The sequence below is a fragment of the Kineosporia babensis genome, from assembly GCF_021129305.1.
Taxonomy (GTDB): domain Bacteria; phylum Actinomycetota; class Actinomycetes; order Actinomycetales; family Kineosporiaceae; genus Kineosporia; species Kineosporia babensis.
This window is the reverse complement of sequence record NZ_JAJOMB010000012.1, coordinates 115,344-230,686: the sequence shown is the minus strand read 5'-3', so window position 1 is coordinate 230,686 and position 115,343 is coordinate 115,344. Positions and strand designations below refer to the sequence as shown.

Sequence of the window (115,343 nt, the reverse complement as noted above, 5' to 3'; positions counted from 1 at the left end):
TCCGCCGCGTCCCCGCAGGTTGTTGAACGTGTTCTTGGTCATTGCGCCCCAGCCGCGCTCGCGACCCAGCTGAGTCATTGCCTGCGCGTAGGACGGGTAGTACTCCTCCACCGCCTGCTCCGCCGTAGGGGCGACGTAGCCGTGCATGTGAACGGCGAGCGGAGCATCCTTCGGCTCGAAGCCCGCCTCCTTCAGCGCGTGGCGGTGCAGTTGGGCCAGCGGACCGAACTGCGCGGGCTGTCCCCCGATGATCGCGAGTGCGACAGGGAGGCCGTAAGACGCAGCGCGCACGATCGACTGTGGCGTACCCCCGACGGCGACCCAGATGGGGAGCTTGCGCTCGGGGCGGGGGTAGACGCCTTGCTCGTGCAGTTCGGGGCGGAACCTCCCCTGCCAGGTCACTTTCTCTTCCTGGGTGAGCTCGACCAGTAGGTCCAGCTTTTCGGCGAACAGGTCGTCGTAGTCGCTGAGGTCATAGCCGAACAGCGGAAAGGACTCGATGAACGAGCCGCGGCCGGCCATCAACTCGGCGCGGCCTTCGGAGATCAGGTCCAGGGTGGTGAACTCCTGCCAGACCCGCACCGGATCGGCACTCGAGAGCACGGTGACTGCACTGGTCAGCTTGATCTTCTGGGTCCGCGCCGCGGCTGCGGCCAGGAGCACGGTCGGGGCCGAGGCGGCGAAGTCGGCGCGGTGGTGCTCGCCGACGCCGTAGATGTCCAGGCCGACCTGCTCGGCGAGCTCGATCTCGGCCAGCACCTGGCGCAGCCGCAGGCCGTGCGGGGTGGGCACGCCACCCACCGGATAGGTGTCCGCGAAGGTCGTGATGCCCAGTTCCATCTTCGGTCCTCACATCAGGTGGTTGAGCGTTGCACCAAAAGCCTAGCGCGGCCGGGGGTGGCGCAGAATCGCCTGGTCGGGGCGGGAGAGGCAAGTTTGTCGGTGGCAACCCATAGGCTCTGTCGTGTGATGGAACGATGAGCAAAGCAGACGCCGTACGGGCACTGCGCGAGGCCCGGTTCGCGCGGTACGCCGCGCAGAAGAAGGCCGAGGCGAAGGCTCAGCCCGCCAGGCCGGCCCGCCAGAGCTCCGTGGCGGAGTCTGCGGCCGGCGTGTCCGTCGAGCCCCTTGAGCTGGAAGAGGCGGGCGGTAAGGACACGGCCAAACCGCGCAAGCGGGCGGCGGCCAAGAAGGCCCCCGCCCGCAAGGGCGCCAAGGCGGCCGCCGCCGAGGCTGGCTCGCTCGCGCCTGAGGCGGGCGCCGAGGCAGGCTCAGCCACGCCCGGAGCCGGAGTCGAGGCTGGTTCAGTCGCGCCCGGGGCTGAGGCCGGGACCAACTCAGTCACGCCTGGAGCTGGAGCCGAGGCTGATTCAGTCGCGGCTGGGGCCGGAGCCGAGACCGACTCAGCCGCACCTGGGGTTGGGGCCGAGACCAACTCAGCCACCCCCGAGGCCGACGCCGAAGCTGGAGCTGCGGGCAAGACCGGGGTTGGGTCTAAGGCTGGCGCCGTAGCCGGGTCCCAGGCAGCGGCGGCGGGTGCAATCGCCGACGCGAAGGCCAAGTCCCTGGTGGGCGGCGATGCGGAGGCCGACAGCACCGCGGCGAAGCCCGCTGCTGCGGTGGCAGACGTCTCGGCCGGCAAAGAGGGCAAGGTCATCGACCTGCGTACGGCCGCGGCCGACAGCGAGCCCGAGGCCGCACTGGCCGAAGCGGAGGACGAGCCCGAAGAAGAGGCGTGCGGCCACCGGAGCATGAACGGCCGCACCTGCACCAGGCCCAAGGGCCACCCGCAGAAGAGCCACCGCTACAACTGAGCCAGGCCTCGCAGCTTGAACCAGGCCTGCGCAGCTTGAGCGAGGGCTCGCAGCAGTGAGGCGTTCCCGGAACGTCACCTCTGGACCGCAGGCGCTGCCGATCCGCGCGGCCGCGCCGCGGTACAGACATCCAGCAGCCGCGGTACAGACATCTACAAGCCCGGCCAAGCAACGTGAGCCTGGTCCAGCGGGCAAGGACAAGAGCCAGGTCAGGTGGACGAGCGGCTCGGCGCGGCCGACAGCGGTGCAGCGATGTCCTCCAGGTTGCGGTTCTCCGCGTCCACCCCGATCCACCACTCCAGCAGCCCGGCCACCAGCATCAGCCCGGCGCCCAGGTAGTACCCGCCCGCCACCGCGCTGAAGCTCTCGGTCTCGACCAGCCGGCCGAACAACAGCGGGCCGATGATTCCGCCCAGTCCCGTGCCCACCGCGTAGAAGAACGCGATGGCCATGGCGCGGGTCTCCATCGGGAAGATCTCGCTCACCGTCAGGTAGGCCGCGCTCGCTCCGGCCGAGGCGAAGAAGAAGACCACGCACCAGGCCACGGTCAGCGTCACCGCGCTGAACACCTCCTGCTGGAACAGGACTCCGGTGGCGATCAGGAACAGCGAGCTCAGCACGTAGCTCAGGGTGATCATGGTGCGCCGGCCGACGGTGTCGAAGAACGGCCCCAGCAGCAGCGGGCCAAGGAAGTTCCCCAGCGCCAGCGGGATGATGTAGAGCCCCACCGTGCCCGAGCCGATGTCGAAGAACGTGGTCAGCACCAGGCCCTGGGTGAAGAACACCGCGTTGTACAGGAATGCCTGGCCGACGAAAAGGCCCAGCCCGAGCGCGGAACGGCTGGGATAGGTACGGATCATCGTACGGATGATCTCGAACACCTTGACCGGGCCGCGCTCGTGGATCTCGATCGCCCGGTCCGCGGGCACCGGTTCCAGCTTCAGCTTGTCCCGGTGCTCCACGGTGTGCTCGATCTGCTCGACGATCGCCGAGGCCTCTTCGTGCTTGCCGTGAATCGTCAGCCAGCGCGGGCTTTCCGGGACGTTGCGCCGCACCAGCAGGATCACCAGGCCGAGGATCGCGCCCATCCCGAAGGCCACCCGCCAGCCCAGGTCGGCCGCGAAGATGTCGGTGTCCAGCAACACCAGGGTCAGGGCGGCCCCCACCGCCGCGCCGAGCCAGTACGAGCCGTTGATCATCAGGTCGATCCGGCCGCGCAACCGGGCGGGCATCAGCTCGTCGATGGCCGAGTTGATCGCCGCGTACTCGCCGCCGATCCCGGCCCCGGTGAAGAACCGGCAGGCGTAGAAGAACCAGACGTTCATCGAGAACGCGGTCAGCACGGTCGCGGCCAGATACACCCCGAGGGTGATCATGAACAGCTTCTTGCGGCCGTACTTCTCGGTCAGCTGCCCGAAGTACAGCGCGCCCAGACAGGCCCCGGCCACGTAGACCGCCGCTGCCTGGCCGATCTGTGCGGCGGACAGCTCCAGACCGCTACCGGCCTCGGTCAGCCGGTCGCCCAGCGCCCCGACGATGGTGACCTCGAGACCGTCCAGGATCCAGACCGTGCCCAGCCCGATGAGGACGGTGATGTGCCAGCTCGACCAGGGCAGGCGATCCAGGCGAGCGGGAAGGTTGCTTCGCAGGACCCGGCCGTCCCCCGTGCCCTGCTGCGGCGTCGTCGTCACGCATCAGACCTTGAACCTGTGATCCGCCTCATGCATGTCGAGCTGACCCGCATTGTCCGGAAGTTCCCCCTCGGGCAGGCCTGGATGATCACGCGGCAAGCCTCTGCCACAACCTCGATCACGCCCCTAGGCTGGGCAGATGCAGAGCAGTCTGTTTCATGAGTCGAATCTCGAGATCTCCGGGCAGAACCGGTTCGCGCTCCAGAACTCGCAGATGCTGCGGGTCGCGCTCGGACCCGACGTGCTCGCGGCCAAGGGGGCGATGGTCGCGTACCAGGGTCAGGTCACCTTCAACCACGAGGGCTCCGGCAGCGTCGGCAAGCTGCTGAAGAAGGTGCTCACCAACGAGGACCTGCCGCTGATGCGGGTCTCCGGCCAGGGCGAGGTGTTCTTCGCCAACGAGGCCGGCTACATCCACCTGGTCGACCTGACCGGCGACGCGCTCAGCGTCAACGGGCAGAACCTGATCGCCTTCGACGCGGCCCTGAACTGGGACATCAAGCGTGTGCAGGGCGCCGGCATGATGGCCGGCGGCCTGTTCAACACGGTGCTTTCCGGGCAGGGCACGGCCGCGCTGGTGTCGGTGGGCCAGCCGGTGGTGCTGGACTGCTCGCAGCAGCCCACCTTCGTCGACGTCCAGGCCGCGGTGGCCTGGTCGGCCAACCTGGTGCCGAACATCGTCTCCAGCATGAACATGCGCTCGATGCTCCGGGGCGGGACTGGCGAGGCCTTCCAGTATTCCTTCCACGGGCCGGGTTTCGTGATCGTCCAGCCGAGCGAGTGGAGCGCGGCCGCTCAGCAGGCCCAGCAGTCCGGGGGCGGCGGGCTGGGTGGCCTGTTCAGCTGATCGGGAAACCGTGTTGCAGCCGCTGGTCACCAAAGCGGCTGCAACACAGTCCAGAACCAAAATGAGACGTTTGTGGTCACCGAAGCACAACGGTCGCCTTCGGATTGGACTTGGGGACGGTGTGGGCGCCCAGCTGCCGATCGGCACCAAGGCGAGTCGAGCGTCCTCAAACGAAACTGAAGACGCATGCGGTCGCCGAAGCGCGTAGGTCACCTCCGCACGAAACCAGTCGCGAAAGCGGTGCGCTCGCAGCTCGAACCCGACCACCGAAGGCTCGCCGAACGTCCCCACATCCGATCCAGAGCCGCACCCGGGCAGGTGAGCCGGGTCAGACGTCCTTACTTTCGGCCGCAACCCGCTCGCCCAGCCAGCTTCCCAGATCCTCCAGGACCGGCATCGAAATTCCATGCCCACCCGGAGCTCTCAGCGCCCGGACCACCGCACCCGAACCGTCCGTCAGATAGTTCCAGGTGCGCTCGAGCAGCTCCCGCGGGATCACCGCATCGTCCAGCCCTTGACCCACGAAAACCGGTAGTCCAGCAAGGTGATCGGGATCGACCGGAACCCCGGCGTCAAAAGGCAACGTACCGTACAGAATGGCCGCGCCAGCGAAACGCGTTGGCCGGTCTAGGATCAGCCCACCCACGAAGGCCGCACCACCCGAGAAACCAACCAGGTAGACCGGTCGCTCGCTCGCGAAATCCTCGAGCCAGGCGGTGAACCAGTCCATGGTCTTGCGCAGCGAATCCGCCTTCGGCCGCCCGATGCCCCGGTTGGCGAACCAGGCGTAGCCGCCGCCTTCTGCGATCGGCGCTCGAACTGCCACATACTGGGCACCTTCCGGCAGGTGACCGGCCAGGCCGATGATGTCCTGCTCGTTCGAGCCCCGCCCGTGCAGCAGCACGACCAGCGGCTTCGGCCCGTCCGTGGCCTCGATGGACCCGGAGTGCTGCACGATCACCGGAGCGGGGAACGTCGAATCGTTGAGCATTCAAATACTGTAGCCGGTCAGGTCGCCCGCCGTACACGCCGGGGCCGGGGTTTGCCCACGGGGTTGGGCCGATAGAGGGATTCCTGAGCCAGGGCGGCGACCAGCCGGCCGTCCTCGGAGAAGAGCCGCCCGGAGTACATTCCGCGGCCCGCTGCGATCGAGTGACCGGTCAGATCCATCAGCACCCAGGTGTTCAGATCGACCGGGCGGTGGAACCAGATCGCATGGTCCAGGCTGGTCAGGAGCATGGTGGGCGCGGGGGTGGTGAGCGTGGACAGACCGGTCAGGATGTCGGACAAGTAGGTCAGCACGCAGGCCTGCAGGTGCGGCTCGTCCGGGATCGGGGTCTGGGCCCGGGCCCAGACCCGCGAAGGGCGGGCGGCCGGATCGCTCTCGGGCCGGCGGCCGGCCTCGAAGAAGTCGATGCCCACCGTGTCTGCCTCCAGCCGGGATCCGTTCCCCGGCAAGGCTTCACCCAGCAACGCTTCATCCGGCAAAGCTTCGTCCGGCATGACCTCGGCCTGTAGATCGGGGCCGTCCTCAGGCTGGTGGAACGAAGCCGCCAGGTTCAGCACGACCTGACCACCCTGACGCGCCACCACTCGCCGGGCCGAGTACGAACGGCCGTCCCGGTCCCGGTGCACCTCGAAAATCACTGGCCGGGAAGGGTCACCCGGGCGGAGGAAGTAGCCGTGCAGCGAGTGGGCCGGCCGGTCGCCAGCGACGGTGTACCCGGCGGCCCGCAGCGCCTGGGCCGCGACCTGGCCGCCGAAAAGCCCGTAGGGATCGGGATAGACCGTGTTCGAGCGGTAGAGGTCGGTGTCGATCTCCTCCAAGGTGAGCAACTCGACCAGGGTAGGAACGCTGACGGCAGTGATGACGACCTCCCGAAGACGAAATCCAGGCGAGCGTAGCGGTACACGACCTATCTTCGGACCATGCAGAATCCCGTCGTCACCAGTTCCCGGGCCCGCGTGGTCGGGCGGATCGCCGACCATCTGGCCGCCTTGGACCCGGGCCACCCGCTGCGCGTAGGGGTGGACGGCATCACCGCGGCCGGCAAGACCACCCTGGCCGCTGAACTGGCCGTGGCCGTACGCGAGCGCGGCCGACCGGTGATCCTGCTCAGCTTCGACGGCTATCACCATCCTCGTTCGCGCCGGCACCGGCAGGGTCGGGAGTCGGCGGACGGCTACTACGAGGACGCATACAACACCGAGGCCATGCGTTCTGAGTTACTCGATCGGCTCGGCCCCGGTGGTGATGGGCGGTATCGCCCGGCGGTGCTCGATCTGGCCGGCGACCAGCCGGTGAAGGACGAGCCGCTGACTGCGCCGGCGAATGCGGTGCTGCTGACCGACGGCAGTTTTCTCCAGCGGCCGGAGCTGGTGGACGGCTGGGACCAGGTCGTCTATCTCGACGTGGATTTCGAGGTGGCTCAGACCCGGGGGGCGGAGCGGGACACGGAGTTGCTCGGTGGGCCGCAGCGGGCGGCCGAGCTTTTCGTCAAGCGGTATCACGCGGCCTGCCGCCGCTACCTCGCCGAGAACGATCCGCGGGGCCGGGCCCAGATCGTCGTGGCCAACAACGATCCGGCCGCGGCCCGGCTGGTCCGGATCGGCGGAGCGGAAGGTGACTCGGTGCAGTTGTTCTCGTACGGAACGCTGCAGCTGCCCGAGGTTCAGCGCTCGCAGTTCGGGCGGCTGCTGGACGGGCAGCCCGACCAGATCACCGGCTACCGGCAGGACTGGCTGACGATCACCGATCCGGCGGTGATCGCCGCCAGCGGTACCGATCGCCATCCGGTGGTCGGAGCCGGTGCGCCCGGCGATTCGGTGTCGGGCACGGTCTTCAGCATTACTCCGGACGAGCTGGCGGCCGCCGATCTTTACGAGGTGGACGAGTACCGGCGCCGTCTGGTCCCGCTCGCCTCGGGCGGGAGTGCCTGGGTCTACCTCAGGCTTTGAGGGGCGGCTCAGGCTTTGAGGGCAGCGGTGAATTCGGCCAGCCGGGTCAGGCCTTCCTTCAGCTCAGCGACCGAGGCCGAGTAGGACAGGCGGACGTAGCGGTCGGCGCCGATCCGGCCGAAGTCCTTTCCGGGGGTGAGGGCCACGTGCTTCTCGGCCAGGGCACGCTCGCAGAAGTCCCACGCGCTCAGGCCGGTGCCGGAGACGTCGAAGTAGGCGTAGAAGGCTCCGTCGGGCACCACCGGCACGGGCAGGCCCGCCGCTTCCAGGCCTTCCACCACGACCGACCGGCGACGCTCGAACTCCTGCCGCCGGTCCTCGGCCACCGCCAGCGACTGCGGGGTGAAGCATTCCAGCGCCGCGTACTGGGCCGGGGTGGACGGGCAGATGTAGTAGTTCTGCGCCAGCCGCTCCATCACCGGCACGAACTGCTCGGGCACCACGCACCAGCCCAGCCGCCAGCCGGTCATGCCGAAGTACTTCGAGAAGCTGTTGATCACGAAGGCGTCCGGGTCGGTGGCGAGCACGCTGGCCGGGGCCCGGCCCTCGGCGTCACGGCGGCCCAGGTTCAGGTAGATCTCGTCGACGATCCGCCAGGCGTCCCGCTCCCGGGCGAAGTCGCAGATCGCCTTCAGCTCGGCCGCCTCGATCGAGGTGCCGGTGGGGTTGGACGGGGTGGCGATCATGATGCCGCGGGTGCCCTCGGCCCAGTTCGCCTGCACCGCAGCCAGGTCCAGCTGGAACCGGGTCTCGGCGGTGGTCGGCACGAGAACCACCTCGGCGCCGAAGCTCTCGGCGAACTGGCGGTTGCACGGGTACGACGGATCGCTGATCAGCACGCGGTCGCCCGGGTCCACCAGAGCCGCGCTGACCAGCAGCAACGCGGCCGAGGCACCGGCGGTGACGATGATCCGCCGCGGGTCCACCACCACGTCGTGCTCGCTGCGGTAGAAACCGGCGATGGCCTGGCGCAGTTCCAGCAGGCCGGTCGCGCCGGTGTACGGCAGTGGGCGGCCGTCGGCGATCTTCTGCAGGGCGCTCAGCACGGCCGGGGGTGCGCCGAAGTCCGGCTCGCCCAGGTTCAGCTTGATCACCGGATGGCCCTCGGCCTCCAGCGCCTGGGCGTTCTTACCGAACTCCATCGCGTAGAAGGGCTGGACGGCCAGGGCGCGCTGCGAAGGTCTCACCCGCACAGGATAGGAACATCCGCGCCGTCCCGTTCGTACCTGATCTTGAACGGCTGTCCGAGGGGCAAGGGGTGGATCGGTACGGTGTCAGGCGTGGACGGGGTTCTGCTCGAGGTGGACGGCCTGGAAGTCGGGTACGGGCTGCCGGTCTGCCCACCGATCGATCTGCGGGTCGGGGCCGGCGAGGTGGTCGCGGTGATCGGCTCGAACGGCTCGGGCAAGTCCACCTTGCTGCGTACCGTGGTCGGCCTGCTGGAGCCGCTGAACGGCCGGCTGCAGATGTTCGGCGCCGACCTGGACGAGCGCAGCACCGGCTTCCGGGCGGCGGTGGCCGCCGAACTCGGGGACGAGGCGTTCTTCCCCACCCTGACCGTGCGCGAGCACCTGCTGCTGACCTGCTACGGCCACGGCGTGGACGACCCGGACGGGGTGACCGACTACCAGATCGAGGTTTTCGGCCTGACCGAGCGCGCGAACGCGCTGCCCTCCGCCCTTTCGTCCGGCCAGCGCCGGCGCCTGGCCCTGGCTGCGGCCTTCGCCCGGCCGCGCTCGCTGATGATCCTGGACGAGCCCGAACAGCGGCTGGACGCGACGATCCGGGGTGCGCTGGGCGGCTGGCTGGTCGAGGAACGTGAGGCCGGCGGCAGCGTCCTGATGGCCACCCACGACCCGGAACTGCTGATCAGGACGGCCACCAAGGTCCTGGTGATCTCCGACGACGAGATCCGCCTGGTCGGCCCGGAGCGTGGTGTCGAGATCATCCGGCACGAACTGTGAGCCGTCCCCTGCCCTCGGGCAAGCACATCCGGCGTCTCACCCGCGACGCCACCAAGTACCACTCCGACGCCCAGCTCAGCGATCTGCTCGGCAACGTCTACATCGGCCTGTTCACCGTGGCGATGGCCGCCTCGATGATCTTCGCGCTCACGTCGCAGCTGGCGCCGGGCGAAGGCCCGCTGCGGCCGAGCGCTTCGGGCGGGCCCGGGCTGGACGTGGGCTGGATCGCGGTGCTGCCGGCGACCGCGGCGGTGGCTGCGTTCATCGGGCTGGTCGTCCGTCTGGGTCCGCTCTCGCTCTCCGCGGCCGAGGCCGGCTGGTGGTTGCCGATGCCGGTGGACCGGCGCTCGCTGCTGCTGTCCTCCGCCCTGCGCTGGCCGGCGATCGGCCTGGTGGTCGGGGCGCTGGCCGGTACCGCGGTGGCCTTCGCGATGCCTGCAGGCGGGCTGGTCATGCTCGGCTGCGCGGCCTTCGGGGCGATGCTGACGGTGACTCTGGTGATCGTGGCCGGGCTGGTGCAGCCGAGGCCGGAGGCCGGCCGGGCGCTGCGGTGGACGGCTGATGCGGTGGCCACGGCCGTCCCGGTGATCGGCATCCTTCTGGCGGTTTCCGGCACTCGGGCCCCACAGCCCGGCCTGCTCCTGCTGCCGATCGCGCTGCTCCTGACCGGCGCTGCGGTAGCTCTCTGGAATCGGTGGGACAACAACCTGGCCGATGTGCAGGGGCGAAGCCTGCGGCATCACGGCGCGGTCACCGATGAGGCCCTGGTCGCCGTGCTCTCGCTGGACACCCGTTCGCTCGGCCGGGCCCTCGCGGTCCGCACCGAGTCTCCCCAGCGTTCCCGGTCGTCGCGCATGTCCTGGCTGGCCCGCGTCCCCCGTTCCTGGAGACCGCACGCCGCCCTGATCTCCGCCGACGCGTTGTTGTTCGCCCGCACGGTTCGTCAGCCGGCTCAGGTGTTCCTGGCGCTGGCCCTGCCCGGCATCGGTCTGCTGGTCCCGGATCCGGGACCGGTCAGCACCGTCGCCATGCTCCTGATCGGTGCCTACATCGCGTCGCTGGCCACCGCCGAAGGGATCCGGCGCGCACAGCTCAGCCCCGGTCTGGACGCAGCCCTGCCGATCGGTCAGCGCATCGTCCGGCTCTCCCGGCTGGCGCTTCCGGCCACGGTGATGAGCGGATGGTTCCTGGTGATCACCGCGGTGATCGGCTGGCGGTACGGCGATCCGGCCGCCTGGCTCCTGCTCGGGCTGCTCACCGGCCCGGCCTGGGGGGCCGCGGCGCTGCGCGCGGGCTACCGCCCGGTCACCACGTTCGGAGGTCCGCTGATCTACACCCCGATGGGCTCTCTGCCACCGGGACTGAGCGCCTCGATGATGAGGGGACCGGACGTCGCGCTGGTCGGTAGCGTGCCGATCGTCGTGGCGCTGATCCTCGGTCACACTCCCCCGCTGCTGTTCGGGTTGTCAGTGGTGCTGACCGCGGTTGCCGTCCTGATCGCCTTGTACGACGATTCCCAGCCGACCCGAGGGGAGCCGAAGTGACCGAGGAAACCATCGCCCCGCCGTCCGCCGAGGTCCAGAACGCATGGACGTTGTTGCTGGAATCGCTGGCCCGGTCCGGTTACGCGGTGGACGAGTTGGTCCGCCCGGGCGCGGCTGCGGACGACATCGCGGCCGTGCAGAAGGAGATCGGCCGCGCTCTGCCCGCCGATCTGGCCGGGCTCCACCAACTCAGCGACGGGCAGACGGACTGGTACCAGCTCACTCACGGAGCCCACGCCCAGACCGTTCGCGATCGGGGACGCTGGGTGTGCGCCTTGTTCGGGGACGGCTGGAGTTTCGATCCGGTGAGCAAGGTGGCCGACGGCTGGACGATGTGGAAAGAGGTCCGGGACGGGTACTCGCCGCAGGAGCTGGCCGACAACTTCGACAGTGCGGTCGAGGTGCGCGCGGGTGATCCGGTCCAGGGGCTGTACACCTCGCCCGACTGGATCGGCTTCGCCACCGACGGTGGGGGTAACCAGCTGGCGGTGGATCTGGCTCCGGCCGCGGGTGGCACGTTCGGGCAGGTGATCGTGATCGGTTCGGACGAGGATCTGCGACGGGTGGTCGCGCCCGGCATCGTGCCCTTGCTGGAGCTGTGTGCGCAGCGAGTGGCCGAGGTGGACGGCGCGCAGGTGAACGACGACGGGGTGCTGCTCTACGACCTCGAGGGCTGATCTCTGTTGAGAATGATTTTCATTCGATCTACAGTTGACCGCCATGAGCAGGCAGCGCAAGCCCGGTCGCGATCGGGGCCGTCCGAACCAGCACCTGGCGGCGCAGCCGGTGCCGCACCGCAGCCATCTCGGGGCGCCTTCCGGTGATCAGGGCGGACCGGTGGTGGCGGTCTGCACCGGCCCCCGCTGCGCGGCCCTGTGCCGGCTGACCGGCACCGGCTCGGAGAGCGACCCGTTGAACGCCCGGCTCCGTGAGGCAACCCGGCAGACCACGGGCGGCATCCTGATCTCGACCGGATGCCTGGGCCGCTGCGATCTTTCGGCCGTGGTGCTGCTCACCTGGCGTTACCAGTCGCCGCCGCCGATCGCCCTGGCCGGGATGCACCAGCCGCAGCGCATGCAGGCCCTGACCGAATGGCTGCCCGGCCACGGACCCCGCCGGGCCCTGTTCGAGCGCCGGATGGCGGCCGGCGATCTGGCCGACGCGATGGCCGAGGCGGCCGAGCCGCAGCTGCTTCCGCCGGGCTCATGAGCAGGCCGCGTGCACCCCGTCCCAGAACTGCGCTGTCAGGGCCTCCGGAGCAGGCGAAGTCATGGCCCGCTGAGTGAGCAGAATCCCCGCTGAGCCGACCACCGGATCACAGCCCCAGCTCGTCCCCAGGCCGCCCGACCAGGCGTAGGCACCGGCCGACTCGCCATCCCCGGCAACCGTCCGGACCGCCAGGCCGAAACCCCAGCCGTGCGTGTCGAAGAACCCCGGAACCCAGATGGTGCGCGACTTCTGCGCGGCCGAGAGCTGATCCGTGGTCATGGCCGTGAACAGCTCGTCCGACAGCAGACGCTCACCCTGAAACACCCCACGCCCGAGCATGAGCCGGGTGAAGGCCAGAAGATCGTCAACCGTCGAAACCAGACCACCCGCGCCAGATTCCAGACGCGGTGGAGACGACCATTGGCTGCCCTCGGACGGATCGAAGAGGTCCAGCCCGTCCCCGTTCGGGGTGTAGCTCGCGGTCAGGCGCTTGATGCTTGCGCCGGGCACGCTGAAGCCGGTGTCGCGCATACCTAGCCGGTCGAAAATCCTCTCCTGCAGGACCTTCTGCAGTGTGGAACCGGTTGCCCTGGCCATCAGAATGCCCAGCAGGTCGCTCGAGGTGTTGTACGCCCAGGCGGCGCCGGGCTGATGGAGCAGGGGAAGGTTGCCGAGGGCGGCAAGGTACTCGTCAGGGGTTTTCGTCTTGGCGGGCTGCGGCGGACCGGGCGCCCCGATGGCCCGGTCGAGCGCGGCCTGGATGGGATAGGTATCGGGCATGGCCATGACCAGCCCCAGGCCCGAGGTGAACCTGAGCAGATCCACGACGAGAATGGGACGCTCGGCCGGAACCGTATCGGTCACCGGGCTTTCGAGACTGCGCAGCACCTGGCGGTCGGCCAGCTCGGGCAGCAAGCGGTCGACCGGCTCGTCCAGACCGAAAATACCCTCCTTGATCATCTGCAGCGCGGCGAAGGCAACGATGGGCTTGGCGAGTGAGGCGATCCGGAAGATGCTGTCGCGCTGCACCGGAACTGCGCTGTCAAGGCCGAGAGTACCTACGCAGAAAACGTCCTCCTGAAACCCGTGCCACCCCGCCTCGCCACCACCCACCACCGCACCGCGGAGCTGGGGCAGCTCATCGTCGGCGTCCACGCCTACAGCGCCCTTGCCCAGACCTGCCTCCGCACCTTCTGCCCCCGCACCTTCTGCCCCCGCACCTTCCGCCCCCGCACCTTCCGCCACCACGCCGGCCGACCTAGCCGCCCGCGTCCGCGGTTTCTCAGCGCGAACCACCGCCGCGACCAGACCAGGCGCCTGACCCGCAGCTACCTGCGCCTCCAGGTCGGCATGCAGCTTTTCGAGCGCTTCGGTGGACATGGGCACAATCCGCTCCCCTGGCTAGGCATCCGCTTCACCAGTAAGACGGCTGCTCCTCCGAAGACTCATCGCCCAGCTTGCTTTATCGCCCCAGCCCGCCGCACCACGCAGCCACCTAGGTCGTGCTTTGGGGAAGTCCATGCCTACTGCGGGGATGCAGTCGACCCGGTCATGGTTAGCGACTACCGCATCGCGCCCGGCAAGGAGAGGCAGTGCCCCACTGCGCGGGGGTCAGGTGGGGGCATCTCGATCGTGTGTACACCTGGTACCAGATGGATCGTCTTTACACATCGCGAGCAGTCGTTTGCCATCGGCCGGGCGCCGGTACGAGCGATTCGAGCGAGTGCGTAAACAAAGTGCCGCAGAGCGCACTTTGTTTACATGCTGTCGTGATTTCGCCCGGCAGCAGGGTTGGGGAGCCCGGCACTCGAATCGCGCCACCAGCGCTCAGGCCGTCCGCGGCTGCAGCTCCCGCCAGGCCAGGAACCTGGCCATCACCGCCCGATACCCACCACCGAAAGCAAACTCGTCGAGCAACCGCGCCGCCGCTTCACCCCGCAACACGTCTTCCGCCGGAATCCACGCCGCATACAACTGCACACCCCGCCGAGCCGCCCATGTCACCCGGACCGAATCGCCCGCCCAGGCCTGCACCGCTGCCGGCACCACGGTCAGCACCTCACCCGCGCTACCGCGCAGCATTGCCAGCACGGGCACCGCCTGCGGCGGCTCGTAAATCCGGGCCGCCGGATCGCTCGGAGGAAACTCGTGGACCGCTCGCGACCGCATTGGCTGCACTAGCACCACCCCCGTTCTCACCCCTGGAGACACGCCGATCATATCGAACATTTGTTCGAACAGCGAGGCTGAGCCGGTGGCGGTGAGGACCCGTTACCAGGCGACGCTGAAGTACTGGGTCTCGGTGTATTCCTCGAGGCCGATCCGGGCCCCTTCCCGGCCGATCCCGCTCTGCTTCACGCCGCCGAACGGGGCCGAGGGGTCCGAGACCAGGCCACGGTTCACTCCGATCATGCCGGCCTCGATGCGCTCCGACAGCCGTAGGGCCGCGCCCAGATCACCCGCGAAAACGTAAGCAGCCAGGCCGTACTCGGTGGAGTTGACCTGAGCCAGCATGTCCTCTTGATCGGTCCAGGTGACGATGGGCGCGATCGGGGCGAACGACTCCTCGCGCACGACCGCGGCCTCCGGGGGAACATCGGTCAGCACGACCGGGGTGAAGAAGTGGCCCGGGGCGGTGGCCGGCTTGGACTGGTGGGCGATCCGGGCGCCGGCGGCCAAGGCGTTCTCCAGGACTCGCTCCACGTTCTGTCGGGCTCGTGAGGAGATCAACGGGCCGATGTCCGAACCTTCCGCGGCCGGGCCGACTTCGAGAGCCTCCACGCGCGCACCGAGCTTTGCCACAAACTCAGCCGCAACGTCCTCATGTACATAGAACCGGTTGGCCGCTGTGCAGGCCTGGCCACCGTTACGGAACTTGGCGATCATCGCTCCCTCGACCGCGGCGTCCACATCGGCGTCGGCGGTGACCACGAAGGGGGCGTTGCCGCCGAGCTCCATCGAGGTGTTGATCACCCGGTCGGCGGCCTGGCGCAGCAGCTGGCGACCGACGTTGGTGGAGCCGGTGAACGAAAGCTTGCGCACCCGAGGGTCTTCGGTCCAGGCGGCCACGATCGCCGCGGCGTCTTCACCCGGGACCACGTTGACCACGCCGTCGGGCACTCCGGCCTCAATCATCAGACGGGCGACGGCCAGCGCCGTCAGAGGAGTCTCGGCGGCCGGTTTGAGGACGACCGTGCAGCCGGCTGCCAGAGCGGGGGCAATCTTCCGGGTTGCCATGGCAGCCGGGAAGTTCCACGGGGTGACCAGGGCCGCCACGCCGACCGGGTGGTGAGTGACGATGGTCCGGGTGCCACCGGCCGGAGATGAGCCGAAGTCGCCGTGCGGGCGGACCGCTTCCTCGGCGAACCAGCGGAAGAACTCGGCCGCGTAGTTCACCTCGGCCCGGGCGTCGGCCAGTGACTTGCCGTTCTCCACGGAGATCAGCTGGGCCAGTTCCTCGGCGTCGCGCAGCATCAGCTCGCGGGTCTTCATCAGCAGGTCGGCGCGGGCGCGAGGGGCGGTGGCGGACCAGCTCGGGAAGGCCCGGGCGGCAGCATCGACGGCCGCGATCGCGTCGTCCGGACCGGCGTCGGCCACCTGGGCGATCAGGTTCAGCGTGGCCGGGTCGACCACGTCGAACACGCCCCGGCTGCCGGTACGCCATTCGCCGCCGACAAGAACGCCCTTGGTGTGGTCGGTCATCAGGTGGTCTCCAGTCCGCGGATCAGCTTGGTGCGGCAGGACCCGAAGGTCTGCCCGAATCCGAGGGTGCAACCTGCGTCTCATGTTGTCCAAGACCTGTTCAGCACTATCTTCATGCCTTGTGAGCATGAACCTGCGGCTGCTGCGCTACTTCGTCTCCACCGTGGACGCGGGCTCGGCCACCCGCGCGGCCGGATCGCTGCATGTCACCCAGCCCGTGCTCTCCCGCCAGCTCCGTCAGCTCGAGCAGGATCTGAGCCTGACGCTGTTCGAGCGGCAGGGGCACCGGCTCACCCTCACCCCGGCCGGATCGCAGTTCCTGCCTCTGGCCCGGGCGCTGCTACGCCAGGCCGACGAGGTCGAACGAGCCGCCGCCAGCATCGCCTCCGGGCGTCTGGACCAGCTGCACCTGGCGGTTCCGGCCACCACCCTCAGCGACGTGGTGGCGCCCTTCCTGGCCACGCTACGTCCCGACGACCCGGTGCCGATCGTGCGCCAGGTCGACCCCCGAGGCGCTGACGCGGCCCTGCGCTCAGGCGCCGATCTGGCCATCGTGGCGCGGCCCCCGTCCCCCGCCCAGGCCTCGCAGGCCCTGGCTGTCCTGCCGATCTGGGCCCAGATTCCAGCCGAGGACGTGTGGGCCGGCCGGAAATCGGTGGATGTGAGCGAGCTTCTCGAACGGGCACTGCTGCTGCTCACCGAGGACTTCCGGCCCCGCCAGCTGCTGGACGAGGCCGTGGCTGCCGCCGGGCTCAGCTATCACCAGCCCGTCGAGTGCACGAATGCCCAGGTGGCGCAGGCTCTGGCGGCGGCTGGACGAGGCGTGGCGGTGGTCTCCGACGACCCGCGCTTCGGTCTGGTTCCGGTCGGGCTGACCGGGCCGGCCGGAGCAGTGCGGATTCATCTGTACGCGGCCTGGGACCCGCAGCACCACGCCGCCCCTACTCTGGCGGATCTGGCCGACCGCCTGGCCCGGTTCTGCGTGGACCGTTACGGCGACTCGGTCCGGCCCGGCTGATCCTGGTCGGCGGCCACGCAGGGTGTGTCGGATTCCGTCGTGCGTTACTCCACTTGACGCGGATTCGGACGCGAACAAGACTTGCGGCAACGATATGCGTACTTCAGGAAGAGTCAGGCCATGAGTTCGAATGTCGACGTCGTGATCGTGGGTGCCGGGGTGACCGGCCTCACCGCCGCCACTCGCCTCACCGAGGCCGGGTACGACGTGGTGGTCCTCGAGGCCCGCGACCGCATCGGCGGCCGTCTGTGGACCGACACCGTCGACGGGGTCCGGCTGGAACTGGGCGGGCAGTGGATCTCCCCCGACCAGAGCGCCCTGATCGAAACTCTGGACGAACTGGGCCTGCAGACGTTCTCGCGTTACCGGGAGGGGGCCAGCGTCTACGTCGGCCGCGACGGGGTACGCCGTACGTTCGACGGGTCCGCCTTCCCGGTGTCCGAGTACACCGAGGCCGAAGTGGATCGGCTCACCGTGGTCCTGGACGAACTTGCCGCACAGATGGATCCGCTGAACCCCTGGGACATGCCCGGCGCCGCCGAGCTCGACCGGATGTCGTTCGCGGCCTGGCTGCGTGAGCAGACCGACGACCAGGAGGCCCGCGACAACATCGCGCTCTACATCGGCGCGGCCATGCTGACCAAACCCGCGCACGCGTTCTCGGCCTTGTCCGCGGTGCTGATGGCCGCCAGTGCAGGGAGTTTCAGTCACCTGGTCGATGCCGACTTCATTCTGGACCGGCGGGTGAAGGGCGGCCTGCAGCAGGTTCCGCTGCTCCGGGCCGAGAAGCTGGGCAGCAAGGTGATCACCTGCGCCCCGGTGACGGCGATCTCCTACGATTCGGCGGGCGCCACCGTCCGGACCGTCTCCGGCCACGAATGGCATGCCAAGAGAGTCATTCTCGCCGTACCGCCGACCCTGGTCTCCCGCATCGCCTTCAGCCCGAACCTGCCACCGGTGCAGATGCAGGCCCGCCAGCATCAGTCGTTCGGCATCGTGATCAAGCTGCACATCACCTACCCCACCCCGTTCTGGCGTGAAGCAGGACTGTCCGGAACCGCTTTCAGCCCGTACCAGGTGGTCCATGAGGCCTACGACAACACCAACCATGACGACAACCGCGGTACTCTGGTCGGTTTCGTCTCGGACGAGAACGCCGACCGGCTTCTCGAGCTGACCCCGGACGAGCGCCGCGCCTGCGTCCTGGCCTCACTGACCACGTACTACGGCGAGCAGGCCCGGGAGCCGCTGGCCTACTACGAAAGCCGTTGGATGGCCGAGGAATGGACGGCCGGAGCCTACGCCACGAGCTTTGCCATCGGCGGCCTGACCCGCTACGGCGCCCGTCTGCGCGAGCCGATCGGCCCGATCTCGTTCGGTTCCTCGGACGTGGCCGGGCTGGGGTTCCAGCACGTGGACGGCGCGATCCGGGTGGGCCGGATGCTGGCCGACGAACTGATTGCCGAACGGCTCGGACAGACCACCGAGATCACGACTCAGGCGCCGGCGTAGGGCTTCGGAGCTCAAACGCCCGTCCGGGCTCCGGGAAGTCCGCCGCCCCCGGTAGGCAGCCGGCCCCGGTAGGCAGCAGCAAATGTCCGCAGGTCCAGCGTGCTCCGGACAAGCCGAAAACCTCGGCCGCACAAGCTGAAAGGCCCGGCCTCTGTTGAGACCGGGCCTTTCATTGGTAGCGGGGACAGGATTTGAACCTGCGACCTCTGGGTTATGAGCCCAGCGAGCTACCGAGCTGCTCCACCCCGCGTCGGTAGTTCCACCCTAGAACAGTGGCGCTTCGAAAGCCAATCGAGGCAGCCGGAACCCCGCCGGCGCTGCTCCGGATCGTCCGGATCCGCCGCCGTTTCGTCGATGCGAGGGGTAAAGCCCGATGCCTGCAGCGGATCCCGAAGGGTCACGGCCTTGGCGCCATCGGGTACCGACAAACGATCGCTGGCCTGGCTCTCCGGAGAGAACCAGGCCAGCGATCTGCACTTCACAGTAGCGGGGACAGGATTTGAACCTGCGACCTCTGGGTTATGAGCCCAGCGAGCTACCGAGCTGCTCCACCCCGCGTCGGTTCCATCAGCATAGGACACCGGCGGGGAGAAAGGCCAATCGAGGCCCGCGAGGGGCTGCGGTCAGGCGTTCTTACAGGTCAGAGACTTGGGAGACGCGGTCGCCCCCTGAACGACCATGCCGTACTGGGTGCTGGCACCGACGGCGAGAGGGCCGTTCCAGGTGGCGTTGTTCGCAGTGAGCGTGGCGCCGGTCTGGGTGCCGGTGGCGTTCCAGAGGTCGCTGATCTTCTGGGTGCCGGGCCAGGTGAGCTGGTTCTGCCAGGTGGTGCTGCTACCGGTACCAGTGTTCGAGACCGTGACCTCGGCCTGGAAACCGCCAGGCCAGGAGTTGACGACCTTGAAGGCGGCCGCACACGTGATCACCACGGGCAGACCGGCGGTGAAGTTGGTCAGGCTCAGGCCGGTTCCCCCGCTCCAGGGCTCGAACCCGGCCTGGACGCTGGTGAGGTACCAGGACGTATCGGCGCACGGCACGTTGACCGCGCACTTGCGCAGCAGGGCGTCGTTGTAGAAGTCCTTGACCAGGAAGTCGGCCGTGCCGGAGGCGGTGGTGCGCACGTACGACACCACGTTGAAGTCGCCATTGCCGGTGTACTGCCGCCCGGTCCAGACGTCGTAGGACACCCCGGCGATGGTCTTGGTGGCGACCTTGGTGCCGAACGGCTGGACGGCCCCGGTCTTCTTCAGCCACACCATGATCTCGAGTCCGGTGTTCTGGCCGCCCCGCCGCTCGGTGGGGTCGAACCAGATGTCGTAGGAACCGTTGTAGGTGCCCGTGCTCGGGTAGGTCATCGAGACCTTGGTGCCGACCTTGGGGAAGTCGCTGGAGCTGGCCCGGACCGGCTTGAAGTCGTTGGTGCAGTTGTCGTAGTGGCAGCCCCAGAACACCGACGGATAGCTGATCGGGGCCCCGGTCGTGGGCTTCACCCCGTCCTGCTGGCTGATCCGGAAGCCGCTCTCGGTGACCTCGATGCACTGGTTGGTGTTCTCGGTCCCCCAGCGGTTGTTCTGGACGATGTACCGGCCGTTCTGGATCGTCTGCTTGTCGTACTGGCCGCACAACGTCGTGGCGGTCGCGGTGACCGTGTCGGTGTCGACGGCCGTGGCCGTGGCCGGGGTGGCCCCGCCCAGCAGGGCTCCCACCGCGGCGGCCGCGGTGGCGGCCGCGAGAAGGATCCGGGTCCTGACAGATTGCATGTTTTCGTCCCCCCATGTCGAGACTTCCGGTGCTCACCGGAACACCGGAAGTCTCGGCGGTCAGACGAAAGAAGTCTGCAAGACCGTCATTTGATGGCTCAGGCCGCGCTGCAGGTGAGCTTCGGCTCGGCAGAGGCACCCTCGACCTGCATCCCGAACTGGGTGCCGGCGCCGGAGGCCACGGCCGCGTTGTAGCTCAGGTTGCCGGCGCTGACCTTGGTGCCGGTCTGGGCCGCGGAGGCGTTCCAGCTGGAGACCACCTTCTGGCCGGCCGGCCAGGTCCAGTCCACCTTCCAGTTCTTGGTGGCGCTGCCGCCGGTGTTCTTCACCGTGACCTCGCCGATGAAGCCGCCGCCCCAGGTCTGGGTGACCTTGTAGGTGGCGTTGCACTTGGCCGCACCCGTACCCGTGCCCGGGTTGCTCGGTTCAGTGGTCGGCGGGGTGGTCGGCTCAGTGGTCGGCGGGATCACCGGCTCGTCGGTGGCCGGCGGGGTGGGGGTGGTGCCACCGCCGGTGCCGTTCTTGGTGACCTCGAAACCGGACAGGGCCAGGCCCTTTCCACCGCTCCAGGGCTCGAAGCCGGCCTGGATGCTGGTCATGTACCAGGAGTCCTGGGCGTACCCGCGCTGCACGGCGTCGTCGTAGAAGTCGCTGACCTTGAAGTCGATCGAGGTCGCGGCCGTGGTGCGGACGTAGGAGATGACGTTCCAGCCGCTGTTGCCGTACCAGACGTCCCAGCTGCCGCCGGCCGTGGTGACCGTGCCCACCTTGGAGCCGACCGGCTGCGCCCCGCCGGACTTGTTCAGCCAGACCATCAGCTCGGCGCCGGTGTTCTGCCCGTCCTTACGCGCGGTCGGGTCGAACCAGACGTCGTACGCGGCGTTCCAGACACCCCCGCCGTTGTACTTCATCGTGGCCTTGGAGCCGATCGTGTCGAACTCGCTGGAGGAGGCCTTGATCGGCGCGAAGTCGTTCGTGCAGTTGTTGTAGTGGCAGCCCCAGACGAACGAGGGGTAGGCGGTCGGGGCGCCGCCGGAGTTCACCCCGTCCTGCTGGGTGATGGTGAACCCGTCCTCGGTGGTGTCGATGCACTGGGTGGCCGAGGTACCCCAGACGTTGTTCTGGACGATGTAGTCACCGCCCTGCACCTTGGCGCTCTCGTACTGGCCGCACATCGTGGTGTTGACCGCCGAGGCCGGGCTGGACAGCACGATGCCGCCGGTCACGCCGGCCGCTACGGCGACGGCGGAGGCGGCTGCGATGAGTCGAGCTTTCATGAAGGAACTCTTCTTCCCGTGTCAGGGCACGCGGCAGAGGGCGCCACGATCGGACAGGTACGCCTGTCCAGTTGCCGACCGGGGGCAAGAAGTTGCCCGAAGGGCGCGATTTGACCGGGAATTAAACCAAGGTGCGGTTACAGCGTCCAAAAGCAGGAAAGCCCGGCCCCCCACTCGGGAGCCGGGCCGCCCAACCTAACGAAACGCGAAGAGCCGCCGCCCGGCCTGCAGCGGCTGGGGTTCACCGATGAACCGGTGCACACCAACCACATACGAACCACCGGGCTCACGGTGCAGCGAAACCGGCTCGAACGAACCGGTACCGAACCGCGCGAGGACAGCATCTACGTCCGCAAGCGAGTCTCCGTAGGTGCTCCACACCACCGTGGCGCCCGCCGCGCAAAGGGTCGGCAACGCGTCCACGAGAGCGAACGCGTCTCCCAGTTCGATGTTGGCCAGTACCCCACACAGCAACACCAGGTCCGCCGGAACCGCCCCCACGTACGAGCCGCTCTCCCCCGCGTCGGCGACCACGACGTCTACTGTTTCCAGCCGTGTAGAGCCCAGCGCACCGTGCAGGAAGGAGGCGTTCAGCGGGTCCAGCTCGATCATGGTCGCCCGTACATCGCCCCCGCGGGGGTGAGAGACCAGGATCGGCAGGAGGTCGCGGGACTGACCAGAGCACAGACTCAGCGAACGCAGCGATCCGGCCGGCGCGGCATCCAGATACTCCACCAGCCGTTCCTGCACCACGGCCAGCCGATCGGTCTGCTCCGACTCCAGGTCGTCGTACGGCGCGTGCCAGGAGTACCAGCTCTGCTCCGTAAGCGTGGCGCCCCGCCCGGGAACGCTGTGCCGGTCGTACGCCTCGTCGTGGTCGTGGTCGTCCTCGTCCAGGAGGTCCTGAATCACGCCTCCAGGCCCAGCCGCTGCAGGTTGTCCTGGGCGGTGCCGGGGATGGTGCACTCCAGCTGCTCCGCGTTCAGGCCGGCCATCCCCTTGATCTTCTTGGTGGCCAGGTGCTCGGCCTCGAAGGCAGCCATCGACTCGAACGACGCCTCCAGCACCATGTGGTGCAGTCCGCCGAACGCCGGGGCGTAGACCGCGTACGGGGTAAGGCCGTTCTCCACCAGGAGCTCGTTCTTCTTGCGCTGGGCCGCCATGAAGGTGGGCAGAGTGCCGAACTTCAGGTTGCGCAGCACCTGGTGACGGTAGGTCTTCATCGAAAAACTCCTTGCTGACGATTAGGGGGTCTTCATGTGCGGAACCTTGACCCAGCCCTGGTCGAAGGGGGTCGTGAAAAAGTTGTGGACGCGCATGTACGAGAGCAGCCACTTGCCGTCGACGCGGCGGAAGTCGTTGAAGTACTTGCCGGCGATCCACAGCGGCTCGCCGCCGCGGTAGGTGCAGGCCTGGAAGTACATGAACTGGCCGGTCGCGGTGTCCCCGGTGACCTCGACCGCGGAGTTGGTGACGAAGTGCGCGGAGAACGGCATCCGCTCGACGTTGCGGTCGAACTTGGTGATCAGCGCCTGGTGGCCCTGGGCGGCCCAGCCCGGATTGCCGTTCGGGCCGATCGACTCCCACTGCCCGTCCTCGGTGAACAGCGCCGCGACCTTCTCGCCCTTGCCCGACTCGGCGTCGGTGGCGGCCATGTACGAGGTCATCAGGCCCAGACAGGCCTCCCGGGACTCCAGCGCGTCCAGCCGGGCCAGCACCGCTTCAAGATCAGACATCGACGGTGACCGCCTTCTGGTAACGCTCGATCAGCCACTGATTGAGCTGGGGAATGTTGGACTCCATCCAGGACAGCGGCCCGCGCGGGGCGAACCGGGAGCCCAGGCCCTGCTGCAGCGCCGCGGTGGTGACCGCGTCCTGGTGGATGGCCAGTGCCTTGCGTTCCATGAACTTCTCGTAGGCCTGGTGGAATCCGGGTTCCTCGACCGCCGACTTCGGGTAGAGGTTGACCCGGCGCAGGTCGAAGGCGCCCGGGCCCTTGGGGTAGATGAAGGCCAGCTGCACGAAGGTCGGCTGCAGGATCGAGAACAGCATCGGCGGGATCGAGGCGAACATGACGCGCTTGCGCTGCTCGTCGGTCAGGCCGGGGATGATCGCGGTGGTGCGCTTGCCGTCGGTGCTGGCCAGGCCGGCGTTCTCGTCCACCAGGTAGGTGGGGTGCATGACCTGGTTGTCGCCGGGCTGGAAGGGGTAGAAGCGGGCGTTCTTGGCCGGGGCCGCCTCGTGCACCCCGCGGTGGACGTAGCTGGTGTGGTAGGGCTCAAGAGCGTTGTCGTGGTGGATCTTCCAGTTCCACTGCTGGTTCTCGAACACGAACGCCGGCATCGGGACCAGCTCGTCCAGGCCGAAGGTGGACAGCTCCTCGTCGATCCGGCCGACCCCCAGGCCCAGCGGCTCGGCGGTGTCGTCGAAGTTGATGAAGACCATGCCGTGGAAGATCTCGTGCCGGATCTGCGGCAGCCGGATGCTCTCACGCAGCCGGCTCACCGGCACCGTCTCGGTCATCGAGGGCGCCGCGGCCAGCCGGCCCTCGAGGTCGAAAGTCCAGTTGTGGTAAGGGCACTTCATCACCTTGCCGTTCAGGCAGGGCGAAGCCATGTCCCGGCCCTCGCCGGCCAGGCCGCCGAACAGCGGCTGACCGCGGTGCTGGCAGACCGCCGACATCACCCGCACGTCGCCGGCCTGGTCGCGCAGCATCACGATCGGCTCGTCCAGGATGGTCAGCGGGAGCTGGTCACCCGGCTCGGGGATCTCGTTGACGTGCCCGATGCACAGCCACTCCCGGCCGAAGATCGCCTCCTTCTCGAACTCCCAGAAGTCCTGCCCGGTGTAGACCTCCGGGGGCAGCAGCCGGGCGGTGGCCACCGGGTCGGTGCACCCCTCGACGTCGGCGAGTACCCGACGCGCCGCCTCCAGGGCTCTGGCGCTGAGCGGTCGCTTGGCCATGCTGTTACTCCTCAATCAGGCTGTGCTGGTGGGGAGCCGGCCCCAGCGGGCCGGCTCCCCAGGAAAATCAAGGCAGGACGGGCGAGTCCGGCTGGTAGTCCAGGCTGCTGAAGTCCGAGACCGGCACCTCGGCGGCCATCCCGGCGTCCACCAGGACCTTCTGGGTGTCGGCGAGGCCCTGCTCGGTGAAGCTGCCGTAGCCGTCGGCCGAGGCCTTCCAGTTGTCCAGGTAGGCGTCCAGGCTGAACTCCAGGGCCTCCGGGGCGACCTCGGCGCAGTTCTCCTGCAGCGTGGCCAGCGCCTCGGCCTGGTTGTCGGCGACCCACTTGGTGGACTCGGCGAACGCCGTCATGAATCCCTTGGCCGCGGTGCCGTTCTCGTTCAGCCACTGGTTGTTGGCGACGATGGTGTGGCCGTAGGTGGGCACGTACTCCTGCATCGGCATCACGGTGAGATCCGGCCGGGTGTCCAGGATCTCCTTGGTCGAGGCGGTGTTGTAGAAGATCACCATCGCGTCGATCTTGCCGTCCAGGAACTCGGTGGTGGTGGCGTCGTCCGACGGAATCACCTCGACCTTGCTCTCGTCCAGACCGGTGGCCTTGACGAAGGCGTTCCACACCCCGCCCTCGAACTGGTCGGTCTGCACCGCCAGCGACTTGCCCTCAAGGTCTTTCGGCTCCTTGACCGACGCATCGGCCAGGATGGTCACCGGGCCGACCGTGGAGGCCGCGCCGATCACGGTGATCGGCAGCTCCTCGCCGGCCCCGATGATCACCGGGGGCGCCGACAGCTCGGCCACGTCGAACTCACCGGTGGCCACCAGCGGTACGGTGTCGGAGCCGCCCTGGCCCCGGTCGTAGCTGAGCTCGATCCCGTTCTTCTCGAAGATGCCCTGCTCGAGACCCGAGTAGATGGGCGCCCAGGTGCCCTCGCACGTCCATTCGAAAGCCATGTTGACCGGGGTCAGGCCGCCTTCGACGGAACCGGCGTCACCGCTGCCGGAACCACAGGCGGTGAGCGCGAGAGCAGTGCTGATTCCTAGTGCTGCAAAAGCTTTGCGGTGCATGGAGGGGGACCTTTCGCGGGGGTGGGGGTTTCGCGACTTAGCCGGTTTCTCAGCGCACTACGGTCTTCCACGGCACGACGATCTTCTCCAGCCAGACGCAGACGTTGAAGAAGACCAGACCGACCAGGCAGGACAGCAGAGCGAGGACGAAGACGGCGGCGGTGTTGAGCTGTGCGCTGTACACCGTGATCAGGTAGCCCAGACCCTCGCGGGAGCCGATGTACTCGCCGAGCAGGGCACCGACCACGGCCCCCGGCGCGGCCACCCGGAACGAGGAGAACAGGTAGGGCAGCGAGTTCGGGATCCGGATCTGGGTCAGGATCGACAGTTCGCTCGCGTTGGCCAGTTTCATCATGTTCACCAGGTCCTCGTCGACCGAGGTGAGGCCGTGGGCCACGTCGACGATGATCGGGAAGACGGCGATCAGGCAGGAACAGATCACGATCGGCACCCCGCCGCGGCCGAACCAGATGATCAGCAGGGGGGCGATCGCGATGGTCGGCATCACCCGGATGATGTTCAGGAACGGGAAGGCCAGTTCCTCGAACAGGGCGCTGCGGCCCATCGCGATGCCCAGGGCCACCCCGATCACGATCGCGGCGGCCAGCCCGTACAGGGACATCCGGGTGGTGGCCCACAGCCCGTTCAGGAAGAGCGAGTAGTTCTCCTGGAACTCCACGATCATGGCGCTGGGCGCGGGGAGAACGTATTTCGGGGTGTCCAGGATCCGGACCGCGGCCTCCCAGATCGCCACCGCCAGGGCCAGCACGATCCAGGCCCGGGCCGAGCGAAAGGTCTTCAGCAGCAGCCCGGCCCGGCTCTCCGGAGGGATGACTGCCTTGACCTGCTTGTGGACGGGGGTACTCACGTTTGCGGTCACCGGTTCTCCTCCAGCGCGGTGCGGATGCGATGGGCGATCCGGGCGAATTCCGGAGTGTCCTTGAGGTCGTTGCCCCGGGGGCGGGGGAAGTCCACCTCGACCACGTCGGCGATCCGGCCCGGATGGGCGGCCATCACCACGATCCGGTCGGACAGGAACACGGCCTCGGGGATGGAGTGGGTCACCACCACCACGGAAGCGTCGGTGGTGCCCCAGATCCGCAGCAGCTCGGTGTGCATCTCGTCGCGGGTGATCTCGTCGAGTGCCCCGAACGGCTCGTCCATCAGCAGCACCTGCGGTTCCATCATCAGCGCCCGGGCCAGTGATACGCGCTGGCGCTGACCGCCGGACAGCTGCTTGGGGTAACGCTTCTCGTAGCCGCCGAGGCCGACCACCTCGAGCTGCTCGCTGATCGTCTTGCTGGGCTTGCGTTCCCGGCCGCGGGCCACCTGCAACGGCAGGCGGATGTTGCCCTCGACCGTGCGCCAGGGCGCGAGTACCGGGTCCTGGAAGACCATGCTGAGCAGCCCGGACTTACGGGCCTGCTCGGGACTGCGGCCGAGGATCGAGAGGTTGCCCTGGACCGAGGCGTGCGGGAGCAGGCCGGCCAGGGCGCGCAGCAGGGTGGACTTGCCGCAGCCGGAATGGCCCACGATCGAGACGATCTCGCGCGGGCGCACGGTCAGGTCGACGCCCTCGACCGCGACCACTGCGGAACTGCCCCGGCCGTGGACGATGCACACGTCGCGCAGGTCGACCCGGTCGGCTGGTGCTGTGCTGGTGCTGGTTTCAGCGGTCACGGGATGCGTCCTGTCCTGAAGTGAGTCGGGCCGTGAATGTTGTATCCAGCGGTCTTTTCACGTATCGGCGTCGTGCGTTTCAATGAGGTTTCATTACTGCCGATTTGGCGGGTCAGTTCGGGTTTTCTGTATCCAGATCGCGGTCTTGAAGCCGGGCGGTCAGAACTGCTATGGCACCGGCCAGGCCCACCGAGACCGCTCCGGTGGGGTGTGGGGCAAAGCGGGCATCGTGGTTACGGGCCACCGCGTTCTGCGGTAGCGCGGGGTCGTGCACTCCGAAGTTCCAGATCACGCTCGGCACCTTGAGGCGTTCGGCGTAGCGGCTGAAATCGTCACTGGCGGGCAGCGGATCCGGCGTTTCCGGCTGCTCGCCGAACACCTCGTGCAGAGCCGTGGCCGCCCGGGCGTTCTCGGCCGGGTCGTTGTAGACGGCTGGGAGGTGCGATATTTCCCGTATGTCTACTTCGACGCCGCCCGCTGCGGCTTCGCCGTGCAGGATGCGGAGCAGGGCTGCCTCCAATTTGGCGGCCACCTCGGGTTCGTAGGCCCGCGCCGATACGGTGAACACCGCTTCGGCCGGGATCACGTTCTCCTTGGTGCCGGCGTGGAACGTGGCCACGGTCAGCACGGCCATCCGGAACGGGTCGATCTCCCGGGAAGTCACGGTCTGCAGGCGGTTCACCATCGCGACCGCGGTGAGCAGGGCTTCGTTGGCCAGGTGGGGACGGCTGGCGTGCCCACCGGTGCCGGTGACGCTCACGCGCCAGGCCCGTTGGCCGGCCAGGAACCAGCCTGGCTTGATCAGCAGTTTGCCCAGCGGGGCGCTGGTTACGTGCTGGCCCAGGATCACGTCGGGCCTGCCGGTGGTGTCAAACAGGCCGTCGTCCAGCATGGCCAGTGCCCCTGCGCCGGTTTCCTCGGCGGGCTGGAAGATTCCGACCAGGGTTCCGGACCAGGCCTCACGGTGGCTGTCGAGCCAGCGCATTGCGCCGACCAGCGATGCGGTGTGCACGTCGTGCCCGCAGGCGTGCATTACTCCATCGTTGGTGCTGGCGTACGGGAGCCCGGTGTTTTCTTGCAGGGGTAGGGCGTCCATGTCGGCGCGGAAGCCGACGACCGGTCCGGGGCCGTTGCGGAGTACGGCTTCCAGTCCGGTGCCGCCACAGCTTCTGATTTGAGACGCTGTGGTTGCCAACGCGCTGTGAACTGCGGCTTGGGTGCGGTGTTCGTTGCCCGACAGTTCGGGGTGGGCGTGTAGGTCGCGGTAGAACTTGAGGACGTCGGCGGGGGCTTGGGGGTACGTCATACGAGGCTGCCAGCTGGGTTTACTACGACTGCGCCATCGACTACCACGGCGCCTGGGCCTACCCCGCGGTGCAGTCCAGCCAGGAGGTCGATTACTGACCAGGCGGTGATGGCTGACGTACGGCCGCCCGAGTTCGGGTCTACGGCGTTCTCGAAGGACATGCGGTAGCTGCCGATCGGGGAGGTCCATTCCACCTCGTGCCGGGTGATCTTTGCCTTCGGGTCAGCCACCACGACCACCTCCACCTGGTCCAGGCCGAGGGTTGCCAAGGCCAGGGCCACTGATGAGTTGGACGTGCGGGGGTAGGTCAGGGCGGCTTGCCGGGCGGTGCCGCGGAAGACCTCGACCGGTTCTTGGATGTTGGGGTCCACGTTCAGCGCGGCAGGCTTCTTGGTGGTGGTGTGGCGGATCTGGGCACCTTCCGAACCGGCTCGGGCTGCTGCGGCCAGGATGTCGAAGCCGCCCAAGGCTCCGGCCGGCAGCAGGAGGCGGCCGGTTGGGCGGGACGTTGGCTGTTCGGCCAGGCCTCCGGCTTGTCCGGTTCGGACTGATGCTTGTTCGGTCAGGGCTGCGGCTTGTTCAGCCGGGGCTGCGGCTTGTTCGGTTCGGGCTGCGGCGTGTTCGGTGGGGGCTTCGGCCTGTTCGGCCAGCACACCGCAGGAGCAGAGCACCACGTCGGTTCCGGCGGCCAGGGCCTGTGGGACAACCGATCGGGCGGCTTCGACAGTGGTGGCCTCTACCAGCACGTCTGCTGCTTCCAGGGCGGCCTGTACCTCGCTCGGGGTAGAAGCCGAGTTCACTACGGCCAAGAGGACGCAGCCCGCTACCTCTCCGCGGACCAGTGCCTCGGCGACGGTCCGGCCGATTGCCCCGGTGCCGGCGACTACGACCCTCGTGTCCGGGCTCATACGGCGATCGCCTCCCCGTCCCACCGCGGATCCGCCGCTGCGGTAGCCCGGTCCGGCGCCGTGCGCACCATGACGTGCGAGCTCCGAGCGCCGTACTCCGCGATTTCGACGCCTTCCCGCCGAATCTCGCCGCTGGGGCTCAGTTGCCAGCGCGCCCGGGCCAAGGCCTCGCCTAGGTCGCCTTCGGTACGAGCCGTTGGCAGCAGTTCGCTGAGGAGCCCAGCGTTCCACGGCACCTGCTGCTCTCCGCCTGGGGTAGCGCCGAGCAGCCAACCGTCGGCGTGCTGCGTACCCCACGCGTGCAATGTGGTGAGTGGGCGGCGGCCCGGCATCGGGGCATTGGGATGACCAGGCTCGAAGGCGAAACCTCTTCCCGCCCGGTTGGACAGCACGAGGTCGTACTCCTCCACCACCAGCCCGCTTCCGAACTGGGGGAAGGAATTGGAGTGCACCACCACGACGGCGTTGCCCTCCAGATCCACCGCCGCGACGGTAGACGTGCCTTCTCCCGTGGGTACCAGTTCTCCCCGCGCCTGCCGGGCCAGCACCTCGCGCACCAATTCCGGGCTGACCTCGGCCGGGTGCCGTTTTGCGAAAACCTCGCTCAACGCGCGTCCGTAAGTTGGAGCGTTAGTTGCCCACAAACGTCCGCAAGCAGTTTCGACCCCGTACGCCGGTGCCTCGTCCACCTTCACCGGGGCAAGATCGCCGAGTGTAAGCACGCCACCCGCTTCGGCGACCCGACGGACCACACTCTCCCCGACTCGTTCAGCAAAAAGTTCTTGCCCTTTGTCGCTGTACTCAGCCAGCAGCTTGGCCATCCCCGGCAGCGGCAACACGCTCCCCGCCGCAAGTGGCCCGGAAGCGGGCGCGTAAACCACTCCCCCGGGCTGATACTCACCCAGGAGGCCACGCGCCTCCTGGGCCAGCAATACGCTCATGGGCGACCAGACCATCCCCCGCTCAGCCAAAGCCTGCGCTGGCGCGGTCAGCCGCTTACGCCCCAACCGACCGATTTCTGCCAGCCGGTCGTACCCCGCGGGAGCACCGGGTACCCCCACCGAGAGCCCGCCCGTGGCAGGAACTTTCCAGCCCTGCGCCGCTGCAGCCTCATACAGCCCAGCAGCAGCTCCACCGAGTGAGATCATCGAGGTCGGAGCTTCGTCGCCAGCTCGTACGTAGAGCGCAACAACGTCTCCGGCCAGACCGCACTTCGACGGCAGCGCAACGGTTTCGGCCAGGCAGGCGGCGACTACTGCGTCGAAGGCGTTCCCACCCTCGAGTAAGGCAGCAAGTCCGATGCCGGCGGCGGTCCGGGACCCGGCGGCCACGGCACCGAGCGTGCCGGTGGCCACCGAGCGGCGGGCGATCAGCGAGGGCATCCGGCTCAGGCTCCGGGCTCGACCTGCGAGGGGCCGTAGTGGCGCAGTTCGATGGTGTTGCCGTCGGGGTCGTCGACGTAGACCAGATCGGCCGGGCCCAGGGCGCCCCAACGGCGGAACGGGCCGGCGATCTTCTCGAACACGCCCGATTCCTTCAGCGCGAGCAGATCGGTGGGGTCCACCACCACGCAGAAGTGGGACACGTTCTTGCCGGTGGCCTCGGCCCGGGCGTCCAGGTCGAGGATCTGGCCGGGGCACACCTCGACGGACGGGAAGGGGACGGTGCCGGCCCGGAACTCCTCGAGGCGGTGGACCAGGAAGCCGAACTTCTCGACGTACCAGCGCACCGAGACCTCGGGGTCCTTGACCCGCAGGACGATGTGATCGATCTGCTTGACGTTGACGACACCGTCGGCGGTGGCCGGAACGGAGGAGTAGGTGATGGTCATGCAGGATGTTGTATCCAGTTCTGGTTTCGACTCCAGACGCCGATCGTGAACACCGCGTTTCCGTCAGTGCCTGTGACGTAAATGCCGATCGCCGCCCTTGAAGGTGGCTTTCAGGTTCGGGCAGGGTGGAGTGATCAGCTTCTGGTCGTTGCCAGAGGTATCCAATAGCCAGGATGGTCTCTGCCATGAATACGATCGGCTCGCGCCACCGCTCGCTACGCGACGAAACGGTGGACGAGCTGCGCCGGCTCATCCTGAGCGGCGAGGTGGAGCCCGGCGAACGCCTGAGCGAGCTGAGCATCTCTGAGCGCCTGGGGGTTTCTCGGCTGCCGGTGCGCGAGGCGTTCCGCCGGCTCGAGGCCGAAGGGCTGCTGAAGTCCATCCCCCGCCGCGGGGTGCGCGTGGTCGAACTGGACAGTCACGAGCTCGCGGTGGTCCGCGAGGTCCGGATGGCCCTGGAGGTGATTGCGGTCAACAAGACGGTGCAGCGCAATGACCCCGAGGTGATGCAGGCCCTGCGCAACTCGCTGGAGCGCGGGCGCAAAGCGGTCGACGAGGACGACCGCGAGGCGCTTTCCGGGCTGAACGAGGAATTCCACGAGCTGCTGGCCGAGGGCGCCGGGTCGCACTTCCTCAGCGAAACCCTGCGGGCCGTGCGCAATCAGGCGCATCATCTGGTCGGCGGGGTCAGCGCTGCGGTGGGCCCTTCGTGGGAAGAGCATTCGGCGATCATCCGGGCCACGGTGGACGGGGACGCGGAGCTCGCGGCCATGCTGATGCGCCGGCACCTGGCTGATCGTCACGCTCATCAGGGTGGAACCAGTCCGGCCTGATCTCGTTGGGCTCTGGTTCGGCTCTCGTTCGGCACGGATTCGGTTCGGACGGCCGCTGGTTGTTGCAGCTCGCGGCCGGTCGTCGCAGTACGCGGCCGGTTGTCGCAGTACGCGGCCCGTTGTCGCAGTTGAAAGCTTTCAAGAGGGCCAGTTTTGCGACTTGGGCACGCCAGGTGCGACTTCGGTCTGCCAAGTGCGACAACCAGCCGGAAGGTGCGGCGATCCGGCCCAATGCGAGCCCGGTGTGACTTGGACAGCGTCGATGCGGTGAGAAGCCCACCACTTATGGCGGCTGGCGGCTGGCGGCAAAAGCATCGAGGCCCGTCCTTCTCAATGAGAAGGACGGGCCTCGATTTCTTGTAGCGGGGACAGGATTTGAACCTGCGACCTCTGGGTTATGAGCCCAGCGAGCTACCGAGCTGCTCCACCCCGCGGCGATGTCTTAACTCTAGCCACTGCCCGGGTCGGACAGCAAATCGACATCACCGCGAGGGGTAGCAGTCACTCTCCGGTCAGTCTCCCGTGCTGGGTGTGGCGTTCGGCGTGGCCGAAGCCGAAGGAGCGGCCGTGGCACTGGCCGACGCCTCCGGGGTGGCCGTCTCCTCGCCGGCGGCCTGCTGAGCGGCCTCCAGCGCGGCCTCGGCCTCGGTGGCCCGCTGCAACGCCTCCTCGAGCGACTTCTGCGCCTCACCGTAGGCAGCGAAGTCGTTGCCCTGCAGAGCCGTCTGCCCGCTCCGGAACGCCTCGGAGGCGTCGTCCAGGGCTTCCTGCAGTTCACGCTGGGCGCTGGCTACGGCCGAGCCCGGGGCCCCACTGCCTTCGTCGCCGTTGTCGCCCTCGGCGGGCGGGGTGTCCCCGGCGTCGGGCCGGGCCTCGCCGAAGACCTGGTCCAGAGCGCCGTCGAGGGTGTCGGCGAAGCCGATCTCCTCACCGAACGAGACCAGCACCCGCTGCAGCAACGGATAGGCGGTGTTGCCCGAGCCCTGCACGTAGACCGGTTGCACGTAGAGCAGACCACCGGCCAGCGGCAGGGTCAGCAGGTTGCCGCGCAGTACCTGGGTCTCGTTACCGCGTTGCAGCTGGTTCAGCAGGTACGAGACGTCCGGGTCGGAGGTGAAGGCGTTCTGCACCTGGCCCGGGCCGGAGATCGTGGTGTCCCGCGGTAACTGGAGCAGCCGGAGCTGACCGTAATCCTCCCGGCGTTGCCCCTTCTGGTTACCGGCGTCCGCGTCCACCGCCAGGAACCCGGTCAGGATGCCCCGGGTCCGGCCGGCCGGGATGAACGCCGAGGTGAGCGAGAAGCTGGTCTCGTCGGTGCCGGGCATCTGCATGGTCAGGTAGTACGGCGGCTGGAGCGAGTTACCACCGTTACGCGTCGGGTCGTCCGGCACGGTCCAGAAGTCCTGCTGCGAGAAGAAGGCGTCCGCGTCCGTCACGTGGTACTGCTGCAGCAGCTGCCGCTGAACCTTGAACAGGTCCTCCGGGTAGCGGATGTGCGACATCAGGTCGGCGCTGATCTCGCTCATCGGCTGGACCGCGTTCGGGAAGATCTTGGTCCAGGCCTTCAGGATCGGGTCCTGCTCGTCCCAGGCGTACAGGTCGACCGAGCCGTCGTAGGCGTCGACCGTGGCCTTCACCGAGTTACGGATGTAGTTGACCCGGGTGCTGTCCAGGGCGGCCACCGCGGTGGTGGTGTCGGTGATCGAGTCGGAGGTGGCGTCCTCCAGCACCTGGGTGCGCGAGTACGGGTACTGCGAGGTGGTGGTGTAGGCGTCCACGATCCACTTGACCCGGCCGTCCACCACGGTCGGGTACGGGTCGCCGTCCAGGGTGAGGAACGGCGCGACCTTCTGCACCCGGTCCCGCGGCGAGCGCTCGTAGAGGATCTTCGAGTCCTCGTTGACCTGGTTGGACAGCAGGATGTTCTGGTCCTGGAACTTGATCGAGTACAGCAGCTGGCGCAGCGTCGAGCCCACGCCGACGCCGCCGTCACCGGTGTAGGTGTAGTTCACCTGGCCGTTCGGGCTGTCGTCGTCCGGGAAGTCCAGCTCCTGCGGCTCGGAGCCCTCCGGGGCGCCCACGATCGAGTAGTCCGGGGAGTTCTCGCCGAAGTAGATCCGCGGTTCGTACTCCTGCAGCTCGCCGGTGGAGGGGATGCCGGACTGCAGGAACACCGGGCGGCCGTCGGAGGTGCGCTCGTTGCCGTACGCCGCCACCATGCCGTAGCCGTGGGTGTAGACGATGTGGTCGTTGACCCAGTTGCGCTGGGCCTGCGGGGCGCCTTCCAGGTTCAGCTCCCGCACCGAGACCACGGCGTCGCGCATCTCGCCGTCGATCTCGTACTTGTCCACGTCGAGGGTGTCGGCGAAGGAGTAGTACTGCCGGATCTGCTGCAGCTGGGCGAAGGTGGGGCTGATCAGGGCCGGGTCGAGCAGCCGGATGCCGGGGATGGTCTCGGACTGCGCGCGCAGGTCGGCCTCGTCGGCCTCGGACTGCGCGTTGTAGTTCTGGACCTCGATGTTCTCCAGGCCGTAGGCGGAGCGGGTGGCCTCAATATTCTTCTGGATGTAGTCGCGTTCCAGCTCCCGTGCGCTGGGCTGGACCTGGAAGCGCTGCACGGCGGCCGGGTAGATGCCGCCGATCACGATCGCCGAGACCACCAGCAGCGCGGTGCCGTACAGCGGGATCAGCCGGATCCGCTCGACGAACGCGGCGGCGATGAACAGCAGCGCGATGATCACCGCGATGCCGGCCAGGATGCCTCGCGAGGTCAGCCCGGCGTTCGCGTCGGTGTAGGTCAGACCGGTGATCAGCCGCGAGTCCTTGGTGGACAGCGCGTACCGGCCGAGCCAGTAGTCCAGGCCGCGCAGCAGCAGGAACGAGGCGGCCAGGACGAACAGGTGGACCCGGGCGGACTGGGTCAGCCGCTGCCCGCTGCCCTGCACCCGCAGGCCGCCGTAGAGGTAGTGGGTGACCAGCGCCGCGATCGCGGACAGGAAGACCGCCGCGGTCAGGAAGCTGACCAGGAACTGCAGCCAGGGCAGGGTGAAGACGAAGAAGCCGATGTCCAGGCCGAACTGCGGGTCGTCCCGGTCGAACGGCACCCGGTTCAGCCACAGCTGCGCGGTCTGCCACTGCTGGCTGGCCGCAGAACCGGCGAACAGGCCCAGGACGATCGGCACGGCCAGGCTGACCAGGCGGCGCAGCGGCTCGATGCTCTCGCGGTAGCGGTCCAGGCCGACCTGCTCGGTGGAGACCGGGGCGTAGATCGGGCGGCTGCGGTAACCGATCATCAGCGAGGCCGCCACCGCCGCGCCCATCACCAGGGCGCCCAGGACGAACAGGATGATCTTGGTGAGCAGCTCGGTGCGGTACACCTCGGTGAAGCCCACCGACTGGTACCAGAGCACCTCCGTCCACATCTGCGAGGCGATCAACCCCAGCACGATCAGCACGCCGAGAGTTATCAGCGTGGGCGCCAGGGCTCCGCGCCGCCGCTTGTTCATGACCGGCCGGGGGCCGCGGGGATCGCGCTCGTACGTCACGCATGGAGAACTTACCCACGTTGCGCCCGGTTCCCTACCCGACGCAGCTGATACCTGGCTGTGATTAGTTCAGCACCTGCCCGTGCTGCCGGGACAAGATCGCCGACCCGGACGTCTGGTGGAAGGATGCGGCCGTGATTGATGAACCCGCCGACCCCCGCTCGCTGTCCGTCCGCCGGGTGATCGTGGAACTGGAGCGTCACGTGGCCACCGCCGGCTGGGACGCGCCGGTCCGGGTCTTCGCCCTGGTCCGCACCGCCGGCGCGCTGGAGCGTGACCCGTCGCTGGCCAACCGGCTGCCGACCGAGGTGATCGGCTTCGCCCAGGAGGACCCCGACCACCTCACCGCGGTCGAGCAGGAGGGTCTGCCGCAGGCCGCCGACCTGGAGGAGCTGCTGCACCAGATCGCCTGGCCGGACTCGGTGGACGGGGCCGCCGTGGTGGTCGAGCGCACGGTGCTGCCGCCCGAGGCCGAGGCCGAGATGCCGGACGACCCGGACGTGGCCGCCGAATGGATCGAACGGCACCCGTCCCGCCGGGACGTGCGGCTGGGTGCCGCGGTGCTGCGCAGCGGGGAGTACTGCTGCGCGGTGCGGGCCCGCGACCACGACTCGGACGACAGCGTGGCGGTGGGCCGTGATCTGGCCCCGGGCCTGGTCGAAGGGGTTGGCGCAACCCTCGACTGACCGCGAAGGGGCGCCGCGGGCGGCCGGCGCGGACACCGTCCTCAGTTCTGAAGAGGACTCAGGACTCGCATCGCGGCAGGTCCGCGGTGTCCCCCTCGGCGATCGCCTCTACGTCGCTGCGGGCCTGGTCCAGCGTCTCCACCCGGACCACGTCCAGCCCGTCCGGGATGTGGTCGACCACTTCGTTGCAGTTGTCGGCGGGGGCCAGGAAGTACTCCGCGCCGGCATCCCGCGCGCCCACCAGCTTCTGCCGGATACCCCCGATCGGCCCCACCGTGCCGTCAGCGTCGATCGTGCCCGTCCCGGCGATGTCCTTACCCCCGGTCAAATCGCCGGGGGTGAGGGTGTCGACGATGCCCAGGGCGAACATCATCCCGGCGCTCGGGCCACCGATGTCCTCGATCTGGATCTTCACGTCGAACGGGAAGTCGAAGTCCGGGGTGATGTAGATCCCCAGGACCACGTCGCCCGCGCTGTTCTCCATCGTCTCGGTGCTGACGGTGCGCACCTCCCCGGCGCGCCGGATCCGTACCTTCACCTCGTCGCCCGGCTGCGTCGCGGCCAGCGTGGTGCGCAACTCGGCCAGGTCCCCGATGCTCTGGCCGTCTACCCCCAGGATCACGTCGTCCTTCTTGAGCACCTCCGCGGCGGGGGCGGCGGGGTCGGTACCGGCGACGGTCAGCGTGGTCGGCACCTTGATGCCCAGCGCCCACAACGCGGCGGCGGTAGCGCTCTCCTGCGAGGAGGTCATCTCCGCGGCGTTCTCGGCCTCGGACTGCTCCTGCGTCTCCCCCGGGGTGAAAACGCTCTCCTCCGGCACCACCGCGCTGCTGTCACGCAGCCACGCGTCGAACACCTGAAGCAGCGTGACCTTCCGGTCCGGGCCGCCGAGCACCGAGACGGTGGTCAGGTCGAGCGTGCCGGAGGTCTCGTAGGTCTTGCGCCCGGAGATCGAGATCAGCGGCGTGCCGTCCACCTCGCCCAGGGTGTTCAGCACCGGCCCCGGGCGCAGGATCGCGTACTTCACCGGCAGCAGCACCACCAGCGCGGACAGCAGGACCGCGAACAGGCAGGCGATCAGCATCACCGCGGTGCGCGGGTCGAGCGTGCTCGATCTGCGGGTAACCCGCTCGTCCGGATGGTGCACGGGCTCGGTCAAGGGACGGTCGGTCACGGGTCCAGGGTAGAGCGGCGACGTTTGGACTGCCGCGACCTGGCCTGGCGAACGATCGCGGCGGTCCCCAGCAGCGCCACGGCGGCCCCGGCGGCACCCATCGCGGCGGCATCGCGGCGGTCCACCCGCCATCCCGGGGTAGCGCGGCGCCGGCGTTGGTCGTCGAGCAGCCCCTGCAGGCAGGCCTCGTTACCGTGGACGGGCTGCCATCCCGCGGCGAGCAGTCCGGTGGAGCCGATGACCCAGGGATGGACCACATAGGCGAGCTCGCTGGCCGGGGTATTGAGCACTCCCACCCGGTGCAGCCGCTCGGCGGTGCTGAAGGCCAGCCCGGCAGGGACCTCCAGGCGCCGCATGCCGCTGATCGTCTCTACCTGTGTTTCGTCGAGCGACCCCGCAGCGCCAACCGTCAGGGGGCCGTCGATCCCGGCCGTGACTGCGGTCCAGATCGCCTCGGCCAGATCGTCGACGTGGCAGAACTGCCAGCGAGTACCGGTCCCCCGCAGCACCAGCAGTCGCGGCGCCTCGAAGTGCCGGGTGACGGCGGTGTCCACTCCGGGGCCGACCAGGGCGGCGGGGCGGATCAGGGTGAAGTCCAGACCCGGATGCACCCGGGGAATGCGCTCCAGGACGCGTTCTACCTCCAGGAGGTCGCCGACCAGCCCGTCGTCCGGATCCGCGCGACAGGAGGCTTCGTCCTCCAGGGGGATCGGATTCTCCGGGCGGGCACCGAGAACCATCGCGCTGGTGACGGCGACGAAGCGGCGGGCCCCTACTGCGGCGGCGGCCATGCTGACCGCCTGAGCGGCCCGTACGGCCAGGAGGCGGCGGTCGGAGGGGTTACTGGTGACGTTCTGGGCGAGGTCGTCGGCGGTGGCGAGGTGGATGACCACGTCGGCCGAATCCAGAACACCCACCACCTCGGGCGAGGAAATGTCCGCGGCGCGCCAATCGACCCCGGTGTCCGTGCCGGGGACGATGCCAAGTTCCGGGGCGGACGGAGTTTCCTCCTCCTCGGCCTTCGGCTTCTTCAGGGGGGAAGTCAGCCCGGCCGGTAGGTAGGAGCGGCGGCGCGGGCGGGGGTTCTCCTCGGTAATTGGGGACGTTGTGGTCCCCGGGGGTAAGTCGCTCGCCTCGGGCTCGGTGCGGTTCTCGAGTGACGCCGAATATTCCAGGCCAGGCTCAAGATCCTGAGCCTGATCCCGCACATCGGAAGACGGCTTCGGCGCCGCCGGCGTTTCGGCGGCCGGGCGCTCGGCCGGCTTCGCAGTCGTGGCGGCGGCCGGGGCGGTGAGCCGCTCGATCCGCTCGGCGGCGTCGACCGCGATCACCCGGATCGGCGCGGAATCGCCCGGTACCTGCGCGGATTCACTCATCCGGCGCAGCAGGGAGGCGACCAGGGCCCGCCCGGCCGGACCGGCTGCACCGGTGACCGCGATCACTCCAGGCCCGGCCTGCCCGGCAGTCCTGAGCACGAACCGGGGGCGGCGTTTCGGGGTCACGGGGGAATCCCATCATCACCAGCCGATTCCCGGCACCCCGGGTAGGCCCCACGGCCCCTTCGGGTGCGGTTTCGCCCTCGGCGGATCGCGGCTCTTTGCTTCCCTGTCGCGCGTTGAGCAGACCAGTGAGCCGACGGGCGGGGGCAGCACGGATCCCGCCTACCCCGGTCGGACATCGTGGTCGCGGACCGGGCAGGATCTTGGGACAACACCGGCCGGTGACGGTGTGCCCGGCTGACCGCCCGGCGGATCGGTGCGACCCTGGAAGAGGGACGTGCGCGCAGGTGGCCAGGCGGCGAAGAGCAGCAAGCAACGGACGACGGTGGCCGGCGGTCGTCAGCGAGGGAGACGGAACATGAGCGAGGGAAACCGGGACGGCCGGGACGCTGAGTCCGAAGGCCCCCGCGACGACGAGGGCCAGGAACAGAACAAGAAGAACGAGCCGGGCGACGCCCCCCGGGGCGGGACCGGACCGCGGATCGGCTTCGGTTCCGACCTGCCCACCGGTGGCCAGGGCAGCGCGCCGAAGAACCCGCCCGGCGGCGACCCGCAGGACCCGCTGGCCGGGCTGTTCTCCGCGTTCATGGGCGGCGGCGCCGGGTCCGGCGGGCCGAACCTCCCGCCGGACCTGCTGAACAACCTGCCCCCGGGGATGATGAACCTGCCCGGGATGCCCCAGGACCCGCAGTCGCTGCAGGCCATGCTCGCCTCGGTCCAGCAGATGCTGATGACCGGTGGCGACGGCCCGGTGAACTGGGACCTGGCCACCAACGTGGCCCGGCAGGCGGCGGCCGAGGGCGGCGACCCGAGCGTGGGCGAAGCCCAGCACCGCAAGGTCGCCGAGGCGCTGCGCACCGCCGATCTGTGGCTGGACCGGGTCAGCGACCTGCCCGCGGCCACCGGGCGGACCGAGGCCTGGAGCCGCGCCGAGTGGATCGAGAACACGCTCGGGGTCTGGAAGATCGTGGTCGAGCCGGTCGCCCTGAGCGTCGGCGAGGCGATGGCCAAGGCGCTGACCGAGCAGGCGCCGCCGGAGATGCGCGCGGTGCTGGGCGGGGCCCTGCCGATGATGCGCAAGATGGGCGGCACGTTCTTCGGGGCGCAGCTGGGCCAGGCCCTGGGTGGGCTCTCGCGCGAGGTGATCGGCGGCGGCGACGTGGGCCTGCCGCTGCTGCCGGCCGGCAAGGTGGCGCTGATCCCGGTCAACCTGAGCGAGTTCGGCAGCGGCCTGGGCCTGGAGGAGGACGAGGTCCGGCTCTACCTGGCGCTGCGCGAGGCGGCTCACGCCCGGCTGGTGGCCGGGGTGCCGTGGCTGCGCTCGCACCTGCTGGCCGCGGTGGAGGAGTACGCCCGCGGCATCGTGATCGACACCGACCGGATCGAGTCGGCCATCCGCGACATCGACCCGAGCGACCCGGCGGCCATGCAGCAGGCCCTGGCCTCGGACATCTTCGAGCCCGAGCGCACCCCGCAGCAGCAGGCCGCGCTGGACCGGCTGGAGGTGGCGCTGGCCCTGGTCGAGGGCTGGGTGGACACGGTGGTCGACGAGGCCGCGCGCACCTCGCTGCCGCACGCCTCGGCCCTGCAGGAGACCATCCGCCGGCGGCGGGCGGCCGGCGGCCCGGCCGAGCACACGTTCGCCTCGCTGGTCGGCCTGGAACTGCGGCCGCGACGGCTGCGGGAGGCGGCTGCGGTGTGGTCGGCTCTGACCGCCGCCCGGGGTGCCGCCGGGCGGGATGCGCTGTGGGCACACCCGGACATCGCGCCGGGTGAGGCCGCGCTGGCCGATCCGCTGGGCTTCGCCCAGGTGGAGCCGCAGGCCGACGACATGGACGCCGAGCTGGCCAAGCTGCTCGACGGCGGGCTGGACGACCCGAAGAGCCCGGACGAGCCGAAGAAGGACGACGACGAGAAGTGAGTGACCTGTCCCAGGGCGGCGGCCGGCTTCTGGAGGATGTCGGCGCCGCCCTGCGCGATGCCCAGCCGGACGGTCCGGCCGAGCGGTTCGAGCAGACCTCCTGGCTGGCTCTGCTGGCCAGCACCGGCGACGGGCTGCTGCGCCGTGAGCAGGCTCCGGCTCATCTGACCGCCTCGGCCGCGGTGCTCAGCCCCGACGGCGCCCAGACCTGCCTGGTGTTCCACCACAAGATGCAGACCTGGGTGCAGCCCGGCGGCCACTTCGAGCCCGGCGACACCAGCGGTTCCCAGGCTGCGGCCCGTGAGGTGCTGGAGGAGACCGGCCTTTCCGGGCGGGTGGCCGGGGTGCCGGTGCTGCTGTCCCGGCACCCGGCGCCGTGCGCGCCGGGCGTGGTGGACTGGCACCTCGACCTGCAGTACCTGATGCTCGCCGAGGTGCTGCCGCCGACGCCCAGCAGCGAATCGCCCGACGTCCGGTGGTGGCCGGTCGGCGGCCTGCCGGAGAACCTCGCCTCTGGGGTGCCCGAGCTGATCCAGCGGGCGGTGCAGGTTCTGAAGGCTTAGGACTTCTGAACGACTAGGACGCGGGCGCGGTGGGCCTCGGCGCTGAGCTCAGCTCGTCCGCGATCGTGTCGTCGAGGTCCTCGTCGTCCACATCGGTCTCCCGGGCCGGCGGCCGCGCCTCGCCCTCCTCCGCCTCGTCGTCCTGATCTGCGTGGGCGGCGTGGTCGGCAGGGTTGTCGCCGTCCGGGGAGAGACCGGGCGGGTCGTCGTCGGCCGGCAGGTCCCGCGCCGCCGAGAACCCCTCCAGGAATCCCCGGGCGCGCTCGGTGCGGGGGTAGGTGTCCAGCAGCGACCAGAAGTCCGGGCCGTGGCCGGGCTCGATCAGGTGGGCGAGCTCGTGCAGCAGCACGTAGTCGAGTACCCATGAGGGCATCCCCAGCAGCCGGGTACTCAGCCTGATCGAGCGGTCCGCCGGCGTGCACGACCCCCAGCGGGTGTTCTGGTTCTGGACCCAGGTGACGCTCGCCGGAGTGGCCAGCCCGCGCAGGTGACGTTCGTTCAGGGTGACCGCACGCGTCATCAGTTCCTCGTCGCCGGGGCGACGGCGACGTTCCTGGGCGGACAGGCGCTCGAGCATCCGCTGCACCCATTCCCGCTCCTGGCTGCGGGTGAAACGGGCCGGGATGAGCACCACGGTCCGGCCGCCCTCGCGGTAGGCCGTCACCGTGCTGCGGCGCCGGCCGCTCCGGCGCACCTCGACCCGGGGGTCGTCCGCCGGTTCCGGCGTGCTATTCGCCACGTGGGCACGGTACCCGGCGAAAGCCCCGGGAAGCTGCCTTCCGCAGCCAAGTGATCGCACAACCGCAGCTACGTCTTGCGTCTTCGGGCAGTCGCCGAGCGGTCGGCAGCCGTCTGCACGATCGGGCAAATCGGATACATCCACAGCCCGAGGCGCTTTATCCACAGGGTTGTCCACAGGTGGATGCAGGACCGGTGCAGCCCCGCATGCCCGAACCGATTGACGGCACGCCGGGCACCTTCTAGCGTGAGTCACCAGGGCTCCGGGTATCGATCTTCGCGCGCTGGGGAAGGCGCACGGTGATCGGCCCGGGGCCCATTTTCATGCCGGCGATCATGTGGCAGTTCTAACTGCGAGTACCGGACACGCCGTTATAAAACCGACATATTACCTCGGTCCACGGCCCTCCCGGCGCGCCGATTAGCCGTCTAAGCAGGCACAACCCGCGCTCTGAGCTAATGTGACGTCCCGACCGGTCCGGGGAGTCGCTGCGGAAGGCGTCACGCCCAGTCAGGGCACCGCCTCGTCACGAGCGGTCGATGCAGCCAGATCCACACACAAGCCGTAACCAGGAGCGAAGATGTCGGACACCTACAGCGGCGAGTTCTACTGCGTGAAGTGCAAGGAGAAGCGCCAGGCCGAGGGCAAGGTCGTGGAGACCAACGGCCGGCGGATGGCCAAGGGCACCTGCCCGGTCTGCGGAACGAACCTGAACCGCATCCTCGGCAAGGCCTGACCAGCACGTTCAGGCATTCGCGGGGCCCGGTGAGCGGGCTCGCGCGACGCACTCGGCAGGCCCGCAGGCACCACCAGCAGGGCGCGGGCTGCCGAAGGTGCACCGGTGGCGGGTTCCGGGACCGAAATGCGGGTCCGGGCCGCCACCACGGGGGTTTTGCCCCCAGAGTTATCCACAGCCCGATGCGGTCCTGTGGACGATCCTCCGCACGAGTTCGCCCCGCCTGACACCCTGCTCGGGTCGAAGGGGGAACGACTCGTGCTGTTACGTCTGAAGCCGGGGCTCCGGCGGGTCTGGCGGGATCCGGGCACGCTGCAGATCGGGATCTCCCGGCGGCGCGGTGCCGTGATCACCGGTCTGGCCCCGCAGGACGTTCCCTTGGTCGAGGCCCTACGCCACGGCGTCGACCCGGCTGCCCCCGGTGGTCTGTCCGCGTACGGCGATCCCGATCGCGGCCGGGCCCTGGTCCGGCTGCTCGCCGCCTCCGGCGTGCTGACCGGCTCCCGGATCTCCGAGGCAGCCCGTCTCGGTCCGGCCGCAGCCCGGCTCACCCCCGACGCCACGGTGTGGTCCGCGGTGTATCCGAGCGCGGGCGACGGCTGGCGCCTCCTTCTGGCCCGGGCCGGCGCTCTGGTGGTGATTCACGGCGCGGGCCGGCTCGGCACCACGCTCAGCGCCACCCTGGCCGCTGCCGGTGTGGGAACCGTGGTGGTCCGCGACAGCGGCCGGGTCACCGCCGCCGATCTTTCCCCGGCCGGGGCCGGGCTTCCCGATCTGGGCCGCACCCGGCAGTCGGTCGGGCACGACGTGGTCCGCCGGGCCGGAGGCCATTCCGAGCGCTCGCCCGCCCGCACCCGAGGCCTGGCCGACCTGGTGGTCCTGATCGAGCACGGCAGTGCCGACGCCACCCGGGCCGACCGCCTGATGAGTGCTGATGTTCCGCACCTGGCCGTGGTGGTGGGCGAGGACGGGGTGGTGGTCGGCCCGCTGGTCCGGCCGGGCCGCAGTCCGTGCCTGCGGTGCCTGGATCTGCATCGGTGCGACCGGGATCCGCAATGGCCGATGGTGCTGGCGCAACTGCACGAGCAGAGTTCTCCTGAGCCGGAAGAGAGCGCCAGTGCCGGTCTGGCCGCCGGCCTGGCTGCGCTGCAGGTGCTGGCCCAGCTCGACGGGCGGGTGGAGCCGGCTGCCCTGGGCGCCACCCTGGAGGTGGAGCTGCCCGACGGCCTGACCGCTCGGCGGCTCTGGCCGGTGCATCCCGCCTGCGGCTGCACCTGGGCCACCCCGCCCGCCGACGAAGCGTCCAACCGCAATCCGGCCCGGGGGGCCAGGTGAACGCCGGGCTCGACGATCCGGCCGGAAAACCTGGAATCGGGGGCCCACCGGGCGCGCGCGACACAGGACAAGCAGGGAGAATGCTGACCGTGACAGATCTGCCGCGTCGCGCGGTCACCCGGACGGCGAAGCTCGCTTCTCTCCCGCTGACCGCCGCCGGGCGCACCGCCCTCGGCATGGGCAAGCGCCTGGGAGGCAAGCCGGCCGAGCTGGTCGCGGCCGAGATGCAGGCCCGCACCGCCGAGCAGCTGTTCCGGGTGCTGGGTGAGCTCAAGGGCGGGGCGATGAAGTTCGGCCAGGCCCTGAGCGTCTTCGAGGCGGCGCTGCCGGAAGAGGTGGCCGGACCCTACCGGGCCACCCTGACCAAGCTGCAGGACTCGGCTCCCCCGCTTCCCGCCGCGACCGTGCACAAGGTCCTGGCCGAGCAGCTCGGCCCGCGCTGGCGCACCAGCAAGTTCCGCAGCTTCGACGACCGGCCCGCCGCGGCCGCCTCGATCGGCCAGGTGCACAAGGCCGTCTGGCGCGACGGCCGGCCGTGCGCGGTGAAGATCCAGTACCCGGGGGCCGGAGCCGCCCTGATCTCCGACCTGAACCAGGTCACCCGGGTGGGCCGGGTGGCGGCGGGCTGGATCCCCGGTCTGGACGTCAAGCCCATCCTGGACGAGCTGAAGGCCCGGATGGTCGAGGAGCTCGACTACACCCTCGAGGCCAAGACCCAGGCCCGGTTCGCCAAGGCGTTCCGCGGGGACCCGGTCTTCGCCATTCCCGAAGTTCTGGTCAGCAGCGAGCACGTGATCGTCAGCGAGTGGCTGGAGGGGGTGCCGCTGTCCCAGCTGATCGCCTCCGGCACCCAGGAGGAACGGGATCTCGGGGCCCGCCGCTACATGGAGTTCCTGCTGGCCGGTCCGGCCCGCGCCGGGCTGCTGCACGCCGACCCGCACCCGGGCAACTACCGGCTGCTGGAAGACGGCCGCTTCGGGGTGCTCGACTTCGGCGCGGTCAAGCGGCTGCCCGACGGGATGCCGCCGGAGATGGGCCGGCTGCTCACCCTGGCCCTGGCCGGGCGGTCGCAGGAAGTCGTCGAAGGGCTGCGGGAGCTGGGCTTCATCAAGTCCTCGATCAAGATCGACGGCGAGGCCCTGCTGACCTATCTGGCCCCGTTCGTCGAGCCGATCCGGCACGAGACCTGGCGTTTCGAGCGGGCCTGGATGCGCTCGCTGTTCACCTACGTCAACGACGTGCGGCGGCCGGACTGGACGATGGGCCTGAAGCTCAACCTGCCGCCCGAGTACCTGCTGATCCACCGGGTCTGGCTGGGCGGGATCGCGGTGCTCTGCCAGATCGACGGCGACGTGCCGGTGCCCGAGGTGCTGGCCGAGTGGCTACCGGAGTTCGACGCCGGTGCGGTCGAGCCGATCTGAGGGCTGCGCTGAACGGGCGCTGCAGTGACGAGCGCCACATCCAGCGGTCGCAACCGTTCCTTCACAACGGCCGTCGTAGTAGGTGCGAGTGAGGGCGCTTACCGGTGCGGGCCATACCTGGAGGGGGTCATGGCCCGCACCGGCTGACCCTGAGTAGCCACCGCGCCGTGCCATCCAAGGCTTCCCGCAGAAGGTGCCAAAATCCCGCACACGGGCTGCGACCAGCCTTTCCGCCTTTTGGGGCATGCTCACGCAGGGTTGTCGGCCGCTCGAGCCGACCGCCGGGCCGACGCTCACCCGACATCCAAAAGGCGAGATGAGCGTCCCATATTTCAAGACAAAGGAATGCCTCCGCCCCCGTTCGGGGGACGCCCAGATGTCGGGCAGATATCCGCCGGACCGGTGAAGCGACATCCGCGCGTTACTCGAAATGCGTACCCTGAAACCCATGAATGGCTCACTGCGTTCAGAGGCCCGCCCCACCTCCTCCCCCGACTCCGCGCGCCGGACTGCGATCCCCACGCAGGCCGACCCGCACACTCACTGCCGCAGCTGCCTGACCCCCGCCCCGGACGGCTTGTTCCGGGTCGTCGGGGCCTGGTCGCTGATCAACGGCGTCGCCATCTGGGACTGCGAAAGCTGCGCCCGGAAGCGACTTCTGGAGATCGAAGACGGTCAGGACGTACGCACCGTACGGCGCTGACCCGCGCACTGCACCACCGGCCGTCCGGGCACCTCACGCCCTTCGGCTGATCAGGTTGCCGCTCCTGCCCGAAGACCAGAAGGCTGGAGCGGCTCCGGCACCGTCGCCGGGAAGTCCCTCGCAATCCGGTGAGGGACAAGCCCTTACCGGCACGACCGCAAATTCTGCGGGCCAGATCCGCAGATCATTTTCGTGGGGGGACGAATTCCCCACGATCAGGCCATTCGCCGGCCGTGAGAAATGCCGACTGCCCAATCCACCTCATAGACCGCGTTCACCTGGCGTTCAGATAGACGAAGCCCGGTCCTTCGTCGCGGTAGGTAACCCCCAGTTGCCCACAGACATCGGCCAGCGCCGGTGCCCACGAGCCGGTGACCGACTCGTCCGCCGTCTCGAACCCGTGGTCGGCCGTGAGCAGGAAGGTCACCTCCTCGCGCAGCCCGAGCGAGTCCAGCCGGGCCAGGAACCCGCCGAGCCGCCGGTCCGCGTCACGCAGACTGTCGCGGGCGATCGGCGAACGCGGCCCGCCGGCGTGATGCCCGGCGTCGGTGATCACCGAGGCCCACCAGGTCAGGTCCGGAAGGCCGGACGGATCGGCCCACTCGCCCAGGACCTGCTCGAGCCCGGCGTCGTCGACCTGCGTGGCCCAGCGGAAATAGCGGTCGGCCAGATGCTCGGGGTTCCCCAGGTAGGCGCTGTGCTCCGCCGGGGGCAGCAGATTCGAGACGCCCCCGTCCAGCGAGCGGATCACCTGCATCGTCGACCAGGTGGCCCCACGGTCGACCGCCTCGTTCACACAGATACTCCGGGCCCCCAGCATCTCGAAGACCGTAGCCACCTCCGGCCGGAGCCACTCGGCGCTGCGGTGCCAGGTGCTCTCGTCGTTGGCGTTGATCTGCTCGCCCCGCGCCCGGTCGTAGAAAACGTTGCCGAGGATTCCGTGCCGGCCCGGCCCTACCCCGGTCAGCGCCGAGGTGTGGTTCGCCAGAGTCACGCTGGGGAACTCGGCCACCGCTCCCCCGGTCAATGCCAGACCGTCGGACAGCAACGCCGCCACGTTGGGCAACTCTCCGGACGCGGCCAACTCCAGCAGGTCCGAACAGTGAGCGCCGTCCCAGAGCAGGCCAACCACGTAACGGCCCGGAGTTCCGTCCACCACCCACGCGGCACCGTCAAGGCCATCGGGTACCGGAACACCGGCCAGGCTCAGAAGCGTCGGGGTCACGTCGACCATGCGGGCGTAACCCTCGATCGGGCCGCGTTTGGCTACCCCTGCCCCGGACAGCAGAAATGGCGCCCGGGACTGAATCACGTCGAGGGAGCCGTGTTCGCCGCGGTGGCCGCCAGTATCGGGGAAGTAGTGCGATGGGGTGTGAACGATGACAACGTCGGGGCTGCGGTCGGCGTCGGCGAAGAAAGACAGCAGGCGCCGGGCGGGTTCGGGGTACGCGTTGCGCCGGTTCTCTGGGGACGGGTCGGCGCATTCTTGGTCATACGGGAGGAACGCGAGCGGGTCTGTGTTGGCCACCGGGTCGCTTCCGGCGATGACTTCGTGCCGCTCGTCGGGGTGCAACCGGACCACGCCGTGCTGTCCGTGGACCGTCACCGCCCGCTGCCCGTCGGCGTTTTCGACGGGGTAGGCCACCAGGTCGACGATCGCGGCGAACTCCGGTGCGGTCAGGGCCTCGGCGATAGCGACGGCAACGGCATGACGACTCATGAGCCCGACCCTACGGGCGTGAATCAGGCTCCGCGGGCGTGAAGGTCGTCGGCAAAACACGAAGTGGGTGCTGACCACCCCCTCCGATGGTCAGCACCCACCCGAATCCGAGACGCTATGCAGAGTCAGCGCGTTGCGCCGGTGATACATCCACGGACAGAAAATTTCAGCCGGTGACCGCACGAAGGGCCGGGATCACCTTGGTCCACAACGCGCGCCGGGTGCGGCGGTTGGCACGACGGACGATGGTCGCCCACCGCTCGTCGGCCGCCAGCCGCAGCGCCTCGTCGTGCTCGATCTTGATCAGCTCGAAGTTGTACAGATTGGCGTGCATGGCATTTCCCCCTAGGAAACGAAATCACTGACTGAGAAAGACGTTCCGGATGCCGGCACTGGAAGCCGCGGCGGGTGGCCGCCCGATCCCCCGAAGAGGATCAGGCCGCCACCACGACCTTGCGCGGCCGGCCCCGGGGGCGCTTGCGCGGAACGACCACGCCGGCGACGAAGAGCTCGCCGCCCCAGACCCCCCACGGTTCGTGCCGGTCCAGTGCTCCGGCCAGGCACTCCTGGCGCACCGGGCAGTCCTGGCACAGAGCCTTCGCGTGCTCCACATCCGTCGGAGACTCGGCGAACCAGAGTTCCGCGTCGAACACCCGGCATGGCATCTCGGTGGAGATCGGGTCGACCTCTTCCACCAAGGCGTCGAGCAAGGCGGTGAGCTGCACGGGTTTCATCCCCCTCGGGTTGTTCTCCCGGCTCGGGCCGGAAGCTGTTTCATCTCTCGCTACATCGGAAACGGGCGTTTGTTTCATCACTGGATCCGTAAACCCTTGCCAGACAACGAAAAAGCCGTGGACCCCCAGCGGGGTCCACGGCTTTTGGCGAGGCCGGAAAGGTGGGTTGCCTATCCGGAGCCATCGCTGGCCAGTGACCCGTAACGGGGCTTGGAGGACTTGGAGTTCGGGCGCACGGGGGTCGGACGACCCGCTTCGGCGCCGGCAAAGCCACCGGTGGCGCTGTTCCAGGTGCTATCCAGGGACAGTTCGGTGACCTGCTGCGGGCAGACTCCACCCGTGCTCATGAGCAGGGTGGCGCCGACGCGATACCGGCCTTCGGCCAGGGCTGAGCCCATCAACGGGGCGCCCGAGGACGAGGTGGTAACCGTGCTCCGCGATTGAATGTTCATCGTGTTCACGTCTTACCCACCTCCAGTCATACTCGGGCCGGCCTTCTTCAGGCCGAGCCGCAGGGCGGTTGTCCCCGATCGGCGACAACGTGTTGAGAGTAGACGCCCCCGTGCTCGAGGGACAACGTATTTAATGGCGAATACTTCGTAGCACCCACCCGAACGGGCTAGAAAAACCGGCATTCCCGTTGCTGCACAAGATCTTTGGATTGATCAAAAAAGTTTCGGGAGTGCGTCGGGCCGGTGTCGGAACCCGCACCTCAGCCGGGCGGGACCCGCTCAGCGGTTGAGCACCACCAGGACACCGAACAGCACCGGCAGCGCCCCGAAGCACAGCAGTAGTCCCATCCGGGTGGGCAGCGCCGGGGCCGGGACATCCGGATCGAGAGTTTTGCCGCCCTGCCGCAGCACCAGTGACGCGATGACGAAGCCGAGCAGCGGGACGATCACGCCGTACTGCAGGAAGCCAGGATTGTTGCCGGTGGTGAGGAAGCCGATCAGCTGGATCACCATGATCGCCAGCGCCGCGACGCCGTAGACCGCGAAACCCCGCATCCCCGGGCCGCTGGCCGGCAGCAGGTTCGGCTGGAGCGCCCGGTTCGCCGCGTCTGCCCCCTGCCGGTCGGCCGCGTCGATCAGCCGGGCCACCTGGGAGAGCTCGGTCTGCGGCTCGACCGGTCCCTGGGGCCGGGCCCCGGCGCCGGGAGTGAACTTCAGCCCGGTCTTCTGCGCGAATGCGGACATGCCCCGGCGCTGGGTCTCCAGCCGGGCCTGCAGCGAGTCGGCGTGATCGGACATCTCGGCCGCGCCTTCGCGGATGCCGGCGGTCCGGGCGTTCTCCTGGGCCCGCACCTCGTCCAGCCGCCGGGCGTACTCGGTGTACTCCGTCCAGCCGCGGGCCGGCACCGGACCCGGAAGCGCTTCCATCAGGCGAACTCCTCGCTGTAACGGCCGGGCGTCACGAACGGCACGATCAGGTCGTCCTTGTCCTCGTGCCGGTCGATGAACAGGGCCCGGTTGTGCCGGGGCTGCCACTGCAGGTGCACCCGCCCGATCAGCGAGCCCACCTCGTTGCCCTTGACGTTCAGGGCGACGATCCCGGCCACGTCGTCCTTGCCGGAAAGACCCAGGTCGTCGCTGAGCCGCCGGACCCCGCGCCACCAGCCGAACACGTGCACGCCCCAGCCCGGGCCCTCGCGCAGGACGGTCCGGAAGTCCTCGATCGCGGCGCGGGAACGGCCCTCCTTCTGCTTCAGCGTGGAGGAGGCGGCGTCGGCGCCGTAGACGAACAGGTACTGCGGATGGTCTCGGTCGGCCGAGGCCCCGGCCGCCAGTTTCTGCAGCAGTTCCTTGTACTGGGTGAGGTTGGGCATCGAGACCTCGTGCCCCTGCCCCCGAAGCCGGGTCCGCAGCTCCTCCACCGTGTCCTCGGCCGTCCCGACCAGGCTGATCAGGTGGAAGGTGGCGGTGCCGGGCTCGTGCTGCTTGGCCAGGCTGATCGCGGCCGAGGTGAGCACGTCGGCGCCGACCAGCGAGGTGCCCAGCACGCCCAGGTGCCGGCCGGGCGAGGAGTCCAGGGCGAAACCGGCCGTGTGCAGGCCCACGTCGACCTGCCGGCCGACCGCCACCACCTTGCGCCGCCCCCGCCGCACCGGCAACGGCGCCTCGTCCACCGAGTACTCCGCGTACCCGATGAAGACCGCGGGCTCCGGGGTGCCGGGGGTGCGCATGTCCCACATCCGGTGCCGCAGGGTGTGCAGACTGGCCGGGTCGGCGAACGGGAAACGGGCCCGGCGGTTGGCGCTGACCACCCCGGCGCCGTGGTTCAGGATCACCTGGCCGGTGGGCAGCGCAGCGGCCGCGTCGTTGTTCAGGCCGAGGATGCCGCCCCCGCCGGAGAGCGCGACCCGCATCCCGAACTGCCCGAAGATCGACGTGCCCTTGGTGAACAGCGCCTCGATGCCGGAGATCGACTGGCTGGCCATGATCAGGTGGATGCCGTACGAGCGGCCCTTGCGGGCCACCTCCTCCAGCAGCGCGACCGCCCGCTTGGCGGTGTCGTCGTTGCCCTGGAACAGCACGTGGAACTCGTCGATCACGGTGACGATCCGGGGCATCGCGACGTCGGCCCGGGCGCTGCGCAGAGCGCTCAGGCTGGTCACCCCGGCGCGCTTCATCTCCCCGGCCCGGCGGCCCATCTCGCGCACCAGGTCGGCCAGCACGGCCACGCCGTACTCCCGGTCTGACTCCACCCCGACCGTGCGGGCGTGCGGCACCCAGGTGGGATCGTTGGCCGAGGGCATGAAGTCCGCGAACGAGACGCCCTCCTTGAAGTCCAGAAGGTAGAGCGACAGTTCGTCGGGCGAGTAACGGGCGGCCAGACCGTAGAGCACGTCCAGCAGGAACACCGTCTTGCCGGAACCGGTGCGCCCGGCCACCAGCCAGTGCGGGGTGGCGTCGTCCAGGGAGACCGTGGCCTCGCCCCGGCCGACCCGGCCGACGGTGGTGCGCAGCCCGTCCACCGACGAACCCTGCCACAGCTGCTTGGGCACCAGCGCATCGAACGACAGAGCGCTGTCCGACTCGGCCTTGGCCACCAGTTGCCGGCAGAGCTCCTCGATCAGGCCGGCCGGGGGCGGCGGGTCGAGGGTGACGGTGGCGTTCAGGCCGCGGCCGTCGGCGCCGAACGACGAGCCGGGCGGATCGCTGATCCGGAAGTGCCCGCGCGAGGACTGGTCGGTCGAGATCAGCGTGGTGTTCTCCAGGCCGGTCTCCCAGGACGATCGAGACAGGCTCGGGTAACCGGCCAGCAGCAGGTGCACCCGGGCGGCGGGGCCGGCGTGCGCCAGTGCGCTGATCCGGGCCAGGTCGGCCCGGGTGCAGTTCGCGGGCAGCGCGGCGGCCACGATCACCAGCACGTCGGGCGAGCGTTCGAGGCCCGACTGGACCGCGTGGACCTGGTCCTCGGCCTCGGTGAGGAGCTCGCGGAACTGGTCGGTCTCGCTGACCGGGCGGTTCATCACCCCGGCCGGGATCAGGCTGTGGAAAGGGGCCAGCGGGGCGCCCAGAGCACCGCCGTCGATGGCCAGGATGCGCAACTGCCCGGCCGGGAAGCCGGCGATCAGCCGGGTGATCACGCTGCGCAGGAGCCCGGCCACCGCGGGATCCCGGGCATCGGCGTCGAGCGCGATGTGCCCGGCCCCGACGAACGGCACCACCACCGGGAATCCGACGCCGGGCAAGGGCTGGGCGTCGGCCACCCGGATCATTGACGCCTCGCCGGGCCGGGCCGAGCGTTCCAGGGGGAAGCGTTGCTCGCCGATCACCGGCCAGGGGGCGCCGAGCCACTGCGGGGCGGCCTCGGCGGCGGCGCGTTCCAGCCGGGCGGCGAGCGCGGTCTGCTGCTGGGCCGACTCGTCGTTGTGGGTGGAGTCGGCCTCCAGCCGGTCCAGCCGCTCGCGGACGGCGGCGAGCAGCCCCCAGGCCTCGAGATGCGTCGCTATCGCGCGCTCGAACAAGGCCTTCGCGCTGACCACCGAGAGATCCTCCGAAAAGCGACCGATCCGTCACTGGACACCTTAGGCGGTGTAAGTGTCCGAAGGCGCGCGATGGCGGCGCCGGGCTGGTCTCAGGGGGTTTCCCATTCCAGGCCGGGCAGCGATTTTCCGGCCAGCACGGCCAGCACGTCATCGCCGAACCGCTGGAGCTTGGTCGCCCCGACTCCCGGCACGCCGGCGAGCTGCCCGGGCTCGCTCGGGTTGGCCTCCGCGATGGCCATCAGCGTGGCGTCGGTGAAGATCACGTAGGGAGGCATCCGGGCGGCCTCGGCGGCGGCGGTACGCCAGTCGCGCAGCCGCTGCAGCGTCTCCTCGTCGTACCCCGCCGGGCAGGACGAGCAGCGGCCCACCTTGCGTTCCACCGCGCTGGTGAGCGCCCGGTTGCAGAGTTTGCACAGGGCCGGGGGCTTTTGGGATTTAGGACGGGTCTCGCGCGCCTTGGGCGGGCGGCGCTCGGCTACCGCGCCCTGCCCGCTCTCCACGAACAGGCCGTCCAGGAAGCGCGAGGGGTTACGGGAGGCCCGGCCGCCCGGGTTGCGGGATCGGGCCCACGAGAGGTTCAGATGCTCCCGGGCGCGGGTGATGCCGACGTAGAACAGCCGGCGTTCCTCCTCGACCGCGTCCCAGTTCTCGGCGAACGAGATCGGCATCAGGCCTTCGGACAGGCCGATCAGGAAGACCGCGTCCCACTCCAGGCCCTTCGCGGCGTGCAGGGAGGCCAGCGTGACCCCCTCGACCGAGGGCGCGTGCTGGGCCGAGGCCCGCTCGTCCAGTTCGGTGACCAGGTCGGACAGCGTTGCCTCGGGGCGGGCGACGGCCAGGTCGTCGGCCAGCGCGGCCAGCGCCTGCAGTGACTCCCAGCGCTCCCGCACCCCACCGGCCTGTACCCCGGTGGGCGCCTCGGGCGTCCATCCGCAGTGCGAAAGGACGTCTCTGGTCGCCTCCCCGAGGGTTCCGTCACCGAGGCCGCCGCGGGCGGCGCCGCGGATCAGCATGACGGCCTCGCGCACCTCTTTACGGTTGAAGAACCGCTCCCCACCGCGCAATTGGTAGGCCAGCCCGGCGTCGGCCAGGGCCTGCTCCACCTGCTCGGACTGGGAGTTGGTGCGGAACAGCACGGCGATCTCACGCGCCCGCACGCCGTCGTCCAGAAGGGCGGAGACCTGCTTGGCCACTGCTGCCGCTTCCGCGCTGTCGTCGTCGTGGGCGGTCAGCCGGGGCGCCGGGCCGGGGGGCCGCTGGGCTCGCAGTTCCAGCGGCGGCGGGCCGGAGGTCTTCACCCGGCGGGCGAGCAGACGGTTGGCCAGGGAGACGATCTGCGGCGTGGAGCGGTAGTCGCGGACCAGCTTCACCACCGTGGCGTCCGGATATTCCTGCGGGAACTTCATCAGGTGCTCCGGGCTGGCGCCGGTGAAGGAGTAGATGGTCTGGCTCGGGTCGCCGACCACGCACAGCTCCTTGCGCTCGCCCAGCCACTGGCTGAGCAGGCGCTGCTGCAACGGCGAGACGTCCTGGTACTCGTCCACCACGAAGTGCCGGTACTGCCCGCGGACCTCGTTCGCCACGTTGGGGTGGCTCTCGATGATGCCCGCCATCAGCAGCAGGACGTCCTCGAAGTCGATCATGCCGCGATCGGTCTTGGCCTCTTCGTAGACCCCGATCAGCCGGGAGACCGCCTCCAGCGGAAAGCCCCCGGGCTCACCCCGGCCGGCTGCCCGGGCCGCCCGGATGTAGCTCTCGGGGGTGAGCAGCATGACCTTGGACCACTCGATCTCGGCGGACAGGTCCCGTACGGCGGTGCGGTCGACGGTCAGGCGCAGCCGGGCGGCCGCGTCGGCGACCATGCGCGCCTTGTGCTCCAGCAGCTCCGGGGGTCGGCCGCCGATCACCCGGGGGAAGAAGTAGCCGAGCTGGCGCAGGGCCGCAGCGTGGAAGGTGCGCGCCTGGACTCCCCCGACGCCGAGTTGGCGCAGGCGGGTGCGCATCTCCCCGGCGGCGCGGGCGGTGAACGTGACGGCCAGAACGTGCTGGGGTACGTAGACGCCGGAGTGCACGCCGTAGGCGATGCGGTGAGTGATCGCGCGGGTCTTGCCGGTGCCGGCGCCGGCCAGCACGCAGACCGGGCCGCGCACGGCCAGGGCGACCTCCCGCTGCTCCGGGTCCAGCCCGGCCAGCATGCCGTCGGCACCCTGATGGAGGTGGGCCGGATTCGTCATCGGGGCATCCTCTCAGGTGACTCGAGGCGGCCGGGAACAGAGCCCCGTGCCACGATGTTGAACGCTCGACGAGTTCGACCGAACTGGAAGGACAGCTTCGATGGACGCCCCGGCTCCCGGCACGATCACGATGTTCAGCACCACCTGGTGCGGCTACTGCCAGCGGCTGAAGAGCCAGCTGAAGCGGGAGGGCATCGGCTACACCGAAGTCAACATCGAAGAGGTCCCGGACGCCGCGGACTACGTGATGTCGGTGAACGGCGGCAACCAGACCGTTCCCACCGTGGTCTTCCCGGACGGCACGGCCGCCACCAACCCGTCGCTGGCCGAGGTCAAGTCCCGGCTCGGCGCCTCGGTCTGAGCTCCCGGAGCCTGAACTGACCCCCAGGGAACTGGCCACGCGGATCGCCCGGCAGCTGACCGAGCTGCTGGGTGACCGCAGCGGTTCCGACCGCCCGCGGCTGCGCCTGGGCGTCGACGGCCCGGTGGAGCAGGACACCGCCGGGCTGGCCGACGAGATCGCCGCGGTGCTGGCCGAGCAGGCGGTACCGGTGGTCCGGGTGAGTGCCCGGGACTTCCTGCAGGGACGCTCGGTGCGGCTGGAGTACGGGCACGACGACCCGGACTCGGCCTACGACCTCTGGTACGACTTTCCAGCGTTGCGCCGCGAGGTGCTGGACGCGCTGCTGCCGGACGGCCGGCACACCTATCTACCCCGGCTGCGCGATCCCGACACCGATCGCTCGGTGCGGATTACCCCGCAGCCCGCGCCTCCCGGCACGGTCGCCGTTGTCGACGGCCGGTTTTTCACCCGAGGGGACGTTCGCGACGGGTTTGATCTCGTGGTTCACCTGGACGTGTCGTCGGGTGCTTTAGGACGTCGGTTGCCCCCTGAGGAGGCCGAGCGCACCACGGGCGCCTGGTTGCGTTACCTCGCCGAGGACGAACCCACCCGGCACGCCGATCTGGTGGTCCGCTTCGACCACCCGGACCGGCCTGCGCTGCGAACTGCCTGAATGTCGCCCGCCCGCACCGACGGCGACCTTCGCCGCCGCCGGTGACCGCAAACGTCCCCAAATTCTGGTTCTCAGTTCTTCACCAGGCGGCCGGGTCGTCCGGGATCGGGGCGCCGAACCAGTCCTCGATCAGCCGGCGGGCGATCGAGACGGCGGGCGGCAGGATCAGCCGGCCCTCCTTGATGTCGGCCTGCAGTTCTTCCCGGCTCCACCAGCGCGCATCGTCGATCTCGACCTCGTCCACCCGGATCTCGCTGGACAGCGCCTCGCCCCGGAAGCCCAGCATCAGCGACGACGGGAACGGCCAGGGCTGACTGCCCCGGTAATGCACCGCACCGACCAGTACACCTGACTCTTCGGCCACCTCCCGGCGCACCGCGTCCTCCAGCGACTCGCCCGGCTCCACGAAGCCCGCCAGGGTCGAGTAACGGTGTTCCGGCCAGGCCGCCTGCCGCCCCAGCAGCACCCGGTCGTCCGGGCCGACGACGGTCATGATCACCGCCGGGTCGGTGCGGGGGTAGTGCTCCCGGCTGCACGCCGGGCACAACCGCACCCAGCCGCCCTGAATCACGTTCGTGCCGGTGCCGCAGTTCGCGCAGTGGGTGTGAAAACGGTGCCAGGCGATCAGCGCGACGGCGGTGGTGAAGATGCCCGCGCCGGTGTCGTCCAGCAGCGCGCCGACCTCACGCAGCGAGGCCCAGCGCACCCCCTCTGGCGTGGGCGGACGCTCCGCCACGGAGAGCGCGAGGTACCCCCGGCCCTCGCCGTCTACTCCCAGGAAGAAGTACGGGGACTCGCTTTTCAGCCCACTGACCGAGTTCGCGGCCCACAGCTGCAGCGTGGGCTGGGCGGAGATCGCGGTCTCGCCCTCGTGGAACAACGCGACCAGGGTGCGGGGGTCGGCGAGCAGGGTCTCGATCAACTGCGGTTCGGAGCGGCGGACCGCCGCCCGGTCGAGCGTCGATCGGGACAGGGAAAGACGCTCCAGAGACATAGCCGCACCCTAATCGGGTTCTGCGGTTACGGTTACCTGGTGCCTGCCCGATCACCGCTCTCTCTGGCAGCGCTCGCCTCCGCCGCGGTCAACGGACTGGAGCCGATGCGCACGCAGACTGTGGACGCGAACGCCGACGACGTGGACACCGCCCTCATCGAGGACAACCTGAGCCGGCACTGGGTGGTGCGCGCGCCCCGCAACGACGTGGCCAGCATGCGCCTGGACGCGGAGTCCGAACTGGTCAGCCGGCTGCGTTCCTGGCTCCCCTTCGGTCTGCCAGAGGCCGAGGGGGTGGCCGCGCTCCCCAACGGCAGCCGCGCGCTGGTCCATCGAAAACTGCCGGGGAGGCCGATTCGCCCCCTGGAGTTGCTGCACCGCTCGGCGCTGGCGGTTTCGTACGGCGAGGCGATCGCGGCCATCCACAACCTGCCCACCCGCCTGGTGGAAGAGGCCGGACTGCCGATCTACACGGCCGAGGAGTACCGCTTCCGCCGACTGGCCGAGCTGGATCGGGTGGCGGCGACCGGCCTTACCCCCGTCCGGCTGCTGACCCGCTGGGAGCACGCGGTGGAGGAGGTCGGCGCCTGGCGGTTCGTCCCCTGCGTGGTGCACGGCGACCTGGCCGGCGACAACGTGCTGGCCGAGGGCGAGGCGGTGACCGGGGTGATGGAGTGGTCCGAGACCCGGGTCGCCGATCCGGCCGACGACCTGGCCTGGCTGTCGATCGGGGCGACCGAGCCGGTGCTGCCCGTGGCGTTCAAGGCCTACCTGGAGGCGCGCGGCGAGGCAGTGGACGTCGACCTGCGCCGGCGGGCCCGGCTGTCCGGGGAGTTCGCGATCGCCCGGTGGCTGCTGCACGGGGTCCACACCGACGACGCGGGGATCGTGGACGACGCGGTGCAGATGCTGGCCGACCTTGAGGCCGGAGTCGGTGACCAGCCCTGGTGAAGGCTCTCCCCTGAAGGTCGCCTCTCTGAACCTGTCCTCCGGGCGTAGCTCTCGGGGGACCGACGCCGGGCCGCAGGCACTGGCCGAGGCGGTGCGGACGCTCGATGTAGACGTGTTGGCCTGCCAGGAGGTCGACTTCGCGCAGCCCCGCTCGGGGCTGGTCGACCAGACCGCCGAGATCGCCCGGGCCATGCAGACGCCGTACGCCAGATTCGCGCCCACGGTTCTGGGTACCCCCGGTGAGCCGGGCTGGGAGCCCGCTCTCCCTGCGGAAGGTTCGCACCCCGTCCCCAATTCCGAGTACGTACCTTTCAGCACTGACGCCCTTCCGCGGTACGGGGTATGCCTGGTGTCGCGCCTGGAAGTGAAGCAGTGGCATGAGCTGCGGCTGGCCCCTTCTCCCGGACGATTCCCGATGCCGGTGCCCGGGCGGATGATCTGGCTACGCGACGAGCCTCGGGTTGCCCTGGCGGCGGTGCTGACCAACGGGGTGAGTGTGGTCTGTACTCACCTTTCTTTCGTACCGGGGGTGAACCTGCGCCAGCTTCGCCGGATCCGGCGCTGGCTGAACAAGCTGCGACTGCCGGGGCCGGTGCTGATGCTGGGCGATCTGAACATGCCCCCGCTGCCGGTACAGCAGGCCACCGGCTGGACTCCCCTGGTCAGCGGTGCCACCTTCCCCGCACTGCGTCCGGGGGTACAACTCGACCACGTGCTGGGGGTCGGCCTGCCGCCGGGAATCAGTGCCCGAGGAGAGCTCGTGAGTGATCTTCCGGTCGGCGACCATCGTGCCGTTCGGGTGCATCTGGACCTGCGCCCCCGCTAGTTTCGCCCGATCAGGGACGTTTGGCGATTCTTCGCCGACCGCCCGCGAACCGGCTGGCCGGAGCCGATGGGTAGGGTTGACGATATGACATGGCTTGTGACCGGCGGCGCCGGATACATCGGTGCTCACATCGCCCGCTGCCTCGAGGAGTCGGGACGGTCGGTCGCCGTTCTGGACGACCTCTCGACCGGCATCCGCGGATTCGTCGGCTCCGGCACGCGGTTCCACGAAGGTTCCATCCTCGACCGGGCCGCCCTGCGCGCGGCCCTGACCGAGGCGGACGGCAGCCCGATCACCGGCGTCATCCACTGCGCCGGCTTCAAGTACGCGGGCGAGTCGGTGAAGCGCCCGCTGCACACCTATACCCAGAACGTGCAGGGCACCCAGCACCTGCTCGAGGTGATGGCCGAGGTCGGGGTCAAGAACATCGTGTTCTCCTCCAGCGCCGGGGTCTACGGCACCCCGGACGTGGAGCTGGTCACCGAGACCACCGCGACCACGCCCGAATCCCCCTACGGCGAGAGCAAGCTCATCGGGGAATGGCTGCTGCGCAACGTGGGTAAGGTCTCCGACCTCACGCACACCTCGCTGCGCTACTTCAACGTGGTGGGCTCCGGCCACCCCGACATCTACGACGTCAGCCCGCACAACCTCTTCCCCCTGGTGATGAAAACCCTCACCGACGGCGGGATCCCGAAGGTGCGCGGCAACGACTACCCCACCCCGGACGGCTCCTGCGTGCGCGACTACGTGCACGTGCAGGACATCGCGCTGGCGCACGTGGCCGCGGCGGCGCGGATGGAGGCCGGGCAGCCGATCGAGCGGGTCTACAACCTGGGTAGTGGCAGCGGCGCCTCGGTGCTGGAGATCATGACCGCGGTCGCCAAGGTCACCGGGATCGCCTTCGAGCCGGAGATTCTCGACCGGCGCCCGGGCGACCCGGCGCAGATCGTCGCCGACGGCCAGCTGGCCCGGCGCGACCTGGAGTGGGACACCCGGCACAGCCTGGAGGACATGGTCGCCTCGGCCTGGGCCGCCTGGCAGGCCGTGAGCTCCAAGTAAAGACGTCCGCGCGCCTCGGCAGGGCGCCTCACCCGCAGTTCGTGGCGGGGAGGCGCCCTGCTCGCCTTTGGGTGCGCCCCTGCACCTTTGACTGCCGCTGCGTAGTTGGGCCCTGACGTACCGTCCGGATTGCCCGGATCCCTGTGGGCCCACGGCAAATTGTCAGTCCCGCAGGGCAGACTGTGCCCATGGAGACCGGTTCGCCGAGAGAGCACCGCAACGATCCCGGGGTGATGCAGCGCCTGCTGACCACCCCTGCCCCGTGGGCGGTGGTCGGCCTGTCCGAGAACCGCGAGCGCCCGGCCTACGGGGTGGCGCGGTACATGCAGAACCTCGGCCTGCGCATCGTCCCGGTGCACCCCAAGGCCGAGACGGTGCACGGCGCGCGGGGCTACCGCACGCTGAGCGAGGCGCAGGCCGCCGAGGGCCCGATCGCCGTGGCCGACCTGTTCGTGAACAGCGCGCTGGTCGGTGACGTGGTCGACGAGGCGATCGCGCTGGGGATCAAGGCGGTCTGGCTCCAGCTCGGCGTGATCGACCAGGCGGCTGCGGCCCGCGCTGCGGCGGCGGGCCTGGACGTGGTCATGAACACCTGCCCCGCTATCGAGGCACCGCGACTGGGAGTGGCATGAGCAACGACGATCCGCGCCGGGGCCGGGGCGGGCACGACGAGGACCCGGTGCAGTTCTGGTCGCCCGACGAGGCGGCCGGGCGAGGTCCGCGCAGCAGCCGGCCGCAGCAGCCCTCCTGGTCGGAGGAGGACGAGGTCGGCGACATGTACCGGCAGCACGGCGGGGCCGATCCGCAGGCGCAGTACGGGCAGTACGTGGACGAGCGGGACGAGCCTTACGGGGCTGCCTCGCGGGGCGGTTATGACGACGGGCGTGGTTACGCCGACGGTCGGGGCTCCGGCTCGGGTGCCGGCCCCGGCGGGCGCGGTCCGGGTGGGCGTGGTCCGGGGGGCCGTGGTCCGGGTGATCGCGGGCCGGGTGGGCCCGGTGGCCCGGGACGGCCTTCGGGCTTGTCGGCGCCCCGGCGGATGCCGCGGCTGCGGCCCCGGCTGGTCGTGCTGGTGCTGGTCGGGCTGCTGATCGCCTACCCGATCATCCTCGGATTCACCGCCTGGACCAGCCTGAACCGGGTGGACGCGGTGGGCCCGGCCCAGGAGGGCTCGAACCTCGAGGACACTCCCGGCCGGACCTATCTGGTGGTCGGCAGCGACTCGCGCGACGACCTGAGCGACGACGAGAAGAAGGACCTCGGCACCGGCTCGGTGGCCGGGCAGCGCACCGACACGATCATGCTGCTGCACGTGCCCGACGGCGACGGCCCCACGGTGCTGATCAGCGTCCCGCGCGACTCCTACGTGCCGATCCCGGGCAAGGGCAGCAACAAGATCAACGCCGCCTACGCCATGGGCGGGCCCACGCTGCTGATCAAGACCCTCGAAGAGGTCGGCGGGGTGAAGATCGACGACTACATCGAGACCGGTCTGGGCGGCTTCGCCAACATCGTCAACGCGGTCGGCGGGGTGGAACTGTGCCCCAAGCGCGACATGAACGACAAGAAGGCGCACATCAACCTGAAGAAGGGCTGCCAGGAGATGGACGGCAAGACCGCCCTCGGCTACGCCCGCGCCCGGTACAGCGACCCCCGCGGTGACCTCGGCCGGGTGGAGCGGCAGCGCGAGACCCTGGCCGCGATCGCCAAGAAGACCCTCTCCCCCGCCACCATCATCCAGCCCTGGCGGGCCATCCCCGCGGCCAAGGCCGGCGGCGGCGCGCTCACCGTGGACGAGTCCACCGGCCCGATCGCGCTGACCAAGTTCGTGCTGGCGATGCGCGCGGTCTCGGGCAACGACGGGCTGTCGATGACCGTGCCGATCGGCAATGCGGACTACCGGGTGAACGGGATGTCCGCGGTGAAGTGGGACACCGAGAAGGCGCTGGAGATGTTCACCGCCCTGAAGAACGACGACACCGAGGCGCTGCGGGCGATGGCCGAGGAGCAGAAGGAAGCGTCCAAGTGACGAACCCCGACGCCGGCTCAGGCTCTGGTGTTGGTTCGGGGGCGGGCGCTACTGCGGTGCGGCTGATCCGCTCGCCCTCGCTGTCCGACGTGGCCGAGTACGCGTACGCCGCCACCGCGCCGGCCGGATCGCGGCTGATCTTCCTGGCCGGAGCGTGTCCGCTGGCGGTCGACGGCTCCGTCGTCGGGGTGGGCGACTACGCGGCCCAGGCCGCGCAGTGCCTGGCCAACCTGCACACCGCCCTGGCCGACGCCGGGGCCACTCTGCAGGACGTGATCAGCACCCGGGTGCTCGTCGCCTCGTCCTCCCAGACCGATCTGGGCCGGGCCTGGGAAGTGGTCCGCAACGAGTTCGGTGCGCACGACGTGCCGAGCACCCTGATGGGCGTCACCGTGCTCGGCTACGACGATCAGCTGGTCGAGATCGAAGCCGTAGCAGCCGTTCTGGATCCCGCCTGATCCTGTCCTGAGCGAAGGCCCGTAGCCGCGACCGTGGCTACGGGCCTTCGCTGAGCTCGAGTTCCAGAGGAACCGTGAGGTGTGTACACCTGGTTCACCGGGCAACAGATGGGCCAGGTGTACACGTTTCGGTTCTCTGCCGGTGGGTTTCCGCACCGGAGCGACGTCAAAGCTGGTGAGCCGCCTCGCCACAAGCCGGTGTGTCACCGATTCGGGCAGGCTCTGAGATCACGGCCTCAACTGGCCGAGAAACCCGTGGTGGGACGGGACTGGACGGTGGAGGCGTTCTGGGCCGAAGCGTCCTTAGTTCTGGCCCTTAGCTTTTCGCCCTTGGCCGTGGCCACATCACGCAGGCTCCCGGCGAACTCCACGAGCTTGGTTCGCAGGCCCGCAGCGAATTCGCCTTCCCCGGCAGAAAGAATGCGGACCGCGAGAAGCCCCGCGTTACGGGCGCCGCCGATCGAGACCGTGGCCACCGGAACCCCGGCCGGCATCTGCACGATGGACAGGAGCGAGTCCATCCCGTCCAGGTACTTCAGCGGCACCGGCACGCCGACCACCGGCAGCGGCGTGACGCTGGCCAGCATCCCCGGCAGGTGAGCAGCTCCACCGGCCCCGGCGATGATCACCCGCAGCCCCCGCTCGTGCGCGGCCGCGCCGTAGGCGATCATCTCCTGCGGCATCCGGTGCGCCGAGACCACGTCGGCCTCGTACGGCACGCCGAACTCCTCCAGAGCCAGCGCCGCGGCCTCCATCGTCGGCCAGTCCGAGTCCGAGCCCATCACCAGGCCGACCAACGGCTTACCGGTCATTTCCACAACCCCACTCACTCGTCGATGTCGCCACGGATGAACGCCGCGGCGTGCCGGGCCCGCTCCAGGCAGTCGTCCAGGTCGTCACCGCAGACCGTCACGTGCCCGATCTTGCGGCCCAGCCGGACCTCCTTGGCGTACATGTGCACCTTCACGCCCGGGTCGTGGGCCATCACGTGCAGGTAGCTGCGGTACAGGTCCTCGTACTCGCCGCCCAGCACGTTGACCATCACGGTCCACGGTGCCCGGGCCCGCACCTCGCCCAGCGGCAGGTCCAGCACCGCCCGCAGGTGCTGCTCGAACTGGCTGGTCACGGCGCCGTCGATGGTCCAGTGGCCGGAGTTGTGCGGGCGCATGGCCAGCTCGTTGACCAGGATCCGGCCGTCCTCGGTCTGGAACAGCTCGACCGCGAGCACACCCACCACGCCGAGCTCCCCGGCGATCCGCAGGCCGACGCTGGTGGCCTCGGCCGCCTGCTCCGGGGTCAGGTTCGGGGCGGGCGCGATGACCTCGTGGCAGATCCCGTCCTTCTGGGTGCTCTCCACCACCGGCCAGGCCGCCGCCTGACCGGAAGGGCTACGGGCGATCAGCGCCGCGAGCTCGCGGGTGAAGGCCACCTTCTCCTCGGCCAGCAGCCCGTCCGGCCCGGCCCGGTCCAGCCAGTTGCGCGCGGTGTCGGCCGTGCTTTCCGACAGTACCAGCACACCCTTGCCGTCGTACCCCCCGCGCGGCGTCTTCAGCACCACGCCCGGGACGGTCTCGGCGAAGGCCTGCAGCTCCTCCCAGGTCCGGACCTGGGCCCAGCTCGGGCAGGGCAGGCCAAGTTCGGTCAGCTTCGTCCGCATCGCCAGCTTGTCCTGCGCGAAGCCGAGCGCGGCCGGGCCCGGGCGCACCGGGACCCCGTCGGCGATCAGCTTCTCCAGGATCGGGCCGGGGACGTGCTCGTGCTCGAACGTAAGGACGTCGCACTGGCTGGCGAACTGCGTGACGGTGGCCAGATCGCGGTGGTCGCCGACCGGGGCCTCATGGATGGCCAGGGCTGCGCTGCCAGTCTCCGACTCGGCCAGGACACGCAGGCGCACGCCCAGGGCAACGGCCGGGGGCTGCATCATCCGGGCGAGTTGGCCGCCGCCGATCACGCCCACGGTCGGGAAGCCGCCGGGAATGGGGTCGGCGGCGGTGAGCGGGGTAAGCCGGACCGCGCCGAAGGGAGCAGCCGCACCGTCGGCGGCGGGGACGGCGCCGGAAGCGTCAGGAGAAGTCGAGACCACGGCGGTCAGAGTAACGAGGCAAGAGGCGAAGGCCTGCGGCGACCGTGCGGAACGGGTCTCGACTCAGGAGATGAACGGGTGCTGCACCGGTCTCAACCGGTCGGAAAACTTGGCGTGTCTTCCCGGGCGGGTGGGTTTTGCCCGGAGGCCAGGAATAGCCAGATGCCGATCAGAGAGCCCGCCCCGCAGCCGGATTCGGGCCGGTCGGCAGCCTGGTCCACCCGTTCGGCCCTGGCGCCGCACCCGGACCCGAACAGCTCAGCGCCGACCCGTCCCGCAGCGAATCGATCACTGCCGGTCAGCCGCCGCCCTGTCCCGTCCCCGCGGTGTCACCTGCATTGGGCGTTCCTCAGCTACCCGTGGCACTGTTAGCCCAATGTCCGCCGATACCGCCCTCTTCACCCGGCTGCGCCGCTCGGTCGACCTGCTGTACCGCGAGGTCGTGAAGTTCGGCGCGGTGGGCGGGGTCGCCTTCGTGGTCGACACCGGCGTGTTCAACCTGCTGCTGCACACCGCGGTGGGCGAGGCGGTCGGGCTGGACCACAAGCCGCTCACCGCCAAGACCATCTCGGTGCTGGTGGCCACCGTCGTGGCCTGGCTGGGCAATCGTTACTGGACGTTCCGGCACCGCCGCCGGGCCTCCGTGCGCCGCGAGTTCGTGCTGTTCGGGGTGATGAACGCGGCCGGCCTGGCGATCTCGCTGGCCTGCCTGGGCTTCTCCCGCTACATCCTGGACCTGGACTCGCCGCTGGCCGACAACATCTCCGGCAACGTGATCGGCCTGGGGCTGGGCACGCTGTTCCGGTTCTGGGCGTACCGCACGTTCGTGTTCACCCACGACCACCAGCACACCGACCAGGACCCGACCCCGCCCGGCACCCCCGAGGCGATCGCGGAAGACCTGGCCGAGGAGCACGACCGGGCCGAGCACCGGCAGCCGGAAGGCGGTCCGGAGGTGCCGGGGCAGGCGCGCAACAGCCACCTGGACCTCTCGCCCCCGCCGCGCCGGGAGAGCCACACCAGCTTCTGACGTCCTCATTTGAGGACGTCCGGACCGCCTACGCCGGTCGGCGCACCAACTCCGGCAACAGACGTCCGTAAAGACTCCCGCCAGCCAGCACGCCTACGCCACCCAGCAACGGACGTCCGTAAAGACTCCCGTTCGCCGGCGCACCTTCAACATCAGCAACGGACGTCTCTGGGCACCGAAGGCGCGCCCGCGCGCCTACGCCGGGTACGAGCGTCCCTGATCAGTCGACCTTGATCAGCTGCTCACTGATCCCCATCGGGGCCACCAGCAACGGCTGCACCTGCCCGAACCCGCGCACCAGCCGGGGCCGCTGCGCGACCAGCTCGATGCCCGGATGGTCCTCCAGCGTCTTGGCCGTACCCGGATCGGTGACCACCGTGCCCGGCTCGGCCAGCGACGTCAGCCGGCTGGCCAGGTTCACCGTCGTCCCGTACACGTCGCCCAGGCTGCGCAGCACCGGCCCGTGCACCATCCCCACCCGCACGTCCGGCACCAGGTCGTCGTCGGCCATCCGGGCCGAGATCGACAGCGCGATCAGCGCCGCCTTGGTGGCGTCGGTGGCGATGAACAGCACCTCGTCGCCCACCGTCTTGATCACCCGCCCACCCCCGGCGGTGACCACGTCGGAGGCCAGCCCCTCGAACCGCTGCACCAGCCGGGACAGCTCACGGCGGGGCAGCCGGCGCGAGAGCCGGGTGTAGGCGACCAGGTCGGCGAAGCACACCGTGACCGCGTCGGCCGGGCGCCCGGACGAGGCGTCGATCCGGCTGATCGAGGCCGCCAGCTGCCGCCGGAACGAGTACAGCAGCAGCTCCTCCAGCTCGGGGGTGAGCTGCTCGATCAGCTTCAGCGGGTCTTCCGGCTGGCCGCTCGGGCTCCGCGCGGCCAGGTACTCCAGCAGCGCGTCGATCTGCCAGGAGACCAGCCGGTCGGTGTTCTGGCCCAGCGCCCGGGCGCAGGCGATCGCGGTCTCCTCGTCGATCAGGTCGTGCCGGACCATCCCGACCGCGATGCCCAGGGCCTTGGTGTCGGTCTCGTTGAACGCCACCTCGTCGTCGTCCACCCCCGGGAAGCCCAGGGCGCGCCAGATCTTGCGGGCCGACAGCAACGAGACGCCGACCCGCTTGGCCACCTCCCGGCGCCGAAGCGTCCAGGGGCCGCCGCGCAGGTGCGTGGTGAACTCCTCACGGCCGATCATCAGCGGCGCCTAGGGTCTTCCGGGGTGTCGGCGGCAGCCGGCCCGCGGTAGCGGTACTCGTCGTCGAAGGCCTCGTCCAGGTTGCGGGCGACCGAGGCGTCCAGCGGGCCGCCGCGCACTCCGCGCAGGTCGTCGGCCAGTTCGTAGAGCGAGCGCTGCACCAGCTCGACCTTGGGGATGTCGGTGAGCACCAGGGGGCCGCCGTCGCTGGCGTTCTCCACCTTCAGCGTGCCGCAGCCCAGCATCCGCTCGATCAGGCTGTGCTCGAAGGAGACCTCGTTGAGCCGGGACAGCGGCATGTCGTGGCCGGAGCGGTTGAACACGCCGCGGCGCAGGATCAGCCGCTTGGTGGTGAGCACGTAGATCTCGTTCCACCAGACCACGATCGGCCAGAGCACCCAGCGCAGGGCGGCGAGCAGGCCGATGCCGGCGGCGATCAGCGTGACCAGCGGCTGGTCCAGCAGGAAACTCGCCCCGACCAGCGCGAGGATCAGCAGCAGGAGCAGGATCGGCCAGGCGATGACCTTGATGTGACGGCGCAGTACCAGAACGAGTTCTTCGTCGTCGGCCAGCAGATGCGTTGGGAAGCCCATGCCCTGATCATGCCGTTTCCGGGTTGCGGATGTGCACCACGTCCCCGGCGGACAACGCCTGGGACGAGCCGTCGGGCAGGCGCAGCAGCAGCCGGCCGCCCTCGTCCACGCCGTCGGCCAGACCCACCTGCGAGACGCCGCCGGGGAGCTCGGCCCGGACGTCGAGACCGATGGTGGAACAGCGTTCACGATAGGTAGCGGCCAGGCCGTCGGGGCCCTGCGTCTCGAACTCGGCCAATCGGCGGGAGAGCGATCGCAGGACAGCCCGCAGAACGGTGTCGCGGTCGGTGGTGGCCGAGCCGGCCAGATGCAGCGAGGTGGCGGTGGGGACCGGCAGCTCGTCGGCGTTCTGGCTGACGTTGAGGCCGATCCCGATCACCACGGCGTCGTCCACGGCTTCGGCCAGGATCCCCGCGACCTTCAGCTTGTCCCCGGCGTAGCCGTTCGGGGAGGGCAGGCCGGCGGCGGGCAGCAGTACGTCGTTGGGCCATTTCAGCGTGGCCGGGAGCCCGCAGACCCGGATCAGCGCATCGGTGACGGCGATCCCGCTCACCAGGCTCAGCCAGCTCCAGCTGGTTTTCGGGGCGGTGGGGCGCAGCAGCACCGAGAACGTAAGCGCCGACCGCGGGGGTACCGACCAGACGCGACCCAGGCGTCCCCGTCCACCGTTCTGGCTGTCGGCGACCAGCACCGCACCGGCGGCCTCCCCCTGACGGGCCCGCTCCACCAGGTCGGCGTTGGTCGATCCGGTCTCGGCCACCACTTCTACCGAGCGCCAGGCGTCCGGGCCCGATGTCAGCGCCTTGGCCAGCGCGTTCTGCCGCAGCGGGGGGCGTTCGAGGTCTTCCCAGGCACCTTGCGACATGCCGCCCAGGATAGGACCGCTGTGATCTGCGTCCCGATCCGACCCCGGGTGAACGGCTCCCCTGCCGACTAGTCTCGCTCCCGTCCAGCCTCACGACATAGGAGTCACGTGATGTCGGAACCAGTCTCCAGCGGCGGTACCGAGGTGCCGGCGGATCTGCACACCACCGCGGGCAAACTCGCCGACTTCCACCGCCGGGTAGACGCTGCCCTGCACGCCGGTTCCGAACGTGCCGTGGAGAAGCAGCACGCGAAGGGGAAGCAGACCGCCCGCGAGCGCCTGGACGCCTTGCTCGACCCTGGTTCGTTCGTAGAACTGGACGAACTCGCCCGGCACCGCTCAACCGCGTTCGGCATGGAGCAGAAACGGCCCTACGGCGACGGCGTGATCACTGGGTACGGCACCATCGACGGCCGCCAGGTGTGCGTGTTCAGCCAGGACGCGACGGTGTACGGCGGGGCACTGGGTGAGGTCTACGGCGAGAAGATCGTCAAGGTGCAGGATCTCGCCATCAAGACCGGGGTTCCGCTGATCGGGATCAACGAGGGCGGCGGGGCGCGGATCCAGGAGGGCGTGGTCTCGCTCGGCCTTTACGCCGAGATCTTTGCCCGTCACGTCAAGGCCTCCGGGGTGATCCCGCAGATCTCCCTGATCATGGGCGCTGCCGCCGGCGGGCATGTGTACGGCCCGGCGCTCACCGACTTCGTGGTGATGGTCGACCAGACCTCGCACATGTTCATCACCGGCCCAGACGTGATCCGTACGGTCACCGGCGAAGAGGTCACGTTCGAGGAACTGGGCGGCGCACGCACGCACAACACCCTCTCGGGCAATGCGCACTACCTAGGTACGGACGAGGCCGACGCACTGGAGTACGTCCGTACCTTGATCTCCTACCTCCCTGACAACAATTTGTCCGACCCCCCGATATCGCCCGAAGCCCCCGGTTTCGAGCCGGACGAAGCGCTGGACACCTTCATCCCAGACTCGGCGAACCAGCCGTACGACATGCGCACGGTGATCGAGCATCTGCTCGACGAAGGCGAATTCCTCGAGGTGCACGCCCTGTTCGCGCCGAACATCGTGGTCGGTTTCGGACGGGTCGAGGGCGCGCCCGTCGGGGTGGTCGCCAACCAGCCCATGCAGTTCGCCGGCTGCCTGGACATCAATGCCTCTGAGAAGGCCGCCCGCTTCGTCCGTACCTGCGACGCGTTCAACATCCCGGTGCTCACCCTGGTCGACGTGCCGGGATTCCTGCCGGGGACCGATCAGGAGTGGAACGGGATCATCCGGCGCGGCGCCAAGCTGATCTACGCCTACGCCGAGGCCACGGTGCCCCTGGTCACCGTGATCACCCGTAAGGCCTACGGCGGCGCGTACGACGTGATGGGTTCCAAGCACCTGGGCGCGGACATCAACCTCGCCTGGCCGACCGCGCAGATCGCGGTGATGGGGGCGCAGGGGGCGGTGAACATCCTGTACCGCAACGAGATCAAGAAGGTGATGAGCGAGGGCGGGGACGTCGAGGCGGCCCGGCAGTCGTTCGTCACCGAGTACGAGGACACGCTGGCCAACCCCTACGTGGCGGCCGAACGGGGGTACGTCGACGCGGTGATCCAGCCTTCGCAGACCCGGGAGCACGTGGTGCGGGCGCTGCGGGCGTTGCGAACCAAGCGCGAGCAGTCGCTGCCCAAGAAGCACGGCAACATCCCGTTGTGAAAGCTGCGAGAGGGGAACTGCATGCCTGAGGACGAGGGCCAGCCGGTTTTGCGGGTGGTGCGGGGAGACGCTTCGGCTGAGGAGATTGCGGCGCTCCTGGCGGTTCTTGCTTCCGTGGGGCCGATTGAGGACGCGGGGAGCCCGGATCGGCGGGCGAGTTCGGCTTGGGTGAACCGGGAGTCTTTGGTGCGACGGCCGATTGCACCCGGGCCGGGGGCCTGGCGAGCTTCAGGCTGGGCGCGCTGACGCTCTGACCGGAGTGCCGGGTCAGAGTGACCCCGGTTCGGCTGCTTCACTGGTCCGCCGTGAGCACTCATCTCCCCCTGGTTCTGGCCTCCGCCTCCCCGGCCCGCCTCTCCACCCTTCGCTCGGCCGGCATCGAGCCCACCGTGCGCGTCTCCTCGGTCGACGAACCGGCCGTCCTTGAGCGCTTCGGGGTGAGCGACCCGGAGGACGTGGCCCTGCTGCTGGCCAAGGCGAAGGCCGAGGACGTGGCCAGTTCCTTCCAGCGCGAGTACGAGGAGTCGGAAGCGGACGACCTCGAACTGGGCCTGGTGCTCGGCTGTGACTCGGTACTGGACCTGGACGGGGTGGCGCTGGGCAAGCCCGCCGACGCGGCCGACGCGGTGCAGCGCTGGAAGGACATGCGTGGGCGCAGCGGCAAGCTGTGCACCGGGCACTGGCTGATCGACCTGCGCGATCCGGACGAGGGCGGCACCGGGGGCACGCTGGGCGCGGTCTCGGTGACCACGGTGCACTTCGCCAAGCTGAGCGATGCCGAGATCGAGGCCTACGTGGCCACCGGCGAGCCGCTGGCGGTGGCCGGGGCGTTCACCGTGGACGGGCTCGGCGGGGCCTTCGTCACCGGGATCGAGGGCGACTTCCACGGGGTGGTCGGGGTGTCGCTGCCGCTGGTGCGCGATCTGGCCAAGGAGCTGGGCGTGTCCTGGACATCGCTGTGGACTCCGGGACAGGACTGACAAATCGATACAGCAACTCACGGTGACCGAATGTTCATTGTGACACCGCTTGGTGGCATCTAACCGTTTCGGTTGCCGGGGTTGCTGTGACGGCCAACACTGTTCGCATGGGCGTGATCAGATCGGGCGGCAGCCGCTCGGTCGCCGTGCCAAAAATCGTCGATTATCTCCCCTCCGACCGCGAAATACCAGGTCAGAGCGGGTCTTCGGAGAGCTCGGGGGAGCCCGGCCCGGATCCGGGCCGAACCGGCATTGCACCCGTGCCCCGACCGTCCACCCCCGAGGACGACGTCCCCACTTCGGCTGACAGCGATGTCACGGTGCGCGACGATATGCCCGAAGAGGCTGGGTTTCCGGCCGGTACGGTCACCGGCCGGCCGAGAAGGCCGCGCCGCTGGGGTCCGGCGCTCTCGCTTTTCCAGGTGGCGGCGATCGTCGCGGTCACCGTGGCGGCCGTCCCGATCGCCCCGCCCGACCCGCGGGACGTGCTGGCCGTGGCGGCGCCGCTCGTCCTGTTCGGCACCGCCCTCTCGCTGCTGCGCTCGGCCCGCCACGAGGTGGTCTCGCCGGTCGTGGCCCGGGCCTGGTGGGTGCTCAGCACCAGTTACGCGGTGACCGCCGCGGCGGTGGGCTGGTGGGCCTGGTCCGACCACAGCGACTCGGTCGTGATCCTGACCGCGGTCACGCTCGCCCGGATCGGCCAGGTCACCGGCGTGGTGATGCTGCTGCGAGGCCGGTCCCCCCGCTGGGCCCGCAGCGACGGCCTGGACGCGACGGTGGTGATCACCGGTGCCACCGCGATCGGGGTGATGGCGCTGGAGCTGGTGCTGATGTACCGCACCCGGGCCTCGCTGGACGGGCCGCTGCTGCCCACCTCCTGGTTCCCGCTCCTGGTGGACGTGGTGGTGTTCGTTCTGGCGGTCACCACCATGGCCGCGGCCAGCCGGCCGTTGCGCTCGCAGCTGCACTGGCTGGCGGTCGGCCTGATCGCCGTCACGGTGGCCGATCTGCTCACCTTCCGGGTCAGCGGTGGGCCCGCGCTGGTCAGTGCGCTGGATCCGGCTACCAGTGCTCCGGCCTGGGCCGGGCTGCTGGCTCTGCTCGGCCACGCCACGGTCGGCTGGGGCGCCGGCGCCGGGCCGGGCGAGGTCCGGGGCAGCTGGCTGCTGCGTTCGTCCGGTCTGCCCCGCCTGCTGCCCGGACCTCGCGGCGATGGCCCGGCGGCGATGCTGGTGGCCGGTTGCGCGGTGCTGGTGGCGGTGTCGCTGGTGGTGCCGCAGGCCCCGCGGATCGGGGCTGGTATCGCGTTGACCTGCCTGGTCGCGGCCGTTTTCCGGACGCGCGAGGTGCTGCGCGCCGACCGCGAGCGCAACCTGGCGCAGCCACCCCGCTCGAGCACCGATGCGCTGACCGGTCTGGCCAACCGCTGGGCCCTGGCCGAGGCACTGGCCGATCCGGAGGCGGGGGCCGATCACGCCCGGACCGGACGGCTGGGCACCGGGCTGCTGCTGGTGGACCTGGACAACTTCAAGGACGTGAACGAGGCGCTGGGCCACGAGGCCGGGGACCGGCTGCTCACCGCGGTCGGAGCTCGGCTGCGGTCGGTGCTGCGGCCGGAGCAGATGCTGGCCCGGCTGGGCAGCGACGAGTTCGCCGTGCTGCTGCCCGGCGCGGACCAGGTTCAGGCGCAGCAGACCGCGCTCAGCCTGCGCGAGGCGTTGCGGGAGCCGTTCGACGTGGGTGGTTCGCGGCTGCACGTGGCGGCCAGCATCGGGATCGCGACCAGCCCGGCCGTCGACCAGAGCAGACCGATGGACGCGGCGGCAGGCTCGCGGGGCACCGGCGACTTTCCGGCAACGGACGTCGGTGGCAGGCCAGGGGGCAGCGTCGACCTCAGAGCAAAGGACGACTCCCCCGCCCCCGAAGGGTTTGCGCAGGTGGTCGAGAACGCGGGCAGCGATCTGTTGCGCCGGGCCGACGTGGCCCTGCATCACGCCCAGCGCTCGCGCTCCGGTCATGCGCTCTACGACCCGCAGGCGGACGACGGCAGCGAACGGATGCGCCGCACCGGGGAGCTGCGCCAGGCGCTGGCCCGGGGCGATATCGAGGTGCATGTGCAGCCCCAGGTAGATCTGCGGACCGGCCAGATCGTCGGCGCCGAGGCCCTGGCCCGCTGGCGGCACCCGCACGACGGCGTGCTGCTGCCCGCGGCCTTCCTGCCGCTGGCCCAGCGCACCGGTCTGGCCCGGCCGATGACGGCGCTGCTGCTCGACCGGGCGCTGGAGGCCTGTGCGTCCTGGTGGCAGGCCGGGCACCTGGTGCCGGTGAGCGTGAATCTGGATGCCGACGACCTGCGTGACGAGGAACTGCCCGGCCGGGTCTGGGCCGCGCTGCACCGGCAGTCGCTGCCCGCGGCCGCGCTGCGGGTGGAGATCACCGAGCAGCAGCTGCTGACCGACCCGGAGGCGGCGGCGAAACTGCTGAGCCGCTGGCGGGCGGACGGGCTGTCGGTGTCGATCGACGACTTCGGCACCGGGTACTCCTCGCTCGGGTACCTCAGCCAGCTTCCGGTGGACGAGGTGAAGCTGGACCGGATGTTCGTGGCCGACCTGGCCCGGCCGAACACCGAACTCGTGGTGCAGCACACCATCGCCCTGGCGCACGGCCTGGACGCCCGGGTGGTGGCCGAGGGCATCGAGGACCGGGCGAGCGCCGATCGGCTCGCCGACCTGGGCTGCGACGTGGGGCAGGGCCTGGTCTACGGGGCGGCGACGACGGCGCCGGAGTTCCTGGAGCGGCTGCGCGCGGTGCCCGCCGAACGCCGGAAACTGCCCTGAACTACCCGCGTCGTGTGCAGGCGCGGTTTCCGACAGCTGACTGCGATAACTTCTGATCCCATGGACGGCCGCTCATCTGAACGCGGGTCAGGCCGCGGCCCGGAGACCGGCACCGCACCGCAGACCCGCAAGACCCGTCGCGAGCTGCGGGCCGAACGCGAGGCGGCCGAACGCGAGGCCGAGCGCGGCCGCACTGGCGAGCACCCGACCCAGCCGGGGCAGCCCGCCTTCACCCCCGGCCAGGCCCCGCCGGATCGACCGCAACCGGAGCGGCAGCAGACCGGCCCGCAGAGCACCCAGCCGGTGCCGCAGGATCGGCCCGGCCCCTCGACGGCGCGCGCGAAACGCAGCGGTTCCTGGTTCGACCAGCCCGCCGACTCCAGCGGCCCGCAACCCCAGCAGCCCCAGGCCCGGCAGAACCCGCAGCCCCCGAGTGCACCGGCCAAGAAGCAGGCCCCGCGCCCGTGGGACGAACCGGAACCGCAGCAACCCCGGGCCCCGGAACGGCCCGAACGAGGACCGCTGGAAGAGCGCTTCCCGGTACGGCCCACCCCGTTCGCCGGCGTCCGCAAACCCGGCAACCAGCCCGAGAGCAAGGCTGACGGTCAGCGCGGCGGTTTCCGAAGCGCCACCAGGACCAGCCCGAAGCCGGATCAGCCCGAGGCGGACGAGCCGGCCCCGCCGCTTGCCCAAATTCGGGAAAGCGCCCTGCGCTCCGCCGGCATGCCCCCGAACTCGGCCCGCCGTGACCGGGGCGACCGTCTGCGTCCCTCCCCCGACGAAGAAGCAGAAGAGCTCTACGACGCCTTCGAGGACGAGTACGAAGAGGAGGAGCCCGAACCGCGTAAGCAGGCCGACCCCCGCAAGCGCCGCCGCACCGCGGTCTGGCTGTTCGGCGTCTCCCTGCTTCTGGTGCTCTGGAGCGCCACGATGTTCGTCGACTCCGCCTCGCCGTTGTTCACCCTGCCCTCGGCGATCGTCCCTCTGGTCACGATCTGCTCCCTGCCGGTGATCGCGTTCGGCCTCAGCGGTAAGCACTGGGTCTCGACCGGTATCACCGCGGTGGCGGCGCTGCTGCCCTGGGCCATGGTGGTCGGCTACGCCTCGTCGAGGGATTCGCCCCCGGGAGACCTCTCGATGGTCCGGGTGCTGACGGTGGAGGGGTCGCACGGCGCGGCCGACGCCGATTCGATCACCGAGACCGCGCGCGAGTACGCGGCCGACGTCGTCATCGTCACCGGGCTCAACACCACGCTCGCCCACGACCTCACCGTGGCCGGGCTGGACCAGCAGGCTCCGGCCCAGGGCATCGTGCAGGTGGGCAGCGCCGGCAGCAACGGCATCGGGATCTGGAGCCGGCTGGCGGTCTCGGACCTGACCGAGCTGGAGGGCTTCAGCAAGCCTGCGGCGTCCGGCGTGCTGCAGGCCGGCTCGTCGCGGGTCGGCATGACGATTGCGCAGATGCCGGGCGGAACGCTGATGCCGGGCGCGGCCTGGCGCAATGACATGAGCCTGCTGGCCCAGCAGAACGTGGAGGGCGCCGACACCGGTTCGTTCCTGGTCGGCGACCTGAACGCCTCGCCCTGGCAGCCGGCCTTCCGGGCGCTGGAGAAGGCGGGCTGGGAGGATGCGGCCGACGTGGCCGGCAAGGGCCTGCGCCCCACCTGGCCGGCCTGGTCACCGCTGCCGGTCACCCCGGCCGATCACCTGCTGGTGGATCAGGGCATCGGGGTGAGCTCGACCGCCGCGGTGGACATCGCCGGGTCCTCGCACCGGGCCCTGGTGGTCTCGCTGGAAGTGCCGACGGGCTGATCCAGCCCGCCGGCACCCAAGAAGGCGATCAGGCGCGGCCGGCTTCCTTCAGCTGCTCCTCGTACTGGGCGCGGGTCTGCTCCATGTCGAGCTCGCGCACCTGGCCCAGCACGTCGGTCAGCGCCGACTCCGGCAGCGCGCCGGGCTGGCCGAAGACCGGGATGCCGTCGCGGTAGATCACCAGGGTCGGGATCGAGGTGACGCCGTACTTGGCGGCGAGTTCCTGCTGGTCCTCGGTGTCGACCTTGGCGAAGACCGCGTCCTCGTTGGCCGCGGAGACCTTCTCGAAGACCGGGCCGAAGCGCTTGCACGGACCGCACCACTCGGCCCAGAAATCGATCAGGACGATGCCGTCCTTGACCGTTTCGTCATGGTTGTCCAGGGTCATCGTCATAGTAGCCACGGGCTGTCCAGCGAATTTCCGCCGCAGCGCATTCCCGCTCCCGGCAACCCGTTCTCCGGCCGGTCAACGTGGCCCGTGTCACGCTGCTCGCCGACCAGGCCTAAGGGCCCGGGGATACTCTCCGACAAGAGCGAGAGGAGCGAGATGACGACGACGTCCCCCGAACCGGGCTCGGCCCGGCGGATCAGCAAGGTTCTCATCGCCAACCGCGGCGAGATCGCGGTGCGCATCGCCCGGGCCTGCCGGGACGCGGGCATCGCTTCGGTAGCTGTCTACGCCGAACCCGACCGGGACGCCCTGCACGTCACCGTCGCCGACGAGGCCTACTCCCTGGACGGCACCTCCGCCGCCGAGTCGTACCTGGTGGTGGACAAACTCCTGTCGGTCGCGGCCCGCTCCGGAGCCGACGCCGTGCACCCGGGGTACGGGTTCCTGGCCGAGAACGCCGACTTCGCCACCGCCGTCCTGGCCGCCGGACTGACCTGGATCGGCCCTCCCCCGGCCGCGATCGATGCGCTGGGCGACAAGGTGAAGGCCCGGCACATCGCCCAGCGGGCCGGCGCCCCACTCGTCCCCGGGACGAAAGACCCGGTGGCCGGTGCCGACGAAATCGTGACCTTTGCCGAGCAGCACGGTCTTCCGGTCGCGATCAAGGCGGCGTACGGCGGTGGCGGGCGCGGCCTGAAGGTGGCCCGCACCATCGAGGAGATCCCCGAACTGTTCGACTCGGCCACCCGCGAGGCGGTTGCCGCGTTCGGCCGGGGCGAGTGCTTCGTCGAGCGCTTTCTGGACCGGCCCCGGCACGTCGAAACCCAGTGCCTGGCCGATGAACACGGCAAGGTAGTGGTCGTCTCCACCCGGGACTGCTCACTGCAGCGCCGCAACCAGAAACTCGTCGAGGAAGCCCCTGCCCCCTTCCTCAGCCAGGAACAGACCGCGGAGCTCTACCGCGCGTCCAAGGCCATCCTGAGCGAGGCGGGGTACGTCGGCGCGGGCACCTGCGAGTTCCTGGTCGGGCCGGACGGCACCATCTCCTTCCTGGAGGTGAATACCCGCCTGCAGGTGGAACATCCGGTCAGCGAGGAAGTGACCCGGCTGGACCTGGTGCGCGAGCAGTTGCGCATCGCCGCGGGCGAACCGCTGGGGTACGACGACCCACCGGTGCACGGGCATTCCATCGAGTTCCGGATCAACGGCGAAGATGCGGGGCGCAACTTTCTACCCCAGCCCGGAACCGTCACCCGCTACGAAACCCCTTCCGGCCCAGGCGTTCGGCTGGACTCCGGCGTGGTCAACGGTTCAGTGATCGGCGGTGGCTTCGACTCGATGCTCGCCAAGCTGATCGTCACCGGCGCCACCCGGCAGCAGGCGCTGGAGCGTTCCCGCCGCGCCCTGGCCGAGTTCGTCGTCGAAGGTCTGCCCACCGTGCTCCCCTTCCACCGCGCGGTGGTCAGCGATCCGGCGTTCACCGACGAGCCTTTCCGCGTGCACACCCGCTGGATCGAGACCGAGTTCGAGAACACCATCGAGCCCTGGTCCGGAGCGGCCGCCGAAAGTACCGAGGAGGAGTCCCGCGAGCGCATCGTCGTTGAAGTCGGCGGCAAACGCCTGGAAGTCGTTCTCCCCGGCGGACTGGGCTCGAGCAGCACCAAACCCGCCAAGAAAGCCCCTCGTCGCACCAAGAGCAAGGCCGCCGCGATCAGTGGCGACGCCCTCACCTCGCCGATGCAGGGCACCATCGTCAAGGTCGCGGTCGAGGAGGGCCAGCGTCTGGAGGCCGGTGATCTGGTGGTGGTGCTGGAGGCGATGAAGATGGAGCAGCCGCTCACCGCGCACAAGGCCGGCACGGTGACCGGGTTGTCCGCGGCGCTCGGCCAGACCGTCACTTCCGGGGCGACCATCTGTGAACTGAAGGACTGAACCACCGAACCAAAGGACGTTGTGGGCACCCGGGTGCCCACAACGTCCTCAATCGGTAGTCAGCTGATGTGCAACTGCCGCGCCGCCTCGGCCACCGACCCGGAGATCGAGGGGTAGACGGTGAACACCGCCGCCACCTCGTCCACCGTCAGGCGGGCCGAAACCGCCAGCGTGATCGGGTGAATCAGCTCGGAGGCGCGGGGCGCGACCACCGTGCCGCCGAGCACCCGGCCCGACGGCGAGGCGAACAGCTTCACGAAACCGTCGTGAATACCCTGCATCTTGGCCCGGGGGTTGGTGGCCAGCGGCAGCTTCACCGCCACCGCCTCCAGTCCCTCGTCGACCTGGGTCTGGGTCACCCCGACGGTGGCGATCTCGGGTGAGGTGAACACGTTGGAGCTGACCAGGCGCAGTTCCAGCGGGGAGACCGCGTCGCCCAGCGAGTGCCACATCGCCTTGCGGCCCTGCATCGCCGCTACCGAGGCCAGGGGGAACACACCGGTGCAGTCCCCCGCCGCGTAGATCCCCCGTACCGACGTCCGCGAGACCCGGTCGACCTCGATGTGCCCGGAGGCGCTGAGCTCGACGCCGGCCTCTTCCAGCCCCAGGCCGGCCGTGTTCGGGATCGCGCCGACCGCCATCAGGCAGTGCGAGCCCTCGACCGTACGGCCGTCGGACAGCGTGACCACCACACCGGCGTCCGTACGCTTGACGCTCTGCGCCCGCGAGCGCGACAGAACCTCCATACCCCCGCGCCGGAACACGTGTTCCAGCACCTCGGCGGCATCCGGGTCCTCACCCGGCAGCACCCGGTCCCGGCTGGAGACGAGCGCTACCCCGGCCCCGAGCGCGTGGTAGGCGCTGGCGAACTCGGCCCCGGTGACGCCGGAGCCGACCACGATCAGCTTCTCCGGCAGTTCCTCCAGGTCGTACAGCTGCTTCCAGTTCAGCACCCGCTCGCCGTCGGGCATCGCGTCGGGCAGCTCGCGCGGGCTGGCGCCGGTGGAGATCAGCAGCGTGTCGGCCTCGATGACCTGGTCGCCGACCTTCACCCGGGAGGGCCCGTCGAGTACCCCGTGGCCCTGGACGATGCGCACGCCCTCGGCCTCCAGGCGGCGCTGGATGTCCTTGGACTGGGCCCGGGCCAGACCCTTGACCCGGCGGTTGACCGCGGCCAGGTCGGCCTGCACCCGGCCGAGGCCCCGGATGCCCAGCTGGCGGGAGCCGCCCACCGTGGTCAGCACATCGGCGGTGGCGATCAGCGTCTTGCTGGGGACCACGTCGGTCAGCACGGCGGCGCCGCCCAGGCCGTCCCGGTCCACCACCGTGACATCGGCGCCGAGCTGAGCGGCCACCAGGGCGGCCTCGTACCCGCCGGGGCCGCCACCGACGATGACAATCCTGCTCTTTGCGCTCACCCGGCCATTGTCCCCCAGACCGGCAGGCCAGGCGTTTGCATGACGACGCGCGGGAATCTCTACCCTGTGACCCATGGATCTCTACGCCGCCTACGGCGCGAACCTCGACCCGGAGCGGATGTCGCTGCGGGCACCGCACTCGCCGTTGCGTGGGCTCGGGTGGATCACCGGCTGGCGCCTCACCTTCGCCCAGGTGCCGAACGCGATCGACGGGGCACTGGCGACGTTGGTGGAGGACCCGGGCTCGCAGGTCTACGTCAGCGTCTACGACGTCACGCCCGGCGACGAGCAGGCGCTGGACGAGTGGGAGGGCCTGGCCACCGGGCTGTCCCGCAAGATTCATGTCCGGGTGCACACCCTGGACGGCGACGTGGTCGCCTGGGTGCACGTCCTGGACGCCTACGAAGGGGGTCTGCCGGCCGCCCACTACCTGGGCATGCTGGCCGACGCCGCCGAGTCCGGCGGTGCCCCCGACGACTACGTGCACAACCTGCGCTCGCGCCCCTGCCAGTCCAGCGACACGCCCGAGCACCTTCCCCCGAACGAGTAGTCATCCCCGCGTCGGCTCGAAACCCGAGCAGCGGCGCTGCCGTAAGCCCCCCCCGAACTTCAGAAGCAGAGGACGACTGTGAGTCCCGAACACGCATCGGCGAACACCGGCGACGTCTCCCCCAAGGAGCTGGCCGCCCGCGCAGCCGCGCGGCTGGCCGAACTGACCGGCGTCGAGAAGCACGACGTCGCCCTGGTGCTCGGCTCGGGCTGGGCCCCGGCCGCCGATCTGCTGGGCGAGACGATCGCCGAGGTCCCCGCCACCGAGGTGCCCGGCTTCTCGCTCTCCGGCGTCCCCGGTCACGTGGGCCAGCTGCGGTCGGTGCGGATCGCCGCCGCCGACGGCGCTGCCCCCAAGCACGCCCTGATCCTGGGCAGCCGCACGCACTACTACGAGGGCAAGGGCGTGCGGGCGGTGGCGCACGGGGTGCGGACCGCGGCCGCGGCGGGCTGCTCGATGGTGGTGCTGACCAACGGCTGCGGCGGGCTGAACCCGGACTGGGCGCCCGGTACGCCGGTGTTGATCAGCGATCACATCAACCTCACCGGGGACAGCCCGCTGGAGGGCGCCACCTTCGTCGACCTGACCGACCTGTACTCCTCGCGGCTGCGCGCAGTGTGCCGCGAAGTGCAGCCGGACCTTCCCGAGGGCGTCTACGCGCAGTTCCGGGGGCCGCACTACGAGACCCCGGCCGAGGTCCGGATGGCCGGAATCCTGGGCGCCGACCTGGTTGGCATGTCGACCGCTCTGGAGGCCATCGCGGCCCGGGAGGCGGGGCTGGAGATCCTGGGTATCTCACTGGTCACGAACCTCGCCGCGGGGATCTCGGACCAGCCGCTGAGCCACGAAGAGGTGCTGGCCGAAGGCAAGGCGGCGGCCCAGCGGGTCGGCTCGATGCTGGCCGAGGTCGTCCGCAAGCTCTGATCAAAACCCAAGCAACAACTGAGGACGGGGGTGGTCGCCTCGGGCGACCACCCCCGTCCTTCGTTCAGATCGGGTTTGCGCCGCGGCCGACCCGGAGCTGACCGCATTCACCCGGAAAGCTCAGCCGTTCCGGTCACAACAACCGTCCGGTATGCAACCGCCGGGTGGCAACCAGGTAAGTTTCCGGTGTGGACGAAACCGAGCTCGCGGGTCTGGTCGACCGCGCGACCCATTGGCGGGACGCGGACCCCGATCCCCGGACCCGGCTCGAGGTGGACCGGCTGATCGAGCTGGTCACCTCCGGCGATTCCACGGTCTCCGGAACGGCGCGCGACGATCTCGCACAGCGCTTCTCCGGCTCGCTCCAGTTCGGCACCGCAGGTCTGCGGGGCGCACTGGGGGCCGGGCCGAACCGGATGAACCGGGCTGTCGTCATCCGGGCCGCAGCCGGGATCGCGGCGTATCTGAATCAGGTGGTCAGATCCGGGGCACCCCGGGTGGTGGTGGGTTACGACGCCCGCACCGACTCCGACACCTTCGCCCGCGACACCTGCGCGGTGCTCACCGCCGCCGGTTGCGTGGCCCAGCTGCTGCCCGGGCCGTTGCCCACGCCGGTACTCGCCTTCGCGTTGCGCAGGCTGGAGGCCGACGCGGGGATCATGGTGACGGCGAGCCACAACCCGCCGCAGGACAACGGTTACAAGGTCTACCTCGGTGGCCGGGCCGACTCCTCGCCCGGCAGCGGCGCGCAGATCGTGCCCCCGACGGACGACCTGATCGCCCACCAGATCGCCGCGGTTCTGCCGGCGATCGACGTGCCGATGGCCTTGGACGGCTGGGAGCACATCGGTCCCGAGATCGTGGACGAGTACCTGAGCTCGGTCGGTTCGGTGCTGACCCCGGGAGCGGCCCGGGACATCGACATCGTCCTCACTCCCCTGCACGGGGTAGGCGGTGACACCGCGGTGCGGGCCTTCGCGCAGGCCGGATTCCCTGAACTGCACGTGGTGGCGGAGCAGGCGGCCCCCGACGCGGCCTTCCCGACCGTGAGCTTCCCGAACCCGGAGGAGCCCGGTGCCCTGGACCTGGCGCTGGCTGCGGCCCGCCGACGCAGCGCCCACCTGGTGATTGCGAACGACCCAGACGCCGACCGGTGCGCGGTGGCGGTTCCACTCGAGGCTGACTGGCGGATGCTGCGCGGGGACGAGGTCGGGGCGCTGCTGGGCGAGTACCTGCTCAGCCGTAAGGGCGACAAGCCGCGCACGGTGGCCAGTTCCATCGTCTCCTCGCAGCTGCTGGCCCAGATCGCGCTGGCCCACGGCGCCCGGCACTGCGAGACCCTGACCGGGTTCAAATGGCTGGCCCGGGTGCCCGAGCTGACCTACGCCTACGAGGAAGCCCTGGGCTATTGCGTGGCTCCCGGGGCGGTGCGCGACAAGGACGGGATCAGCGCGGCCCTGCTGATCGCCGAGTACGCAGCCGAACTGCGCAGTCAGGGGCGCACTCTGCTGGATGCGCTGGACGACCTGGCCAAGCGGCACGGGCTGCACGCCACCGACCAGTTCTCGGTGCGGGTGGAGGATCTGAGCGAGATCGCGCAGATGCTGGAGCGGATCGCCCAGCGCCCGCCCGCGACTCTGGCCGGCAGTGTGGTGAAGTCGGCTGAGGACCTGTCGGCCGGGGTGGACGGCCTGCCCGGCACTCCGGGGCTGCGCTACCGCACGGCCGACGGCGACCGGGTGATCATCCGGCCCAGCGGCACCGAGCCCAAGCTGAAGTGCTACCTGGAAGTGGTTGTCCCGGCGGCCGATTCGGTTCCGGCCGCACGCCTGGCCGCAGCCCAGCGGCTGGCCCGGATCACCACCGACGTGCAGCAGGCGCTGGGGATTTAGCTCCGCCGGAATCCCGCGTCACGGAACGAGTACTGCGTGACGGGCGGCCGCTCCGCCTCTGCCGGTGCCGGTTCGGCAGCAGGGGCGGGAGCGGCCGTGGCTGCGCTCAGGTCGATCTGCTTGGTGAAACCGGCCTTCTCCGCCACGGTTTCGATGTAGTAGTCGTCCGGCGCGATCTCCCGGGCCTGGGCCAGCAGCTTCTCCGCATCGCCCGGGCGCAGCTGCAGCAGCCGGATCCCGGCCAGCGACGCCAGAGCCCGGGCCGCCTCGGGAAAACGACGCAGGTACTCCTCCAGATCGCCCTCGGCCGCATTCGGGTCCGACAGCGCCAGATTCACCTCGGCCCGCAGGTAGGCCAGGTGGTCGCCGCCCGGGTCGATCTCCACCCGGCGTAGCGCGGTGTCCAGGCCGGTGTGGTCGTGCCCGGTCTCGTTCAGCGCCACCGCCAGGTCGCGCACGATCGTGTTGTCGTGCGGCTGCACCTGCATCGCCCGGCGCAGCAGCGGCACGGCCAGGTCGTAACGCCCACGCAGGTGCAGCAGCCGGCCGAAACGGGCCGGGGCGCCGTCGGACTCGGGGTGCTGCTCGATGAACTGCAGCGCGGTCTCCAGCGCCTGGTCGGTCTGCCCGGCGTCCAGCTCGATCACGATCAGCGCCTCGACCGCCAGGTCGTCGTCCGGGTGCATGTCCAGGTAGGTGGACAGGTCCAGGCGGGCGTCGTCCGGGTCGCCGAGCACCTGCTGGCACTTGCCGCGGATGTACCACATTCGGTTGTCGGCCGGGTTCAGCTCCAGCGACTGGGTGGCGTGCGGCAGCGCCTCGGCCTCGCGGTCCAGCATCCACAGTGCCCGGGCCAGCCGGCCGTGCTGGGCCCCGTCCTGGGGCTCGGCGCTCAGCGCCTGGCGCAGGTAGGGCACGCACTCGTCGTAGCGGTGCCGGGTGAACAACCACTGCCCCATCAGGCCGGCGATCCCGGCCCTTTCCTGCGCGGGCATGGTCACCGCGGCCAGCGAGCAGTCCCGCCAGGCCTGCTCGAACGCCTCGTCGTCGTGCTCGCGCAGCTGCAGCAGGATGGCCGCGCGCTGCAGCAGGGCCTGCGGGTGAGCCATCACCGCGGCCGCGTCGGGCTTGGGGCCGAGCGCCTCGTCGAGCAGCTCGAGCGCTTCGGCCAGGGCTTCGCGGCTGCCGGTGCCGTGGTGCACCCGGTAGATCGCATCGGCCAGCTTCAGCCCGGTCTCGGCCCGCGGCGCACCCAGCGCCCGGGCCTTGCGCAGCAGTTCACCGGCGCGGGCGTAGCGGTGCTCGGCCAGCACCGTGTCGATCTCGGCCTCGAGCCGGCGCAGCTCGCGCATCGACTCCAGGTTGGTCCGGCCGGTGAGGTAGTCGGCGGTCAGGGTGGGCCGGCCCGCCGCGACCGCGGCCTTCAGCCGGGGCCAGGAGAATTCGTCGCTGCCCTCCAGCACGGTCTGGTCCAGCACCAGCGCGGGCGGCACCTCGCCCCGGGCCTCGCGCACCGTCGGGCCGTCGACCACCCCGATCCGGGCCCGGCCGTTCTCCAGCACCGGCGCCTTCAGACCGCCGCCCACCAGCATCGGAAACGCGTCCGAGACCAGCAGCTTGGCCGAGACATCGCCGTCCAGGCGGGCTCCGCCGGAGGGGCCGGCGCCGGCGAAAACCTCGGAAACCCGCAGATCGCCGCGGACCACGAGCTCCAGACCGCTGATCGCGACGTTGCGCGCCTTCAGGTCACCGAGCACGTAGAGCGAGAGCCCGGAGGCGGAACGGGGGTGCTGCACCGCGCGGTCCACCTGCAGGCTGCCCACGATGACCAGCCCGTGCACCTCCGGCTCGGGGCGCGTGAAGGAGGCCGAGACCTGCTCCGCACCACCGTGCGGCTCCAGGTCCAGCTCCTCCATCTCCACGTCGCCGACCAGAACCAGCAGCGACAACGCCGGATTGGACGCCAGCAACCGGGCCATCATCGTCCGGCGCAGGTCGTAGCGGGCCACCGCATCCGCGGCGAGCACCCGCCGGGAGCCCGGGAAGCGAGCCGGCCGGTACGCCACCCTTACTCCTCCTTAGAGCTCAGCCTGCGCCTAGCCGGGCGTACCCGGGCTTGACCACGCCCTCGATCAGCGCGAGCCTCTCGTCGAACGGGATGAAAGCACTCTTAAGTGCATTAATGGTGACCCATCGTAGGTCTTCCAGCGTCCATCCGCCCTGCTGAACCAGACCGGTCATCTCCTGGGTCATCGAGGTGCCGGACATCAGCCGGTTGTCGGTGTTCACGGTGACCCGGAAGCGCAGGTCCTTCAGCAGGCCGATCGGGTGCTCGGCGATGCTGCTGGCCGCCCCGGTCTGCACGTTGCTGGTCGGGCACAGCTCCAGCGGGATCCGCTTGTCGCGCACCCAGCCGGCCAGGCGGCCGAGCTTCGCGGCGGGGCGGCCGTACTCGTCCTTCCCGCCGATCACCTCGATGTCGTCCATGATCCGCACCCCGTGGCCGAGCCGGTCGGTGCCGCAGACCTGCACCGCCTCCCAGATGCTGGGCAGGCCGAAGGCCTCACCGGCGTGGATGGTCACGTGCAGGTTGGCCTCGTGCAGGTAGCCGAAGGCGTCCAGGTGCCGCGAGGGCGGGAACCCGGCCTCGGCCCCGGCGATGTCGAACCCGACCACGCCGTTGTCCCGGTGCCGTTCGGCCAGCTCGGCGATCTCCCGGCTACGGGCCGCGTGCCGCATCGCGGTGACCAGCTGCCCGGTGCGGATCGGAGTGCCCGCCGAAGCGGCCTCCTTCTCACCCTCGGCGAGCCCCTGCTGCACCGCGGCGACCACCTCGTCCAGGCTCAGACCGCCCTCGAGGTGCTGCTCGGGTGCATAACGGATCTCGGCGTAGACCACCCCGTCGGCGGCCAGGTCGATCGCCGCCTCCCGGGCCACCCGCACCAGGTCCTCATGGCGCTGCATCACCGCGACGGTGTGCACGAACGTCTCCAGGTAGCGCTCCAGCGAACCCGAGTCGGCGCTGCGGCGGAACCATTCGCCCAGCTCGGCGACGTCCGGGACGGGCAGCGTATGGCCGATCTCGGCAGCGATCTCGGCAACCGTGGCCGGCCTCAGCCCGCCGTCCAGATGGTCGTGCAGCAGGACCTTCGGGGCGCGCGCAAGGCTGTCGGAGTCAATCGGACCGGTCACCCGAGGAGCTTATAGCCCAGAAACCGTCTACCAACCGAACGTCAGCCATCCGCCGCTGGATCGTAATTGGTCCGGCGGAACAAGTGCCTTTGGCCTTCCCTTCACCCCCTTGCCCGATTGGGGTCATTACGGGTAGTAAATGAACCGTGACACCAGGTGGGCTCGCCGACGTCATCTCCGCCGTGGTCCGGCACAGTGCCTCGGCCGATGCCGCCCGCAAACTCACGTCCACGTTGTCCGAGGACTCGATGGACCACGGCTGGGAGGCACTGGCCGAGGGCTACGCGGTGGCGCACGGCCGGCTCGAAGAAGCCACTGCAGAACTGAGGACGCTCGCGGCCGGCCTGCGTCGCACGGCTCCGCTGTGGAGCCGGATCAGTAAGAACCGGTCCTCTCCGGACGAGTCCAAGGATCTGGACGAGATGGCCGACGAACTGGCCACCGCCGCCACGATCTTGGACGCCGTGGGCCGCAACATCGACGAGACCGTGCTGCTGGCCGAGATGGTCGGCGCCCGGCACCTGTCGCAGCGACTGCACGAGCTGCTGGAGGAACTGCAGCACACCGACGAGGAACTCAGCGCTCTCAAGACCGAGATCGACACCGAACTGGAGGCCGCCGCGGCCCGAACCGGAGCGCCAAGTGGTGAACCGGAGCCGGCGGAGGACGGCCCGGAAGGTGAAGGCCCTGGAGGAGATCTTCGGCCCGACGACTGAGGAGCGTTCCGAAAACCCATACACAACAATGGGACGGGGTGGGCACCCAGGCGCCCACCCCGTCCCTCATTTGTAGTTCAGTTCTCTTTCGGTTTGTCCCCGTTCCAGCGTTTGGGGTCGGCGTACCAGTCGCGGTCGGCGATGCCGTCGGTGTCGGCGCGGGACACTGACGGACGCGCACGCTTGGGTTCGCCGGGCATCTTGGGATAGTCGGGCGGGAAGGGTAGTTCGCCCAGACCACGTTCCTCGGTGTCCTGCCGCCACAACTCCAGGGCGGGGGCGATGTCTCCGGCGGAGGAGTGCATTGTCTCCCAGGGGTCGCCGCGGTCGGCCAGCAGCTGGGGAACAGTACGCACGGTAAGGGTTTTGGGGTCCACGTCCGGTAGTTCGTCCCAGGTCAGCGGAGTGGAGACCGGGGCGTGCGGCAGGGGGCGGGGGCTGTAGGCGCCGGCCATGGTGCGATCGCGGGTGCACTGGTTGAAGTCGACGAAGATGCGCTCGCCGCGTTCTTCCTTCCACCAGGACATGGTGACCAGGTCGGGGGCGCGGCGTTCCAGCTCGCGGCCGATGCCGATGGCCGCGTGCCGCACGTCGAGGAACTCGTGGTCGGGGCGGATCGGGGTGAACACGTGCACGCCCCGGTTGCCAGAGCTCTTGACGTACCCGGTCAGGCCCAGCTCGGACAGGAGGTCACGCAGCTTCAGGGCTGCCTGCACAGCGTCTGCGTAGTCCCGGCCGGGTTGGGGGTCGAGGTCGAGGCGCAGCTCGTCGGGGTTGTCGGTGTCGGCCGTGCGCACCGGCCAGGGGTGCAACGTGATGGTGTTCATCTGAACGGCCCACACAGCCGTCGCCACCTCGTCCACGACCAGCTGAGGGTGGCTTCGCCCGCTGGGGTAAGTCACCTTCACCGAACGGGCATAGTCCGGTACGCCGCGGGGAGGATTTTTCGAGTAGAACCGTTCGCCGTCCACCCCCTCGGGAAATCGCTCCAGGGAGACCGGCCGGTCCCCGATCGCCCGGAGCAGGGCCGGGCCCACCGCGACCACGTACTCGGCCAGCTCCTGCTTGGTGATGCCCGGCTCCGGCCAGAGCACCCGGTCCGGGCTGGACAGCCGCACCGAACGTTCCCCCGACTGGATCTGGACTGCTGCGCTCTTGGCCGCCACTTTCGTCCCTTCGTCGTCCAGTGTGCAGACCGCTGACCGGCCCGGAACTAATCGCCGACGATCTCCGGCGGCCGGGAACCCACCGGCGACAGCACGTCCTCCAGCCGGAAGTTCACCGGGCGTTCCAGCTGCTCGTACCCACAGCTTTCCGGAGTGCGATCGGTGCGCCAGCGGCGGAACTGCGCGGTGTGCCGGAATCGGTCGCCCTCCATCTGGTCGTAGGCCACCTCCAGCACCCGTTCCGGCCGCAGCAGGACGAACGAGAGGTCCTTGGTGGCGTTCCAGCGCGAGACGTTGCCGGGCATCCGCTGGTGCTGGTGAGCCTGGGCCTGCGCCCATTGGCCCCACGGATGCTGGCCCAGCTCTTCGTCGGCCATCCGCAGCGGCTCCAGCTCCTCGACCAGCTCGGCCCGGCGCTTCATCGGGAACGAGGCGGCGACGCCCACGTGCTGCAGCGAGCCGTCCTCGCGGTACAGCCCGAGCAGCAGCGAACCGACGATCGGGCCGGACTTGTGCCAGCGGAATCCGGCCAGCACGCAGTCGGCGGTGCGGGCGTGCTTGACCTTGAACATCGTGCGTTTGTCGGGCAGATAAGGCCCGTCCAGGGGTTTCGCGATCACCCCGTCCAGGCCTGCGCCCTCGAACTGGCCGAACCATTCCTGCCCGGTGGCCAGATCAGTGGTGGCCGGAGTGCAGTAGATCGGCGCCTGGGCAGCGGAAAGCGCCTCGACCAGGCGGGCCCGGCGCACCGAGAACGGCTGCTCCATCAGGTTCTCCTGACCCAGGGCGAGCAGGTCGAAACCGATGAACGAGGCCGGGGTCTGCTCGGCCAGCAGGTTGATCCGGCTGGCGGCCGGGTGGATGCGCTGCTGCAGCACCTCGAACTGCAGTCTGTCACCGACGATGGTGACGATCTCGCCGTCCACTACGCAGCGTTGGGGAAGATTGGCCCGCAGCGCCTCCACCAGCTCAGGAAAGTAACGGGTCATGGGCTTTTCGTTACGGCTGCCCAGTTCCACCTCGTCCCCGTCCTTGAAGACGATCGTCCGGAACCCGTCCCACTTCGGCTCGACGTGGCCGACATCGGGGATCTCGGGCACCGACTTGGCCAGCATGGGTTTGACCGGCGGCATCACGGGCAGGTCCATGGGCCCATCCTGGCACCGGGGCGGGTTTCATGGGCCCCATCGACCCCGCCCGAGCGAAACGATCAGGCAACGTCGGCGCACGCATCCTGGACACGTCTGCGAGCGGGCGCCCGTTGTGGTCTGCTTGGACACATGTCCGATCCGCAGATGGCGCGGCCGGTAGACGTCGGCCTGCCCGAGCAAGTAAGAGCCTGTCTTTTCGACCTGGACGGAGTGCTCACCGACACCGCGTCGGTCCATGCCTCCGCCTGGAAGGAGATGTTCGACGCCTATCTCGCTGAGCGGGCCGAACGTCTCGGCGAGCCGTTCGTCCCGTTCGAGATCGCCACCGACTACGTGCAGTACGTCGACGGCAAGCGCCGGCAGGACGGCACCCGCAGCTTCCTGGCCTCGCGCGGCATCACGCTGCCCGAGGGCACGGCCGACGACTCCCCCGAGACCGAGTCCGTGAACGGCCTCGGTACCCGTAAGAACAACCTGGTGCACGAGAAGATCGCGCACGAGGGCGTCACCATCTTCGACGGCACGTTCGAGTACCTGGAGGCCGTGCAGGCCGCCGGGCTGCGGATCGCCGTCGTCTCCTCCAGCGCCAACACCGCCGAGGTCCTGCGGGTCACCGGCCTGGAGAAGTTCGTCGAGGCCCGGGTGGACGCGCAGGCCGCGATCGCCGCCGGGCTGCACGGCAAGCCCTCCCCCGAGACGTTCGTGCACGGGGCCCGGCTGCTGGGTTTCGAGCCGGCTCAGGCCGTGGTCTTCGAGGACGCGATCGTGGGCGTCCAGGCCGGGCGGGCAGGCAGTTTCGGCAAGGTCGTAGGAGTCGACCGGGTAGGTCACGCAGCCGCTCTGTCCGAACATGGGGCAGATGTTGTGGTGACCAATCTGGCCCAACTGATAGAGAAGCGCGCATGAACCGTCGAGCGGCATTCACAGTCGAGCCCTGGTGCATCAGGGAGACCGAACTTCACCTGGAGGACCTGGGGTCCACCGAGTCCGTCTTCGCACTTTCGAACGGGCACATCGGGATTCGCGGCAACCTGGACGAGGGTGAGCCGCACGGTCTTCCGGGCACCTACCTGAACTCGGTCTACGAAAGAAGGCCGCTGCCGCACGCCGAGGCGGGCTACGGCTACCCGGAGTCGGGTCAGACGATCATCAACGTGACCAACGGCAAGCTGATCCGGCTGCTGGTCGACGACGAGCCGTTCGACCTGCGCTACGGCCACCTGGACAAGCACGAGCGGGTCCTGGACATGCGGGCCGGCACGCTGCGCCGCGAGGTGGAGTGGCGCTCGCCGGCCGACCAGGCGGTGCGGGTCACCTCCACCCGGCTGGTCTCCTTCACCCACCGTTCGGTGATGGCGATCGCCTACGAGGTCGAGCCGGTCCACGAGACCGCCCGCGTGGTGCTGCAGTCCGAGCTGGTGGCGAACGAGCAGATGCCCGAGGGCGGTTCGGTCGACCCGCGGGTGGCGGCGGCCATGCACAACCCGCTGCAGGCGCTGGAGCACGACTGCAACGGCAACCGGATCACCCTGGTGCACGAGACCCGGCACAGCGGGCGCCGGGTGGCGGCCGCGGCCGAGCACGTGATCGAGGTGCCCGAGGGCGTCAAGGTCTCCACCAACTGGGGTGTGCGGCCCGACTGGGGCCGGCTCACCGTCACCGCCACGCTCAAGCCCGGCCAGAAGCTGCGGCTGATCAAGTTCGTCAGCTACGGCTGGAGCTCGCAGCGCTCGTTGCCGGCCCTGCGCGACCAGGTGGCGGCCGGCCTGACCGGGGCCATCCACACCGGCTGGGACGACCTGCTCACCGAGCAGCGGCAGTACCTGGACGAGTTCTGGGCGCGCGCCGACGTGGAGGTCGACGGCGACGAAGAGCTGCAGCAGGCGGTGCGTTTCGCGCTGTTCCACATCATCCAGGCGGGAGCCCGGGCGGAGCAGCGGCCGGTCTCGGCCAAGGGCCTGACCGGCCCGGGCTACGACGGCCACTGCTTCTGGGACACCGAGACGTTCGTGCTGCCGGTGCTGATCCACACCGCGCCGCGGGCGGCGGCCGATGCCCTGCGCTGGCGGCACAGCACGCTGCAGAAGGCCAAGGACCGGGCGGCCACGCTGGGCCTGAAGGGGGCCTCGTTCCCCTGGCGCACGATCAACGGGGACGAGTGCTCCGGCTACTGGCCCGCCGGGACCGCGGCGTTCCACATCAACGCCGACATCGCCGACGCGGTGATCCGCTACCACGGAGCCACCGAGGACGACGAGTTCGACCGCGAGATCGGCCTGCCGCTGCTGGTCGAGACCGCGCGGCTGTGGCGCTCTTTCGGCCAGTTCGACCGGGACGGCTGGTTCCGGATCGACGGGGTCACCGGCCCGGACGAGTACAGCGCGATCACCGACAACAACGTCTACACCAACCTGATGGCGCAGCGGAACCTGCGGGCCGCGGCCACGGCGGCGTCCTCGTACGGTGAGGAGGCGGCCGCGCTGGAGGTGGACGCCGAGGAGATCAGCGCCTGGCGGCAGTGCGCCGACTCGATGTTCATCCCGTTCGACGAGAAGCTCGGCGTGCACCCGCAGGCCGAGGGCTTCACCCGGCACGCGGTGATGGACTTCGAGTCGCTCACCGAGGAGGACTACCCGCTCCTGCTCACCATGCCGTACGTGCAGCTGTACCGGCAGCAGGTGGTCAAGCAGGCCGACCTGGTGCTGGCCATGCAGATGCGCGGCGACGCCTTCACTCCCGAGCAGAAGGCCGCGAACTTCGCGTACTACGAGAAGCTCACGGTGCGGGACTCGTCGCTGTCGGCGTGCACCCAGTCGGTGATGGCGGCCGAGGTCGGGCACCTGGGCCTGGCCTACGACTACACCATCGAGAACGCCCTGACCGACCTGCACGACCTGCACAGCAACACCACCAACGGCCTGCACATCGCGGCCCTGGCCGGGACCTGGATGTCGCTGGTCGCCGGGTTCGGCGGAATGCGCGACACGACGGGCACTCTGGCCTTCTCGCCGCGCCTTCCGGACGGCCTGGACCGGCTGGCCTTCACGATCACCCACAAGGGCCTGCGGCTGCGGGTGGAGACGGACGGCAAGCAGGCCACCTACCTGCTCAGCGATCACGAGCGCAGCCCCGAGGACGAGCTCGAGATCCTGCACCACGGCGAGCTTCTCACCCTGAAGCTGGGCAGCCCGGTCACCCTGGCGGTGCCGCCGAGCCCGACGCACCCGCGTCCGCTGCAGCCGTTCGGCCGGGAGCCGATGCGGCGATAACGGTTCAAAGGCAACAATAATGGACGTCCGCCAGCCTCCCGAGGGCTGGCGGACGTCCATTGGTGGTTAGGGTTGGTGGCATGTCCGACCTGACCAGCGCCGCCTACGGCACCAGCGCTTCTACCCGATGGACCGCCCTGGGCCGTTTCCTGCTGGTGGCCGGGGTGACCGGAACCGTTGTCGGGGGCGTGCTCGCCGGCAGTTACGCGGTGATCGGCGCGATGGTGGGTTGCGTTCTGGCCCTGGTGATCCAGTTGGTCAATCTGGCCGCGGTCGGCCTGGCGCTGAAAGTCCGCCCCGGCCTTCCGGAACGCTGGCTGCTGCTGCCGATCCCCGCCGTGTCGGTGGGAGCACTGATCTCCGGGCTGCTGCTCGACGGGGCGAGCGCTCCGCGGGCGATCGCCGCCCTGACCGTGACGGTCGGGGCGACGATCGCTGTTGCCTGGCTGACTGCGCCCTGGTGCCTGGCGCCGACCGCTAAGAAGCCGTGATCCGGTCGATGATCAGCGGCTGGTGCTCGGGCCGGGATCCGGGCGGGGCGATCTGGTAACCGCCGTCCAAGGCCGCGATCGCCTGCTCGAAGCGCTCCGGGGTATCGGTGTGCAGGGTGAAAAGCGGCTGTCCGGCGCGCACTTCGGCACCCGGCTTGGCGTGCATCTCGACGCCCGCCCCGGCCTGCACCGGGTCCTCCTTGCGCGAGCGGCCCGCGCCCAGACGCCAGGCACTGATCCCCACGGCCATCGCGTCCAGGCTGGTCAGCACCCCGTCGGCCGGGGCCAGCACCTGGTGCGTGTGCTTGGCGGTGGGCAGCTCGGCGGCCGGGTCCCCGCCCTGCGCCGCGATCATCTTGTTCCAGGCGTCCATCGCCCGGCCGTCCTTCAGGGCCTGCTCCGGGTCCGCGGAAATGCCTGCGGTCTCGAGCATCTCCTGGGCCAGGCTCAGGGTCAGCTCGACCACGTCGGGCGGGCCCCCGCCGGCCAGCACCTCCAGCGACTCGCGCACCTCCAGGGCGTTGCCCGCGGTCAGGCCGAGCGGCGTGGACATCGCGGTCAGCAGCGCCACCGTGTTCACGCCCGCGTCCGCGCCGAGCTGGACCATGGTCTGGGCCAGGACCCGGGCCTGCTCCTCGGTCTTCATGAACGCGCCGGAGCCGACCTTCACGTCCAGCACCAGCGCGCCCGTACCCTCGGCGATCTTCTTGCTCATGATCGAGGAGGCGATCAGCGGCACCGCCTCGACCGTGCCGGTGACGTCGCGCAGGGCGTACATCTTGCGGTCGGCCGGGGCCAGCCCTTCCCCCGCAGCGCAGATCACGCCGCCCACTTCTTCCAGCTGCTGGGCCATTTCGGCGTTGCTGAGCCGGGCCCGCCAGCCGGGGATGGACTCCAGCTTGTCCAGCGTGCCGCCGGTGTGCCCGAGCCCGCGCCCGGAGAGCTGCGGCACGGCCGCACCGCAGGCGGCCACGAGGGGGGTCAGCGGCAGGGTGATCTTGTCGCCCACGCCGCCGGTGGAGTGCTTGTCGGTGGTCGGGCGGGACAGGCCGCTGAAGTCCAGGCGCTCGCCGGAGGCGATCATCGCGGCGGTCCAGCGGGCGATCTCCGGGCTGCTCATCCCGTTCAGCAGGATGGCCATCAGCAGGGCGGACATCTGCTCGTCGGCGACCACGCCGCGGGTGTAGGCGTCGACCACCCAGTCGATCTGCTCGTTGCTCAGGCGGTCCCGGTCACGCTTGGCGCGGATGACGTCTACTACGGCGAATGGTTCGGTCATGATTGCGAGGTTAACGAAGTGGCTGGTGTGAGCGCGGCCTGGCACCCGTTCGGCTCTTCTGCCCGCCGCGAACCCCTCCCCGCTCCGCCCTCCCCCAACCCACCTCCCAGCCTGGGTTCACCAGCCTTGGTCGCAGTAGAAGCAGTTTTCCAGCGCTTCTACTGCGACTACGGCTGGTTAATGCGACGGAGGCTGGTGAAGTTGGAGAGGTGGGGGTGGCTAGGTGGGGGTGGGGCCGGTGGCCCGGGAGAGGTCGGCCGGGCCGAAGGCGTCGGGCAGGACCTGGGTGAAGGGGATGATGCCGTGGCTGGTCTCGACCAGCAGCTCCGGACCGCCGAACTCGAAGAGCAGCTGACGGCAGCGCCCGCACGGCATCAGGTTCTCGCCGTCCGGCCCCACACAGGTGAAGGCGATCAGCCGCCCGCCCCCGCTGGAGTTCAGCGCAGAGACCAGGCCGCACTCGGCGCACAGGCCCACCCCGTACGAAGCGTTCTCGACGTTGCAGCCGGTGACGATCCGGCCGTCGTCGGTCAGGGCCGCCGCGCCCACCGGGAAGCCGGAGTACGGCGCGTAGGCCTTCTGCATGACCATCCGGGCGGCCGCCCGCAGGGCCGACCAGTCGATCTGCTCGGGCCCGGCGTCGCCGGCCACCCGCCCGGGGTAGAAGTCCTGGCTCATTTGCCCTCCGGTCGGTAGACCTGTCCAGATGCCTTCGGCATGCGCAGACTCTGAGCCGCCAGCGAAAGCACCAGCAGCGTGGTCACGTACGGCGTCATGGTGGTGATCGGGCCGGGCAGCTCGTCGGTGTTCAGGTACCAGATCAGCGAGAGCACGGCGAAGACCAGGCCGACGCCCGCGGAGATCCAGCGGCGCCGGTAGAGGTTCAGCACGGTCAGGCCGAGCAGCAGGGCGAAGACGACCAGCAGCAGGGCGTGCACCGCCACGGCGTTACGCAGCTGCATGGCGTCGGTGTAGCCGAACAGGCCGGCGCCCATCATCAGGCCGCCCGGGCGCCAGTTGCCGAAGATCATCGCGGCCAGACCGATATATCCCCGGCCACCGGTCTGACCCTCGCGGTACAGGTTGGAGGCGACGATGGCCAGGAAGCCACCGGCCAGGCCGGCCAGACCGCCCGAGACGGCCACGGCGTAGTACTTGTACAGCCGCACCTTCACACCGAGCGACTCGGCCGCGTGCGGGTCCTCGCCGACCGAGCGCAGGCGCAGGCCGAACGGGGTCTGCCACAACAGCACGTAGGTCAGCACCACCAGCAGGATCGCGACGATGGTGAGCAGCGAGACGTTGGTGAACAGCCCGCGCAGGATGCCGGCGATGTCCGAGAGCAGGAACCAGTGCTTGCTCTCCAGCGGCTCGAGCAGACCGGACAGACCGGGGATCGAGGGCTTGGGCAGACCGGAGTTCGGCGGCGACTGGGTCTCGCCACCACCGGGCGAGTCGGCCAGCAGTTCGCCGGCCAGGTACTGGGTGGCGCCCAGACCGAGGATGTTGATCGCCACACCGGAGACCACGTGGTCCACGCCGAAGGTGACCGTGGCCACGGCGTGCACCAGGCCGCCGATCACGCCGAAGGCGATCGCCATCAGCACGCCGGCCCAGGCCCCGTGCTGCCAGCCGATCCAGCCGGCCCCGAACGAGCCGAGGATCATCATGCCCTCGAGGCCGATGTTGACCACGCCGGCCCGCTCGGACCACAGACCGCCCAGACCGGCCAGGCCGATCGGCACCGCCAGCATCACGGCCGCGTTGACCGTGCCCGCCGAGGTGAGGTCGTTGGCGCCGGTGATCACCCGGATCAGGCTCAGCACGACCAGACCGGCGAACGCGTACAGCGCCATCCGCCAGGGCTTGCTCAGGCCCAGCAGAGGGGCCTTCTTCTCCAGCGGAGTTTCTTCCAGCGTCGTGCTCATGCCTGTGCTCCCTGCGGCTTGCTGTCCTCGCTGCCGGCTGCTGAGCTCAGCTGCCGGCCGACCTCACGCTGCTGCGCGACGATCCGGTAGCGCCGCACCAGTTCGTAGGCGATGACCACGGACAGCACGATCACGCCCTGAGTGATCAGCACGATCTCCTTGGGCACGCCCTCCAGGTCGAGGATCTGCGAGGAGGTGTCGAGGAAGCCGAACAGCAGGGCGCCGATCGCCACCCCGATCGCGGTGTTGCGGCCGAGCAGGGCGATCGCGATCCCGGTGAAGCCGATGCCGGCCGGGAAGTCCAGCGAGTAGGTGTACGAGGCGCCGAGCAGCTGCGGCATGCCGACCAGACCGGCGATCCCGCCGGAGATCGCCATGCTGATCAGCACCATCCGCTTGACGTTGACCCCGCTGGCGACCGCGGCCTCCTCGTTACGGCCGGTGGCGCGCAGGTCGAAACCGAAGCGGCTGCGCTCGATCACGAACCAGTACAGGAAGCCGACGATCGCGGCCAGCACGATCAGGCCGTAGACCTGGAGCTTGGAGTCCGGCACCAGATCGATGCCGCCGACCCGTCCGCTGGCCGGGATCTCCGGGGTGCCGATGTTGTTCGACCCCTCGACCTGCACGGCCAGCTTGTCGGCGGTGAGCAGGTAGGCGATCAGCGCGGTGGTGATCGAGTTCAGCATGATCGTGGTGATCACCTCGCTGATCCCGCGGTACACCTTGAGCAGGCCGGCGACCGCGGCCCAGAGCCCGCCGACGATCACCGCGACCAGCAGGATCAGGCCGACGTGGAGCACCTTGGGCAGCTCGACCGCGCCACCGACCGCGGCAGCCAGCAGGGCCGCGAGCCGGTACTGGCCGTCCACGCCGATGTTGAACAGGTTCATCCGGAACCCGAACGCCACCGCCAGCGCGGCGAAGTAGTAGGTGACCGCGGCGTTGATGATCAGCGTGGTGGTGCGCGGTTCCTGCGCGTACTCGATCATCTGGGTGAAGGTCTCGACCGGGTCGTTACCGGCCGAGGCCAGCACGATCGAGGTGATCACCACCGAGAGGGCGACGGCCAGGACCGGGGCGGCCACGGACAGCCCGATCCGGCGAGCGGTGTCGGCGTTCAACTTGTTCACGCGGCCTCACCGGCACCCGTCATCGCGGAGCCGAGTTGTTCAGGAGTGACGGTCGAAGGGTCGACCTGGGCGACCAGCTCGCCACGCAGGATCACGGTCAGGCTGTCGGACAGGCCGATCAGCTCGTCCAGGTCGGCGCTGATCAGCAGCACAGCCAGGCCTTCGGCACGGGCGTTGCGCAGCAGGTCCCAGATCGCGGCCTGGGCGCCGACGTCGACGCCGCGGGTGGGGTGCGCGGCGATCAGCAGCTTGGGGTTGCCGCTCATCTCGCGCCCGACGATCAGCTTCTGCTGGTTGCCGCCGGACAGCGAGGAGGCCAGAACGTCGATCGAGGGCGTACGGACGTCGTACTCACCGACGATCCGTTCGGTGTCGGCTCGCGCTCCGGCCCGGTTGACCAGCGGTCCGCTGGTGTTGGGGTGGCGGGTCTGGTGGCCCAGCACCCGGTTCTCCCAGAGCGGGGCGTCCAGGATCAGGCCGTGCCGGTGCCGGTCTTCCGGGATGTAACCGATCCCGGCCTCCCGGCGGCGCCGGGTGGTCCAGGTGGTGATGTTCTCGGCGGCCAGGGTGATCGTTCCGCCGTCGACGGTGCGCATGCCCATGATCGACTCGACCAGTTCGGCCTGCCCGTTGCCCTCGACCCCGGCCAGGCCGAGCACCTCACCCGCGTGGATGGTCAGGGTGACGTCGCGCAGCAGGTGCCGGCCGTCCTTCACCAGCTCCACGTGCTTCATCTCCAGCACCGGCCGGTCGGTGACCGTGGACTCGCTGGTCTGCGGGGAGGGCAGTTCGCTGCCGACCATCAGCTCGGCGAGCTGACGGGAGCTGACCGTCTTGGGGTCGGCGGTGGCCACGGTGGTGCCGCGCCGGATCACCGTGATGTCGTCGGCGACCGAGCGCACCTCGTCCAGCTTGTGCGAGATGAAGATGATCGAAAGGCCCTGGGCCTTCAGCACCTGCAGGGCCTCGAAGAGGGCGTCGACCTCCTGCGGCACCAGCACGGCGGTGGGCTCGTCGAGCACCAGCACCCGGGCGCCGCGGTAGAGCACCTTGATGATCTCGACCCGCTGCCGGTCGCCCACGCCGAGGTTCTCGACCAGCACGTCCGGGTCGACCTCGAGGCCGTACTGCTTGCCGATCTCGCGGATCCTGGTCCGCGCGGCGGCGCGGTTCAGGCCGAAGCCACCCCAGCGCTTCGGCTCGGCGCCGAGAACGATGTTCTCCAGCACGGTGAGGTTGTCGGCCAGCATGAAGTGCTGGTGCACCATGCCCACGCCGCGGGCGATCGCGTCGGACGGGTTGTGCAGGACGACCTGCTCACCGTTCAGCGTGATCGTGCCCTCGTCCGGCTTGTGCATGCCGTAAAGGGTCTTCATCAGCGTGGACTTGCCCGCGCCGTTCTCACCGACCACCGCGTGCACCGTGCCGGGCATGACCCGCAGGTTCACGTCGCGGTTGGCGACCACCCCGGGAAACCGCTTGGTGATCCCCTTGAGTTCGACCGCGGGGACTCCCGCGGACTCTGACTCGGGCTTCAACGGCACACCTTCTTCACCACTGCTGGACTTCCGTTTCCAGTTGATACACCGGACCGCCGTTCCACCCGTCGGACAGGTGGAACGGCGGCCAGGTTAGTGCCAGATCGCAGGCTACGGCTTGTCCGAGACCTTGATCTCGCCGCCGATGATCTGCTCCTTGAGCTCGTCCGCCTTGGCGGTGAACGGCTCGATCGCGGCCTCGTTGGACAGCGAGTAGGCCACACCCTCGTCGGAGAGGTCGAAGCGCTGCACGCCGGTCAGCACCTCACCGTCGACCGACGACTTCACGAAGTCGTAGACCGCGGTGTCGACGCGCTTGAGCATCGAGGTGAGGATGATGTCCTTCACGTCGGCCTCGGCGGTCAGGTACTGGTCGGAGTCGACACCGATCGCCCAGTGGTCGGCCCCGGCGGCCTTGATCGCCTTGAACACGCCACCACCGGAACCACCCGCGGCGGCGTAGATCACGTCGGCACCGGCGTCGATCATGCCCTGCGCCGTGGTCTCACCCTTGTCGGGGGCGGCGAAACCGCTGAAGTCCGGCGGCTGGCTCAGGTACTTGACCTGGACCTCGATGTCCTTGTTCACGGCCTCGGCGCCCTGCTTGAAGCCGGCCTCGAACTTCTGCAGCAGCGGGGTGTTCACGCCGCCGACGTAGCCGACGTTGCCGGTCTTGGAGGCCTCGGCGGCGATCGCGCCAACCAGGTACGAGCCCTGCTCCTCGGCGAAGACCAGCGAGGTCACGTTCGGGGTCTCGGCGAGGGTCTCGTCGTCGATGATCGCGAACTGGGTGTCCGGGAACTCCTCGGCGACCTTGCCCATCGAGGTGGCGTAGGCGAAGCCGACACCGATCACCGGGTTGAAGCCACCGTCGGCGAGCAGCCGCAGCCGCTCCTCGCGGGCCGCGTCGGTCTCACCGTTGCTGGCCTCGAGTTCCTTGATCTCGACGCCGAACTCGTCCTTGGCCTTGTCCAGGCCGGCGGCCGCCGAGTCGTTGAAGGACTGGTCGCCGCGGCCGCCTACGTCGTAGGCCAGGCCGACCTTGATGTCCGACGTCGGGCTGTCGCCCGAGTCGACCGTGTCGGAGTCGCTCCCGCCACCACAGGCGGCGAGGCTGAATGTCGCGGCCGCTGCCACCGCGACCAGTTTGGTCACCCGGCGCACAGGTGCCTCCTTCATGATTACCTGGGACGAACCGAGAGTTGCCGGGAAGTGACTCCCAGGACAACTGCCCCGGTCCCGGCCCTGTCGGGCCGGTATCACGGGCGACCATAGCTGCAATTTCTCGCCGATTCTGACCGAGCACCGTTCGGTAGCCGGATCGTGATCGTGGAAATCTGTTCGTCATTGGCCCGGATGGCCGAAGACTTCATCGGACCCGGTCCCGAAACACTCATACCGCACAAACCGCCCAGCGCTATCGTCGCCGGATGGCTGTCCGTGCTCAGACCCCGCGCTGGCTGCTGTCAGCGACCGCCGCGGCGACGGTGGCGCTGATCGGCATCTCTCCGGTCTACCCGGCCGGGCCGTTCTTCCTGACCCCGGCCGTGCTGCTGGCCTACTGGGTGAACCACCGGATCGTCGCAACCCGCCCGGCCTCCCGGTTCTACCCCAGGGCCGGGCTCCTCGGTCTGCTCGGACTGCCGCTGGCCGCCTTCGCTCTGCTGACCGTGATCGACATCCAGCGTCTGACCGAAGACGGCTGGCTGATGCCGGCTCTCTACTTCTTTGCCAACATCGCCACCGGCGCCGTCCTGCTGGTGCTCCTGGGGCTGGTGGACCTGGGCCGCTGGGCGATGTCCCGACAGCAACGCGCCTGAGCCGGGCCGCTCCGGACCCACCCGCAAGCCTGCCGCTCAGGGTGTGAACAGGTCCCGCACCGCAGTGGCCGCCAGGAACGTCGCCCCGATCCCGATCGCCCGCTCGTCCACATCGAAGTCGGGCCGGTGCAGGTCGTAGGTGGTTCCGCCGGGCACCCGGGTACCGAGCCGGACCATCGCGCCGGGCACCTTCTCCAGGATCCAGGCGAAGTCCTCGCCGCCCAGGCTCTGCGGGGTCAGCTGCAGTGCCTCTTCACCGAGCTCGGCCTTCACCGCGGCCTCGGCGATCGCCACCGCCTGCGCCTCGTTGACCGTGGGCGGCACCCCGCGCTGGTAGTTCACCTCGGCCCGCACTCCGTAGGGCTGCACCACCTGGTGAATGGTGTCGGTGATGATCGAGCCGGCGATGGTCCAGACCGTGCTGTCCAGGCAGCGGAACGTCCCGGCCACCTCACCGCCGGCCGGGATCGCGTTCATCGCCACGCCGGCGTTGATCCGGCCCCAGACCATCGAGGCCCCGGCCCGCGGGTCGAGCCGGCGCGAGAGCGCAGCCGGCACGCCGGTGACCACCTCGGCCAGGGCGAAGATGACGTCCTCGGTGAGGTGCGGGCGCGAGGTGTGACCGCCGTGCCCGTGCAGCGTGACGTGCACCCGGTCGGCGGCCGCGGTGATCGGGCCGACCCGGGAGCCGATGTGGCCCACGTCGGTGTGCGGGTCGCAGTGCAGGGCGTAGGCCCGGGTGACCTCGTCGAGAATGCCCTCGCCGAGCACCTTCAGCGCGCCGCCGGGCATCTTCTCCTCGGCGGGCTGGAAGATCAGCCGGACCCGGCCCGGCAGCGGCGAGCGCTCGTGCAGGTCGGCCAGCGCGAGTGCGGCGCCGAGCAGCGCGGTGGTGTGCACGTCGTGACCACACGCATGAGTGGCGCCCTCGTTCACCGAGGCCCACGGACGTCCGCAGGCATCGATCATCGGCAGCGCGTCCAGGTCGGCGCGCAACGCGACCGTGTGACCCCGGTCCGAGCCGATGTCGCACCACAGTCCGGTGCCACCGGTGAGCCGCTGCGGGTCCAGCCCGGCCTTGGCCAGCCGGTCGAACACCAGCGCGGTGGTACGCATCTCCTGGAAACCGAGCTCCGGATGCGTGTGGATGTCCCGGCGCACGTCGATGAGCTCTTCGGCATACGCCGCTACCAGGGAAGCGACCTCGGGAATGTTCACGATCCAGCGAGCATAGACCCGTGCGGTGTGATTTCTTGCACCCGAACGGAGTACGGCAGCGATTTAACAAGCCGTTCTCAGAAGCGCGCTGCACAGGGTCAGGCCGGGCCCGAAAGCCATGGCCACCACCGGATCCCCGGGCCGCAGCGCGCGGCCCCGGCGAATCCGGTCAAGCACCATCAGGACGGTCGCCGAAGAGCAGTTTCCGTACCGGTCCAGGACGTCCCGGCTCTCGGCTACCAGTGGGTCAGCCAGCCGTAACCGTTCGGCGACGACTTCGACGATCCGTCGGCCACCCGGGTGTACCGCCCAGCCCGCCACGTCCGGCGTCGTGAAGCCGAACGGCCCGACCAGCTCGGCCGTCGCCTCCTCGACCTGCCCGGCCAGCACGTCCGGAACCTTCGGCGAGAGCCCCATCCGGAAGCCGTGGGCGGTGACGTCCCAGGTCATCAGTTCCTCGGTGCCGGGGACGGTGGTGGCGGTGGTGTGCAGCAGTTCCAGACCGGTAGCGGAGTCGGGTTCCAGCACCACGGCCGCCGCGGCGTCGGCGAAGAGCGCGTGCGAGACCACGGTCTGCAGGTCCGAGGGATCGTCCGAACGCTGCCGGTGCAGGCTGGTCAGCTCGACGCACAGCAGCAGGGCGGGCCGGCCCTGGGCGCGGACGAAGTCGGCGGCTGCGTTCAGGCCGGGAATTGCTGCATAGCAACCCATATGGCCGACGATCAGCCGGCGCACGTTCGGGTCCATCCCCAGTTCGTCGGCGAGCATGATGTCCAGGCCGGGGGTGGCGTAGCCGGTGCAGGAGACCACCACGAACAGGCCGATCTCGTCGGGCCGACGGCCGGCATCGGCCAGCGCCGCCTGCACCGCCGCCCTACCCAGCTTCCGGCCGTCGGTGACGTAACGCCGCATCCGGTCGCCGGTGCTCCAGCCGCTGACATCGGTGCGGCGCGGGTCCACGCTGGCGTGCCGGGTGGTGATCCCGGCCCGCAGGAAGATCTGACGGGCCACCCGGTCGCCGTTCAGGTCGCGGGCGAACACCTCGTCCCAGATCTCTTCCTGGCCAAAGGGTTCCGGGACGGCCTCGCCGTGGCCGGTGATCACCGCCCGATGACCACTGAGCAACGGACGCTCGCGGCCGGTGCCGCTCAAGAGGCGTCCTTCGTCGCGGTCGCCTGATAGAGCATCGAGACCGACCGGGTGGGCAGCATGGTGACGTCCTCGCGCCGCCGGGCCAGCCAGGCCAGATACTGCCCGGCCGCCGGGCGCAGTCCGGTAGGGCGGTGCATCCGCACGCCGTGCTGGGCCAGAAGTTCATTGAGGACGTTCGGGGAGACCAGGAGGGCCGGGTCGTGGACGCCGGCGGGTGGCCCACCGGGCAGATGCTCGGCGATCCGGACCAGCGCGAGACGGCAGAGCCAGGTGTTGTTCAGGGTGTCCATCACCAGCGTGCCGCCGGGGGCGAGTACCCGGCAGATTTCCGCCACCGCACTGGGCAGGTCGGGCAGGTGCTCGAGCACCTCGCCGGCGACCACGCACTCGAACGAGTGGTCTGCGAAGGGCAGGCGCCCGGCGTCGGCGGCCACTGCCGTCACCCCGTGGGTGCGGGCCTGGCGCAGCGAGAGCAGGGACAGGTCCACGCCGGTGTGGACCCAGCCCGCCAGTCGCCCGGTGAGGTGGGGCTGCAGCAGCCCGGCCCCGCAGGCCACGTCGAGCAGCGGCGCCCCCGGCCGGGGTGGGTCGGGGATCAGGCCGGCTCGCGCGCGGGCCAGCCAGTGCAGCGCCGCGAACTTCCCGTGCGGGCGCCACCACTGATCGGTCAGATCGTCGTACTGAGCGGGATCGTTGCGTACGCGGTGCTCAGTGCGTGGTGACATACCGCTCCCCGATGATCGCCAGCCGTCATCAGGAATTAGCTCATACGTGGAGCATGCGGGCTATCGCAGATCGTGACGTCCGAGTTCGGTCAGCGTCTCGACCACCTTCTTCACGTCCTGCGCCCACTCCCGGGTGGTGACCAGAACCGCAGACGGGGTGTCGATCACCACCACGTCCTTCAGGCCCAGGACCGCGACCAGCCGCTCGCCGGCCGGCACCGCGATGCCGGAGGCGTCCACGTCCAGCACCTGCGCGGCGTCACCGACCACCTTCAGCGCCGCGTCGCCGGGCAGCAGCGCGGCCAGCGAGGCCCAGTCGCCGATGTCGTCCCAGCCGAGCGCGGCCGGGACCACGGCGACCCGGCCCGCGGCGGCGGCGGGCTCGGCGATGGCGTAGTCGATCGCCACCTTCTCCAGCTGCGGCCAGAACTCCTCGATCGTGGCCGCCCGCTCGTCGGTGTCCCAGGCCTTGGCGATCCGCATCACCCCGGCGTAGAGCTCCGGGCGGTTGCGCTCCAGCTCGGCCAGCAGCACGTCGGCGCGGGCCACGAACATCCCGGCGTTCCAGCGGTACCCGCCCTCTTCGAGGTAGCGGGTGGCGGTCTCGGCGTCGGGCTTCTCCACGAACCGCTCGACCTTGCACGCCGAGGGCGCCTCGGCCAGGCCCAGCGGCTCGCCGACCCGGATGTAGCCGAACGCGGTGGAGGCATGGTCAGGCTCGATACCCAGAGTGACGATCTGGCCGTCCCGGGCGGCGGCCACGGCCTCGGCCACCGCAGCCTCGAAACCGCCGGCGTTGCGGATCACGTGGTCGGCGGCGAACGAGCCGATCACCGCGTCCGGGTCGCGCTGCATGATGACGGCAGCGGCGAGGCAGATCGCGGCCGCGGAGTCGCGCGGGCTGGGCTCGGTGAACAGGTTGGCGTCGCTCAGGTCGGGCAGCTGCCCGGTGACCGCCTCGGCGTGCACGGTGCCGGTGACCACGGTGATCCCGGCCGGCCCGGCCAGCGGCAGCAGCCGGTCCCAGGTCTGCTGCAGCAGGGTGCGCCCGGAGCCGGTGAGGTCGAGCAGGAACTTCGGCCTGGCCTGGCGGGAGAGCGGCCATAACCGGGTGCCGGCGCCCCCGGCGGGCACGATGGCGAAGAACCCGGGCAGGCCGGCAGACGAGTCACGCGCTTGGTCGGTCACTTGCCCCACCGTAGGGCCAGCACCTGCCTCTGCGTGACTAACTCCGGGGAATAGCACCCGATGAGCCCGACTTCACCCAGCCCCGGTCACCACCGGCTGTCAGCACTCCACACACCGCTACCACGCTGCGGCGGCGCGGCGATGACCGGCGGGCGACGATCGAGCGACCGTTGGGCGCGGGCGAAAAACACCTGTCCGGTAGCTGTTCACCTCTCTCACCTGTACCGCTTCCCTACAGCTCACCCCATCGGCCGAAGCTTTCGCTCATGCAGCAAGAGACTGTGACGGGTACCCCCGAGCTGAGCCTCCTCCACCGGGACCGGCCCACCTCTGCCCCCGTGCTCCCTTGTGCCGCAGGCGGTCCCGGACCGGGTCCGCTGCGGGTCGCGATCGTCGCCGAATCGTTCCTGCCCACCGGCAACGGCGTCACGAACAGCGTCTGCCGGGTGCTGGAGCACCTGGCCCGGCGTGGCCACGAGGCCGTCGTCATCTGCCCCGGCCCGGCTCCGCAGAGCTTCGCCGGCTTCCCGGTGGTCGGCGTGCCCTCGTTCAGCTACCGCCAGTTCCCGGTCGGCATGCCCAGCTCCAAGGTGCTGCGCACGCTCTCGGGTTTTCGTCCGGACATCGTCCACCTCGCCTCCCCCTTCGTCCTGGGCGCCGTCGGAGTGACCGCGGCCGGGCAGCTCGGAGTGCCGAGTGTGGCCGTGTTCCAGACCGACGTACCGGCTTTCGCGGCCCGTCACCACATGGGCGCGCTGGCCAGCACCGCCTGGCGGTGGGTGCGCCGGATCCACTCCCAGGCCGATCTGACCCTGGCCCCCTCCACCCCGGCCCTGGAGGAGCTGCGCGAGCATGCGATCCCCCGGCTGGCGCTGTGGCAGCGCGGGGTGGACAGCGAGCGGTTCCATCCCGACCGCCGCCAGAGCCCGGCCGTGCAGGACCTGCGCGCCCGGCTCGCCCCGAACGGTGAGGTTCTCCTCGGATATGTCGGCCGCCTGGCCACCGAGAAGCGGGTGGACCGGCTGGCCGCCCTGGACGGTCTGCCCAACGTGCGCCTGGTGATCGCCGGCGACGGCCCGCATCGCAAGGTGCTGGAGCGCACCCTGAAGAACGCCACGTTCGTCGGCTGGCAGGACGGCGACGGCCTGGCCGACACCTTCGCCGCGCTGGACCTGTTCGTGCACACCGGTACCGCCGAGACCTTCGGGCAGACCTTGCAGGAGGCGATGGCCAGCGGAGTTCCGGTGGTCGCACCGGCCGCCGGCGGACCGCTCGACCTGGTGACCCCGGGTACGAACGGCATGCTCTACGCCCCCGAGGACGACGACGACCTGCGCCGTTGCGTGCAGACCCTGGTGAACGACCCGCAGCAGCGCCGCTGGATGGGCGCGGCCGGCCGGGTGGGCGTGCAGCGCAACACCTGGGAGATGCTCGGCGACGAACTGCTCGGGCACTACCGCAGTGTCCTCGCCGCCGATGCCGTGGTCGCCTCCTGAGCTGCGCCGAGTACTTTCGGTGAGGGGTTGACCACACCGAGAGTGCAGGGGATTTCCTTCTGGCCGCTGGGAACGGCAGGTAGTCTCGGACGCACGATGTCCAGTTCCTACCGATCCCGGCGACCGCTGCGCCTGTTCGCCGCCACCGCCGTAGCCGCCGGTTTGACCCTGGGCACAGCCGGTTTCGCCGAGGCCCGGGTGGCCTCCCCGGAGCCGAAGAAGAAGTTCGTGGCCCCGGCGGCCCGGTCCTGGGTCGGTGGCGAGCGGCTGATCAGCCGCAAGGTGCTCACCAACCTGCCCGCCGGGGTTCCACGGCCGCCCGCCCCCAAGGCGACGGCGTGGCTGGTCGCCGACCTGGACTCGCGCGAGATCATCGCGGCCAAGAACGTGCACGTGCCGTTGGCCCCGGCCTCCACGCTGAAGGTGTTCACCTCGCTGGCCCTGGCCCCCGGCCTGGATCCGGAACAGGTCTACACCGGCACTTTCGAGGACGCGAACATCGACGGCACCCGGGTCGGCATCGTCGAGGGCTCCCGTTACACCGTCGACGACCTGCTGCACGGCCTGCTGATGAGCAGCGGCAACGACACCGCCAACGCCCTGGGCAATCTGGTCGGCGGCAACGATGCGGCGATCGAGCTGATGCGGGCCAAGGCGCAGGAACTGGGCGCGTTCGACACGGTGATCCGCAACACCAGCGGGCTGGACGCCAAGGGCCAGGTGAGCAGCGCGTACGACCTGGCGCTGGCCGGCTCGGCCGCCCTGCAGGACGAGCAGCTGGCCAAGATCATGGTCACCCCCTCGTACGCGTTCCCGGACCAGGGAAAGTCGCTGGGCGCCAAGCGCAAGCGCTACCAGACCCAGAACCACAACCGGCTGCTGGGCTACATCCCAGGCGTCACCGGGATCAAGAACGGCTACACCAGCAAGGCCCTGGCCTCCAACGTCGCCAGCGCCAAGTACAAGGGGCACAACTACATCGCGGTCATCATGCGGGCCGACGGCCGGGTCTTCACCCCCACCGGCGACCTGCTGGAGTGGGCCTTCAAGTACGGCCAGAAGGCCAACCCGGTGGGCTCGCTGATCAAGCCCGGCGAGCTGACCGCGATGACCGGTCCGGACATCCCGGAGGCCAAAACCCTTTCCGCCGCCGAGGCACCCGAACCCTCGGTCCAGGCTCTAGGCGGGTCCGAAGACGTGAACGCCGCTCTGCCCGCCTCCGCCGCCACCGATCCGCAGAACCCGATGCTGCGCTTCTGGCCGGTCGCCGGCGCCAGTGCCCTGCTGCTCGCCGCGGCCCTGTTCTTCGGCCTGCGGCCGGTTCTCGCCAACAGCCGGCGCGCCCGGGCTCGCAAGATGCGCGCCCGGCAGCAACGCTCGCGCCGCCGGTACTGAACCGTGCAGCTGCACGTGGGGTGCGCGATGTGGACCCACAAGTCCTGGTCAGGCCGGATCTCGCCGAAGTCGGCGGACGCCGGGCAGCGGCTGCGGCACTACGCCCAGTGGTGCAACGCGGTCGAGGGCAACACCACGTTCTACGCCGTCCCGAGTCAGGCCACGGTGCAGACCTGGGCCGAGCAGACTCCCGAGAGCTTCCGGTTCGCAGTCAAACTGCCGCGCACCATCACCCACGACCGGCGCCTGAACCACGTGGATGCCGAGCTGCGGGCCTTCCTCGAGGTGATCGAGCCGCTGGGCCCGCGCCTGGAGCCGCTCTGGGTCCAGTTGCCGAACTCGTTCGGGCCAGGCGACCTGACCGCGCTGTACGACTTCCTGAAAAAGCTTCCGCCGCAGCAGCGCTGCGCCGTCGAGGTGCGCCACCCGGCCTTCTTCACCGACCCGGCCGAGACCCAGCGGCTGGAGCGGCTCTGCGCCCGGGTGGGGGCCGAGTGGGTTCCGTTCGACACCACCGCCTTCTTCGAGAAGCCGCCGACCAGCGACGCCGAACGCGAGGCCTGGGAGCGCAAACCCCGGCTGCCGCGCCGCTCGGCTGCGCTGACCGACCGCCCGACCGTGCGCTACCTGGGCCGGGACGACGAGGCCGCGACCGTGGCCGGCTGGCAGTACTGGGTCGAGGTCGTGGCGGCCTGGCTGCAGGAAGGCCGCTCCCCCACGTTCTTCCTGCACACGCCCGACAACGTGGACGCGCCCCGGCTGGCCCGCCGCTTCCACGAAGAGGTGCGCGTCCACGTCCCCGGTTTGAAACCCTTGCCCGAACCCGAGCCGATCGAGCCCGCCACCCTGTTCTGACCTCGAAAGCCGCCCGGGCTCAGTTCAGCTCGGCCTGGCGCTGCTGCAGAGCGCTCACGGTCTTGTCCACGTCGAGCCGGCTGTACGCAGCCACCCAGCCCTCGGTGCGCACGGAGACCGAACCCGCGCCGTCCTGCTGGGCGAGCTCCTGGTAGTACTCGGCCCCGTCCTTGGTCGTGCAGGAGAGGGCCGTGAACTCATCCGGCACCGTCTCGGTCAGGCCGAGGCAGGTGACCGGCCGGTCCCGGTCGTAATCGATCATGAACTTGCCGTTGATCCCGAGCCAGAGCGGGTCAGCGCCCTTCACCCCGGCGCTCGCCCTGACCTGCGCCTTGGCCTTGGCCTTGATCACGCAGCTCTTGGCGGTGCAGTCGCCGGTGGGGTGCCCGGTCACCTGGTAACGGGTGTCGACCACCGTCTGGAGTTCGGGCACGGTGGCGGCCAGATCGCCGTAGCTCTTGCGCACCTGTTCGGCGTTCATCTCCTGCAGACTGACGCCGTTGTACTCCCGGACCGTGGGGATGTACATGCTCGCGAACGCCGCCCGTGCGCTGCTCGCCCCGGCCGCTGTACCTTGCGTGGTCGGTTCGGCCGCCGGTGTCTTCAGCCCCAGGAAGCCCGTCGAGACCTGCACCAGCCGGTGCGGCGCCGCCTTGGTCACGTAGAGCCGGCCGTGCACAGTGCTGGCCGCGTAGACCTCGACGTCGTTCATCTTCATCACGGTGTTCGTGGCGTTCTCGTCCGGGGAGGTGCCGGTGTACAGGTCGGAGAACTCGTCGCCGCCGTACGGGCTCGGGGAGAAGTTGGTGGTCTTCTCGGCCAGTACCTGCTCGATCTGTTCGGCGAAGGCTTTCGGGGACTCCGGCAACGCAGCGTCGGCGCTCAGGCCCAAGCCGGTGAAGTCCTCGGTCCGCAGCCAGGTCTGGGCCTCGATGTCCGAATAGTCCAGGCCCGGAATCAGCTGGGACACCTCCAGGGAGCGCCCCTGCAGGTAGGTGGCGCCGTCGATCCGCGCGATCTTCAGCGGCAGGGCCACCTGAGTGCCGATCAGGTCGCCCTGCCGCGACATCCGGACGTTGAACCCGGGAGCGCTCAGGCCGAGCCCCTCGGCCTCCTTCAGCGCACTCACCGCCTCGTGGAACGGCGCGGCCGGGTCGGCGGCCTCTGTCTGGCCGCCTACCGGTCTGTCGCCCAGGGCGGCCAGGCCGGCCACCGCGAGCAGGACGAGCACGACGGCTCCCCCGGCCCAGGCCAGCATCACCAGCCTGCTCTTCGGCTGCTGCGGAAAGCTGGGGACGCCCGGCCCCGGTCTCTGGCTCTGCTCTTGCTGCTGACTCTCCAACGCCCCACTCATCCATGCATCAACGCGACTTTGATCGCGGTCCCCACCACTCAGCCGGAACTGCCGAGCCGGACCAGCCAATGCACAGACGCCAGAACCTGGAGTTTTGTTGTCAGCTACACCGAAATCTTTTCCACCGTGTTCCTTTTACGCCGAATCGGCAGATAGGTCGGCATCGTTCTAGCCGAGTTCGCTGTGCCGCTGCTGCAGAGTGCCCAGGGCCTTCTCGACGTCAAGTTCGACATGGACGCCGGCCGAACTCTGGCTGCGCAGCGGCGTATAGGTTCCGGCGCCCCCGGACCGGCCGTACTGCTTGGCCCCGGCCTTGCTCGAGCAGGACAGCGACTTGGCCTTGCCCACCGTCATCTCGGCGAAAGAGCTGCAGGGGAAGGGCTCTACGTCGTTGAAGTCGATAATGAACCGCCCGTCCAGCCGGACCCGGACCTTGTCCTCGGCGATCTCGGGATCCGAACTGAGCACCTTCACCTCGGACTCCAGCGAGCAACTGGTGGCCGAGCACTTCTCGTCCGGCCGGCCGGTGATCACCTCGAAGCGCGCGTCGGGCGTCGTCTTCAGCTGCGGCGCAAGGCCGATCAGGTCGGCGTAGCTCTGGCCCACCTGTTCGGCGTTCATCTCGAGCACGTCGACGCCGTCGGTGGTCGGGATCGTCGGCAGGTCTGCAGCCTGGAACGAGGCCGTCTCCACCCGCGTTTCCTCGGCCGACGGGGCGGCTGTCTGCGAGATCGGGCGCAGGAAACCGTCGGTCACGTGCAGCAGAGTGTGCGGTGCGGCCTTGGTCACGTAGATCCGGCCCTGCGGGGTGCTGGCCACGAAAGCCTCGACGTCGTTGACCATCACGGCAGTGTTCTCGGCGTCGGCGGCCGGTTCGGTGGCCGATTCCAGGTCGGAGAACCGGTCGTCGACGAAGGGGTCCGGGGCGAAATCCGTCTCCGGATCGGCCAGCGCGCTCGCGAGCCGCTCGGCCAGCGCGGCAGGGGAAGCCGGAAGCACGGTCTGCGTGTGCAGCTGCTCCAGGCTGGCGTCGCTGATCCGGGTCCAGGTCTCGTCGGGCATCTCCTCGTAGCTCAACAGGGACGGCAGCAGCAGGAACGCCTCGGACTGGTCGGCGTTCAGGTAGGTGGCGCCGTCGATCCGGACGATCGGGGTGTCGTTGTACTGGTAGGTCCCGGTCAGGTCTCCGTGCCGGGACATCCGGACGTTGTAGTCCAGACTGCCCAGCGCCATGCCCTCGGCCTCCTTCAGCGAGTTCACCGCTTCCTGGAAGGGAGCCGGCCCGGAGGCCACACCGCTGCCGCTGCGGCCGTCCTCGCCGCGCGATACCGCGATGAGCGCGACCGCCCCGAAGGCCAGGATCAGAAGCAACCCGAGCCCTCCGCCGATCGCCACCACCTTCGCGTCGTTACTCTTCAAAACCCCACTCATCCATGCCTTGAGAAACACTGATCCGCAGTTCCCGCCCCCCGAACGGACCGCCGGAGCGAGACTAACCAGCCCAGACTGGTCAAAAAGGTCTTTTGGCACGAGACCTGTCACAGATCACAGTGTTTGCCGGGCGGCGACCTCACTCACCCCGAACGGCCGCCCGCCAGCAGGGTGAGCGACCGCTGTCCGCTCATGTGCCGCGCCTGGCGACCGAATAAGTGACTCGTGAGTCGCAGACCGAGCCTGCCGGAGCAGGCCCGCCACGAGGCAGCCTCACGCCTGGTCGGACTCGGTCTGTACCACGAGGCGCAGAGCTTGCTCAGCATCGACGAGACCCCCGATGCCGAGCTCGGCATGCTGTCCGCGCTGCTGGCCGGGGACCCTCGGGCGGCGGCGAAGTTCCTGGGCCGCCGAATGATGGCCAAGAACGCCCGCACCGGCGAGGTCGACCTGATCCGCGGGTGCATCGCCCTGGTCTCCGGACACGCCGAGGCGCTGGAGAGCACGCGCTCGGTGCTGGAGCGGATGGAGCCGAAAAGCCGCGACTGGACGGCCTTCGCGGTGAGTGCGGCTCCGCACGACCTGCGCGGTGCGGCCGAGGCGGCGGCGTCGGTACCTGATTACCTGGCGCACACCGTGCTCGCGGTGCGGGCCGCCGCGCTGGCGGCCGAGGGCCGGGCCGACGAGGCACAGAACCTGCTGGAAGCGGCGCGCGGCAACGATGTGGGCGACGACCCGCACCGCCGCGCGATCGACCTGCTGAAGCTGCACGGCCACGATTCGGCCGGGCAGGCGCTGGAAGCCGCCAAGTTCAACCGGCGCCCGCTGGGCGAATCACTGGCCCGTCACATGGATTCCTGGCGGCGCCGGCGCAGCGAGCGCGACTTGCGCTGCCGCTGCGCCACCACGCCCGAGCTGGTCGGGGAGATCTCGCGGTACTACGTGAACTGGCACCTGGAACTGCTGGAACACCTGACGCCTGCAGACCAGGGGGACGCTTCCTGGCGGATCCTGTTCTGCGCCCGCAGCGGGGTGCGTTACCTGGACCGTGCGTCGATCCCGGTCTCCGTGCGGATCGGCGCGTTCAGCGAACCTCTGGAAGCCGAGTCGGTCGAGGCGATCGGCTAACGACGCCCGCCGAACCGGCGCGCCAGGACCACCCCGATGAGCAGGGCCAGCACGAACAGGACGCCGATCTCGCCCGCGGACAGGGCGAACATCAGCGCACCAGGCCCGGAGCGGCCCGGAAGACCTCGCCCTCACCGGAGAGCGTGATCGGCCCGGCGGTGGCGGTGACGAAGGCGGAGTGCCCACTCTCCAGTGAGACCGAGACTCCGCCGGCGGTGACCGTGACCGAGCCCTTGGTGCACAGCACGATCTGCGGGCCGCTGACCGAGGCGTCGGTGCCGCGCTCGGCATTCACCGCGACCCGGCTGAGCTGGAAGTCCGCGACCGGCGGACGCCAGGCGACCTCTTCGTCGGCGAGCGCGGTGAGGTTGCTGTCGCCGGAGGCCAGCGGGTGCGTGTCGACCACGTCGAGCAGTTCCCCGACGTTGATCTCCTTGCTGGTCAGGCCGCAACGCAGGACGTTGTCGGAACCGGCCATGATCTCCACGCCGAGTCCGCTGAGGTAGGCGTGCGGCACCCCGGCGTCGACGAAGACGGTCTGGCCGGGGACCATCCGCACCAGGTCGAACAGCAGCGGGGCGAGCACCAGCGGGTCGGCCGGGTGCAGGCCGATCAGCCGGTCCAGCCAGCCGAAGACCTCGGGGTAGTCCGGGCTGCCCTCGGCGGTGAGCCGGCTGCTGCCGGCGGCGACCTCGGCGACCAGCGCCGCGCGGTCCTCCACCGGCCAGGTGACCAGGAGTTCCAGACCGGCCCGCAGGCGTGCGTCCTCTTCCTGGCCGGGGGTCTCGAGCGCCTCGATCAGCGGCTGCAGGCGGGGCGCGCGCAGCCGGCTGAGCAGCATCGCGACCTGGGCCGGCGGGCGGAAGCCGTACAGCGCCTCGATCGGCTCGAGCGCGTAGAGCATCTCCGGCTTGTGGAACTCGTCCACGTAGGGCGAGTCCGGACCGGGGGTGTACATCTGCCGGGCGCGCTCGGCGGTCGGGTGCACCTGCACCGACAGCGGCCGCGCGATGGCCAGGATCTTGAACAGGTAGGGCAGACGGGCGCCGAAGCGCTCCAGCACGTCGCGGCCCAGCACCTGCTCGCCGAACCGCTCGATCGCCTCGGGCAGCGGCAGTTCCTGGCCGTTCGGCAGCACCAGCACCGACGGCGCGGAGGGGTGCGTGCCCATCCACAGCTCGGCCTCGGGGCCGCCGCTGGGGGTACGGCTCTGCAGCAGGGCGAGCGCCGAGGTGGAACCCCAGTCGTAGTCCCGGATGGAGTTGCGCATCGCGGTCACGGCCGGAACCGCGGTCAGGGCGTGCTCGTTTGCCGAAGGATCAGCGGTCCAGGCCGTCATGCGCGTCACCCTACCCGTCCGCCTGCCCGCTTTGACGCGACTACCGGCCGAAAGCGCCGATCCAGCCTGATGTTCGGGACGATGTCACCCGGCCGGAATCCCTCGGTCACTCTCGGTGGTCTCGTGGTTCCGTCGGATCAAACAAAGGACGTTGTGGCTGGCCCCGGCGCGAACGTCGGGTTCGCGCCCGGATCGCCTGAGGATCAGTTCACGGACGGTTCGGCGTCCGCGGCCAGAGCCAGCAGATCGTCGGCGATCCGGCCGGGCTCGGCGCTGAGCAGCTGCCCGCCGTCTCCGTAGTACCAGCTCACCCGGGCCCGGGGCAGACCCCCGAGTGCTTCGGCGATACCGGTGCGGGTGGCCGTACCGCCGCCCTGCGGGTCCGGCACACCGTCGGGCGGCACCACCGGGCAGAGCACCGTGGGCACCCCGACCAGCGGGTACCAGGCCCGGGGCTCGCCCAGGAAGACCGAGCGGGCGATGGACTGGCGCTGCCGGACCGCCGGGTCCTGTGTGTCCTCCGGGTTGATCGGCAGGTCCGGGTTCTCGGTAGCCCAGTAGCCCTCGAACGAGGGGTAACGCCAGGCCGGGCGGGTCCAGCCGCCGTCGATGCAGCACAGGCCGCTCAGCCCGTCGCGCCGGGCGGCCAGCGAGAGCACCACGTTGGCGCCCCAGCCGTGCCCGACCACGATCGGCGAGCGGGCGCCGGTGTAGCCGAGCTGGTCGAGCAGGGTGGACAGGTCGTCGGCGCAGGTGTCGGTGTCGAACCCGGCGGCCGGAGACTCCGAGCGGCCGTGACCGCGCAGGTCCACCGCGGCGACCTCGTGCCCGGCCCCGACCAGCCGGCCGGCCACCGGCCCCCACACCGAGGAGTCCGAGGACTCGCCGTGCACCAGCAGGAACGGCCGCAGCGGGGCCTCGATCCGGGCCACCGCCAGGGCCGGGCCGTCGATCAGCTGCACCGTCTGGACTGCTGAGGAAGTGCCCTGCTCGACCGGCATCGTCCGCCCCTCGGTCCGTGATCCACCCGTGCGTCGGGTGGTCGGTGTGACGCCTCTCGACCGTAGATGATCCCGGCCCGTCCTGCCCGGCGACGCAACCAGGAGATCAAGGCGGGCCGAGCACGCCCGGCGCGCACCTCGTCCCCCATTTGGTTCTTGGTGGTGAGCAGGACGCAATGCGCAGTGCGCGGGCCGGAGGGGGACGGCCGGGCGGTTGCGAGATGGTGCCAGAATGGCCCCATGCCTGAGACTCCCCCCGCGCGTCCTCGGCTGCTGTCCGGAATGCAGCCGACCTCCGACTCCCTGCACCTGGGGAACTACATCGGGGCGCTGGCCAACTGGGTGGAGCTGCAGGAGCAGTTCGAGGCGTACTTCTTCATCGCCGATCTGCACACGATCACCATGGGCCACGACCCCAAGGCGCTGCGCGCCCGCTCGCACCGCTACATCGCCCAGTACCTGGCCGCGGGCATCGACCCGGCCAAGTCGGTGCTGTTCGCGCAGAGCCACGTGCCCGAGCACCCGCGCCTGTCCTGGGTGCTGGAGTGCCTGACCGGGTTCGGCGAGGCCGGCCGGATGACCCAGTTCAAGGACAAGTCGCAGAAGGACGGCACCGAGGGCGCCACCGTCGGGCTGTTCACCTACCCGATCCTGCAGGCCGCCGACATCCTGCTGTACCGGCCCGCCGTGGTCCCGGTCGGTGAGGACCAGCGTCAGCACCTGGAACTCACCCGCGACCTGGCCCAGCGGTTCAACAAGCGGTTCGGCAAGACCTTCCGGGTGCCCGAGGCGCACATCGTCAAGGCCACCGCCAAGATCGTCGACCTGCAGAACCCGGACAAGAAGATGAGCGGCAGCATCGGCGGCCCGGGCTGCCTGTGGCTGCTGGACGACCCCAAGGTCTCGGCCAAGAAGATCCGCTCCGCGGTCACC

At 69.7% G+C, this 115,343-nt stretch carries 102 protein-coding genes, 3 tRNA genes and 1 pseudogene (2 of these 106 cut by a window edge); 45 read left to right on the top strand and 61 right to left on the bottom strand.

Features of this window, described 5'->3' with window-relative positions:
- On the bottom strand, positions 1-840 hold the 5' portion of the coding sequence (locus LR394_RS22485) for an LLM class flavin-dependent oxidoreductase (protein WP_231445103.1). Its footprint begins 186 nt before the window's first position; the window shows 840 of its 1,026 coding nt (coding positions 1-840); its start codon is at positions 838-840; its stop codon lies off the left edge, out of view.
- A 137-nt stretch (positions 841-977) separates the two neighbouring features.
- Here LR394_RS22485 and LR394_RS22480 point away from each other — a divergent pair, with 137 nt between their 5' ends.
- On the top strand, positions 978-1,814 hold the full coding sequence (locus LR394_RS22480) for a hypothetical protein (protein WP_231445101.1): 837 nt from the start codon (positions 978-980) through the stop codon (positions 1,812-1,814).
- Between the two features lie 209 nt (positions 1,815-2,023).
- On the opposite strand, the gene LR394_RS22475 is transcribed toward LR394_RS22480, so the two are convergent.
- Positions 2,024-3,505 (bottom strand): MFS transporter, encoded by a 1,482-nt coding sequence (locus LR394_RS22475; protein WP_231445099.1) that lies wholly within the window; start codon positions 3,503-3,505, stop codon positions 2,024-2,026.
- A gap of 139 nt (positions 3,506-3,644) precedes the next feature.
- Between LR394_RS22475 and LR394_RS22470 the strand changes: the two genes are divergently transcribed.
- Positions 3,645-4,352: an AIM24 family protein gene (locus LR394_RS22470; RefSeq protein ID WP_231445097.1), complete on the top strand. Its 708-nt coding sequence runs from the start codon at positions 3,645-3,647 to the stop codon at positions 4,350-4,352.
- Positions 4,353-4,680: 328 nt separating this feature from the next.
- Here LR394_RS22470 and LR394_RS22465 read toward each other — a convergent pair whose 3' ends face one another.
- Together LR394_RS22465 and LR394_RS22460 are read right to left on the bottom strand one after the other, a co-directional pair.
- Positions 4,681-5,343: an alpha/beta hydrolase gene (locus tag LR394_RS22465; protein WP_231445095.1), complete on the bottom strand. Its 663-nt coding sequence runs from the start codon at positions 5,341-5,343 to the stop codon at positions 4,681-4,683.
- Between the two features lie 17 nt (positions 5,344-5,360).
- Entirely contained in the window at positions 5,361-6,188 is an 828-nt protein-coding gene (locus LR394_RS22460; protein WP_231445092.1) for an acyl-CoA thioesterase, read from the bottom strand.
- A 93-nt stretch (positions 6,189-6,281) separates the two neighbouring features.
- Between LR394_RS22460 and LR394_RS22455 the strand changes: the two genes are divergently transcribed.
- Positions 6,282-7,310, top strand: coding sequence for a gamma-glutamylcyclotransferase (locus LR394_RS22455; protein WP_231445090.1), 1,029 nt, complete (start codon positions 6,282-6,284; stop codon positions 7,308-7,310).
- A gap of 8 nt (positions 7,311-7,318) precedes the next feature.
- Here the strand turns inward: LR394_RS22455 and LR394_RS22450 are convergent, their stop codons facing one another.
- Positions 7,319-8,497: an aminotransferase class I/II-fold pyridoxal phosphate-dependent enzyme gene (locus tag LR394_RS22450; protein ID WP_231445088.1), complete on the bottom strand. Its 1,179-nt coding sequence runs from the start codon at positions 8,495-8,497 to the stop codon at positions 7,319-7,321.
- On the opposite strand from LR394_RS22450, the gene LR394_RS22445 reads away from it, so the two are divergent.
- Genes LR394_RS22445 through LR394_RS22430 form a run of 4 tightly spaced genes read left to right on the top strand, consistent with a single transcriptional unit; the run spans position 8,408 to position 12,027 of the window.
- A complete protein-coding gene (locus LR394_RS22445) occupies positions 8,408-9,274 on the top strand; it encodes an ABC transporter ATP-binding protein (RefSeq protein ID WP_269329561.1) in 867 nt (288 codons plus the stop codon). The two genes, LR394_RS22450 and LR394_RS22445, sit on opposite strands and share 90 nt — an antisense overlap.
- On the top strand, positions 9,271-10,818 hold the full coding sequence (locus tag LR394_RS22440; protein ID WP_231445083.1) for a DUF6297 family protein: 1,548 nt from the start codon (positions 9,271-9,273) through the stop codon (positions 10,816-10,818). Before LR394_RS22445 ends, LR394_RS22440 begins: the two co-directional genes overlap by 4 nt.
- Positions 10,815-11,495, top strand: coding sequence for an SMI1/KNR4 family protein (locus LR394_RS22435; RefSeq protein WP_231445081.1), 681 nt, complete (start codon positions 10,815-10,817; stop codon positions 11,493-11,495). The genes LR394_RS22440 and LR394_RS22435 overlap by 4 nt, the downstream gene beginning before the upstream one ends.
- 43 nt (positions 11,496-11,538) lie before the next feature.
- Positions 11,539-12,027, top strand: a complete 489-nt coding sequence (locus LR394_RS22430; RefSeq protein ID WP_231445079.1) for a (2Fe-2S) ferredoxin domain-containing protein — start codon at positions 11,539-11,541, stop codon at positions 12,025-12,027.
- On the opposite strand, the gene LR394_RS22425 is transcribed toward LR394_RS22430, so the two are convergent.
- From LR394_RS22425 to LR394_RS22415, 3 genes are all read right to left on the bottom strand, one after another.
- Positions 12,022-13,407, bottom strand: a complete 1,386-nt coding sequence (locus LR394_RS22425) for a serine hydrolase domain-containing protein (protein WP_231445077.1) — start codon at positions 13,405-13,407, stop codon at positions 12,022-12,024. The genes LR394_RS22430 and LR394_RS22425 overlap by 6 nt on opposite strands.
- A 447-nt stretch (positions 13,408-13,854) precedes the next feature.
- A complete protein-coding gene (locus LR394_RS22420) occupies positions 13,855-14,124 on the bottom strand; it encodes a hypothetical protein (RefSeq protein WP_231445075.1) in 270 nt (89 codons plus the stop codon).
- A gap of 174 nt (positions 14,125-14,298) precedes the next feature.
- Positions 14,299-15,729, bottom strand: a complete 1,431-nt coding sequence (locus LR394_RS22415) for an NAD-dependent succinate-semialdehyde dehydrogenase (protein WP_231445073.1) — start codon at positions 15,727-15,729, stop codon at positions 14,299-14,301.
- A 127-nt stretch (positions 15,730-15,856) separates the two neighbouring features.
- Between LR394_RS22415 and LR394_RS22410 the strand changes: the two genes are divergently transcribed.
- The gene (locus LR394_RS22410) at positions 15,857-16,747 is read left to right on the top strand and encodes a LysR family transcriptional regulator (RefSeq protein WP_231445162.1); all 891 of its coding nucleotides are present in this window, start codon (positions 15,857-15,859) and stop codon (positions 16,745-16,747) included.
- A 120-nt stretch (positions 16,748-16,867) separates the two neighbouring features.
- On the top strand, positions 16,868-18,259 hold the full coding sequence (locus tag LR394_RS22405; protein ID WP_231445070.1) for a flavin monoamine oxidase family protein: 1,392 nt from the start codon (positions 16,868-16,870) through the stop codon (positions 18,257-18,259).
- A gap of 173 nt (positions 18,260-18,432) precedes the next feature.
- Here the strand turns inward: LR394_RS22405 and LR394_RS22400 are convergent.
- The 15 genes from LR394_RS22400 to LR394_RS22330 form a co-directional block, all read right to left on the bottom strand.
- Positions 18,433-18,509 (bottom strand) — tRNA-Met (locus tag LR394_RS22400).
- Positions 18,510-18,743: 234 nt separating this feature from the next.
- A tRNA-Met gene (locus tag LR394_RS22395) sits at positions 18,744-18,817 on the bottom strand.
- A gap of 65 nt (positions 18,818-18,882) precedes the next feature.
- Entirely contained in the window at positions 18,883-20,019 is a 1,137-nt protein-coding gene (locus tag LR394_RS22390; protein WP_231445068.1) for a GH12 family glycosyl hydrolase domain-containing protein, read from the bottom strand.
- Positions 20,020-20,117: 98 nt separating this feature from the next.
- Positions 20,118-21,296, bottom strand: a complete 1,179-nt coding sequence (locus LR394_RS22385) for a GH12 family glycosyl hydrolase domain-containing protein (RefSeq protein ID WP_231445066.1) — start codon at positions 21,294-21,296, stop codon at positions 20,118-20,120.
- A 195-nt stretch (positions 21,297-21,491) separates the two neighbouring features.
- The gene (locus tag LR394_RS22380; RefSeq protein ID WP_231445064.1) at positions 21,492-22,208 is read right to left on the bottom strand and encodes a hypothetical protein; all 717 of its coding nucleotides are present in this window, start codon (positions 22,206-22,208) and stop codon (positions 21,492-21,494) included.
- Complete coding sequence (locus LR394_RS22375; protein ID WP_231445062.1) at positions 22,205-22,519, bottom strand: hypothetical protein; 315 nt, start codon at positions 22,517-22,519, stop codon at positions 22,205-22,207. The genes LR394_RS22380 and LR394_RS22375 overlap by 4 nt, the downstream gene beginning before the upstream one ends.
- A 21-nt stretch (positions 22,520-22,540) precedes the next feature.
- The gene (locus LR394_RS22370; RefSeq protein ID WP_231445060.1) at positions 22,541-23,032 is read right to left on the bottom strand and encodes a nuclear transport factor 2 family protein; all 492 of its coding nucleotides are present in this window, start codon (positions 23,030-23,032) and stop codon (positions 22,541-22,543) included.
- On the bottom strand, positions 23,025-24,260 hold the full coding sequence (locus tag LR394_RS22365; RefSeq protein WP_231445058.1) for an aromatic ring-hydroxylating oxygenase subunit alpha: 1,236 nt from the start codon (positions 24,258-24,260) through the stop codon (positions 23,025-23,027). Before LR394_RS22365 ends, LR394_RS22370 begins: the two co-directional genes overlap by 8 nt.
- A gap of 67 nt (positions 24,261-24,327) precedes the next feature.
- The gene (locus LR394_RS22360) at positions 24,328-25,326 is read right to left on the bottom strand and encodes an ABC transporter substrate-binding protein (protein ID WP_231445056.1); all 999 of its coding nucleotides are present in this window, start codon (positions 25,324-25,326) and stop codon (positions 24,328-24,330) included.
- Positions 25,327-25,375: 49 nt separating this feature from the next.
- On the bottom strand, positions 25,376-26,206 hold the full coding sequence (locus LR394_RS22355; protein ID WP_231445054.1) for an ABC transporter permease: 831 nt from the start codon (positions 26,204-26,206) through the stop codon (positions 25,376-25,378).
- Positions 26,203-27,006: an ABC transporter ATP-binding protein gene (locus tag LR394_RS22350; protein WP_231445052.1), complete on the bottom strand. Its 804-nt coding sequence runs from the start codon at positions 27,004-27,006 to the stop codon at positions 26,203-26,205. Before LR394_RS22350 ends, LR394_RS22355 begins: the two co-directional genes overlap by 4 nt.
- Positions 27,007-27,118: 112 nt before the next feature.
- Complete coding sequence (locus tag LR394_RS22345) at positions 27,119-28,312, bottom strand: M20 metallopeptidase family protein (RefSeq protein WP_231445050.1); 1,194 nt, start codon at positions 28,310-28,312, stop codon at positions 27,119-27,121.
- A complete protein-coding gene (locus tag LR394_RS22340) occupies positions 28,309-29,220 on the bottom strand; it encodes an aspartate dehydrogenase domain-containing protein (protein WP_231445048.1) in 912 nt (303 codons plus the stop codon). The genes LR394_RS22345 and LR394_RS22340 overlap by 4 nt, the downstream gene beginning before the upstream one ends.
- Positions 29,217-30,602, bottom strand: a complete 1,386-nt coding sequence (locus tag LR394_RS22335) for a gamma-glutamyltransferase (RefSeq protein WP_231445046.1) — start codon at positions 30,600-30,602, stop codon at positions 29,217-29,219. The genes LR394_RS22340 and LR394_RS22335 overlap by 4 nt, the downstream gene beginning before the upstream one ends.
- 5 nt (positions 30,603-30,607) lie before the next feature.
- Positions 30,608-31,051, bottom strand: a complete 444-nt coding sequence (locus LR394_RS22330; RefSeq protein WP_231445044.1) for a VOC family protein — start codon at positions 31,049-31,051, stop codon at positions 30,608-30,610.
- Positions 31,052-31,236: 185 nt separating this feature from the next.
- On the opposite strand from LR394_RS22330, the gene LR394_RS22325 reads away from it, so the two are divergent.
- Positions 31,237-31,884 (top strand): GntR family transcriptional regulator, encoded by a 648-nt coding sequence (locus LR394_RS22325; RefSeq protein ID WP_231445042.1) that lies wholly within the window; start codon positions 31,237-31,239, stop codon positions 31,882-31,884.
- A gap of 360 nt (positions 31,885-32,244) precedes the next feature.
- On the opposite strand, the gene LR394_RS22320 is transcribed toward LR394_RS22325, so the two are convergent.
- A tRNA-Met gene (locus tag LR394_RS22320) sits at positions 32,245-32,318 on the bottom strand.
- Between the two features lie 78 nt (positions 32,319-32,396).
- Positions 32,397-35,390, bottom strand: a complete 2,994-nt coding sequence (locus tag LR394_RS22315) for a UPF0182 family membrane protein (RefSeq protein WP_269329607.1) — start codon at positions 35,388-35,390, stop codon at positions 32,397-32,399.
- Positions 35,391-35,563: 173 nt separating this feature from the next.
- On the opposite strand from LR394_RS22315, the gene LR394_RS22310 reads away from it, so the two are divergent.
- Positions 35,564-36,115: a PPA1309 family protein gene (locus tag LR394_RS22310; protein WP_231445038.1), complete on the top strand. Its 552-nt coding sequence runs from the start codon at positions 35,564-35,566 to the stop codon at positions 36,113-36,115.
- Positions 36,116-36,173: 58 nt separating this feature from the next.
- Here the strand turns inward: LR394_RS22310 and LR394_RS43115 are convergent, their stop codons facing one another.
- Entirely contained in the window at positions 36,174-37,289 is a 1,116-nt protein-coding gene (locus tag LR394_RS43115; protein ID WP_231445036.1) for a YlbL family protein, read from the bottom strand.
- Positions 37,286-38,791 (bottom strand): NAD-dependent epimerase/dehydratase family protein, encoded by a 1,506-nt coding sequence (locus LR394_RS22300; RefSeq protein WP_231445034.1) that lies wholly within the window; start codon positions 38,789-38,791, stop codon positions 37,286-37,288. Before LR394_RS22300 ends, LR394_RS43115 begins: the two co-directional genes overlap by 4 nt.
- Before the next feature lie 355 nt (positions 38,792-39,146).
- Between LR394_RS22300 and LR394_RS22295 the strand changes: the two genes are divergently transcribed.
- Entirely contained in the window at positions 39,147-40,709 is a 1,563-nt protein-coding gene (locus LR394_RS22295) for a zinc-dependent metalloprotease (protein WP_231445032.1), read from the top strand.
- Entirely contained in the window at positions 40,706-41,272 is a 567-nt protein-coding gene (locus LR394_RS22290; RefSeq protein WP_231445030.1) for an NUDIX hydrolase, read from the top strand. The genes LR394_RS22295 and LR394_RS22290 overlap by 4 nt, the downstream gene beginning before the upstream one ends.
- A 214-nt stretch (positions 41,273-41,486) precedes the next feature.
- On the opposite strand, the pseudogene LR394_RS22285 reads toward LR394_RS22290, so the two are convergent.
- A pseudogene (locus LR394_RS22285) lies at positions 41,487-42,011 on the bottom strand (SprT-like domain-containing protein); the annotation flags it as partial.
- A 580-nt stretch (positions 42,012-42,591) separates the two neighbouring features.
- On the opposite strand from LR394_RS22285, the gene LR394_RS22280 reads away from it, so the two are divergent.
- From LR394_RS22280 to LR394_RS22265, 4 genes are all read left to right on the top strand, one after another.
- Positions 42,592-42,747 carry a DUF5679 domain-containing protein gene (locus LR394_RS22280; RefSeq protein ID WP_214154278.1) on the top strand — a complete coding sequence of 52 codons (156 nt, stop codon included), beginning with the start codon at positions 42,592-42,594 and terminating at the stop codon, positions 42,745-42,747.
- A gap of 258 nt (positions 42,748-43,005) precedes the next feature.
- The gene (locus LR394_RS22275) at positions 43,006-44,082 is read left to right on the top strand and encodes a ThiF family adenylyltransferase (RefSeq protein WP_231445026.1); all 1,077 of its coding nucleotides are present in this window, start codon (positions 43,006-43,008) and stop codon (positions 44,080-44,082) included.
- An 89-nt stretch (positions 44,083-44,171) separates the two neighbouring features.
- A complete protein-coding gene (locus tag LR394_RS22270) occupies positions 44,172-45,503 on the top strand; it encodes an ABC1 kinase family protein (protein ID WP_407937104.1) in 1,332 nt (443 codons plus the stop codon).
- A 448-nt stretch (positions 45,504-45,951) separates the two neighbouring features.
- Positions 45,952-46,206, top strand: coding sequence for a hypothetical protein (locus tag LR394_RS22265; protein WP_231445022.1), 255 nt, complete (start codon positions 45,952-45,954; stop codon positions 46,204-46,206).
- Positions 46,207-46,480: 274 nt separating this feature from the next.
- Here the strand turns inward: LR394_RS22265 and LR394_RS22260 are convergent, their stop codons facing one another.
- The 7 genes from LR394_RS22260 to LR394_RS22230 form a co-directional block, all read right to left on the bottom strand.
- Complete coding sequence (locus tag LR394_RS22260; protein WP_231445020.1) at positions 46,481-47,926, bottom strand: alkaline phosphatase family protein; 1,446 nt, start codon at positions 47,924-47,926, stop codon at positions 46,481-46,483.
- Between the two features lie 166 nt (positions 47,927-48,092).
- Positions 48,093-48,260: a hypothetical protein gene (locus LR394_RS22255; RefSeq protein WP_231445018.1), complete on the bottom strand. Its 168-nt coding sequence runs from the start codon at positions 48,258-48,260 to the stop codon at positions 48,093-48,095.
- A 100-nt stretch (positions 48,261-48,360) separates the two neighbouring features.
- Positions 48,361-48,741 carry a WhiB family transcriptional regulator gene (locus LR394_RS22250; protein WP_407937099.1) on the bottom strand — a complete coding sequence of 127 codons (381 nt, stop codon included), beginning with the start codon at positions 48,739-48,741 and terminating at the stop codon, positions 48,361-48,363.
- 89 nt (positions 48,742-48,830) lie between these two features.
- On the bottom strand, positions 48,831-49,112 hold the full coding sequence (locus LR394_RS22245) for a hypothetical protein (RefSeq protein ID WP_231445016.1): 282 nt from the start codon (positions 49,110-49,112) through the stop codon (positions 48,831-48,833).
- Between the two features lie 279 nt (positions 49,113-49,391).
- Entirely contained in the window at positions 49,392-50,039 is a 648-nt protein-coding gene (locus tag LR394_RS22240) for a hypothetical protein (protein ID WP_231445015.1), read from the bottom strand.
- Complete coding sequence (locus LR394_RS22235) at positions 50,039-52,648, bottom strand: FtsK/SpoIIIE domain-containing protein (RefSeq protein WP_231445012.1); 2,610 nt, start codon at positions 52,646-52,648, stop codon at positions 50,039-50,041. Before LR394_RS22235 ends, LR394_RS22240 begins: the two co-directional genes overlap by 1 nt.
- Before the next feature lie 92 nt (positions 52,649-52,740).
- A complete protein-coding gene (locus LR394_RS22230; protein ID WP_231445010.1) occupies positions 52,741-54,885 on the bottom strand; it encodes an ATP-dependent DNA helicase UvrD2 in 2,145 nt (714 codons plus the stop codon).
- Positions 54,886-54,985: 100 nt separating this feature from the next.
- Between LR394_RS22230 and LR394_RS22225 the strand changes: the two genes are divergently transcribed.
- Both LR394_RS22225 and LR394_RS22220 read left to right on the top strand, forming a co-directional pair.
- Positions 54,986-55,246, top strand: a complete 261-nt coding sequence (locus LR394_RS22225; protein ID WP_231445008.1) for a mycoredoxin — start codon at positions 54,986-54,988, stop codon at positions 55,244-55,246.
- A 124-nt stretch (positions 55,247-55,370) separates the two neighbouring features.
- Entirely contained in the window at positions 55,371-55,901 is a 531-nt protein-coding gene (locus LR394_RS22220) for a nucleoside/nucleotide kinase family protein (protein WP_231445006.1), read from the top strand.
- 79 nt (positions 55,902-55,980) lie between these two features.
- On the opposite strand, the gene nudC is transcribed toward LR394_RS22220, so the two are convergent.
- Complete coding sequence (nudC, locus tag LR394_RS22215; protein WP_231445004.1) at positions 55,981-56,895, bottom strand: NAD(+) diphosphatase; 915 nt, start codon at positions 56,893-56,895, stop codon at positions 55,981-55,983.
- A 39-nt stretch (positions 56,896-56,934) separates the two neighbouring features.
- Between nudC and LR394_RS22210 the strand changes: the two genes are divergently transcribed.
- The 6 genes from LR394_RS22210 to LR394_RS22185 all read left to right on the top strand — a co-directional run bounded on the left by LR394_RS22210 (position 56,935) and on the right by LR394_RS22185 (position 62,221).
- Positions 56,935-57,846 carry a phosphotransferase gene (locus LR394_RS22210; RefSeq protein ID WP_231445002.1) on the top strand — a complete coding sequence of 304 codons (912 nt, stop codon included), beginning with the start codon at positions 56,935-56,937 and terminating at the stop codon, positions 57,844-57,846.
- Positions 57,830-58,672 carry an endonuclease/exonuclease/phosphatase family protein gene (locus LR394_RS22205; RefSeq protein ID WP_231445000.1) on the top strand — a complete coding sequence of 281 codons (843 nt, stop codon included), beginning with the start codon at positions 57,830-57,832 and terminating at the stop codon, positions 58,670-58,672. Before LR394_RS22210 ends, LR394_RS22205 begins: the two co-directional genes overlap by 17 nt.
- A gap of 84 nt (positions 58,673-58,756) precedes the next feature.
- Positions 58,757-59,734, top strand: coding sequence for a UDP-glucose 4-epimerase GalE (gene galE / locus LR394_RS22200; protein ID WP_231444998.1), 978 nt, complete (start codon positions 58,757-58,759; stop codon positions 59,732-59,734).
- 188 nt (positions 59,735-59,922) lie between these two features.
- Positions 59,923-60,366 carry a CoA-binding protein gene (locus LR394_RS22195; protein WP_231444996.1) on the top strand — a complete coding sequence of 148 codons (444 nt, stop codon included), beginning with the start codon at positions 59,923-59,925 and terminating at the stop codon, positions 60,364-60,366.
- Positions 60,363-61,763 (top strand): LCP family protein, encoded by a 1,401-nt coding sequence (locus LR394_RS22190; RefSeq protein WP_231444994.1) that lies wholly within the window; start codon positions 60,363-60,365, stop codon positions 61,761-61,763. The genes LR394_RS22195 and LR394_RS22190 overlap by 4 nt, the downstream gene beginning before the upstream one ends.
- 56 nt (positions 61,764-61,819) lie before the next feature.
- The gene (locus tag LR394_RS22185) at positions 61,820-62,221 is read left to right on the top strand and encodes a RidA family protein (RefSeq protein ID WP_407937103.1); all 402 of its coding nucleotides are present in this window, start codon (positions 61,820-61,822) and stop codon (positions 62,219-62,221) included.
- Between the two features lie 236 nt (positions 62,222-62,457).
- On the opposite strand, the gene purE is transcribed toward LR394_RS22185, so the two are convergent.
- Positions 62,458-63,033, bottom strand: coding sequence for a 5-(carboxyamino)imidazole ribonucleotide mutase (gene purE, locus LR394_RS22180; RefSeq protein WP_231444991.1), 576 nt, complete (start codon positions 63,031-63,033; stop codon positions 62,458-62,460).
- 14 nt (positions 63,034-63,047) lie between these two features.
- Positions 63,048-64,199, bottom strand: a complete 1,152-nt coding sequence (locus LR394_RS22175; RefSeq protein ID WP_407937102.1) for a 5-(carboxyamino)imidazole ribonucleotide synthase — start codon at positions 64,197-64,199, stop codon at positions 63,048-63,050.
- A 481-nt stretch (positions 64,200-64,680) separates the two neighbouring features.
- Here LR394_RS22175 and LR394_RS22170 point away from each other — a divergent pair, with 481 nt between their 5' ends.
- Entirely contained in the window at positions 64,681-65,334 is a 654-nt protein-coding gene (locus LR394_RS22170) for a GtrA family protein (protein WP_231444987.1), read from the top strand.
- 220 nt (positions 65,335-65,554) lie between these two features.
- Here LR394_RS22170 and LR394_RS22165 read toward each other — a convergent pair whose 3' ends face one another.
- From LR394_RS22165 to LR394_RS22155, 3 genes are read right to left on the bottom strand one after another with little or no spacing between them, the layout of a single operon-like run.
- On the bottom strand, positions 65,555-66,532 hold the full coding sequence (locus LR394_RS22165) for an adenylate/guanylate cyclase domain-containing protein (RefSeq protein ID WP_231444985.1): 978 nt from the start codon (positions 66,530-66,532) through the stop codon (positions 65,555-65,557).
- Positions 66,532-67,125 carry a PH domain-containing protein gene (locus LR394_RS22160; RefSeq protein ID WP_231444984.1) on the bottom strand — a complete coding sequence of 198 codons (594 nt, stop codon included), beginning with the start codon at positions 67,123-67,125 and terminating at the stop codon, positions 66,532-66,534. The genes LR394_RS22165 and LR394_RS22160 overlap by 1 nt, the downstream gene beginning before the upstream one ends.
- Positions 67,126-67,132: 7 nt before the next feature.
- Positions 67,133-67,990, bottom strand: a complete 858-nt coding sequence (locus tag LR394_RS22155) for a biotin--[acetyl-CoA-carboxylase] ligase (RefSeq protein WP_231444982.1) — start codon at positions 67,988-67,990, stop codon at positions 67,133-67,135.
- A 111-nt stretch (positions 67,991-68,101) separates the two neighbouring features.
- Between LR394_RS22155 and LR394_RS22150 the strand changes: the two genes are divergently transcribed.
- From LR394_RS22150 to LR394_RS22135, 5 genes are all read left to right on the top strand, one after another.
- A complete protein-coding gene (locus LR394_RS22150; RefSeq protein ID WP_231444980.1) occupies positions 68,102-69,709 on the top strand; it encodes an acyl-CoA carboxylase subunit beta in 1,608 nt (535 codons plus the stop codon).
- Between the two features lie 21 nt (positions 69,710-69,730).
- Positions 69,731-69,955 carry an acyl-CoA carboxylase subunit epsilon gene (locus LR394_RS43695; RefSeq protein WP_407937098.1) on the top strand — a complete coding sequence of 75 codons (225 nt, stop codon included), beginning with the start codon at positions 69,731-69,733 and terminating at the stop codon, positions 69,953-69,955.
- Between the two features lie 59 nt (positions 69,956-70,014).
- Entirely contained in the window at positions 70,015-70,689 is a 675-nt protein-coding gene (locus tag LR394_RS22145) for a Maf family protein (RefSeq protein ID WP_231444978.1), read from the top strand.
- Positions 70,690-70,949: 260 nt separating this feature from the next.
- Positions 70,950-73,526 carry an EAL domain-containing protein gene (locus LR394_RS43110; protein WP_231444976.1) on the top strand — a complete coding sequence of 859 codons (2,577 nt, stop codon included), beginning with the start codon at positions 70,950-70,952 and terminating at the stop codon, positions 73,524-73,526.
- A 60-nt stretch (positions 73,527-73,586) separates the two neighbouring features.
- Positions 73,587-75,338, top strand: coding sequence for an endonuclease/exonuclease/phosphatase family protein (locus LR394_RS22135; RefSeq protein ID WP_231444973.1), 1,752 nt, complete (start codon positions 73,587-73,589; stop codon positions 75,336-75,338).
- Positions 75,339-75,366: 28 nt separating this feature from the next.
- Here LR394_RS22135 and trxA read toward each other — a convergent pair whose 3' ends face one another.
- Positions 75,367-75,741 (bottom strand): thioredoxin, encoded by a 375-nt coding sequence (gene trxA / locus LR394_RS22130; protein WP_407937097.1) that lies wholly within the window; start codon positions 75,739-75,741, stop codon positions 75,367-75,369.
- A gap of 183 nt (positions 75,742-75,924) precedes the next feature.
- Here trxA and LR394_RS22125 point away from each other — a divergent pair, with 183 nt between their 5' ends.
- Positions 75,925-77,661 carry an acetyl/propionyl/methylcrotonyl-CoA carboxylase subunit alpha gene (locus LR394_RS22125; RefSeq protein WP_407937101.1) on the top strand — a complete coding sequence of 579 codons (1,737 nt, stop codon included), beginning with the start codon at positions 75,925-75,927 and terminating at the stop codon, positions 77,659-77,661.
- 59 nt (positions 77,662-77,720) lie between these two features.
- Here the strand turns inward: LR394_RS22125 and LR394_RS22120 are convergent, their stop codons facing one another.
- A complete protein-coding gene (locus LR394_RS22120) occupies positions 77,721-79,079 on the bottom strand; it encodes an NAD(P)H-quinone dehydrogenase (RefSeq protein ID WP_331283092.1) in 1,359 nt (452 codons plus the stop codon).
- 73 nt (positions 79,080-79,152) lie between these two features.
- On the opposite strand from LR394_RS22120, the gene LR394_RS22115 reads away from it, so the two are divergent.
- The 3 genes from LR394_RS22115 (at position 79,153) to LR394_RS22105 (ending at position 82,445) form a co-directional block, all read left to right on the top strand.
- Positions 79,153-79,629, top strand: coding sequence for a gamma-glutamylcyclotransferase (locus LR394_RS22115; RefSeq protein ID WP_231444967.1), 477 nt, complete (start codon positions 79,153-79,155; stop codon positions 79,627-79,629).
- 78 nt (positions 79,630-79,707) lie between these two features.
- The gene (locus LR394_RS22110; protein ID WP_231444965.1) at positions 79,708-80,553 is read left to right on the top strand and encodes a purine-nucleoside phosphorylase; all 846 of its coding nucleotides are present in this window, start codon (positions 79,708-79,710) and stop codon (positions 80,551-80,553) included.
- Positions 80,554-80,741: 188 nt separating this feature from the next.
- Positions 80,742-82,445, top strand: a complete 1,704-nt coding sequence (locus LR394_RS22105) for a phospho-sugar mutase (RefSeq protein ID WP_231444963.1) — start codon at positions 80,742-80,744, stop codon at positions 82,443-82,445.
- Here the strand turns inward: LR394_RS22105 and LR394_RS43105 are convergent.
- The gene (locus LR394_RS43105; protein WP_231444961.1) at positions 82,442-84,511 is read right to left on the bottom strand and encodes a tetratricopeptide repeat protein; all 2,070 of its coding nucleotides are present in this window, start codon (positions 84,509-84,511) and stop codon (positions 82,442-82,444) included. The genes LR394_RS22105 and LR394_RS43105 overlap by 4 nt on opposite strands.
- Before the next feature lie 19 nt (positions 84,512-84,530).
- Positions 84,531-85,637 (bottom strand): adenosine deaminase, encoded by a 1,107-nt coding sequence (locus tag LR394_RS22095; RefSeq protein WP_231444959.1) that lies wholly within the window; start codon positions 85,635-85,637, stop codon positions 84,531-84,533.
- Positions 85,638-85,783: 146 nt separating this feature from the next.
- Between LR394_RS22095 and LR394_RS22090 the strand changes: the two genes are divergently transcribed.
- Positions 85,784-86,353 carry a hypothetical protein gene (locus LR394_RS22090; RefSeq protein ID WP_231444957.1) on the top strand — a complete coding sequence of 190 codons (570 nt, stop codon included), beginning with the start codon at positions 85,784-85,786 and terminating at the stop codon, positions 86,351-86,353.
- Between the two features lie 77 nt (positions 86,354-86,430).
- Here LR394_RS22090 and ligD read toward each other — a convergent pair whose 3' ends face one another.
- Entirely contained in the window at positions 86,431-87,519 is a 1,089-nt protein-coding gene (gene ligD / locus LR394_RS22085; RefSeq protein WP_231444955.1) for a non-homologous end-joining DNA ligase, read from the bottom strand.
- A 47-nt stretch (positions 87,520-87,566) separates the two neighbouring features.
- On the bottom strand, positions 87,567-88,667 hold the full coding sequence (locus LR394_RS22080) for an ATP-dependent DNA ligase (RefSeq protein WP_231444953.1): 1,101 nt from the start codon (positions 88,665-88,667) through the stop codon (positions 87,567-87,569).
- Positions 88,668-88,799: 132 nt separating this feature from the next.
- Between LR394_RS22080 and LR394_RS22075 the strand changes: the two genes are divergently transcribed.
- The 3 genes from LR394_RS22075 (at position 88,800) to LR394_RS22065 (ending at position 92,430) form a co-directional block, all read left to right on the top strand.
- Positions 88,800-89,576, top strand: a complete 777-nt coding sequence (locus LR394_RS22075; protein ID WP_231444951.1) for an HAD family hydrolase — start codon at positions 88,800-88,802, stop codon at positions 89,574-89,576.
- The gene (locus LR394_RS22070; RefSeq protein WP_231444949.1) at positions 89,573-91,939 is read left to right on the top strand and encodes a glycoside hydrolase family 65 protein; all 2,367 of its coding nucleotides are present in this window, start codon (positions 89,573-89,575) and stop codon (positions 91,937-91,939) included. The genes LR394_RS22075 and LR394_RS22070 overlap by 4 nt, the downstream gene beginning before the upstream one ends.
- An 80-nt stretch (positions 91,940-92,019) precedes the next feature.
- Positions 92,020-92,430, top strand: coding sequence for a hypothetical protein (locus LR394_RS22065; protein ID WP_231444947.1), 411 nt, complete (start codon positions 92,020-92,022; stop codon positions 92,428-92,430).
- Here the strand turns inward: LR394_RS22065 and LR394_RS22060 are convergent.
- The 6 genes from LR394_RS22060 to LR394_RS22035 all read right to left on the bottom strand — a co-directional run bounded on the left by LR394_RS22060 (position 92,417) and on the right by LR394_RS22035 (position 99,487).
- Complete coding sequence (locus LR394_RS22060; protein WP_231444945.1) at positions 92,417-93,709, bottom strand: thymidine phosphorylase; 1,293 nt, start codon at positions 93,707-93,709, stop codon at positions 92,417-92,419. The two genes, LR394_RS22065 and LR394_RS22060, sit on opposite strands and share 14 nt — an antisense overlap.
- 219 nt (positions 93,710-93,928) lie before the next feature.
- Entirely contained in the window at positions 93,929-94,387 is a 459-nt protein-coding gene (locus tag LR394_RS22055; RefSeq protein WP_231444943.1) for a cytidine deaminase, read from the bottom strand.
- Complete coding sequence (locus LR394_RS22050) at positions 94,384-95,637, bottom strand: ABC transporter permease (protein WP_231444941.1); 1,254 nt, start codon at positions 95,635-95,637, stop codon at positions 94,384-94,386. The genes LR394_RS22055 and LR394_RS22050 overlap by 4 nt, the downstream gene beginning before the upstream one ends.
- Positions 95,634-96,770: an ABC transporter permease gene (locus LR394_RS22045; RefSeq protein WP_231444939.1), complete on the bottom strand. Its 1,137-nt coding sequence runs from the start codon at positions 96,768-96,770 to the stop codon at positions 95,634-95,636. The genes LR394_RS22050 and LR394_RS22045 overlap by 4 nt, the downstream gene beginning before the upstream one ends.
- Positions 96,767-98,314, bottom strand: coding sequence for an ABC transporter ATP-binding protein (locus tag LR394_RS22040; protein WP_407937096.1), 1,548 nt, complete (start codon positions 98,312-98,314; stop codon positions 96,767-96,769). The genes LR394_RS22045 and LR394_RS22040 overlap by 4 nt, the downstream gene beginning before the upstream one ends.
- A 105-nt stretch (positions 98,315-98,419) precedes the next feature.
- Positions 98,420-99,487: a BMP family lipoprotein gene (locus LR394_RS22035; RefSeq protein ID WP_231444934.1), complete on the bottom strand. Its 1,068-nt coding sequence runs from the start codon at positions 99,485-99,487 to the stop codon at positions 98,420-98,422.
- A gap of 251 nt (positions 99,488-99,738) precedes the next feature.
- On the opposite strand from LR394_RS22035, the gene LR394_RS22030 reads away from it, so the two are divergent.
- The gene (locus LR394_RS22030) at positions 99,739-100,128 is read left to right on the top strand and encodes a hypothetical protein (protein WP_231444932.1); all 390 of its coding nucleotides are present in this window, start codon (positions 99,739-99,741) and stop codon (positions 100,126-100,128) included.
- Between the two features lie 36 nt (positions 100,129-100,164).
- Here LR394_RS22030 and LR394_RS22025 read toward each other — a convergent pair whose 3' ends face one another.
- From LR394_RS22025 to LR394_RS22010, 4 genes are all read right to left on the bottom strand, one after another.
- Complete coding sequence (locus LR394_RS22025) at positions 100,165-101,346, bottom strand: amidohydrolase (RefSeq protein WP_231444930.1); 1,182 nt, start codon at positions 101,344-101,346, stop codon at positions 100,165-100,167.
- A gap of 63 nt (positions 101,347-101,409) precedes the next feature.
- On the bottom strand, positions 101,410-102,498 hold the full coding sequence (locus LR394_RS22020) for a type III polyketide synthase (RefSeq protein ID WP_231444929.1): 1,089 nt from the start codon (positions 102,496-102,498) through the stop codon (positions 101,410-101,412).
- Positions 102,495-103,223: a methyltransferase domain-containing protein gene (locus LR394_RS22015; RefSeq protein ID WP_231444926.1), complete on the bottom strand. Its 729-nt coding sequence runs from the start codon at positions 103,221-103,223 to the stop codon at positions 102,495-102,497. Before LR394_RS22015 ends, LR394_RS22020 begins: the two co-directional genes overlap by 4 nt.
- A gap of 60 nt (positions 103,224-103,283) precedes the next feature.
- A complete protein-coding gene (locus LR394_RS22010; protein WP_231444924.1) occupies positions 103,284-104,411 on the bottom strand; it encodes a mannose-1-phosphate guanylyltransferase in 1,128 nt (375 codons plus the stop codon).
- Positions 104,412-104,677: 266 nt separating this feature from the next.
- Between LR394_RS22010 and LR394_RS22005 the strand changes: the two genes are divergently transcribed.
- The 3 genes from LR394_RS22005 (at position 104,678) to LR394_RS21995 (ending at position 108,157) form a co-directional block, all read left to right on the top strand.
- Positions 104,678-105,907, top strand: coding sequence for a glycosyltransferase family 4 protein (locus LR394_RS22005; protein WP_231444922.1), 1,230 nt, complete (start codon positions 104,678-104,680; stop codon positions 105,905-105,907).
- 96 nt (positions 105,908-106,003) lie between these two features.
- A complete protein-coding gene (locus tag LR394_RS22000) occupies positions 106,004-107,302 on the top strand; it encodes a D-alanyl-D-alanine carboxypeptidase family protein (RefSeq protein WP_231444920.1) in 1,299 nt (432 codons plus the stop codon).
- Between the two features lie 27 nt (positions 107,303-107,329).
- Positions 107,330-108,157, top strand: a complete 828-nt coding sequence (locus LR394_RS21995; RefSeq protein WP_231444918.1) for a DUF72 domain-containing protein — start codon at positions 107,330-107,332, stop codon at positions 108,155-108,157.
- 19 nt (positions 108,158-108,176) lie between these two features.
- Here the strand turns inward: LR394_RS21995 and LR394_RS21990 are convergent, their stop codons facing one another.
- Both LR394_RS21990 and LR394_RS21985 read right to left on the bottom strand, forming a co-directional pair.
- Complete coding sequence (locus LR394_RS21990) at positions 108,177-109,511, bottom strand: hypothetical protein (RefSeq protein WP_231444916.1); 1,335 nt, start codon at positions 109,509-109,511, stop codon at positions 108,177-108,179.
- 168 nt (positions 109,512-109,679) lie between these two features.
- Positions 109,680-110,930 (bottom strand): hypothetical protein, encoded by a 1,251-nt coding sequence (locus tag LR394_RS21985; RefSeq protein ID WP_231444914.1) that lies wholly within the window; start codon positions 110,928-110,930, stop codon positions 109,680-109,682.
- Between the two features lie 237 nt (positions 110,931-111,167).
- On the opposite strand from LR394_RS21985, the gene LR394_RS21980 reads away from it, so the two are divergent.
- Positions 111,168-112,070, top strand: coding sequence for a hypothetical protein (locus LR394_RS21980; RefSeq protein WP_231444912.1), 903 nt, complete (start codon positions 111,168-111,170; stop codon positions 112,068-112,070).
- A gap of 91 nt (positions 112,071-112,161) precedes the next feature.
- Here the strand turns inward: LR394_RS21980 and manA are convergent, their stop codons facing one another.
- Both manA and LR394_RS21970 read right to left on the bottom strand, forming a co-directional pair.
- Positions 112,162-113,409, bottom strand: coding sequence for a mannose-6-phosphate isomerase, class I (manA, locus tag LR394_RS21975; protein WP_231444910.1), 1,248 nt, complete (start codon positions 113,407-113,409; stop codon positions 112,162-112,164).
- A gap of 203 nt (positions 113,410-113,612) precedes the next feature.
- A complete protein-coding gene (locus tag LR394_RS21970) occupies positions 113,613-114,410 on the bottom strand; it encodes an alpha/beta fold hydrolase (protein ID WP_231444908.1) in 798 nt (265 codons plus the stop codon).
- Positions 114,411-114,650: 240 nt separating this feature from the next.
- Here LR394_RS21970 and trpS point away from each other — a divergent pair, with 240 nt between their 5' ends.
- Positions 114,651-115,343, top strand: the 5' portion of a protein-coding gene (gene trpS, locus LR394_RS21965) for a tryptophan--tRNA ligase (protein ID WP_231444906.1). It continues 327 nt past the right edge of the window; the window shows 693 of its 1,020 coding nt (coding positions 1-693); its start codon is at positions 114,651-114,653; its stop codon lies beyond the right edge, outside the window.

Coding starts and splice junctions, on each gene's coding strand:
- LR394_RS22080 (WP_231444953.1), bottom strand. CDS start 88,667: ATGGACCTGCCCGTGATGCCGCCGGTCAAACCCATGCTGGCCAAGTCG.
- LR394_RS22385 (WP_231445066.1), bottom strand. CDS start 21,296: ATGAAAGCTCGACTCATCGCAGCCGCCTCCGCCGTCGCCGTAGCGGCC.
- LR394_RS22465 (WP_231445095.1), bottom strand. CDS start 5,343: ATGCTCAACGATTCGACGTTCCCCGCTCCGGTGATCGTGCAGCACTCC.
- LR394_RS22335 (WP_231445046.1), bottom strand. CDS start 30,602: ATGCCCTCGCTGATCGCCCGCCGCTCGGTGGCCACCGGCACGCTCGGT.
- galE (WP_231444998.1), top strand. CDS start 58,757: ATGACATGGCTTGTGACCGGCGGCGCCGGATACATCGGTGCTCACATC.
- LR394_RS22170 (WP_231444987.1), top strand. CDS start 64,681: ATGTCCGCCGATACCGCCCTCTTCACCCGGCTGCGCCGCTCGGTCGAC.
- LR394_RS22390 (WP_231445068.1), bottom strand. CDS start 20,019: ATGCAATCTGTCAGGACCCGGATCCTTCTCGCGGCCGCCACCGCGGCC.
- LR394_RS22330 (WP_231445044.1), bottom strand. CDS start 31,051: ATGACCATCACCTACTCCTCCGTTCCGGCCACCGCCGACGGTGTCGTC.
- LR394_RS22455 (WP_231445090.1), top strand. CDS start 6,282: ATGCAGAATCCCGTCGTCACCAGTTCCCGGGCCCGCGTGGTCGGGCGG.
- LR394_RS22190 (WP_231444994.1), top strand. CDS start 60,363: ATGAGCAACGACGATCCGCGCCGGGGCCGGGGCGGGCACGACGAGGAC.
- LR394_RS22365 (WP_231445058.1), bottom strand. CDS start 24,260: ATGGCCAAGCGACCGCTCAGCGCCAGAGCCCTGGAGGCGGCGCGTCGG.
- LR394_RS22405 (WP_231445070.1), top strand. CDS start 16,868: ATGAGTTCGAATGTCGACGTCGTGATCGTGGGTGCCGGGGTGACCGGC.
- LR394_RS22115 (WP_231444967.1), top strand. CDS start 79,153: ATGGATCTCTACGCCGCCTACGGCGCGAACCTCGACCCGGAGCGGATG.
- LR394_RS22470 (WP_231445097.1), top strand. CDS start 3,645: ATGCAGAGCAGTCTGTTTCATGAGTCGAATCTCGAGATCTCCGGGCAG.
- LR394_RS22060 (WP_231444945.1), bottom strand. CDS start 93,709: ATGACCGAACCATTCGCCGTAGTAGACGTCATCCGCGCCAAGCGTGAC.
- LR394_RS22160 (WP_231444984.1), bottom strand. CDS start 67,125: ATGGGCTTCCCAACGCATCTGCTGGCCGACGACGAAGAACTCGTTCTG.
- LR394_RS22480 (WP_231445101.1), top strand. CDS start 978: ATGAGCAAAGCAGACGCCGTACGGGCACTGCGCGAGGCCCGGTTCGCG.
- purE (WP_231444991.1), bottom strand. CDS start 63,033: ATGACCGGTAAGCCGTTGGTCGGCCTGGTGATGGGCTCGGACTCGGAC.
- LR394_RS22015 (WP_231444926.1), bottom strand. CDS start 103,223: ATGTCACCACGCACTGAGCACCGCGTACGCAACGATCCCGCTCAGTAC.
- LR394_RS22325 (WP_231445042.1), top strand. CDS start 31,237: ATGAATACGATCGGCTCGCGCCACCGCTCGCTACGCGACGAAACGGTG.
- LR394_RS22415 (WP_231445073.1), bottom strand. CDS start 15,729: ATGACCGACCACACCAAGGGCGTTCTTGTCGGCGGCGAATGGCGTACC.
- LR394_RS22340 (WP_231445048.1), bottom strand. CDS start 29,220: ATGAGCCCGGACACGAGGGTCGTAGTCGCCGGCACCGGGGCAATCGGC.
- LR394_RS22260 (WP_231445020.1), bottom strand. CDS start 47,926: ATGAGTCGTCATGCCGTTGCCGTCGCTATCGCCGAGGCCCTGACCGCA.
- LR394_RS22155 (WP_231444982.1), bottom strand. CDS start 67,990: ATGTCGCAAGGTGCCTGGGAAGACCTCGAACGCCCCCCGCTGCGGCAG.
- LR394_RS22240 (WP_231445015.1), bottom strand. CDS start 50,039: ATGGAAGCGCTTCCGGGTCCGGTGCCGGCCCGCGGCTGGACGGAGTAC.
- LR394_RS22295 (WP_231445032.1), top strand. CDS start 39,147: ATGAGCGAGGGAAACCGGGACGGCCGGGACGCTGAGTCCGAAGGCCCC.
- LR394_RS22360 (WP_231445056.1), bottom strand. CDS start 25,326: ATGCACCGCAAAGCTTTTGCAGCACTAGGAATCAGCACTGCTCTCGCG.
- LR394_RS22065 (WP_231444947.1), top strand. CDS start 92,020: ATGTCCGACCTGACCAGCGCCGCCTACGGCACCAGCGCTTCTACCCGA.
- LR394_RS22230 (WP_231445010.1), bottom strand. CDS start 54,885: ATGACGAATCCGGCCCACCTCCATCAGGGTGCCGACGGCATGCTGGCC.
- LR394_RS22425 (WP_231445077.1), bottom strand. CDS start 13,407: ATGTCCACCGAAGCGCTCGAAAAGCTGCATGCCGACCTGGAGGCGCAG.
- LR394_RS22225 (WP_231445008.1), top strand. CDS start 54,986: ATGGACGCCCCGGCTCCCGGCACGATCACGATGTTCAGCACCACCTGG.
- LR394_RS22165 (WP_231444985.1), bottom strand. CDS start 66,532: ATGATCGGCCGTGAGGAGTTCACCACGCACCTGCGCGGCGGCCCCTGG.
- LR394_RS22375 (WP_231445062.1), bottom strand. CDS start 22,519: ATGAAGACCTACCGTCACCAGGTGCTGCGCAACCTGAAGTTCGGCACT.
- LR394_RS22005 (WP_231444922.1), top strand. CDS start 104,678: ATGCAGCAAGAGACTGTGACGGGTACCCCCGAGCTGAGCCTCCTCCAC.
- LR394_RS22075 (WP_231444951.1), top strand. CDS start 88,800: ATGTCCGATCCGCAGATGGCGCGGCCGGTAGACGTCGGCCTGCCCGAG.
- LR394_RS21970 (WP_231444908.1), bottom strand. CDS start 114,410: ATGCCGGTCGAGCAGGGCACTTCCTCAGCAGTCCAGACGGTGCAGCTG.
- LR394_RS22135 (WP_231444973.1), top strand. CDS start 73,587: ATGGACGGCCGCTCATCTGAACGCGGGTCAGGCCGCGGCCCGGAGACC.
- LR394_RS21990 (WP_231444916.1), bottom strand. CDS start 109,511: ATGAGTGGGGCGTTGGAGAGTCAGCAGCAAGAGCAGAGCCAGAGACCG.
- LR394_RS22150 (WP_231444980.1), top strand. CDS start 68,102: ATGTCGGAACCAGTCTCCAGCGGCGGTACCGAGGTGCCGGCGGATCTG.
- LR394_RS22345 (WP_231445050.1), bottom strand. CDS start 28,312: ATGACGTACCCCCAAGCCCCCGCCGACGTCCTCAAGTTCTACCGCGAC.
- LR394_RS22445 (WP_269329561.1), top strand. CDS start 8,408: ATGGCCCTCGGCCTCCAGCGCCTGGGCGTTCTTACCGAACTCCATCGC.
- LR394_RS22265 (WP_231445022.1), top strand. CDS start 45,952: ATGAATGGCTCACTGCGTTCAGAGGCCCGCCCCACCTCCTCCCCCGAC.
- LR394_RS21995 (WP_231444918.1), top strand. CDS start 107,330: ATGTGGACCCACAAGTCCTGGTCAGGCCGGATCTCGCCGAAGTCGGCG.
- LR394_RS22055 (WP_231444943.1), bottom strand. CDS start 94,387: ATGAGCCAGGACTTCTACCCCGGGCGGGTGGCCGGCGACGCCGGGCCC.
- nudC (WP_231445004.1), bottom strand. CDS start 56,895: ATGTCTCTGGAGCGTCTTTCCCTGTCCCGATCGACGCTCGACCGGGCG.
- LR394_RS22255 (WP_231445018.1), bottom strand. CDS start 48,260: ATGCACGCCAATCTGTACAACTTCGAGCTGATCAAGATCGAGCACGAC.
- LR394_RS22195 (WP_231444996.1), top strand. CDS start 59,923: ATGGAGACCGGTTCGCCGAGAGAGCACCGCAACGATCCCGGGGTGATG.
- LR394_RS22000 (WP_231444920.1), top strand. CDS start 106,004: ATGTCCAGTTCCTACCGATCCCGGCGACCGCTGCGCCTGTTCGCCGCC.
- LR394_RS22410 (WP_231445162.1), top strand. CDS start 15,857: ATGAACCTGCGGCTGCTGCGCTACTTCGTCTCCACCGTGGACGCGGGC.
- LR394_RS22030 (WP_231444932.1), top strand. CDS start 99,739: ATGGCTGTCCGTGCTCAGACCCCGCGCTGGCTGCTGTCAGCGACCGCC.
- LR394_RS22430 (WP_231445079.1), top strand. CDS start 11,539: ATGAGCAGGCAGCGCAAGCCCGGTCGCGATCGGGGCCGTCCGAACCAG.
- LR394_RS22370 (WP_231445060.1), bottom strand. CDS start 23,032: ATGTCTGATCTTGAAGCGGTGCTGGCCCGGCTGGACGCGCTGGAGTCC.
- LR394_RS22050 (WP_231444941.1), bottom strand. CDS start 95,637: ATGAGCACGACGCTGGAAGAAACTCCGCTGGAGAAGAAGGCCCCTCTG.
- LR394_RS22280 (WP_214154278.1), top strand. CDS start 42,592: ATGTCGGACACCTACAGCGGCGAGTTCTACTGCGTGAAGTGCAAGGAG.
- LR394_RS22315 (WP_269329607.1), bottom strand. CDS start 35,390: ATGAACAAGCGGCGGCGCGGAGCCCTGGCGCCCACGCTGATAACTCTC.
- LR394_RS22035 (WP_231444934.1), bottom strand. CDS start 99,487: ATGAAGGAGGCACCTGTGCGCCGGGTGACCAAACTGGTCGCGGTGGCA.
- LR394_RS22245 (WP_231445016.1), bottom strand. CDS start 49,112: ATGAACATTCAATCGCGGAGCACGGTTACCACCTCGTCCTCGGGCGCC.
- LR394_RS22070 (WP_231444949.1), top strand. CDS start 89,573: ATGAACCGTCGAGCGGCATTCACAGTCGAGCCCTGGTGCATCAGGGAG.
- manA (WP_231444910.1), bottom strand. CDS start 113,409: ATGACGGCCTGGACCGCTGATCCTTCGGCAAACGAGCACGCCCTGACC.
- LR394_RS43695 (WP_407937098.1), top strand. CDS start 69,731: ATGCCTGAGGACGAGGGCCAGCCGGTTTTGCGGGTGGTGCGGGGAGAC.